This is a genomic window from uncultured Psychromonas sp., assembly GCF_947489755.1.
In the GTDB taxonomy this organism is placed as follows: Bacteria; Pseudomonadota; Gammaproteobacteria; order Enterobacterales; family Psychromonadaceae; genus Psychromonas.
In genome coordinates this window covers 1-115,343 of the sequence record NZ_CANLFB010000009.1, presented here as the reverse complement: position 1 = coordinate 115,343, position 115,343 = coordinate 1, and the positions used below count along the sequence as shown (strand labels likewise).

Annotated in this window: 93 protein-coding genes, 1 other RNA gene and 2 pseudogenes (1 of these 96 running past the window's edge); 42 read left to right on the top strand and 54 right to left on the bottom strand. The window is 36.1% G+C overall.

Annotated features, from left to right (window positions below; all coding sequences use genetic code 11):
- On the top strand, positions 1-44 hold the end of the coding sequence (locus Q0794_RS07255; protein WP_298941069.1) for a hypothetical protein. The gene continues 733 nt to the left of window position 1, outside the view; the window shows 44 of its 777 coding nt (coding positions 734-777); its start codon lies off the left edge, out of view; its stop codon occupies positions 42-44.
- Positions 45-139: 95 nt separating this feature from the next.
- Complete coding sequence (locus Q0794_RS07250) at positions 140-1,852, top strand: 5'-nucleotidase C-terminal domain-containing protein (protein ID WP_298941068.1); 1,713 nt, start codon at positions 140-142, stop codon at positions 1,850-1,852.
- 207 nt (positions 1,853-2,059) lie between these two features.
- Here the strand turns inward: Q0794_RS07250 and yghU are convergent, their stop codons facing one another.
- The 7 genes from yghU to Q0794_RS07215 form a co-directional block, all read right to left on the bottom strand.
- Entirely contained in the window at positions 2,060-2,920 is an 861-nt protein-coding gene (gene yghU / locus Q0794_RS07245) for a glutathione-dependent disulfide-bond oxidoreductase (protein WP_298941067.1), read from the bottom strand.
- Between the two features lie 25 nt (positions 2,921-2,945).
- Positions 2,946-3,623, bottom strand: coding sequence for a glutathione S-transferase family protein (locus tag Q0794_RS07240; protein ID WP_298941066.1), 678 nt, complete (start codon positions 3,621-3,623; stop codon positions 2,946-2,948).
- A gap of 613 nt (positions 3,624-4,236) precedes the next feature.
- The gene (locus tag Q0794_RS07235) at positions 4,237-4,737 is read right to left on the bottom strand and encodes a hypothetical protein (RefSeq protein ID WP_298941065.1); all 501 of its coding nucleotides are present in this window, start codon (positions 4,735-4,737) and stop codon (positions 4,237-4,239) included.
- Between the two features lie 298 nt (positions 4,738-5,035).
- Complete coding sequence (locus Q0794_RS07230; RefSeq protein WP_298941064.1) at positions 5,036-6,937, bottom strand: TRAP transporter fused permease subunit; 1,902 nt, start codon at positions 6,935-6,937, stop codon at positions 5,036-5,038.
- 161 nt (positions 6,938-7,098) lie between these two features.
- Positions 7,099-8,028: a TAXI family TRAP transporter solute-binding subunit gene (locus tag Q0794_RS07225; RefSeq protein WP_298941063.1), complete on the bottom strand. Its 930-nt coding sequence runs from the start codon at positions 8,026-8,028 to the stop codon at positions 7,099-7,101.
- Positions 8,029-8,507: 479 nt separating this feature from the next.
- Positions 8,508-8,804: a hypothetical protein gene (locus Q0794_RS07220; protein WP_298941062.1), complete on the bottom strand. Its 297-nt coding sequence runs from the start codon at positions 8,802-8,804 to the stop codon at positions 8,508-8,510.
- Between the two features lie 38 nt (positions 8,805-8,842).
- Complete coding sequence (locus Q0794_RS07215) at positions 8,843-9,529, bottom strand: hypothetical protein (RefSeq protein ID WP_298941061.1); 687 nt, start codon at positions 9,527-9,529, stop codon at positions 8,843-8,845.
- 248 nt (positions 9,530-9,777) lie between these two features.
- Here Q0794_RS07215 and Q0794_RS07210 point away from each other — a divergent pair, with 248 nt between their 5' ends.
- On the top strand, positions 9,778-10,404 hold the full coding sequence (locus Q0794_RS07210) for a sulfotransferase family protein (RefSeq protein ID WP_298941060.1): 627 nt from the start codon (positions 9,778-9,780) through the stop codon (positions 10,402-10,404).
- Positions 10,405-10,448: 44 nt separating this feature from the next.
- Here Q0794_RS07210 and Q0794_RS07205 read toward each other — a convergent pair whose 3' ends face one another.
- Positions 10,449-11,174, bottom strand: a complete 726-nt coding sequence (locus tag Q0794_RS07205) for a methyltransferase (RefSeq protein WP_298941059.1) — start codon at positions 11,172-11,174, stop codon at positions 10,449-10,451.
- A gap of 217 nt (positions 11,175-11,391) precedes the next feature.
- On the opposite strand from Q0794_RS07205, the gene Q0794_RS07200 reads away from it, so the two are divergent.
- Both Q0794_RS07200 and Q0794_RS07195 read left to right on the top strand, forming a co-directional pair.
- Complete coding sequence (locus tag Q0794_RS07200; RefSeq protein WP_298941058.1) at positions 11,392-12,501, top strand: phosphoribosylaminoimidazolesuccinocarboxamide synthase; 1,110 nt, start codon at positions 11,392-11,394, stop codon at positions 12,499-12,501.
- Positions 12,502-12,631: 130 nt separating this feature from the next.
- On the top strand, positions 12,632-12,811 hold the full coding sequence (locus Q0794_RS07195) for a DUF2897 family protein (protein WP_298941057.1): 180 nt from the start codon (positions 12,632-12,634) through the stop codon (positions 12,809-12,811).
- Positions 12,812-12,902: 91 nt separating this feature from the next.
- Here Q0794_RS07195 and bamC read toward each other — a convergent pair whose 3' ends face one another.
- On the bottom strand, positions 12,903-14,021 hold the full coding sequence (bamC, locus tag Q0794_RS07190) for an outer membrane protein assembly factor BamC (protein WP_298941056.1): 1,119 nt from the start codon (positions 14,019-14,021) through the stop codon (positions 12,903-12,905).
- Positions 14,018-14,899, bottom strand: a complete 882-nt coding sequence (gene dapA / locus Q0794_RS07185) for a 4-hydroxy-tetrahydrodipicolinate synthase (RefSeq protein ID WP_298941055.1) — start codon at positions 14,897-14,899, stop codon at positions 14,018-14,020. The genes bamC and dapA overlap by 4 nt, the downstream gene beginning before the upstream one ends.
- 223 nt (positions 14,900-15,122) lie before the next feature.
- On the opposite strand from dapA, the gene Q0794_RS07180 reads away from it, so the two are divergent.
- The 3 genes from Q0794_RS07180 (at position 15,123) to Q0794_RS07170 (ending at position 17,622) form a co-directional block, all read left to right on the top strand.
- Positions 15,123-15,974, top strand: coding sequence for a tetratricopeptide repeat protein (locus Q0794_RS07180; protein WP_298941054.1), 852 nt, complete (start codon positions 15,123-15,125; stop codon positions 15,972-15,974).
- Positions 15,975-16,374: 400 nt separating this feature from the next.
- The gene (locus Q0794_RS07175) at positions 16,375-17,229 is read left to right on the top strand and encodes a DMT family transporter (protein ID WP_298941053.1); all 855 of its coding nucleotides are present in this window, start codon (positions 16,375-16,377) and stop codon (positions 17,227-17,229) included.
- A gap of 195 nt (positions 17,230-17,424) precedes the next feature.
- Positions 17,425-17,622, top strand: a complete 198-nt coding sequence (locus Q0794_RS07170; protein WP_298941052.1) for a hypothetical protein — start codon at positions 17,425-17,427, stop codon at positions 17,620-17,622.
- A gap of 8 nt (positions 17,623-17,630) precedes the next feature.
- On the opposite strand, the gene bioD is transcribed toward Q0794_RS07170, so the two are convergent.
- Genes bioD through bioB form a run of 4 tightly spaced genes read right to left on the bottom strand, consistent with a single transcriptional unit; the run spans position 17,631 to position 21,398 of the window.
- Entirely contained in the window at positions 17,631-18,341 is a 711-nt protein-coding gene (gene bioD, locus Q0794_RS07165) for a dethiobiotin synthase (RefSeq protein ID WP_298941051.1), read from the bottom strand.
- An 18-nt stretch (positions 18,342-18,359) separates the two neighbouring features.
- The gene (gene bioC / locus Q0794_RS07160; protein ID WP_298941050.1) at positions 18,360-19,172 is read right to left on the bottom strand and encodes a malonyl-ACP O-methyltransferase BioC; all 813 of its coding nucleotides are present in this window, start codon (positions 19,170-19,172) and stop codon (positions 18,360-18,362) included.
- Entirely contained in the window at positions 19,165-20,340 is a 1,176-nt protein-coding gene (gene bioF, locus Q0794_RS07155) for an 8-amino-7-oxononanoate synthase (RefSeq protein WP_298941049.1), read from the bottom strand. The genes bioC and bioF overlap by 8 nt, the downstream gene beginning before the upstream one ends.
- A 2-nt stretch (positions 20,341-20,342) precedes the next feature.
- Positions 20,343-21,398, bottom strand: a complete 1,056-nt coding sequence (gene bioB, locus Q0794_RS07150) for a biotin synthase BioB (protein ID WP_298941048.1) — start codon at positions 21,396-21,398, stop codon at positions 20,343-20,345.
- Positions 21,399-21,494: 96 nt separating this feature from the next.
- On the opposite strand from bioB, the gene bioA reads away from it, so the two are divergent.
- Entirely contained in the window at positions 21,495-22,790 is a 1,296-nt protein-coding gene (gene bioA / locus Q0794_RS07145; RefSeq protein ID WP_298941047.1) for an adenosylmethionine--8-amino-7-oxononanoate transaminase, read from the top strand.
- 243 nt (positions 22,791-23,033) lie between these two features.
- The gene (asnS, locus tag Q0794_RS07140) at positions 23,034-24,434 is read left to right on the top strand and encodes an asparagine--tRNA ligase (protein WP_298941046.1); all 1,401 of its coding nucleotides are present in this window, start codon (positions 23,034-23,036) and stop codon (positions 24,432-24,434) included.
- A gap of 292 nt (positions 24,435-24,726) precedes the next feature.
- On the opposite strand, the gene purF is transcribed toward asnS, so the two are convergent.
- From purF to sohB, 7 genes are all read right to left on the bottom strand, one after another.
- Positions 24,727-26,241: an amidophosphoribosyltransferase gene (gene purF / locus Q0794_RS07135; RefSeq protein WP_298941045.1), complete on the bottom strand. Its 1,515-nt coding sequence runs from the start codon at positions 26,239-26,241 to the stop codon at positions 24,727-24,729.
- A 91-nt stretch (positions 26,242-26,332) separates the two neighbouring features.
- Positions 26,333-26,836, bottom strand: a complete 504-nt coding sequence (locus Q0794_RS07130; RefSeq protein ID WP_025566023.1) for a CvpA family protein — start codon at positions 26,834-26,836, stop codon at positions 26,333-26,335.
- A gap of 73 nt (positions 26,837-26,909) precedes the next feature.
- A complete protein-coding gene (locus Q0794_RS07125) occupies positions 26,910-27,530 on the bottom strand; it encodes an SPOR domain-containing protein (RefSeq protein ID WP_298941044.1) in 621 nt (206 codons plus the stop codon).
- A 13-nt stretch (positions 27,531-27,543) separates the two neighbouring features.
- Complete coding sequence (gene folC, locus Q0794_RS07120) at positions 27,544-28,827, bottom strand: bifunctional tetrahydrofolate synthase/dihydrofolate synthase (RefSeq protein WP_298941043.1); 1,284 nt, start codon at positions 28,825-28,827, stop codon at positions 27,544-27,546.
- A gap of 13 nt (positions 28,828-28,840) precedes the next feature.
- The gene (gene truA / locus Q0794_RS07115; protein ID WP_298941042.1) at positions 28,841-29,626 is read right to left on the bottom strand and encodes a tRNA pseudouridine(38-40) synthase TruA; all 786 of its coding nucleotides are present in this window, start codon (positions 29,624-29,626) and stop codon (positions 28,841-28,843) included.
- Positions 29,627-29,794: 168 nt separating this feature from the next.
- Entirely contained in the window at positions 29,795-32,455 is a 2,661-nt protein-coding gene (gene topA / locus Q0794_RS07110; RefSeq protein WP_298941041.1) for a type I DNA topoisomerase, read from the bottom strand.
- A 183-nt stretch (positions 32,456-32,638) separates the two neighbouring features.
- On the bottom strand, positions 32,639-33,688 hold the full coding sequence (sohB, locus tag Q0794_RS07105; RefSeq protein WP_298941040.1) for a protease SohB: 1,050 nt from the start codon (positions 33,686-33,688) through the stop codon (positions 32,639-32,641).
- 126 nt (positions 33,689-33,814) lie between these two features.
- Between sohB and Q0794_RS07100 the strand changes: the two genes are divergently transcribed.
- The gene (locus Q0794_RS07100) at positions 33,815-34,549 is read left to right on the top strand and encodes a YciK family oxidoreductase (protein WP_298941039.1); all 735 of its coding nucleotides are present in this window, start codon (positions 33,815-33,817) and stop codon (positions 34,547-34,549) included.
- Between the two features lie 195 nt (positions 34,550-34,744).
- Here Q0794_RS07100 and lpxM read toward each other — a convergent pair whose 3' ends face one another.
- From lpxM to Q0794_RS07075, 5 genes are all read right to left on the bottom strand, one after another.
- Positions 34,745-35,713, bottom strand: coding sequence for a lauroyl-Kdo(2)-lipid IV(A) myristoyltransferase (gene lpxM / locus Q0794_RS07095; RefSeq protein ID WP_298941038.1), 969 nt, complete (start codon positions 35,711-35,713; stop codon positions 34,745-34,747).
- Between the two features lie 61 nt (positions 35,714-35,774).
- Positions 35,775-35,870, bottom strand: an RNA gene (gene ffs / locus Q0794_RS07090) — signal recognition particle sRNA small type.
- Between the two features lie 468 nt (positions 35,871-36,338).
- Complete coding sequence (gene pssA / locus Q0794_RS07085; protein ID WP_298941037.1) at positions 36,339-37,688, bottom strand: CDP-diacylglycerol--serine O-phosphatidyltransferase; 1,350 nt, start codon at positions 37,686-37,688, stop codon at positions 36,339-36,341.
- A gap of 244 nt (positions 37,689-37,932) precedes the next feature.
- Complete coding sequence (locus Q0794_RS07080; protein ID WP_298941036.1) at positions 37,933-39,123, bottom strand: amino acid aminotransferase; 1,191 nt, start codon at positions 39,121-39,123, stop codon at positions 37,933-37,935.
- Positions 39,124-39,206: 83 nt separating this feature from the next.
- Positions 39,207-40,748 carry a fumarate hydratase gene (locus Q0794_RS07075; protein WP_298941035.1) on the bottom strand — a complete coding sequence of 514 codons (1,542 nt, stop codon included), beginning with the start codon at positions 40,746-40,748 and terminating at the stop codon, positions 39,207-39,209.
- A 106-nt stretch (positions 40,749-40,854) separates the two neighbouring features.
- On the opposite strand from Q0794_RS07075, the gene pabB reads away from it, so the two are divergent.
- Positions 40,855-42,270, top strand: a complete 1,416-nt coding sequence (gene pabB / locus Q0794_RS07070) for an aminodeoxychorismate synthase component I (RefSeq protein WP_298941034.1) — start codon at positions 40,855-40,857, stop codon at positions 42,268-42,270.
- A gap of 148 nt (positions 42,271-42,418) precedes the next feature.
- Here the strand turns inward: pabB and cysB are convergent, their stop codons facing one another.
- The gene (gene cysB / locus Q0794_RS07065) at positions 42,419-43,387 is read right to left on the bottom strand and encodes an HTH-type transcriptional regulator CysB (RefSeq protein WP_160061779.1); all 969 of its coding nucleotides are present in this window, start codon (positions 43,385-43,387) and stop codon (positions 42,419-42,421) included.
- Between the two features lie 252 nt (positions 43,388-43,639).
- On the opposite strand from cysB, the gene Q0794_RS07060 reads away from it, so the two are divergent.
- The 7 genes from Q0794_RS07060 (at position 43,640) to Q0794_RS07030 (ending at position 51,102) form a co-directional block, all read left to right on the top strand.
- A complete protein-coding gene (locus Q0794_RS07060) occupies positions 43,640-44,335 on the top strand; it encodes a HAMP domain-containing sensor histidine kinase (RefSeq protein WP_298941033.1) in 696 nt (231 codons plus the stop codon).
- Positions 44,336-44,403: 68 nt separating this feature from the next.
- On the top strand, positions 44,404-45,192 hold the full coding sequence (locus Q0794_RS07055; protein ID WP_298941032.1) for a DNA repair ATPase: 789 nt from the start codon (positions 44,404-44,406) through the stop codon (positions 45,190-45,192).
- Positions 45,193-45,309: 117 nt separating this feature from the next.
- A complete protein-coding gene (locus Q0794_RS07050; RefSeq protein ID WP_298941031.1) occupies positions 45,310-45,699 on the top strand; it encodes a TraR/DksA C4-type zinc finger protein in 390 nt (129 codons plus the stop codon).
- 34 nt (positions 45,700-45,733) lie between these two features.
- Complete coding sequence (locus Q0794_RS07045) at positions 45,734-47,473, top strand: AAA family ATPase (RefSeq protein WP_298941030.1); 1,740 nt, start codon at positions 45,734-45,736, stop codon at positions 47,471-47,473.
- A gap of 147 nt (positions 47,474-47,620) precedes the next feature.
- Positions 47,621-48,160 carry a bifunctional 3-hydroxydecanoyl-ACP dehydratase/trans-2-decenoyl-ACP isomerase gene (fabA, locus tag Q0794_RS07040; protein ID WP_160061783.1) on the top strand — a complete coding sequence of 180 codons (540 nt, stop codon included), beginning with the start codon at positions 47,621-47,623 and terminating at the stop codon, positions 48,158-48,160.
- A 345-nt stretch (positions 48,161-48,505) separates the two neighbouring features.
- Positions 48,506-50,368, top strand: a complete 1,863-nt coding sequence (gene sppA, locus Q0794_RS07035) for a signal peptide peptidase SppA (protein ID WP_298941029.1) — start codon at positions 48,506-48,508, stop codon at positions 50,366-50,368.
- 281 nt (positions 50,369-50,649) lie between these two features.
- Entirely contained in the window at positions 50,650-51,102 is a 453-nt protein-coding gene (locus Q0794_RS07030) for a DUF2919 domain-containing protein (RefSeq protein WP_298941028.1), read from the top strand.
- 158 nt (positions 51,103-51,260) lie between these two features.
- Here the strand turns inward: Q0794_RS07030 and Q0794_RS07025 are convergent, their stop codons facing one another.
- The 7 genes from Q0794_RS07025 to fabB all read right to left on the bottom strand — a co-directional run bounded on the left by Q0794_RS07025 (position 51,261) and on the right by fabB (position 60,651).
- Complete coding sequence (locus tag Q0794_RS07025; protein ID WP_298941027.1) at positions 51,261-52,547, bottom strand: NAD(P)/FAD-dependent oxidoreductase; 1,287 nt, start codon at positions 52,545-52,547, stop codon at positions 51,261-51,263.
- Positions 52,548-52,998: 451 nt separating this feature from the next.
- On the bottom strand, positions 52,999-53,541 hold the full coding sequence (gene ycfP, locus Q0794_RS07020; protein ID WP_298941026.1) for an alpha/beta hydrolase YcfP: 543 nt from the start codon (positions 53,539-53,541) through the stop codon (positions 52,999-53,001).
- Positions 53,542-53,706: 165 nt separating this feature from the next.
- Entirely contained in the window at positions 53,707-54,723 is a 1,017-nt protein-coding gene (gene nagZ / locus Q0794_RS07015) for a beta-N-acetylhexosaminidase (RefSeq protein ID WP_298941025.1), read from the bottom strand.
- Positions 54,724-54,823: 100 nt separating this feature from the next.
- Positions 54,824-57,079 (bottom strand): FimV/HubP family polar landmark protein, encoded by a 2,256-nt coding sequence (locus tag Q0794_RS07010; protein WP_298941024.1) that lies wholly within the window; start codon positions 57,077-57,079, stop codon positions 54,824-54,826.
- A gap of 124 nt (positions 57,080-57,203) precedes the next feature.
- Positions 57,204-58,217: an aspartate-semialdehyde dehydrogenase gene (locus tag Q0794_RS07005; RefSeq protein WP_298941023.1), complete on the bottom strand. Its 1,014-nt coding sequence runs from the start codon at positions 58,215-58,217 to the stop codon at positions 57,204-57,206.
- Positions 58,218-58,226: 9 nt separating this feature from the next.
- Positions 58,227-59,366, bottom strand: a complete 1,140-nt coding sequence (locus tag Q0794_RS07000) for a 4-phosphoerythronate dehydrogenase (RefSeq protein WP_298941022.1) — start codon at positions 59,364-59,366, stop codon at positions 58,227-58,229.
- Between the two features lie 70 nt (positions 59,367-59,436).
- Positions 59,437-60,651: a beta-ketoacyl-ACP synthase I gene (gene fabB / locus Q0794_RS06995; RefSeq protein ID WP_298941021.1), complete on the bottom strand. Its 1,215-nt coding sequence runs from the start codon at positions 60,649-60,651 to the stop codon at positions 59,437-59,439.
- 113 nt (positions 60,652-60,764) lie between these two features.
- Here fabB and mnmC point away from each other — a divergent pair, with 113 nt between their 5' ends.
- The 5 genes from mnmC (at position 60,765) to oleD (ending at position 67,746) form a co-directional block, all read left to right on the top strand.
- A complete protein-coding gene (gene mnmC, locus Q0794_RS06990) occupies positions 60,765-62,849 on the top strand; it encodes an FAD-dependent 5-carboxymethylaminomethyl-2-thiouridine(34) oxidoreductase MnmC (RefSeq protein ID WP_298941020.1) in 2,085 nt (694 codons plus the stop codon).
- A 153-nt stretch (positions 62,850-63,002) separates the two neighbouring features.
- Positions 63,003-64,052 (top strand): 3-oxoacyl-ACP synthase III, encoded by a 1,050-nt coding sequence (locus tag Q0794_RS06985; RefSeq protein ID WP_298941019.1) that lies wholly within the window; start codon positions 63,003-63,005, stop codon positions 64,050-64,052.
- Position 64,053: 1 nt separating this feature from the next.
- On the top strand, positions 64,054-64,935 hold the full coding sequence (locus Q0794_RS06980; protein WP_298941018.1) for an alpha/beta fold hydrolase: 882 nt from the start codon (positions 64,054-64,056) through the stop codon (positions 64,933-64,935).
- Between the two features lie 6 nt (positions 64,936-64,941).
- Entirely contained in the window at positions 64,942-66,645 is a 1,704-nt protein-coding gene (oleC, locus tag Q0794_RS06975; RefSeq protein WP_298941017.1) for an olefin beta-lactone synthetase, read from the top strand.
- 27 nt (positions 66,646-66,672) lie between these two features.
- On the top strand, positions 66,673-67,746 hold the full coding sequence (oleD, locus tag Q0794_RS06970; protein ID WP_298941016.1) for a 2-alkyl-3-oxoalkanoate reductase: 1,074 nt from the start codon (positions 66,673-66,675) through the stop codon (positions 67,744-67,746).
- Between the two features lie 104 nt (positions 67,747-67,850).
- Here the strand turns inward: oleD and Q0794_RS06965 are convergent, their stop codons facing one another.
- Positions 67,851-68,375, bottom strand: a complete 525-nt coding sequence (locus Q0794_RS06965) for a M48 family metallopeptidase (RefSeq protein WP_298941015.1) — start codon at positions 68,373-68,375, stop codon at positions 67,851-67,853.
- 81 nt (positions 68,376-68,456) lie between these two features.
- Here Q0794_RS06965 and Q0794_RS06960 point away from each other — a divergent pair.
- Positions 68,457-69,401 (top strand): annotated as a pseudogene (locus Q0794_RS06960) (aspartoacylase).
- A gap of 210 nt (positions 69,402-69,611) precedes the next feature.
- Here the strand turns inward: Q0794_RS06960 and Q0794_RS06955 are convergent.
- The 4 genes from Q0794_RS06955 to Q0794_RS06940 all read right to left on the bottom strand — a co-directional run bounded on the left by Q0794_RS06955 (position 69,612) and on the right by Q0794_RS06940 (position 73,529).
- Entirely contained in the window at positions 69,612-69,974 is a 363-nt protein-coding gene (locus Q0794_RS06955; RefSeq protein ID WP_298941014.1) for a hypothetical protein, read from the bottom strand.
- A gap of 538 nt (positions 69,975-70,512) precedes the next feature.
- A complete protein-coding gene (locus Q0794_RS06950; RefSeq protein ID WP_298941013.1) occupies positions 70,513-71,484 on the bottom strand; it encodes an IS30 family transposase in 972 nt (323 codons plus the stop codon).
- A 229-nt stretch (positions 71,485-71,713) separates the two neighbouring features.
- Complete coding sequence (locus Q0794_RS06945) at positions 71,714-72,940, bottom strand: hypothetical protein (protein ID WP_298941012.1); 1,227 nt, start codon at positions 72,938-72,940, stop codon at positions 71,714-71,716.
- Between the two features lie 136 nt (positions 72,941-73,076).
- Entirely contained in the window at positions 73,077-73,529 is a 453-nt protein-coding gene (locus Q0794_RS06940) for a hypothetical protein (RefSeq protein ID WP_298941011.1), read from the bottom strand.
- 479 nt (positions 73,530-74,008) lie between these two features.
- On the opposite strand from Q0794_RS06940, the gene sbmA reads away from it, so the two are divergent.
- The 8 genes from sbmA (at position 74,009) to Q0794_RS06900 (ending at position 83,421) form a co-directional block, all read left to right on the top strand.
- Positions 74,009-75,241: a peptide antibiotic transporter SbmA gene (gene sbmA, locus Q0794_RS06935; RefSeq protein WP_298941010.1), complete on the top strand. Its 1,233-nt coding sequence runs from the start codon at positions 74,009-74,011 to the stop codon at positions 75,239-75,241.
- Positions 75,242-75,613: 372 nt separating this feature from the next.
- The gene (locus Q0794_RS06930; protein ID WP_298941009.1) at positions 75,614-76,804 is read left to right on the top strand and encodes a PAS domain-containing sensor histidine kinase; all 1,191 of its coding nucleotides are present in this window, start codon (positions 75,614-75,616) and stop codon (positions 76,802-76,804) included.
- A complete protein-coding gene (locus Q0794_RS06925; RefSeq protein ID WP_298941008.1) occupies positions 76,779-77,144 on the top strand; it encodes a response regulator in 366 nt (121 codons plus the stop codon). Before Q0794_RS06930 ends, Q0794_RS06925 begins: the two co-directional genes overlap by 26 nt.
- Positions 77,145-77,210: 66 nt before the next feature.
- On the top strand, positions 77,211-78,281 hold the full coding sequence (locus Q0794_RS06920) for a two-component system response regulator (RefSeq protein ID WP_298941007.1): 1,071 nt from the start codon (positions 77,211-77,213) through the stop codon (positions 78,279-78,281).
- Between the two features lie 165 nt (positions 78,282-78,446).
- Positions 78,447-78,797: a RidA family protein gene (locus Q0794_RS06915; protein WP_298941006.1), complete on the top strand. Its 351-nt coding sequence runs from the start codon at positions 78,447-78,449 to the stop codon at positions 78,795-78,797.
- A gap of 264 nt (positions 78,798-79,061) precedes the next feature.
- Positions 79,062-80,714 (top strand): protein adenylyltransferase SelO, encoded by a 1,653-nt coding sequence (locus tag Q0794_RS06910; RefSeq protein WP_298941005.1) that lies wholly within the window; start codon positions 79,062-79,064, stop codon positions 80,712-80,714.
- 115 nt (positions 80,715-80,829) lie between these two features.
- Positions 80,830-82,509 (top strand): FapA family protein, encoded by a 1,680-nt coding sequence (locus Q0794_RS06905; protein WP_298941004.1) that lies wholly within the window; start codon positions 80,830-80,832, stop codon positions 82,507-82,509.
- Between the two features lie 189 nt (positions 82,510-82,698).
- Positions 82,699-83,421, top strand: coding sequence for a YebC/PmpR family DNA-binding transcriptional regulator (locus tag Q0794_RS06900; RefSeq protein WP_160061830.1), 723 nt, complete (start codon positions 82,699-82,701; stop codon positions 83,419-83,421).
- A gap of 230 nt (positions 83,422-83,651) precedes the next feature.
- On the opposite strand, the gene Q0794_RS06895 is transcribed toward Q0794_RS06900, so the two are convergent.
- The 9 genes from Q0794_RS06895 to Q0794_RS06855 form a co-directional block, all read right to left on the bottom strand.
- A complete protein-coding gene (locus Q0794_RS06895) occupies positions 83,652-84,386 on the bottom strand; it encodes a hypothetical protein (RefSeq protein WP_298941003.1) in 735 nt (244 codons plus the stop codon).
- A gap of 11 nt (positions 84,387-84,397) precedes the next feature.
- Positions 84,398-87,577, bottom strand: coding sequence for a bifunctional proline dehydrogenase/L-glutamate gamma-semialdehyde dehydrogenase PutA (gene putA, locus Q0794_RS06890; protein ID WP_298941002.1), 3,180 nt, complete (start codon positions 87,575-87,577; stop codon positions 84,398-84,400).
- A 163-nt stretch (positions 87,578-87,740) separates the two neighbouring features.
- A complete protein-coding gene (locus Q0794_RS06885; RefSeq protein ID WP_298941001.1) occupies positions 87,741-88,520 on the bottom strand; it encodes an AraC family transcriptional regulator in 780 nt (259 codons plus the stop codon).
- Between the two features lie 484 nt (positions 88,521-89,004).
- On the bottom strand, positions 89,005-89,232 hold the full coding sequence (locus tag Q0794_RS06880) for a glutaredoxin family protein (protein ID WP_298941000.1): 228 nt from the start codon (positions 89,230-89,232) through the stop codon (positions 89,005-89,007).
- Positions 89,233-89,339: 107 nt separating this feature from the next.
- A complete protein-coding gene (locus Q0794_RS06875; protein WP_298940999.1) occupies positions 89,340-89,819 on the bottom strand; it encodes a peptidylprolyl isomerase in 480 nt (159 codons plus the stop codon).
- Positions 89,820-89,974: 155 nt separating this feature from the next.
- Positions 89,975-90,868 (bottom strand): hypothetical protein, encoded by an 894-nt coding sequence (locus tag Q0794_RS06870; RefSeq protein ID WP_298940998.1) that lies wholly within the window; start codon positions 90,866-90,868, stop codon positions 89,975-89,977.
- Positions 90,869-90,870: 2 nt separating this feature from the next.
- Positions 90,871-92,112 (bottom strand): hypothetical protein, encoded by a 1,242-nt coding sequence (locus Q0794_RS06865; RefSeq protein ID WP_298940997.1) that lies wholly within the window; start codon positions 92,110-92,112, stop codon positions 90,871-90,873.
- A complete protein-coding gene (locus tag Q0794_RS06860) occupies positions 92,112-92,735 on the bottom strand; it encodes a hypothetical protein (protein ID WP_298940996.1) in 624 nt (207 codons plus the stop codon). Before Q0794_RS06860 ends, Q0794_RS06865 begins: the two co-directional genes overlap by 1 nt.
- The gene (locus Q0794_RS06855) at positions 92,728-96,483 is read right to left on the bottom strand and encodes an ATP-binding protein (protein WP_298940995.1); all 3,756 of its coding nucleotides are present in this window, start codon (positions 96,481-96,483) and stop codon (positions 92,728-92,730) included. Before Q0794_RS06855 ends, Q0794_RS06860 begins: the two co-directional genes overlap by 8 nt.
- Before the next feature lie 569 nt (positions 96,484-97,052).
- Here Q0794_RS06855 and Q0794_RS06850 point away from each other — a divergent pair.
- Positions 97,053-98,171, top strand: coding sequence for a conjugal transfer protein TraF (locus Q0794_RS06850; protein ID WP_298940994.1), 1,119 nt, complete (start codon positions 97,053-97,055; stop codon positions 98,169-98,171).
- Positions 98,172-98,297: 126 nt separating this feature from the next.
- Here the strand turns inward: Q0794_RS06850 and Q0794_RS06845 are convergent, their stop codons facing one another.
- Both Q0794_RS06845 and Q0794_RS06840 read right to left on the bottom strand, forming a co-directional pair.
- Positions 98,298-98,837, bottom strand: coding sequence for a DUF1415 domain-containing protein (locus Q0794_RS06845; protein WP_298940993.1), 540 nt, complete (start codon positions 98,835-98,837; stop codon positions 98,298-98,300).
- Between the two features lie 101 nt (positions 98,838-98,938).
- Complete coding sequence (locus Q0794_RS06840) at positions 98,939-99,874, bottom strand: patatin-like phospholipase family protein (protein ID WP_298940992.1); 936 nt, start codon at positions 99,872-99,874, stop codon at positions 98,939-98,941.
- A gap of 444 nt (positions 99,875-100,318) precedes the next feature.
- Between Q0794_RS06840 and Q0794_RS06835 the strand changes: the two genes are divergently transcribed.
- From Q0794_RS06835 to Q0794_RS06805, 7 genes are all read left to right on the top strand, one after another.
- The gene (locus tag Q0794_RS06835; protein ID WP_298940991.1) at positions 100,319-100,975 is read left to right on the top strand and encodes a DUF2913 family protein; all 657 of its coding nucleotides are present in this window, start codon (positions 100,319-100,321) and stop codon (positions 100,973-100,975) included.
- Positions 100,976-102,385, top strand: a complete 1,410-nt coding sequence (locus Q0794_RS06830; RefSeq protein WP_298940990.1) for a hypothetical protein — start codon at positions 100,976-100,978, stop codon at positions 102,383-102,385.
- A 119-nt stretch (positions 102,386-102,504) separates the two neighbouring features.
- Complete coding sequence (locus Q0794_RS06825; protein WP_298940989.1) at positions 102,505-104,511, top strand: diguanylate cyclase; 2,007 nt, start codon at positions 102,505-102,507, stop codon at positions 104,509-104,511.
- Between the two features lie 343 nt (positions 104,512-104,854).
- Positions 104,855-106,225 (top strand): DASH family cryptochrome, encoded by a 1,371-nt coding sequence (locus Q0794_RS06820; RefSeq protein WP_298940988.1) that lies wholly within the window; start codon positions 104,855-104,857, stop codon positions 106,223-106,225.
- Between the two features lie 33 nt (positions 106,226-106,258).
- Complete coding sequence (locus Q0794_RS06815; protein WP_366522523.1) at positions 106,259-107,836, top strand: deoxyribodipyrimidine photo-lyase; 1,578 nt, start codon at positions 106,259-106,261, stop codon at positions 107,834-107,836.
- A 40-nt stretch (positions 107,837-107,876) separates the two neighbouring features.
- Positions 107,877-108,023 (top strand): DUF2256 domain-containing protein, encoded by a 147-nt coding sequence (locus Q0794_RS06810; protein WP_298940987.1) that lies wholly within the window; start codon positions 107,877-107,879, stop codon positions 108,021-108,023.
- Between the two features lie 105 nt (positions 108,024-108,128).
- Positions 108,129-109,679: a cryptochrome/photolyase family protein gene (locus tag Q0794_RS06805; RefSeq protein WP_298940986.1), complete on the top strand. Its 1,551-nt coding sequence runs from the start codon at positions 108,129-108,131 to the stop codon at positions 109,677-109,679.
- Between the two features lie 131 nt (positions 109,680-109,810).
- Here Q0794_RS06805 and Q0794_RS06800 read toward each other — a convergent pair whose 3' ends face one another.
- Entirely contained in the window at positions 109,811-110,353 is a 543-nt protein-coding gene (locus tag Q0794_RS06800) for an NUDIX domain-containing protein (RefSeq protein ID WP_298940985.1), read from the bottom strand.
- 960 nt (positions 110,354-111,313) lie between these two features.
- Here Q0794_RS06800 and Q0794_RS06795 point away from each other — a divergent pair.
- On the top strand, positions 111,314-112,069 hold the full coding sequence (locus tag Q0794_RS06795; RefSeq protein ID WP_298940984.1) for an SDR family NAD(P)-dependent oxidoreductase: 756 nt from the start codon (positions 111,314-111,316) through the stop codon (positions 112,067-112,069).
- Between the two features lie 168 nt (positions 112,070-112,237).
- On the opposite strand, the gene Q0794_RS06790 is transcribed toward Q0794_RS06795, so the two are convergent.
- The 3 genes and pseudogenes from Q0794_RS06790 to Q0794_RS18275 all read right to left on the bottom strand — a co-directional run.
- Complete coding sequence (locus Q0794_RS06790) at positions 112,238-112,933, bottom strand: tRNA (adenine(22)-N(1))-methyltransferase TrmK (protein WP_298940983.1); 696 nt, start codon at positions 112,931-112,933, stop codon at positions 112,238-112,240.
- Positions 112,934-113,079: 146 nt separating this feature from the next.
- Positions 113,080-114,318 carry a helix-hairpin-helix domain-containing protein gene (locus tag Q0794_RS18280; RefSeq protein ID WP_366522525.1) on the bottom strand — a complete coding sequence of 413 codons (1,239 nt, stop codon included), beginning with the start codon at positions 114,316-114,318 and terminating at the stop codon, positions 113,080-113,082.
- A 390-nt stretch (positions 114,319-114,708) separates the two neighbouring features.
- Positions 114,709-115,236 (bottom strand): annotated as a pseudogene (locus Q0794_RS18275) (Tex-like N-terminal domain-containing protein); the annotation flags it as partial.
- Between the last annotated feature and the right edge of the window lie 107 nt (positions 115,237-115,343).

The following is a 115,343-nucleotide window of genomic DNA, read 5'->3' as shown; positions in this document are numbered from 1 at the left end:
AGTATTTTTGGGTTAAGGATATAAGTAAAGTCCTGTTTTTATAATATGTTGAACTGAACGATTTGGTACTATAACAGCTTAAAAATAAACAGCCACTATTAAGAATCTGCTATTAAATAAAATAATAAAATGAAGGTTTATGATAAAAAATAATAAACCAGTGAAGTTAACGCTGGCACATATCAATGATACCCACTCTTACTTTGAACCCCAGCCATTACAGTTAGAGCTTACTATAGAGGATAAAACCCTTACTCCTTATGTAAGTAATGGTGGATTTTCACGTATCGCAACACGCGTTGCTCAGCTTAGAGCGGGAGCATCAGAAAAAAATAGAGATTTTTTATTCCTACATGCTGGCGATTGTTTTCAAGGCACATTGTATTTTTCATTGTTCAAGGGTAAAGCAAATGCTGAAATGCTCAATGCATTAGGTATTGATATGATGACTATTGGTAACCATGAGCTAGATATGGGTAATGAGCCTGTTGCCGCGTTTCTAGATCGTATTAACTTTCCTTTGTTAGCGGGTAACTGGGACATTTCTAATGAAATAAAAACTAAATCGCATCAATTGAATGGTCGTACAAACTTACTTTCGTATCAACCCGAGAAACAAACAGCAAGTTGGATCACACGTATTGTAGATGATGAACCTATTGCGATATTTGGGCTTTCAATCGATAAAATGGCAGATATTGCGAATGTAGATCCTGACACTCCCTTTGTTGATGCTTACCAGACAGCGATTAATACCATTAAAGCTATCCAAACAACGGGTATTAATAAAATTATTTTATTAAGCCACCTCGGCTTTGAAGGTGATTGTGATTTAGCGGAAAAAGTTGATGGTATTAGTTTGATTGTTGGTGGTCATACTCATGTGCTTCAAGGTGACTTTAGCGATTTAGGGTTAAAAAAAGACGTCGAATATGGTCTCAACGTTAATGATACCTACATTGTTCAAGCAGGATGTCATTCACAAGCACTAGGACATTGTGAAATTGACTTTAATGCTGATGGTTCAGTCAATGCGTTTAATGGTAAAAATGAACTATTGATTGGTCGCCGGTTATGTATTGATAAAACCTTACTCAGTACTCATGATGATCCGCTACATAACAAAGCGAATCTTTATTTAGCTCAACATGATAATGTTATTGTGTGTAAAAAAGATCCTCAATTACAACGTTTACTGCTAGATAAATATATCCCTAAAGTGCGCGAATTACAGAATACGGTAATAGCAACCATCACAGAAAATATACGTCATATCCGTATACCAGATGAAAATGGAGGCAGTGAAATTGCACCGTTAGTCGCTGAATCTTTTGTTCATAAGATGAATGAACAGGGCCATCAAGTAGACTTTGCTATTCATAATGCCGGTGGAGTTAGATCGTCCTTAAACAGTGGAAATATTTCGGTAGCGGAGATAGCAGGCAAGTTATTACCATTTGTTGTTCCAATCGGTATTTATCGTATCAAAGGAAAATATATTGCACAGGCATTAGAAGGTGCAATCAACAATGCGACGAATAATGGTGTGGCAGGGAGTGGTTCAGGCAGTTACCCTTATACACATAACCTTAAATTCAATTATCACCATGACCGCCCTATTGGTAAACGGGTTTCTGAACTTAAGATTGAGACAAAAGATAATGATTGGCAGACTATTGATGAAGAAACAATATATTGTGGTAGCTCTTCCGCTTATACAATGAAAGGCAAAGAAGGTTACGATGCATTAACCATGATGGAAAATGAAGGGATTATTACTCAATATTCAATGGCAGATTGCTTTATCTATTTTATAAAAAATGTACAAAATAGCCTGATAATAAAACCTTAAAATGTATTACGAATAAGATTAAACATTAACTGAAAGTTCGGCTAAGTAGTTATAAAAGAAATGATTGTGTCGTCACTGGTAAGAAATATCATTGATAGTTTTAATAAATAAGTAAAAGTGAAAAGGCCAAGTAAAATAAATATTTACTTGGCCTTTGGCGTTAAGTTAAACCGTACTCGTTAAAATGAGGTTTAAGTAGAAATTAACTTATTTTGGTTTTTTAGCTAATACCACATCGATATCAGCAGCACAGTGACGCTCTGGTGCTTGTTCCCATTCTTCGCCAAAAGAGCGGTTTACAATACGCCCACGTTGAACACCTTCACGTTGCTCAAGTAACTTAGCCCAACGAACCACGTTTGTGTAAGTCTCAACTTGCAAAAACTCTGCAGCATCATATAAGTTACCAAGTACTAAATTTCCGTACCAAGGCCATATAGCGATATCTGCAATACTAAGTTCCTCACCAGCAACAAATGTGTTTTTAGCTAATTGTTTATCTAACACATCCAGCTGACGTTTAGCTTCCATCGCAAAGCGATTGATTGGATATTCGAATTTTTCATCTGCATAAGCATAAAAATGACCAAAACCACCGCCTAAAAATGGAGCAGAACCTTGCGCCCAGAACAACCAATTAAAGGTTGTTGTGCGTGCTGTACATTTCTGTGGTAAGAAATGACCAAATTTTTCAGCTAGGTGAACAAGGATCGATGCAGATTCGAATACGTTAACATCTTCATCGCCTGATTTATCGACTAAGGCAGGGATTTTTGAATTTGGATTAACACCAACAAATCCAGATGAGAATTGATCGCCTTCACCAATATTAATCAGGTAAGCATCATATTCAGCTTCTTTAACACCTGCTGCTAGTAACTCTTCTAAAAGAATAGTTACTTTTTGGCCATTCGGCGTTCCAAGTGAATAAAGTTGTAAATCGTGTTCACCAACAGGTAATTCTTTATCATGTGTAGAGCCAGAAACCGGTCGATTAATACTCGCCCATTTGTTGCCGCCACTTGTGTCATGAACCCAGACTTTAGGTGGTACATATTGCTCTGTCATTTTAATTCCTTACGCAAATAAAAAGTTAAACTTTAGGGTAGTTAGATGGGAAGAACGCACGTTTTGCATCTTCATCAAACTCTTTTTTAAATTCTACATCTGTACCTATGTTACGTGCTCGTGCGACGGCAGGACGACTATTAATACTATCAAACCAACGTTGTAGGTTTGGATAAGGTGTTAAACCTTCTTCACCTAATACAACCGGTGCTTTATCTATCCAACCCCAAGCTGACACATCAGCAATAGTATATGAATCACCAACGATAAATTCACGGCCAGCAAGATGTAAGTCTAATACTTCATAATGGCGCTGTGCTTCACGCAAGTAACGATTAACAGCATAATCTAGATTATCTGGCGCTGCATGTCTAAAGTGCACTGATTGGCCAGAATATGGACCAAGACCAGATGCAATAAACATTAACCAAGACAACATTTCAGCACGATCTTCAGGTTTACCTGCTAATTCACCTGTTTTTTCAGAAAGGTACATAAGAATCGCATTTGAATCAAAGACACGTGTTTCACCATCAACGATTGCAGGTGCTTTAGCGTTTGGATTAATTGCACGATATTCAGGCGTATGTTGTTCGCCTTTTAGAGTATCTAGTGGAATCAGTTCAAAAGGTAGGCCAGTCTCTTCTAGGAAAAGAGCAACTTTCATTGGGTTAGGTGTATGGTGAAAATAAAATTTGATCATGTGACGCTCCTTGATAATTGAACACTTATTCAAACACGAAAGTAACGATCGTTCAAGCTTGTTTTAAAAGAAACTACAAAAGTTGAATTATTGAACATGGATTAGCGTCATATTTACTCACTGAATTGGTTTTAAACAAAGCATAGAAAAAGAAAATACATCTTAGAAAAATACATCTTAGATTAGTATTCTACTTTAATATCAAAATTTTAATCAGATAGTGATGTACTTAATGATAGAGGTAATACTGTGTACTGGGATGATATATTTCACTTCAATTTTTGATAATGGTATTAATAATTAACTTCGATTCTGGTTAGCGGAAACAAAAGACAATTTAAAATAATATAGTAATGTGGTTTTACTATGCAATGCTACTAATTGTAGGTAGTTCATATCGACTTATTGAAGTAATAACTGTTTAGTGGTTATGTGCTTTAAGGCTGAATCTGCTAAATAAATTAATGCAAAAATTTTGTTAAATAGCCCTGTTATATCGATTTTCTTATCCTGAAATGGCGTCAATTCAGGTAAATAATTTATAGATGATCGTTTACTGTAAATATTGATTCAGTAGCTAAATGTTATTAGCTACTGATGTTTAATAATAAGCTTAAAAACTGCCTAATTCTAATATCGTTTCAGCGGTGACCATCTCACCTTTCATTGCTTTAACTGTAACATAATAAGCATGATTATTACCGCCAGAACAAGGTGGCATGTAGGCGCCCTCTTTATCCCATCCTGCACCGCGATGAGCTTCAATCATTGTAAATTTCTCTGGTAACTCAAATGAATGCCCTGGAACTGATGGGATATCCGTAGTCTTAGACGTACTATCGATACTGTAACTCATTCGGCCATGACCTCCGTTATCCATTTTTTTAGAGTCGCGGTCACTATATTCTAATACAATTGAATCAGAGCCTGCTGGAATATGGGTTATATGCAGTTTAGGTGTTGCAGGGCTTTCCCCACCAAACTTATCACACTGTTGACCTACTGGTATTTTCACACCATCCCATACAGGGTCTGTCAGCTTAACTTCAAGTGCAGAAGCATAAGTAGAAAAAGAAGATGCAACGATTAATGTCGTTAATAGTGTACGTTTCATAATAAATATCCATTTTAATCAATTAATAAGCAAGCTTTGCCAAATGAGTTTCATATACCATTTTTAAACAGAAGTATTCTTTCCATAATGGTTAACAACCAATTCTTTCAGTCTAAATTCTAAAGAATAAAGCGATGTGATTTACAAGACTATACGAGTGATCTGCAGAGTTAGATCAACTTGACCATGTAGACACAATTTATAAAAAAAAAGCTATTGAATTGTGATAATCCAATAGCTTAATGATCAGCAGGTTAATGATAGGTTAATAAGTGCTTCATAAGCTTCTCTTAACCTATCAAACGTTAGCGGCAGTATGTTGCTTTATCTCGTTTTTTGACAAACGATAGTTGATTAATGTTATCACTACAATCACAGCAATACCTGCGATATTGATATACAAGTAAGGTACTAACATCGCAAAACCGGATACGAGTAGCGAAGCTCGCGCTGGTATCGACAATTTAGTCGCTAAACGCCCTTCAATAGTCCCTGCAAAAGCAATGATTAAACCAATAGTTAAAATAATCGCAATCACAAAATCGATGTTTTGACCTTCCATCCAAATAAGACCTGAAAAGGCCATCATTACAGGAATAATAAAGAAGCCCTGAGCCAGTTTAAAGGCTTGTATAGCAGACTTCATAGGGGAAGTGTTCGCAATACCTGCTGCTGCAAATGCAGCTAAAGCAATTGGGGGAGTTACATTGGATGTTTGTGATAACCAAAAAACAATCATATGGGCAGCTAATAACCCAACACCTAATTCAGTTAAACTTGGTACAGCCATAATCGACAGTACAATATAAGCTGCCGTTACTGGTAAGCCCATGCCTAAGATAACCGCCGCAATTGCGATTAACCCTAATACAGACCAAAGGTAACCGCCTGATAATGCCATCAAGAACTGTGTAAACTGTAAGCCAATACCTGTTTGCCCAACGACACCAACAACAATCCCTGCGGTACCACAAGCAACTGAAATAGGTAATGCTAATAAAGCGCCTTCTTTCAGCCCCTCAAAAAAGACTGAAATAGTGATACGACTGTGCTTTCTACACATGGCAGCCACTAAAATAGCAACACACCCTGCTATACCCACTAAAATAGGTGAATAACTCATTAACAGTAAGCTAGTGATTAAGATTAACGGAACTAAAAAGTGCCAGCCATTCTTTAATACGGCAGATATTTTATCAGTGACTTCCATTCCTTCTAGACCTAACTTACAAGCCATTAAATGCACATAAAGTAAGGTACAAGCAAAATATAAAATAGCAGGAGCAATAGAAACTAATAAGATTTCACTATAGGGAATACCCGTAAATTGCGCCATAACAAACGCACCTGCACCCATTACTGGCGGCATAATTTGACCACCCGTTGAGGCAGCTGCTTCTATACCAGCAGCTTGCTCTGGTTTATAACCCAGCTTTTTCATCATTGGGATCGTTAGTGCACCTGTTGTAACGGTATTCGCAATCGCAGAACCTGAAATAGACCCTAAAGCCGCAGAGGCTAATACACTTGCTTTTGCAGGACCACCGCGATACTTGCCCGCAATAGAGAATGAAGCATCAATAAAGAATTTACCTGCACCAGTGACTTGTAAGAACGCACCAAATAAAACAAAGATAAAGACTACACCTGCTGCAATGGCTAACGGTGCACCATAAATACCGTTAGTCGAGTAAATATGGAATCGAACAATTTCTTCGATTGAAAAACCTTTACTCGCAAATGAGTTAGGTAACACATTACCAAAAATGGCGTAAGCCAAAAAGATAGCAGCAATGATCACCATAACCATGCCCACGGTTCTTCGTGTCGCCTCTAGCAATAATACAAGAATAATTAAACCTGAAACTTGATCAAGTAGAGTCAACCCGTCCATCAAAAACATAATGTCATCGTAGTCAAAAGACACAATATTGTAAGAAGCCCATGAAATGGCGGCAATACAAAAAATATCAACACAACGCCCTGTTAAATAAAGCGCAGTAGATTGTTGAGATTTAACTAGTGGTATGGTTAAAAAAACTAAAATTAGCACCCAGCTTAGGTGTACAGGTCTAAAAACAGGAGCAGATAAATCTGCAGTGATTCCTTGCCATATTTGAAAAATAGATAATGCAATTGCAGTTAATGCTGATAATAAAACCAGTTTATCTGAATACCAGCGGGTTGTTGATTCAGTCATGCTTTTCTCCGAAGCTAATAAATACGAAAGTATTTATCCGTAAGTGTTTTTATGAAGACTAAAAGTAAAAAACTGCAACTAATGATTAGTTGCAGTTTTATTTTAATAAAATATAACGAGAAGACACTTAGTGATAAATAACTGTCGTCATCATTTAAAAATTATTGCGTTTTCTCTTTAAAATATTTTAATGAACCAGGGTGTAATGCAACACCTTGCAATTTATTCATATTCTCTACGGTTGTGAAGCGAGTTACACTGATAACTTGGTTGATTTTGTCCATATTTTCAAAAGCAACTTTAGTCATTTGATATGCAAGGTCGGTATCCATGTTTTTATTCACAACAAGAATATTCCATACCGCTGGTGCACTAAATGCAGCAACATTTTTGTAGCTTTCCGCAGGTACATCAATTGATTGGTATGAAGCATTGCTGGCAGTCACGGCTTTTAATTCTTCAGGTGTAAAAGAAAGGATTCGAATTTTATTTGTAAAAGCTAATTCAGTAATTGCACCAACGCCAACGCTACCAACGATTGCACCCGCGTCAATTTGACCTGCGGCTATTGCGCTAGTAGTCGCTGTATAATTTAATGATTGAGCTTCAATATCTTTATCAGTGATACCCAAAGCAGCTAAGATATTTGTTGAACTCACACGTGTACCTGAGCCGGGTGCACCGAGTGATATTTTTTTACCTTTTAAATCTTGGATAGAGTTAATATCTGAATCAGCAGCTACAATGAATTGCACAACATTTGGGTATAATGCAAATAAAGGCGCTACATCCATTTTACGAGGGAACGGTTTAACACCCTCACTTGCTTGTAATACGACATTGCCCATCGCAATACCGGCCAATTGTTTTTTAGACGCGACTTTAATGGTGTTTTCAACAGATGCAGCCGTAACTTCAGCGCGCATATCGAAATCATCGATGTTCTCACTCCAAATTTTAGCTAATATTCCACCTAATGGATAATAAGTACCACTTTGACTACCGGTTCCTATAGTGTAATTCTCAGCCATTGCATTAAATGAAAATAAGCATGCAAGTCCAATTATTCCCTTTTTAAAAATATGTTTCATAAGTAATCCTTCTTATTATTAAATGTTAATTTGCTTCAATTTGAATGGGGTTATGTTATTACTTTGTTACACAAAAGATTACCACTAAAGTAAAATCAGGCAATGCTTTGATCTCACAAAGATAGAGTTCTTTATATTTTTACAGATAATTTCGTTGAACGAGATTCAATATTTTTGCTAGATGAGGAAGTTGATAAAAAGAGAGTATAAACGACCTTTGATATGCGCTCCTTTTCAAAAACATTAATTATTAGTAATAATTTCAATAAAAAGGCAACAAAAGGAATTCGGTCGTGTGAGCTTCGATTAACAATTGGTATTCAATATTTAATTAAAGCTCATTCAATAGTAGTTAAACAAAAGTTAACAAGTTTTTAAATAACCTGTCTGGACATTATCATATTTAAAATTGTTTAGACTTTTATTAGTTGAGCCATTTATGACTTTTACACTTTAATCTAATTTGAACTGTTTATTAATTAACGCGTAATAATCCACTTTCCGTTTTCACGTCTAAACTTCATGGTTAAACTGTAAAACATATTACTTGGCGTCACAAACCCAAGTGCATCGCTAAATTCTGCTCTGACAAGACTAACCATTTTTTTATTTTCTTCACGTAAAATGCCAACATCTTTTGCCGTTACCTTTTGAAGTTTCCAAGTAGGCTCATTTATAGCTCTGCTTATATGGTTTCTTAACAATCGTTCCATTTCTCCAGATTCATAACCAAAAGCAATATCCAACTCCTTATTTCGCTCTACAAATAATGGCATAATAGAGTCGATATCTCCTTCCTCTAAGCCATCTTGAATTACTTTGTAGGTAAAACCAATTCATTTATGCTTTCAGTTACATCTTCATCGGACATACTCCGATAATCAGGTAATGGATCACTATTAAAGAAAGCCCATAGTGGAAGCTGATTCGGAGCTGAAATCTGACGGCTGTAAATAAATGTATCTTTACTACTATATTCATCTTTAATAACTGATTTTAACTCGATTTCACCTTTACCAAACTCAATTTTATTATTAGCTGTTAAATGATATCTTCCACTTTTTAAAACCCCATTTAGCTCTTTATGGTCATAGACTTCACCCCCATTAAGTTCAAGTATAGGTAATTTATAACTAGCTCCTGAATCTCTATCTTCAACGATCAATGTTAATTTTACAGAAGCACCAGCAGGAAACTTATTGCCTTTAGCATCTCCTCCCCATACTTTAAATTGACTTTGCTCTGGATGCATCCAATGATTAATGGGCAGTTCAAGGTTATCTTGGGTATTGTTATTAAATTGTTTAAAAACAAGAATATCATTGACACTTACAAAATACTTTACCCCATGCCCTTGGATGTTTAGTTTAAATCTAACATTACCTTGTAATACCGTTGTCTCATTACCCCATGCACTTTGCACAAACATGAATGCGATAAAACTTATTATCTGAATCCCAAAAACACCAAAAAACTTTCCTTTAAATTTATTGCCTTTCATTAAACTTCCTTATTCTAATTAATTTATCTACGTTGATATAAAAAGATAGTAATTGATTATGAACAAATAAACGATTCAATAAGACTTTTTATAGATATTAAAATTACATTTGCAATTTACCATTGCGACTTCTTATATGGTTATACTCATACCTGTTTATTCATTAGATAAATTATTATTAATACTTTAAGCTTAATAGTGAGTACTATTCGCTACAATTATATTTTAAAAAACAAGTAGTTAATTTCATGAATAAAATATTTATTATTGGGTTGCCCCGCACTGGCACGACGAGTATCAGCGTTGCAATGTTAGAAGCTGGTTTTAAAGTCGCGCATACAGCCTTTACTAAAGAAACGTTTAGGTTGGCCGAGGTTATTTCTGATGCGCCCTGCTTTTCTGACTTCAAGCAATTGGATAAATTGTTTCCACATTCTAAATTTATTTACTTAGATAGAAGTATTGAAAAATGGTTGCCTTCCATCGTACGTTTATTGAATAAAATGTCCCCACATTTAATCCCTAAAACAGGAACCTTTAGCCCCGTGTTAAAAAGATCCTTTATTGAAACCTTTGGTCTTAAGAATGAGTATTTATTAACCGAAGAACATTTAACTCGCTGTTACTTGGCACATAAAGAACAAGTACAAACGTATTTTAAAAATCGTGATGATTTACTGTCAATTAACATCAGTGAAGATGATAGCTTTTATAAGCTATGCCGCTTTTTATCATTACCTTACCAAGATGGGAATGTATTCCCGCACCTGAATCAAGGTTCAAGCGTGGCAAACTGGAAAGCTTATAAGCATAAAAACAAAGTAAGTAGTTTTAGTGTAGGAAAGGATCACCGCCAATTCTTTGAATACACGTAGCTTTTAATCGGTTTATTATGGATAACCTTATAGGGAAGTACAATTTACATTTTCAAATAAAAATCTTTCGTTAATTCAATAAAATCGGAAGAGTACCCCTGTCCATCATGAATAATTAGTTCACTGTTTTTTAATACGGGCAATGAAGTAGATTTGGTTAATTCAATTAACACACGTGTTGCCGCTTTATTGATAGTGGTTTTAATATAAGTCAGTCGTGAAAGTTGTAAGTAAGCTCCTTCTTTTGGCTCACTGTCCAGCAAATCAATAAATGCTAACCCTTCTTTTTTTGGCAACACAAAGCTGGCTATACCTTCATTATTTAATAGCTTTAGGCAACAAGTCATTAAGGTTTGATGTGAAAGCAATGAAGTGTGGCGAGCCAATGCTCGTTGAGTCGTCTTAGATTCTTCACCCGAATTAAAGTAAGGTGGGTTGCAAATAATAGCGTCAAAAGTGTTATTACCTTCAGTAAAGACTTGTAATGAACAATGACTAATCTTTAACCTTGGCGCCCATCGGCTATTGTGACAATTATCTACTGCCGCATTAAAAGCCTTTTCTTCTATTTCAATCGCACGAATATACGCAGCTGAGTTACGCTGTGCACACATAATAGCTAGCAGCCCTGTTCCACAACCGATATCTAAGATTGTTTTGACTGACTCTATATTTGCCCAAGCGCCTAATAAAATAGCATCTGTACTCACAGGCATTCCACATTGTGCGGCGTTAATATGGAATTGTTTAAAAGTAAAATCTTTCGCCATGACAGATTTGAGCCTTATTGATTGTTGTAATTTTTAATTGTGTAACGTTTAATAAGCTGAATATGAAAGGTGTAATTAATAGAGTTATTTACAACCCTTCTAAATATTTATGATAAACCTTTTTGTCATGATAAGTCAGTTACAATCTGATATCATTCAGCTTTTAATGTTCCCTGCAGAATTTTCTGCTCACTTTGGCTTTATATAGGATATTTTTATGAGTCTCGCCGACAAAGTATTAGCTGTAAACAACGATTTACCTATTCGTACAGATCAGCCAGTCCACAGTGGTAAAGTGCGTTCAGTTTATTGGCTAACAGCTGAAGATAGCAAACGTTTAATTGAAGAAAAAGGCTACAATGTTGCTGCTGATGCGCCATTAGCTATTATGGTGATTAGTGACCGTATTTCAGCGTTTGACTGTATTTGGCACGGTGAAGGTGGTCTGAATGGTGTTCCTGGTAAAGGCGCGGCACTCAATGCTATCTCAAATCACTGGTTTAGACTATTTAAAGAGCAAGGCTTAGCAGATAGCCATATTTTAGATATCCCACATCCGTTTGTTTGGATTGTTCAAAAAGCACGCCCAATTATGATTGAAGCCATTGCCCGCCAATATATGACAGGTTCAATGTGGCGAGCTTATGAAAAAGGTGAACGAGATTTTTGTGGCATTAATATTCCTGAAGGACTATCAAACAACACAAAACTTCCTGAATTATTAATAACACCTTCAACAAAAGGCATTTTAAAAGGGGTTCCTGGTGTTCAAGAAGTCGATGATGTAAACATTACACGTCAAAATATTGAAGATAACTTTGAAGCCTTTAATTTTACTTCTCCTGCTCATATCAATGATTACGAAAAACTATTAAAAGAAGGTTTTGATGTGATCAGTGCAGAGCTCGCTAAAATCGATCAAATATTTGTTGATACCAAATTTGAATTTGGGTATGTAACAGATAAAGCAGGTAATGAAAAACTAATCTATATGGATGAAGTGGGTACACCTGACTCCTCACGTATTTGGGATGGCCCTGCTTTCCGTGAAGGTGAAATTGTTGAAAACTCAAAAGAAGATTTCCGTCAATTGTTGCTTAAGCATTTTCCTGATCCAGATATCCTATTAAACAAAGATCGTATGACTGAACGTTTTGCATTAGCAAAAGACAATGCTTTACCAGAATCAGTGTTGATGCAAATATCTAAAACTTATACTGAGATAGCAGAAAAAGTAATTGGTAAGAAAATCGTTATTTCTGATAATCCTAAACAAGAAATCATCGACATTCTACGCGAGCAATATAATTTAATAGACGAATGTTAACTAACCACCTTATTAATAAATAACAAATGCATTAATAAACAAGGTTATCTCTACTATTTAACGCTATTATAAAGCAGGACATTGTCCTGCTTTTTTGTTTTATCGCTTTCTACTTTTTAGGAGAATCATTATGTCAATGGGATGGGTTATATTTATCATTGTATTAGTGCTAGGCATTATTCTGAGTAATATATTGCTATTAAAACAAAGTGCTAAAATGAAAATACCAGACAATGTAGTAAAAGCAATTCACGAAAAGAATGAACGGGAAGCAAGGGAACAGCTTGAGCAAGAAGAAAAGAAAAAATAAAAGAAATAAAAAAGCCTGATTAACAAATTAATCAGGCTTAATATTTATTGACGTTAATAAAAACGATGAAGTTAATATTTGTGTCGTCAGTTTATAACGGTTTCGCTTTTTGATCATTTTCTAAAATAACGCTACGAACATTATCGGTAATACTTAAATACAGTTCGGTTACTTGTTGATCCGATAAGGGCTTTTTATCTGAATCTAACCAAGTTAAAGATGTATCTGCGCCTGTTAAATCTCCAAGCTGTACAAAGTACTCACCTTCTTCTAAATCAATTGGGTTTAAGTTTCTTTCTGACCAATATTCATCATCTTGAGATACAAATCTAACTAAGAAATATCCTAGGTTTTTATCGTTATCAACTGGCTTAAAGCTCATTAAGCTTAATAAAGAAGGTAACTTGTTCCATACATCAATAAACTCTGAATCAATAATCCACGTTGTTTGATTATTATCATCAAAGCCAAGTTTAATCGGCAATGGTTTATTGTTGGCAGCTTGTAGTGCTTCAGATTGTTGTTTTAAATAAGCGAATTGCAGCATATCGTTGATAAAACGAAGTTCTATATTACGTTTAGCACGTCCTTTTAGAATATGCTTTATCTCTTCGCCGTCATTTAATGCTTCATAACTTTGCACATCAACGACTAATGAAACACTTCGTCCGTCATCACCTTTGGCTATTTGTAATTTATACGCACCTTCTTCGTGATAAGTATTAGTACTGATAGAGCCATATTTTCTTTCTGTAATAATTGGCCCTGTATCAATGCTTAAAGTATTAAGATCACTGTTAACTGACGTCGCATTTTTAGAGGCTAAATATTCAAGCGCTAAATCCCATACAGTTAACTGTGTATCTTTTTGTTGTTTAAAAGCATTAAACCAGACTTTGGTTTGAGTTAAATCAGAATCTAATAACACACCATCCAATACCGCCATTAACTGAGTTGGAGGACGCACATCGACATCTTCACCCATTAAGCCGACTTGGTTTTGTTCATCGGTTATGTCTGAAATGACAAAGTTAGAACGATTTTCTGTCTTTGAAAAATCACCATTGTCAAATTTATCAATTAAAGTAACTTCTTGATAATTAAAGTCACCCTGTGCTTTTGCTCTGTCTTGAAAACGAGCACAACCAGACACAGCAGAAGTAAGTATGACTAAACTAGCAATTTGGGTTAACGCTTTATTTTTTTTCATGAAAGTAATTTTGCTTCAATTAATGCATTACGAACAATACTTTGATATTGCTCAGATAATGTCGTTAATGGTAAACGTAATGTAGGAGTAGGAATTAACCCTAGTTCCGCACAAGCCCATTTAACTGGGATTGGATTCGCTTCATGGTATAAATGTGTATGTACTGGCATTAACTGATTATTGATTTCAAGTGCTTTTTCGACGTCGCCATTTAACGCAAATTCACACATTTTCGCCATTTCAGCAGGTGCAATATTTGTGGTTACAGAAATAACACCGTGTCCACCTTGCAACATGAAATCACAACCCGTTGAATCATCACCACTGTAAAGTAAAAAATCAGCAGGTAAGATTGCTTTTAATTCAGCTAAACGCTCTAAATCACCGGTTGCTTCTTTAATACCAATGATATTTGGAATTTCAGCTAAACGTGCAACGGTTTCAGGTAACATATCAACCGCTGTACGGCCTGGTACGTTATATAAAATTTGTGGTAATTCACAAGATTCTGCAATTGCCTTGTAATGAAGGTATAAACCTTCTTGTGTTGGTTTATTGTAATAAGGAGTTACATTCAAACCTGCAACGATACCACTATTAGTAAATAACTTACTTAATGCAATCGCTTCCGATGTTGAATTTGCGCCATTACCAGCAATAACAGGTATACGACCAGCTGCATACGCAATAGTTCGCTCAACCACTTTCACATGGTCATCAACACTAAATGTTGCTGATTCACCAGACGTTCCTACCGCTACAATCGCGGCTGTCTTTGATTTAATATGGAACTCTACTAGTTCTTTTAATGCAATATAATCAATTTCGCCAGTCTGATCCATTGGGGTTACGAGTGCTACAATACTACCTGTTAACATGTAAATGCTCCTTTTAATGAGCGTCCAATGTTACTTTTGCAAGCCTTTAAAAACAAGAAGAAAAATGAACTGATTAACACTGAAGGCTAATATTTGCCACATTGTTGCTTTCTCTCACCTTTTTATAAGCTAATTGCTTGAATATACACCGACTATAGGCTTTGATGACTTTCATATTTCACGTATCATTATCGACATATAATAAATTAAAAAAGAGGTTAAAATGCAAGCAGATATTTTTGATGTAACCGCGCAAGATTTTCAAACGGTAATTGCCCAAGGTTCAGTCAATAAACCTGTATTAGTTGCTTTTTGGTCTAGCCAATGCACACTCTGTCAATCGTTATTACCTTTGCTTGAGCAACTACAAAGAGAGCACGCTAACGGTTTTACCCTCGCAAAAGTAAATTGTGATACCGAACATCAAATAACACAGCACTTTGAAATAAAAAGTGTTCCAACGGTTTATATGTTTGTAAATGGACAAGGTGTTGATGGTTTTGCAGGTGAACAAACACCGGCATTTATTAATGATTTTATTAATAAACACTTACCCGATCCTGCAATGGCTCTACTAGGTGATGCACAAACTTTATTTGCTCAAGGTAACCTTGAAGAAGCGAAATCAACTATTCTCCAAGCACAAAAGCTCAATGCCACAGATAATCAAATTAAACTCGCATTGGCTCAAATATATTTAGCATTAGGTGAATTTGAAAATGCCAAGCCTATTCTTGCAGTGATCCCACTGGCCGATCAAAATATGATTTACCATAGTTTAATCTCTGAATTAGAATTAGCAGAACAATCTTCACAAACACCTGAAATAACGGCATTAGAAGCTGACTTATTAAATGCAGAAGATAAATTGCCTATCCAATATCAACTGTCCATTCAATACCATCATGTTAAACGTTATCAAGAGGCACTTAGTTTGTTATACAGCTTGTTAAGCAAAGATCTTGGTTATGAAAACGGCGATGCTAAGAAAACCATGTTAGATATTTTAGCAACCATTGATGATGCAACATTAGTGTCTGAATATCGTAGAAAACTTTATAGCTTATTGTATTAATTTTTTTAAAAGGCCGCTTTAATAAGTTAAAGCGGCCTTTCATTATTCAAAGCGACCTTTATTAATATAGCGCTATTTACCATAGGCTCAATTTTAATGGGCTTTAATTATAAATAGCCTTGTAATGTCGCTATATCAATAGTCGCCATTTTACATTCACATCAAAAACCGTCACATATATTGCCACTGTTTAAAGTGGCTACCTCGACATTGAAAATACAACCTAAACTTACAATACAAACTAGTCACATTAAAAATGTATTTATCATTGTTAATCTTGATTAAGTAATACAAATAAAACTATATCCAAATAGACTTTTGTATATAATGCATCGCCCTATTTTTCCCCTTATGAATTACCCAGTTTATGGATACTTTTAGTTAATTTCTCGGAATATACATGCAACATAAATCAACCACACAAGCTATTTTACTGTTAGTGCTCGCAAATTTACTGGCATCTTTATCTGATGTTTCATTAAAAGTATTGAATGGTGAAGTACCCACCTTTCAATACGTATTTATACGTCAAATGATCAGCTTGTTTTTCATTCTGCCATTTTGGATAAGATTGCCAAAAGTAAAATATATAGAAGGTTTTGATATGGTGACCTTTTGGCGTGCACAATTCATTGTTGGTGGAAGTGCCTGTGCGATGATTGCTATTACTCATTTAACATTAGCAACTGCAAATGCTATGTTTTATGTTGCCCCATTGATGATGTTACCTATGTCTATTTTCTTGCTTAAAGAAACGCCTCCTCTTAGTAAATACATTGCAACAGGAATCGGTTTTATAGGTGTTTTGATTGTATTACGACCTGATCAGTTCCATTGGGCTGCTATTGTTGCATTAGGTAGCGCATTAACAATGGCATTTTGTAATGTATTTATTCGACGCTTACCCGCAGGACAGCATCTAATCTCGACTTTATTTTGGACGACGATAATGACTTTACCACTGGCTTTATTTTTAGCATCGTTTGAATGGGAGGTTGTCTCGTTAACAAATATATTATGGATTGTTGCTATTAATATATTTGTATTGGGTTACCACGCCATCGTGGTTATTGCCTATAAAAAAGCAGATGTCAGTAATATTGCCTTAGCAGAATACTCTGGATTAGCGTTTGTAACACTGTTTGGCATAATGTGGTTTGATGAAATACCGGATCTATTAACGGGGTTAGGCATACTGTTAATTGTTATTCCAATGATGCCACTTCCCTGGAAAAAATGGATAAGAAAAGCTTAACAGCAATATCCTAAAAAAAGCGGTTAATTTAAATGTTGCAAAGCTAATAAGCGACATGTTTATTGCCCGCTTACATTGCTATTTATTATTGGTTCGCGTACCTTCACGTTAATTTTTAATGACATTATTTATCTTTCTATTGTTGAGTTAATTAAACAAGGGTAGAAGGAAAATAACAATATCAAAGGATGATCTATGAAAGCTATTAAGTTTCTACCATTTATATTTTTAATTGCACTAACAGGTTGTGAAGTAATAGGTCCTTCAGCAAAAGTCACCGGCCCTAAAGTCATTGTAGATAACTCAGCTCATCATAAGGCTATTCCCGTGAAAGATTCCAAAAGTAACGGAAGTTTTTGTCCGCCTGGGCAAGCTAAAAAGGGAAGATGTTAGTCTTAACATTAATCATTAAAGTTAATACCAATATGTAAACTTAAATCCTGTTCATTTATGCTTTCTAAAAAGGGTATCGTACCTAATAAAGGCGCATCAATGAACGCTTTTAATGTATCGATATTCTGTTCTACATAAGGCATGTCTGGCTGTAAATGGTTAGCAATCCATCCCGCTATGGTTAATCCACTTTGTTGAATACTTTGTACTGTTAATAAAGCATGATTTAAGCAACCTAACTTTAAACCGATAACGACAATGACTGGCAATTTTTTTTCTATCACCCACCCTGAGAAAAGCTGTTTATTATTGATAGGTAAATGCCACCCGCCAGCCCCTTCTACAAACAAAAATTGCGATTTCTGCAGTTGTAAAAAATCTAAACCTTGGTTGATTAATGTCAGATCTATAGGTTGATTAGTTTCTATAGCCGCAATGTGAGGCGCTATAGGTTGTTGGTAAGCAATCGGATTAACCGCGTTGTAACTTACTTGAATGCTACTGTTATTTTGTAATATTAAGGCATCTTCATTACGTAAACCATTCTTTGCATCTTCACACCCTGCTGAAATAGGCTTATAAGCTAATGTGCTTTTATGTTGTTGGTTAGCCGCTTGTAATAACGCTTTGGTACAGACTGTTTTCCCAACATCAGTGTCGGTGCCTGTTACAAAATAAGTGCCTGATTTTAAATTTGTTAATGATTGTAATGCAGTCATTTTTTATTCTCTTTTCTATTAACTTTTTGCATCAGCTATGACATAACATACTTGATAGCTTAAGTTATATAAGCCGTCATTATCGATATAGGGTTGATAGCCTTGTTCTAATTGTTTTAATAGTTGTCTGCCCATGGTTCTATTTTTTTGCCCATCGTGAACATGATTTGCGCCAATACCTTTTAACGCTTTCATTACTTCAATGACATCAGCATATTTTTTAACATGGGTTTCTGTCGTCATTCGTACATTATTAAAGCCTGATAATGCGAGTGCATTTTGCACGCTTTCTTGTGTTAAGAAATGATTAATATGTGAGTTACGATCGACTACTTTCCAAGCTTGCTGCAACTCAATTAACGAACCATTTAATAACGTCGAAAAACATAACTGTCCTTTTTTATTTAAGGCTTTTTTAACTTGTTCTAAACAAGTCACTAACTGTTCACTCCACTGTAGTACTAAGTTAGAAAAAATAAGATCAAATTGTCTCGTTGTGAACGGGAGTACATCAATATCTCCCTGTACAAATTGACAACGATTCATTCCTCTTTCAGCCGTTTGCTTTAACATTTCAGGTGACAAATCGAAACAAGTTAACTGAGCAGATTCATTGGTTTCGTTGAATAAAGCGGAGAAATAACCCGTACCACAGCCAAGGTCTAATATGGTATTGGCTTGCTTTATTGAGTTGGGCATTAAATCAATTAAATGATGACCAATATCGCGTTGTAAATCTGCAAACTGATCGTAATGAACGGCCGCTTTTGAGAAAGAAGCTTGGACTGCTTTTTTATTGATTAAACTTGGGTTAATCCTGTTATTACTCATCAAGGTTTGCATTAATAGCCTGCTTTATTTGCTTAACTAAATATTCAATATCTTGTTTTTGATGATTTGCCGTCAGTGTGACTCTCAATCGAGCTGTATTATTAGGCACGGTAGGAGGACGAATAGCCGTGGTCCAAATGCCTGATTTTTTAAGCGTCTGGCTTATTGCAATCGCTGCATCACTTAACCCGATCAATACAGGCTGAATAGCGGTGTTTGAGGCCATTAATGGAAGGTCAAACTGCACAGCTAATAACTTAAAATAAGCAATTAATTCAGATAAGTGGTCGCGGCGCCATTGTTGTGTTTGTACTATCCGAGCGGACTCACCAATACAATAAACCATGGCAGGCGGTAATCCTGTAGTGTAAATATAAGGTTTTGAAAAGTTTGTAATATAATCTATTAACTGATGAGAGCCAGAAACAAATGCACCACCAATACCTAATGCTTTACCAAAGGTCGACATATAAATATCAATATCGTTATTGTTAATATTTTGGGCTGATACGCTGCCTGTCCCCTCTTTCCCTAAAACACCTAAGCCATGCGCATCATCAATCATTAACCATGCCTGATGAGATTGACATTGTTGTTGTAATGAATCGATTGGAGCACAATCGCCATCCATACTAAACACGCCTTCTGAAATGACCAATTTATTATCGATCTCAGCATTACCGCTTAAAATAGTCTGCAAATGTTGCATATTGTTATGTTTAAAGCGTTGCATTTTGGCAGAGCTATTTGTCCCTGCTTCCATTAAAGAAGCATGATTTAGCTTGTCTTGAATTAATAAATCATTTTTAGACAGTAATAACTTTATTATTGCTTGGTTAGCTGAATAGCCAGAATTAAACAAAGCAATAGACTCAACGCCTAACCATTCTTGTAATTGTTGTGTCACATCATGATGAACTTGATTATATCCAGTGACTAAGTACGATCCACTGCTTCCTATACCAAAGAGATCAGCCCCCTTTTTCCATGCATTAACTAAAGCCGGATCTGATGCTAAGCCAAGATAATCATTACTTGAAAAATTAAGATACTGTTTTCCATTAACGTCAAAATAACGAGATTGTTTTCCATTAATAGGAATAGAAGCGCGATGGAGTTGTTGTGATTTTCGTTCTGCTAATTGTTCAGCAATAAAAGAAAATGACATGGTTACAACTGACTGGTTGCGTCATAAAATAATTCATCTTTTTCAGCATGGCGTATTATTGCAGCATCAACTTTCTTTTCAGTTTCGTAAGGAGAGAAGTTAATTTCCTCTTTATTAATGCCTAATTTATTAAATAAGCGCATATCTGAATTTTCGTCAGGATTAGCGGTTGTTAATAATTTACAACCATAAAAAATGGAATTTGCACCCGCCATAAAACAGAGTGCTTGTGTTTGCTCTGACATATCTTCACGACCAGCCGATAAACGAACATGCGATTTAGGCATTAAAATACGTGCGATAGCGATGGTTTTAATAAACTCGAAGTCATCCAGATCATCAACATTCTCTAGAGGCGTCCCTTTTACCTTAACTAATTTGTTAATAGGCACACTTTCAGGCTGTGCTGGCATATTCGCTAATTGAACTAATAACCCAGATCTATCTTTTCCTTCTTCACCTAGCCCAACAATGCCGCCACTACATACTTTCATGCCAGCACTGCGCACGTTGTCGAGTGTATCTAATCGTTCTTGATATGAACGAGTAGTAATGATTTCACCGTAATATTCAGGTGATGTGTCTAGATTATGATTGTAATAGTCTAAACCTGCATTAGATAATTGCTGAGCTTGATGATCATCAAGAGAGCCCAATGTCATGCATGACTCCAAGCCTAATGACTTTACTTCTTTAATCATTTCTACAAGATAAGGCATATCTCTTTGTTTCGGATTTTTCCAAGCTGCGCCCATACAAAACCGAGTTGAACCGGTTGCTTTTGCATCTTTAGCCGCTTTAATCACCTTCTCAACTTCCATCAACGTTTCTTTTTCAAGACCTGTGTCATAACGGGCGCTTTGAGGGCAATACTTACAATCTTCCGGGCAAGCACCCGTTTTTATAGAGAGTAATGTGCTGACTTGTACTTGATTATTAGGAAAATGTGCACGATGTACCGTTTGTGCTTGAAACATTAAATCCATGAAAGGCAATGCAAATAAGGCGTTTACTTCTGTGACTGTCCAGTCGTGGCGAACTTGAATGTTATTAAGCATTTTTAAAACCTAGCGTGAAAAAGATTTGGTTAGTTTAATGTTCAAAGTTACACTGTCAACCCAAAACAAACAATTTACTTTACAAGTGGTTACTTAATGAGCAATTGCAATTTACCTTTTGATATTGACTTAGACTATGACAAACAACATATTTGGCACCCTTATACATCAATGACAGCACCTATCCCTTGTTATCCCGTTGAAAGTGCCAATGGATGTTTAATATCCTTACAATCAGGTGAAACATTAATAGATGGTATGTCATCTTGGTGGGCTTGTTTGTTTGGTTATAACGTAAAAGAGTTGAATGAAGCGGCAACTGACCAGCTATCTAAAATGTCACATATTATGTTTGGGGGTCTAACGCATCAACCTGCTGTAGACCTAGCCAAAACATTAGTAGAAATAACACCGACGGGATTAAATAAAGTATTTTTTAGTGACTCGGGTAGCGTCGCTGTTGAAGTTGCAATGAAGATGGCACTTCAATATTGGCAATCGTTAGGTAAAGCTAAAACAAAATTTATAGCCTTAAAAAAGGGATATCACGGCGATACTTTTGCTGCGATGAGTGTGACCGACCCTGACGGATCGATGCATGAGCTTTACCAGGATTTTGTAACAAAAAATATCTTTACGAAACAACCGAGCATTGCCTTTGAACAATCTTGGCAAGAAAGTGCAATGGACGATTTAACTAGGTTATTAAAAGATAATCATACTCAAGTAGCCGCGTTAATATTAGAGCCCATTGTTCAAGGTGCTGGTGGCATGCACTTTTATCACCCTAACTACCTAAAAGCAGCAAGGGCATTATGTGATGAGTACGGTGTATTATTAATCGCTGATGAAATCGCCACGGGTTTTGGTCGAACAGGGAAATTATTTGCTTGTGAGCACGCCAATATTAGTCCTGATATTCTCTGTTTAGGTAAAGCAATAACCGGTGGTTACATGAGTTTTGCCGCAACATTAGCGACAACACAAGTAGCAACAACCATTAGTGAAGGCAAAGCAGGCGTATTTATGCACGGTCCTACCTTTATGGGCAATGCATTAGCTTGTGCTGTGGCCAATGCAAATTTAAAAAAATTGCTAACAACAGATTGGCAACAGTTAGTCTCTACTCTCTCTGAACAATTACAAAACCGACTTAATCGTTGTAAGACATTGTCTAATGTAAATTCAGTGAGAGTGTTAGGTGCAATTGGCGTTGTTGAATTAAATCAAGCCGTCAATATGGTGGAGATACAAAAGCAATTTGTAGACTTAGGAGTATGGATCCGCCCTTTTGGAAAATTAATTTATTTAATGCCACCTTACATTGCATCAGAACAACAAATAAATACATTATGTGATGCCATTTACCAAGTGTGTAAAAACATGGATTAACCAACTCAATCATATATTTTAAGTGGCATTTGTTAATCAAAATACAATCGTAAAATACAGAGGCAAAACCAATGTTATACACTCTACCGACGAAAGCTTAAGATTATATGCGCGATTAAGGTCAATAGTGCCATTAATATAGAGTGAGAGGCTTGTATCTAAATCTGGCCGAGGTAATATATGCAGCTATCAATATTTTTAGTATAAAACAGTTAAGACTGTGATTATGGAGCACTATTTAAGATGTCAAAAACACCAATTGTTGATATTTTCAACAGCAAATTTGCATTAGGCAGCCAAGTAACAGTAAAGGGTTGGATCCGCACTCGACGTGATTCAAAAGCGGGCATCTCTTTTCTAAATATTTATGACGGTTCATGCTTTGATCCTATTCAAGCTGTTGTCCCTGCTGAATTAGAAAATTATACAACTGATGTTTTAAATTTATCAGCAGGTTGTAGTGTCGCTGTGACTGGTGAATTAGTTGAAAGCCCAGGAAAAGGCCAACAATTTGAGCTACAAGCAACATCAGTTGTTGTACATGGTTTTGTACAAGACCCAGATACTTACCCAATGTCAGCTAAACGCCACAGCATTGAGTACATGCGTGAACATGCACACCTTCGTCCACGTACGAATATGTTTGGTGCAGTAACACGTGTTCGTAACTGTTTATCACATGCTATTCATAACTTCTTTTATGAGCGTGGATTTAACTGGATCAGCACACCTATTATCACAGGCAGTGACTGTGAAGGCGCTGGTGAGATGTTCCAAGTAACAACATTAGACCAAGATAACCTACCGCGTAATACTGAAGGTAAGATTGATTACAAAAAAGACTTCTTCGGTAAAGAAACGTTTTTAACGGTATCTGGTCAATTAAATGCTGAAACTTATGCTTGTGCATTAAGCAATGTTTACACGTTTGGTCCAACTTTCCGTGCAGAAAACTCAAATACAACACGCCACTTAGCTGAATTTTGGATGGTTGAACCTGAAATTGCATTTGCTGATTTATCAGATGCGGCACAATTAGCTGAAGATATGTTGAAATATGTATTTAACGCAGTATTAACTGAACGTGCAGATGATATGGCGTTCTTTGCAGAACGTGTAGATAAAGAAGCCATCACACGCTTACAAAACATGGTTAACTCTGAGTTTGTTCGCATGGATTACACTGATGCAATTGATATTCTACAAAAATGTGACAAAACATTTGAATACCCTGTTGAATGGGGCGTAGATTTACAGTCTGAGCATGAACGTTACCTAGCTGAAGAGCATGTTGGTGCACCGATTATCTTACAAAACTACCCTAAAGATATTAAAGCTTTCTACATGAAACTAAATGCAGATGGTAAAACAGTAGCGGCAATGGATGTATTAGCACCGGGTATTGGTGAAATCATCGGTGGTAGTCAACGTGAAGAAGATCTTGAAGCGCTAGATAAACGTCTTGAAGAAATGGGCTTAGATAAAGAAGATTACAGCTGGTACCGTGATTTACGTAAATACGGAACAGTACCTCATGCTGGTTTTGGTCTAGGTTTTGAGCGTCTAGTATCTTACGTAACAGGTGTACAAAACATCCGTGACGTAATCGCATTCCCTCGTGCACCAGGTTCTGCTGACTTCTAAACAATAAACTGATTAATGTCGTTACCGTTTAGCAACACAGTATCAATCAATAATAAAAACCAGCGTGATTGCTGGTTTTTTTATATCTATTGAAAATAGACTTCTAACATTCCTGTTTGTTTTGATTACTAAACTAAATATTCACATTAATAACCTAGATTTTCTCAATATTAATTTAAATCTTTCGTTACTAATCTAAATTTTTCGTTACTAAACTGAGTATAACAGATATAAAAAAGCACAGCCTGAGCTGTGCTTTTTATAAAACTTGTATTCAAATCATAAGACTAAATTAAGATTCGTTATACATCTCTAAGTTAGCAATTTCTTCTTTTTGAGTTTGCACTTTTTTAGCATCTTCACTACGTAAACTTGCTAAATAATCAAAGTATTCTTTGTTAATACCCGGCGTCACATAATTACCATCAAAAACAGAACATTCAAATTCTTTGATAGCAGGATTTTGTTTACCAACCGCATCTTTCAAGTCTTGCAGATCTTGGAAAATCAATTTATCAGTACCGATGCAATCACTAATTTGTTCTGCGTTACGGCCATGCGCAATCAATTCTTCCGGTGTCGGCATATCAATACCATATACATTCGGATGACGTACTTCTGGTGCCGCTGACGCTAAATAAACTTTCTTAGCCCCCGCTTCTCTTACCATTTCAATAATCTGCTCAGATGTAGTACCACGAACGATTGAGTCATCCACTAACAGTACATTTTTACCTTTAAATTCAGCTGAAATTGGGTTCAATTTACGACGAACTGACTTACGGCGTTGAGTTTGACCTGGCATGATGAAAGTACGACCAATGTAACGATTTTTTACAAAACCTTGTCGATAAGGAAGACCTAATTCAACAGATATTTCTAATGCAATATCATTTGACGTTTCTGGAATAGGGATAACCGCATCAATTTCTAAATCAGACCATTCACGTTTGATTTTTGCACCTAATTTACGGCCCATCTCTAAACGTGCTTCATATACTGAAATACCGTTTAATGTTGAATCAGGACGTGCGAAGTAAACGTATTCAAAAATACACGGTGTAAGTGATGTTTTTTCAGCACATTGTTGCGTAAATAATTTTCTGTTTTCTGTAATGTAAACCGCTTCACCAGGTTCAACATCACGTAAAAATCTAAAGCCAATCGTATCAAGCCCTACACTTTCAGAAGCGACGATATATTCAATATCACCTTCATCTGTTTGGCGAGACCCAAGTACTAAAGGACGAATACCATCAGGGTCACGGAAAGCAATTAAACCATGATCAATTATTAATGCTGTTACAGCATAAGCACCGCTGATTTGTTTGTGTACTTCAGCGATCGCATGGAAAATATCATCAGCGGATAAGTGATCCGTTTGTGTTTTACCCAATTCAGCAGCTAATGTATTTAATAGCAACTCTGAATCTGATGTTGTATTGATATGACGACGAGATTTAATTAATGCAGCACGTAAGTCTTTGGCATTAGTTAAGTTACCGTTATGCGCTAATGAAATACCCCAAGGAGAGTTAACATAGAAAGGTTGTGCTTCAGCAGCACTAGAGCTACCTGCAGTAGGGTAACGAACATGGCCAATACCACTGTTACCTTTTAAACGTTGCATATGTTTAGTTTCAAATACGTCCTTCACTAAACCATTTGCTTTACGCTGTTTAAAGTTACCATTATAAGTTGTTACAATACCTGCGGCATCTTGTCCACGATGTTGTAAAACGGTCAATGCATCATAAATACTTTGATTGACAGGAGTTGAACCAACTATACCCACTATTCCACACATAAATTAAAGCCTTTCTATTTTTAAGAGTGTTCACAAAAAAGCACAAACCAATGTGCTTTTTAATTGAGGACTAATTTTTGCTAATCAACGATTAAATCTTAGTTGACTGTATATTTTTTAGAAAACTCGATGAGCTTTCTAAATGTTCGAAAAACCATGTAATCACAATAGCAAAATGAGGAGGTAATTGAGCCTCTTTCCACCATAGCGTTTCTTCGAATGAGGTGATGTAGTCAGCGAAAAATAATAATGCACTAACAATCAAAATACCGCGTATTGCACCGAAGATAACACCCAGTAACCTATCGGTACCTGATAAACCTGTGACTGCAACGAGACGATTAATAATGTAGTTGACGAGAGCGCCAATCAATAAGGTAGCGATGAAGAGGATCGCAATAGCAGCACTATTACGTATTTTAAGGTCTTCAATACCCGTAATGAACTGAGCCATTTCGGGATAAAAGTTGCTGGCGACAAAAAAGGCAGCGAACCAAGTGACGAGGGAGACAGCTTCTTTAGTGAAGCCACGGATTAAGCTAATTAATGATGATAAACCAATTACACCGAGTATGGCGAAATCAAACCAATTCATACTATCCCTAAATATTGTAGTGAGTCTTTGACGCGCGCATTCTATCAGAGAATGTTTTAAAAGGCTTCAAAAACTAAGGTGCTATTGGATTAAATGGCACTAACTTACCATTTAAACTTGTTAAGCTTTTCAATCTTGGTAGTTTTTCTTCTAATTTTTGTTTTGACACATCCGGCCCAACAAATACACGAGTCAATTGTCCATCAATGACTTCTTTAGGAACAGTATGAACTTGGAAGCCCGCTTTATTCAATTTTTTCAATAATGTATTTATATTCGCTTTGTTTTGAAATGCACCTAATTGAATCGTCCAAGCCGGGTCATCAAATACAGGCGCTTTAACAGTAACAGGTTTAGGCGTTGGTGCTGATTTAATAATCTTTTCTGGTTGCTCTTTTGGTTCGTCTATGACAACTGTTGAAGCAACTTCTTCAACTTTCCAATCAGAAGTACTTACTATTTCACGTTGATTTTCATCGGTAGGTTCATTTTCAATAATAAGTTGTTCGTCATTGACCGCAGTGGTATCAGGGAAAGTCTTAGAGTGTTCTTTTAATTCAGGCTTAATCGGTGTGGCTACAAATTCTTGTTGATAGGTCGTTTTTTTGCCGTCAATTAATGACGGTAAAAAGATAACAACAAGTGCAACTAATATGGTGACGCCTACTAAACGGTTTTTAAACTGAGAATCCACGTTCTATACCTTGCTAATGGGTTAAAATATCTGAAACGGTATGAAAAGAACCGAATACAATCACTATATCAGATGCATCGCTATTCTTAACTACCTTATCAACCGCACTGGTGACATTTTTATAACAAGTCACAGTATGATCATTATTTACACTTTTTTTGTATGCCGCTAAAAGTAACTCAGCAGACGCACCTCTATAACAATTTAAATCAACAAAATTGTATTCCGAAATTTGTAAATTAATGGCAGATAAAGTCGCGGTCATATCTTTATCTGACAACATGCCAACAATACCGTGCACTTTACAGTTCGCGCCTTTAGCTTCTTTCAAACGTTTTAGTTGAGAGGCTAAATATTCCGCGGATTGAGGATTATGAGCCACATCGATATAAAGATCGCAATGATAACCTGCTAATGCTTGTAATCGCCCTACTAATGACGCGTTTTCAATAGAGGATATCAATTTTTCAGGGGTAATATCAATGGATAAGGCTTCAATCACAGCGAGTGCTGTCGATGCATTTTGCATAGGCATTAATGTTTGCTTGATGGGTGCTAATGTTTGCTTACCCTGCCATGACCAAGTATTTTCATCGATGACTTTAAAAGAAAAATCACGAGAAGCTAAACTTAATTGAGATGAGATAGCCTGAGCATGAATAATAATCGATTGAGGTACATCAAGCTCACCACAAATGGCAGGTTTATTTGCTCTAAACACCCCAGCTTTTTCAAAACCAATTATTTCTCTATCACTACCCAACCAGTCAACATGGTCTATTCCGATAGTTGTCACGACACTAATATCTGATTCCACCATATTAGTGGCGTCTAAGCGCCCACCCAATCCAACTTCCAGTAATATATAGTCACATTGTTGCTGCTGTAAAAGATACAAACACGCTAAGGTGGCATATTCAAAATAACTCAGTGATATATCAAGACGTGCTTGTTCAATAACAGCAAATGCTTCGCAATGTTGTTGATCGTCAAGCTCAAGAAGGTTAATACGGAGACGTTCATTATAACGATGAATATGTGGAGAGCTATAAACACCGACTTTAAAACCTGCATCAATCAATATTTTTTCTAAATAAGCACAAGTTGTCCCTTTACCATTAGTACCGGCGACAGTAATGACTTTAGCATCGAAATTAATTAGATTTAAACGCTTACCCACTTCAGTAATTCGTTTTAATCCTAATTCGATAACATTGGGATGTAATTGCTCTAAATGCTTTAACCACGTTGTTAAATCATCTGCAGAAAAAGGGATATTCGATGTGTTAGTTGTCATAGTTTTTGTCACATTAAATGTCTAAAAATAAAGGACCACAAGCAGGTCTTGGTAAATCAAACTGTTCAGGATAATCCACTTCAACAAGATATAAACCGCCAGGTTTAGCTGTTGCTGCCGCTTTCGATCTATCTTTATAGCTCAGCAAAGTACCTAACCAATCAACAGGTTGTTTACCTTGCCCGACTTCAATCAAACTACCTGCAATATTTCGTACCATATGGTGTAAAAAGGCATTGGCTTTAATATCGATAATAATAAAGTCACTGCGACGTGTAATATTCAAATATTCAATAGCACGAACTGGGCTGTTAGCTTGGCAATGTAATGCTCTAAAAGATGTAAAGTCATGTTGTCCGACGATAAACTGCCCTGCTTGCTGCATTAATTCGGCGTCTAGGTCACAATGATAATGGCTCAAACCTTTACTTAGAATACCTGGACGGTAAACACCATTATAAATAATGTAACGGTAACGTCGAGCAGTTGCACTGAAACGCGCATGAAATGAATCATCAACCTCTTTAACCCAGCGTACTGCTATATCACCAGGTAATTTAGCATTAACACCTAATGTCCATGCACTCACTTGTCGATCTGAATCGGTATCAAAATGAACGATTTGTCCTGTGCCGTGAACACCTGCATCGGTTCTACCTGCACAATTAACTGTTACGGGATGGTTTGCAATATTAGATAATGCTTTTTCTAGCTCTTCTTGAACCGAATTAACTTCTTTTTGTCTTTGCCAACCGTAATAGTTAGCACCATCGTATTCAATACCTAAAGCTATGCGCATTTGAAACCATCCTTTGAAAAAACGCTAGTATATACAAATGTTTAAAAATTTAAACCAACAACAAGCTGTTAGTGATTAACAAATCCATTAGTTGCTGAAAAATAACTCAATAAATTGAAGATATAAAAATGGCAGCCAAGGCTGCCATTAAGAAGAAAGTTTATAAAACTACTTTTTAGCTTTCGCTTTTTTAGCCACTTTCTTTTTAGGGATTTCTTCAACCCATTTATTATCAATATATTTAGCAGTCCAGCCTGTTGCTTTTTTATCTATTTCCGTCATCACATATTGTTCTTTATTTTTACGGCTATAACGAACAACAGCGAGATTGCCTTCAGGATCTTTTTGAGGTGCATCCGCGAGATAATAAAATTTCTCAGAAATTCTATCGCGGAATTTAGCTAACTCAACCACTTTAGGCGCACGTGTTTCACGAGAACGCGGGAACGTACTGGCCGCCAAAAAGATACCTGCAGCGCCATCACGAAGAATGAAGTAAGCATCGCTTTGTTCACACTCTAGTTCAGGTAAATGCACCGCATCTTCTTTTGGTGGAGCCACTTCACCACTACGTAATATTTTACGTGTGTTTTTACATTCTTCGTTGGTGCAATCCATGTATTTACCGAAGCGGCCATCTTTAAGCTGCATATCGGTGCCACATTTGTCACACTCAACAATCGGACCGTCGTAACCTTTGATTTTAAACTCACCCACTTCAACCGTATGACCGTCACACAGTGGATTATTACCACAGACATGTAGTTTACGTGTTTCGTCGATTAAGTAGCTATCCATCGCAGTATCACATTTAGGACAACGATGTTTCGCCATCAAAGCAGCGGTTTCAAGATCTTCAGAACTAAGAAGATCTTCAACTTCTTCGCCATCAACTAAGTTAATCGTTGTCTTACAACGTTCTTTCGGTGGTAATGCATAGCCAGAACAACCAAGGAAAACACCTGTACTCGCAGTACGAATACCCATAGGTCGATCACAAGTAGGACAAGCTACTTCGTCAATGATAACCGGATCATTAAGACGCATGCCCCCATCTTCAACCGGTAGTTCAGCTTGATCAAGTTGTGTTGTTAGATTTTTGTAAAACCTGTCTAACTCTTTATGCCAATCCGCATTACCTTCTGCAATGGCATCTAACTTTTCTTCCATTGCTTTAGTAAAGTCGTAACTCATTAAGTCAGTAAAGTTCTCAGTTAAACGGTCGGTAACAATTTCACCCATTTTAACGGCAAAGAAGCGACGTTTATCGACTTTCACATAACCACGATCTTGAATCGTTGAAATAATACTGGCGTAAGTTGATGGTCGGCCAATACCTTGTTTTTCTAATTCTTTAACCAATGCAGCTTCAGAGAAACGAGCAGGTGGTTTAGTAAAATGCTGTAAAGGCTCTAGCTCAACTAATGTTAATTCTTCACCCACTTTTAAATCAGGTAAATGAATCTCATCAGCTTTACTTTTTGTTACTGGTTGGGCCATTGTCCAACCTGCAAAACGTAAAGTACGACCTTTAGCACGTAGCTTATAATCACCAGCTTGAATAACCAATGTTGATGAATCATATAGAGCAGGTAGCATTTGACATGCTAAGAATTGACGCCAAATAAGCTCATATAATCGTTTTGCATCTTTGTCTGTTACGTCGATTAATTCTGCACGTTGTGAGACATCTGAAGGACGAATCGCTTCATGGGCTTCTTGAGCACCCGCTTTACTGCTATAAGAAACAGCTGCTTCAGGTAGATAATTACTACCAAACTCTTTTGCGATAAATTCACGTGCTGAGGCAACCGCATCTTTACTCAAATTGGTTGAATCGGTACGCATGTAAGTAATGTAACCCGCTTCATACAAACGTTGTGCAAGCATCATGGTTTTCTTAACACCAAAGCCCAAACGTGTACTTGCAGCTTGCTGCAAAGTTGAAGTGATAAATGGTGCACTTGCTTTACTGGTTGTTGGTTTATCTTCACGCGAATGTAGTTTATAAGTTGCATCTTTTAATGCTTCTACAGCAACAGATGTTTCTTGCTCATTAACCGGCGCAAAGGTTTTATCATTTTGTTTATAAACTTCTAAACGTAAAGAGGTTTTGTCTTGCGAAATAGTTTGAGCATGAAGATCCCAAAATTCAACAGGGTTAAATGCTTTAATTAAACGCTCACGTTCAACGAGTAACTTAACGGCAACTGACTGAACGCGACCAGCAGATAAGCCACGTGCTACTTTTTTCCACAATAGCGGTGAAACCATAAAGCCAACTAATCGGTCCAAGAAACGTCGCGTTTGTTGTGCATTGACACCATCAATATTTAATTCTGTCGGGTGTTTAAACGCTTCCTGAATAGCAGTTTCTGTTATTTCATTAAAAACAACACGTTGATACTTACTGTGATCGCCACCTAAAATCTCTCTAAGGTGCCAAGCAATCGCTTCCCCTTCTCTATCCAAATCGGTTGCGAGATAGATAGTTGGAGCATCTTCAGCAAGTTTTAATAATTCATCAACGACTTTTTCTTTGCCAGGTAATATCTCGTAATTAGCAGCCCAGTTATTTTTTGGGTCTATACCCATTCGAGTAACTAGCGCAGCTTGTGTTCTTTTTGCTGTTTCTTTTGCTTTTTGTGCGGGGGTTAAACCAGCTAAAGATTTTTTCTTTTTAGCATCGATAGATTTTTTAGCACTACCACTTGTTGGTAAATCACGTACGTGTCCAACACTTGATTTTACAATAAAATCTTTGCCTAAATATTTATTGATTGTTTTTGCTTTGGCAGGTGATTCTACGATAACCAGAGATTTGCTCATATTGCTTTAGTACCTAATAAATAGTCTGTTTCAGAAAGAATGATAACTCGTCCAATGAATTTCTCTTTTTTATATAATCCAAAGTTTTAACTAATAGCAACCTATTTTTTTTATTTTTGGAAGATACAAATAAAAAGCCGACTCGTTAATAGTCGGCTTTTTAACATATTTTAATGCATAACGTTATTTAAACATTCTTGATACATTAGTTTGCATTATAGTTAAAAAACTGGATTCTACAGACGAAGCGACACTTTTTCCTATTTTTTCAGCTAATTTTTTACTTTTTTGGTAACGAACTTGCACAATATGTCTAGAATTGAGCTGTTCTAGTAGATAATCATCACTTGTTTGGATTTTATCAACAAGTTCCAAATCCAACGCCTGTGAACCATACCAGTGCTCACCCGTTGCAATTTTATCAATATTCAATTGTGGGCGGTGTTCACTCACAAAATGTTTAAATAACTGATGTGTTTCTTCTAACTCTTGCTTAAATTTCTCACGGCCTACATCATCGTTTTCACCAAACATCGTTAACGTACGTTTGTATTGACCTGCAGTGAGTTGTTCAAACTCAACGTCATGTTTTTTCAGTAACTTACTAAAATTAGGAATTTGAGCAATCACACCAATTGAACCAATAATAGAAAAAGGTGCGGCAATCACTTTGTCAGCAACACACGCCATCATATAACCACCACTTGCAGCCACTTTATCGACAGAAATAGTAAGTGGAATATTTTTGTCTTTTAGACGTTGTAATTGTGATGCTGCCAGTCCGTAACCATGGACCATACCACCACCACTTTCTAGACGTACAAACACTTCATCTTTCTCTGATGCCACGCTTATAATAGCAGTGACTTCTTCACGTAATGACGCGACCTCTTTTGCGTCAATACTTCCTTTGAAATCAATCACATAAAGTTGCGGTGAATTTTCAGGTTGTGACGTTTTACCCGCAGATTTCTTTTCTTCTTTTTGCTTTATTTTAAGTGCTTTTTTATCTTCTTTTTGTTTTGCTTTTAACTGTGCAGAGGTTAATAATTGTTCTGATATAGATTTTTTTGTATCGTTAATTTGTTCGGATAAATCTGTTATTTCTAGCTCACCTTTTTTGGCTTTTTGCTTGCTGGTTAAGGCTATAATTGCAATTAAAATAGCAACAATAGTAATGACAAATGTAATAGCTTTGGCTAAAAATAGCCCGTACTGCAATAAATAATCCAAAATAAATCCTCTTTATATAATATATGCGCTTATCATGACAAAAAATGTCCCAACGTACAAAAGAGTTTGAGTGTTTTTTTTAAAAAAAAGTTATCATGCCACTTTTTACTAAGAAGAGACTATTAAATGGATTACCTTGCACCTGATAATTTATTAGCAGATAAAACTATCCTGATCACTGGCGCAGGAGCCGGTATAGGTAAAGCACTCGCAATCAAATGTGCTGAACTTGGCGCGAATGTGATCCTATTAGGAAAGACAGTTAAGAAACTAGAAGCTGTTTACGACCAAATTGAAGCATTAAATAAAAAATCTGCGGCTATTTTACCAGTAAACCTAAATGGTGCCACTGAAGAGCATTACCGTGATATGGCCGATACAATTTTGCGTGAATACGGTAAATTAGATGGGTTGGTTCATAATGCTAGCCATTTAGGTGTATTAAGTCCTTTCACTCAAATTGAAAATGCAATGTGGGATGAAGTGATGCAGACTAACCTTAATGCCGCATTTTTAATGACTAAATATTTAATACCTGTATTAGAAAAAGCGCAACATGCCAGCACTATCTTTACAACGTCAAGTGTAGGTCTAAAAGGAAGAGCATATTGGGGCCCATATAGCGTTTCTAAGTTCGCAACGGAAGGTATGATGCAAGGTGTGGCAGATGAATATGAAAATAGCTCTCTGCGCTTTAATGCGATTAACCCAGGCGCTACTAAAACAGCAATGCGTGCAAGTGCCTACCCTGCTGAAGATGTCACTTTACTTAAAACGCCAGAACAAATTCTTGGTGTCTATTTATATTTGTTAGGTGATGAAAGTATTAAAGTAACAGGGCAACGATACAACGCTCAATGAGACTATTTGATAAAGCGTATCATTTGTTACAGAATTATTTTAAAAGCTATTGTAAAAACCGGCTGTAAAGCTTTTTTAAAAAAAGCAATTCATCAGTCGTATGACTTTATCGCAAGTAAATAAAAAGGCAGCTTAGCTGCCTTTTTTAAAATAGTGTTTTGTATTAAATCAAAATCTACTCGAAGTCTTAATAAACTATTCCTGATATATATTTAAGCCTTCTTCTGGCCGAGTCTTAAATAACTTTAGCGTCCACATGTATTGCGCTCTATTTTCATCGATCACTTTTTCAATCGCAGCATTCATTAAGTCGGTATCTTGTTGCTCATCTCCACTTGGAATTGTGTTCAAAGGAGCATGGCAAATAACATCCACTTTACCTGTTTTTGCGTTATAAGAGGTGTAAGTTGGAATAACGACAGCACGCCCTAATTTAGCTAAACGACCAATAACAGGCAATGTTGCTTTTTGAGTGGCATAAAATGGTGAGAAAAGACTGCTATCGCGCCCATGATCTTCATCTGGCAAGTAATAAAAATGCGCTTTATCTCGTAAACTTTTAATACAAGGTTTTAACCCTTCACTGCGATGATAAAGTGTGCCTTTATCATTAAGTCGACTAAAACGAGTGCGATAGTTTGTCACAAACCAATCAAAGATAGGATTGTTATAATCGTTAAACATGCTTGATAGTGGATAGCCTCGTGCAGAAATGGCAGCTACACCTGCAAAGTCTACACCATAACAATGTGGTGCTAAGAAGATGATAGACTGGTTAGCTGCTTCAGCTTCTTTTACAAAATGTTCGCCAATGAAGTTAATACGCTTGCGTAAAAAAGATTGACTACGGAAAGCTATTTCACCTAATGACAATGATATTTGGGCAACTGAACGAAAGTTTTCACGCATAAGCGCATCTTTGTCTTGTTCAGAATATTCAGGAAAACATAAACCTATATTGATAAATGCAATTCTTTTTCGCTTTTTTAAAAAATTGGCGTTATAAAGTTTATCCGCTAACCATGCTGCTACTTTATCTCTTAAAGAAACAGGGATGTAACTACAAATAAATAATAAAGCTAATAAGAACCAAGTTCCCCAATATTTTGGAAGAAAATGCTTTGCTTTAAGTGAAGTATCAAAACGAGAATTGTATTGGGTCATAGTTAGACCTTTAAAAGCTTAAGTTGATTGGATTATATATAGATATTTGGGTGGGTGGTAGACCTCCCAGCAAACTCTCGGCACTTGAATCACCTACTATGGCTGCTGCCTTCCGGCTCTGACCAGGTTAATAAGTTATCAATGCGAGAAACCAAGAGGCCTACCATTGTCACTGCATCAAGCCTTAACACTTGATGCGAGGAATTATACGTAAGCAGAAACATAATTCAATAGTTAAATGAGTAATATGAGTCTAAGCGATTAAATAGTCAGCAGTTTTAGGTGATAATACTAAAAATTGTTGTTTGCCATAATAATAAATAATGTAATCGCTGTTAAAACAAACAAGTAATCTCGAGTACAGTCATGCTCGCTGCCAAAATAAGTAGAATTTAATTTAATATACTTAAAAAATAAATCGCAGACGTATCATTCAGAACTAGTTTGAACAGATCTAACTTAATCAATAGTTTGGATAAAAAACCAATATAAAGACTAAAAAATAAGATGTGAAAATTGAGGGAGTGAGAATTGAAAAAAGGAATAAAGTTAAAAAGAAAGGATGGGTTAACACCACCCTTCTAAATTAATGACAAACGCTAACTGGCTATATTCAAACCTAACACTAAATGATCCCTTTTATAATTCTATCTGCTTTGACTCTTTTTAAACGAGATATAAGTTGTTTCACTTTGTCGGGGTAAGTTGCCATATCATCTATGTCACGATAACTTTCAATTAAACGTGTGTGAGAAAGAATATTAGCCAACTCTTCATTAAACTGAGTTGATAATTGTTTTTCTGGATCGTCAATCAATAATCCATTTTCAAGATCTAAACGCCACGCTCTAGGGTTAAGGTTATGTCCCGTTAATAATGAAAAACGTTGATCAGAATAAATACCTTTCAAATGAAAACTATTTGAATCATGTTTCCATAAATGTAACTTTAAGTGACCTTGTAAAATAGAAGTATGATGCTTCTTAGCAAAATTACGCAGATTCAGTTCATAAAGATAAGGTAAAGCGGCAATCGTTTTAAAGGGTTTATCTTCAGGAATATAAAAGTCATTTGCAGTTTTATCGCCAACCACAATAGTAATATTAACTTTACGCTTTAATAATGCAGAAATATCGCGAGACAACGCTGTCGGTAAATTAAAGTAAGGTGTAAATAAAATCAATTCTTTTTCAGTAGAATGAAAAATAGCTCTAATCACTTTATTTAATAAATTTTTCTTTGTACCGATTCCTGTAAGAGGTCTGACAGACAGACCATTGAACCCAATAGGGTCAAATCGATATCCCGATAGTTTTAAGTTACGACTTAAATTTTTGTGTTCTTTTTTAAATTCATTGAACTTAGGGACAACAGGCGCATTGAGTTCTACAACCGCTTCACTATTGATGATGACTTGTTGAATATAATCAACCATTGAATCAGCTAATGCACTATCTGTTATTAACCAATAACGGTCAAATCGATATCGTTCCTGCTGATGCAAATAAATATTGTTAATGCTCGCACCACTATAGAAAACAACATCATCAAAAATAAAACCTTTTAAGTGCTGTACACCAAACAATTCTTTTCTTTTAACAGGTAAACCAATAATTTTAACGCCACGACCTTTTAAAGCAGCAACCTTCTGATACCAAGTGGTATTAGTATCACCCCCTTTTTCTGCACCTATTAAACCACGCTGCGCACGATGAAAATCAATACAGACAGTAATATCCATCGATGGATGATTATCTTTTGCTTGATATAAAGCGGCTAAAACTTCTTCACCTGCATCGTCAGCTTCTAAATATAGGGCTGCAATATAGATACGTTTTGTTGCGGAATTGATCTGCTGAAATAACTCTGTTTTAAATGCCTTGGTCGTTAATAAGCATCTTACATTGTCTGCAGATATTGGAAGCTTTTTCAATTTTGTTAGAAATGAAAGGTTTTGATTAATTTTTTTACTCATAAATCTCTATCATATTTTACCAACATCACTATTAAGTACTCTATTCAGATACAAACTACGCTATAAAATAAAGTATTGATATAGTAGTTATCTTCAAACAATGAAACGGATAACCACGTTAGCATTAATTTTTAGAAATAGTTAATCATTAACGATATAACAACTAAAAAACAGTGAATTTGATAACATTAAACCTAAGCACAACTAGCGCGAAGGTTTAATGATTTAACAACCAGAAGGTTAATTAGATAACTTTAGCTAAAGCATCACATAATGGTTGCATATTGTTTTTGGTCATACCTGCTACAGAGATACGCCCAGAACCTACAATATAAACCGCAAACTCTTCTTTTAATCGGTTTACTTGTTCAACGGTTAAACCAGAAAAAGAGAACATACCAAGTTGACGACTAATGAAACTAAAGTCACCTTTAACGCCTTTTTCTTTTAACGTTGCTACAAATAAATCACGCATTTCTTGGATACGGTTACGCATTTCAGCAACTTCTTCAACCCATTGCTTATAAAGCTCAGCGTCATTTAAGATAGTCGTTACAATCGCTGCACCGTGACATGGAGGGTTTGAGTAATTAGAACGGATACCCGCTTTAACTTGACTGAATGCACTGTCTGCAATATCACTGTCTTCAGCTACAAGGGTAATACCACCAACACGTTCGTTGTATAAACCAAAGTTTTTAGAGAATGAGTTAGCAATCAATAGTTCTTTGTTATATTTTGCAAAAGTACGTAAACCTTGTGCATCTTCTTCAACGCCATGACCAAAGCCTTGGTATGCGAAGTCAAAGAATGGAATAGCACCTAGTTCAGCAATTAGTTTTGCGAGTATTTCCCATTGTGCTTGTGTTGGGTCAATACCCGTTGGGTTATGACAACAGCCGTGGAACAATACCAACTCGCCTGCTTCAACAGATTGTAGTGAAGCAACCATTGCATCAAAATCTAAATCTTTAGTCTCAGCATCGTAATAGTCATACGCGACCACTTCTAAGCCAGATGTTTTGAATACATTACCGTGATTAGCCCAAGTTGGGTTACTTACCCAAATCTTTTTAATGCCTAATTTGCTCACTGCAAAATCAGCACCCGTACGTAATGCACCAGTACCACCAGGCACTTGCGCTGTACGAGCACGTTTTGAAGTGATTATTTCAGCATTTTCACCAAATAATAATGTTTGAACAGCATCACCGTAAGCTGCAATACCTTCGATAGTAAGGTAGCTTTTGGTGGTTTCTTCAGCAAGTAGACGTTTTTCAGCTTCTTTAACTGTCGCTAAAATTGGCGTTTGCCCCATTTCATTTTTGTAAATACCAACACCTAGGTTGATTTTATCTGTGCGGACGTCTTTTTTAAATGCATCTGTTAAACCAAGGATTGGATCTGCAGGTGCCATACTTACTTGTTCAAACATACTTATTCCTTTATGAATAATGAAAAATACTTACGTTGATGCTTTTATACCATCCTGACTATTTCAAGCAATCACTTTAGTAACTATTCTGACAATTTGCTGTCTAATTCAGCGATTTTAGCTTTCCAAATCGCCGGACCTTGCTCATGGACGTTATTTCCTTGGCTATCAACAGCAACAGTCACAGGCATATCTTCTACATCAAATTCGTAAATAGCTTCCATTCCTAAATCGGCAAAGGCAACCACACGAGATTTTTTAATCGCTTTAGCGACTAAATAAGCAGCACCGCCTACCGCCATTAAATACACTGATTTGTGTTTAGCAATAGAATCTACTGTATTTTGTCCACGTTCAGACTTACCGATCATGCCTAATAAACCTGTTTCTTCTAACATGAAGTCGGTAAATTTATCCATACGCGTTGCCGTTGTTGGACCTGCTGGACCTACTACTTCATCGCGAACCGCATCAACAGGACCTACGTAGTAAATAAAACGTCCTTTAAAGTCGACGCCTTCAGGTAAACCTTTGCCACTTGTAATCAATTCTTGAATACGTTTATGGGCAGCATCGCGACCTGTTAAGATTTTACCGGACAGTAATATTGTATCGCCACTTTTCCATTCGCTCATATCAGCTTTAGATAAGTCATTAACGTTAACGCGTTTAACATTTTCACCCACTTCACGTGTAATTTCTGGCCATTGGTCTAATGACGGTGGTGTTAAGACAGCTTCGCCTGAACCATCTAAAGTAAAATGAGCATGACGTGTAGCTGCACAGTTAGGGATCATAACAACAGGCTTTGATGCCGCATGTGTAGGACAACTTTTTATTTTAATGTCTAACACGGTTGTTAAGCCACCTAGACCTTGTGCTCCAATACCTAAGTTATTGACACGCTTGAAGATCTCTAAACGCAATTTTTCATCAGTATCCAATGATTCTGGGTCTGCTTTGGCTTTCGCTTGTAGATCAAAAATATCAACAGGCTCCATTAATGACTCTTTTGCCATCACTGCCGCTTTTTCAGCCGTGCCACCAATGCCTATTCCTAACATGCCTGGTGGGCACCAACCTGCTCCCATTGATGGCACTGTTTTTTCTATCCAATCTTCAATCGAATCTGATGGGTTTAACATCGCCATTTTAGATTTATTTTCTGAGCCGCCGCCTTTTGCTGCCACCATCACTTCAACTTTATTACCTTTCACCATTTCAACATGCACAACTGATGGCGTATTGTCTTTAGTATTTTTACGCGCACCGGCAGGGTCTGCGACGATAGAAGCACGTAAAGGATTAGACGGGTCGTTATAAGCTTGGCGAACGCCTTCATCCACTAATTCTTGTACTGATAACTCAGAATCAAAGCTGACTTTCATACCGATTTTAACGAATACCGTCACAATTCCTGTGTCTTGGCAAATTGGACGTTTGCCCTCTGCAGACATACGAGAGTTAATCAGTATTTGAGCAATGGCATCTTTTGCGGCAGGGTTTTGTTCTGCTTGGTAAGCTTTATCCATTGCTTGGATAAAATCCAGTGGGTGATAGTATGAAATAAATTGCAGTGAGTTTTTAACGCTATTAATAAAATCCAGCTCTTTAATGACTGTCATCAGTCGCTCCCAGTAAATAGTAAACAGTTTTTGTAAAACAATGGTAATATTGTTGGCCTTATCCGCCTAATTTTTTGTTACAAAAATGTTGCCTAAATACGAAAAAATGACTTATAAATCAGCTAATACACTCATAAAACCATTGTTTTTCTCTGAAAAGATAATCACTATCATTAAGCAGGAGTTATCTTGTTTAAATTGGTCTGTATTTTTAGAATCAGGAAGTTCAGAACATATTGATAGTAATTGGTCTATTTTTAGCGCTCAGCCAATCGCGACGCTGACAGAATCTAATCAACGTGCTTCATTTCATGACGTCATCAATAATACAACGCATGATATGGGACGAGATCCTTTAGCTGCTCAATTACACGTTAGACAACAATTATTTCATGAAGAATCAACTACTGATTTTCCATTTACGGGGGGGGTGATTGCCGCCTATCATTATGAAATGGGCGAGCTGTTTGAACATGTTAATAAAGACCAACAAAACGTAGGCTTAAACTTGGGTCCCTACCATTGTGGTTTTTATGATTGGGCTATTTTATATAACCTCGAACAAAAACAATATTACTTATTGCAACAAAGTACTAAGAACAGAGAACAAGACGTCGCTGAACAATGGCAACAACGTTATCAATGGCTTGAAAATTTATCACTTAACGACCCCACTGCAATGACCCCGTTCAGTTTATCTGAACAATGGCGATCTAATTACAGTGAACAAGAATACAAACAATCTTTTAACAAAATTCAAGAATACATTTTAAGTGGGGATTGTTATCAGGTTAATTTAGCTCAACGCTTTCAAGCCATTTACCAGGGTAATGAATATCAAGCTTACTTGGCGTTATTAGCAGAAAATAAAGCCCCCTTTGCTGCATTTATACGTTTACAAGAACAAGTGATCATTTCAGTATCACCTGAGCGTTTCTTATTATTAAACGGCAACCAAGTACAGACAAAACCCATAAAAGGGACGATGCCACGCAGTCAAAATAGTGAACAAGACTTAACCAATAAACAACAATTGTTGAATTCTGAGAAAGATCAGGCAGAGAATTTGATGATTGTGGATTTATTACGAAATGATATTGGTCGAGTGTGTCAACCAGGCTCTGTTTCAGTACCTAGTTTATTTAATATTGAAAGCTTTCCCGCTGTGCATCATTTAGTTAGCACGGTAACGGGAAGGCTCGATACTCAATACACTTGTGAAGATTTACTTCGCGCTTGTTTTCCTGGCGGCTCTATTACGGGCGCACCTAAAATTCGTTCAATGGAAATCATTTCTGAACTAGAAAAGTTCCAACGAGAGATTTATTGTGGCAGCATTGCTTATATAAACGGCAATGGAGACATGGATAGTAGTATTACCATTCGGACATTAGTTTGCCATAACCAACAAATATATTGTTGGGCTGGCGGCGGTATTGTTGCTGATTCAAATGCACAAAGTGAATATCAAGAGTGTTTTGATAAAGTCAGTAAAATTCTTCCTATACTGAGTAAACTCTAAATAAGTAGCCACTCGACTGTCTCTTAACTAACTCTTAACTAGCTCTTAAAACTCTCTTTCTTTTAAATACAAACAAGCCCACAAAGGTGGGCTTGTTTAGTTATTATCGTACTTATTAATAATAACAATAGAGATTAATAGATATAACCTACCTTATTGGCAATTCAATATCTTCAAATAACTTATTCACTTCTGCGGTGTATTTTAATTGAATCGCTTTCTCAACTAATGGACGCGTTAAATGAGGAGCAAACCTCACCATGAAATCATACATATAGTCACGTAAGAAAGAGCCCTTTCTAAAGCCTATACTTGTTAAGCTCGATTTAAAAATATGACTTGCGTCAAGCACACAAAAATCATCATCTTCATTAATAGCCATTGTTGCAATAACACCGACACCAAGACCTAAACGTACATAGGTTTTTATAACATCAGCATCTGTTGCAGTGAACACGACGTTAGGTTTATAACCGGCTGCATTAAATGCTTCATCTAATTCTGAACGTCCGGTAAATCCAAAGATATAAGTGACGATAGGATGTTGAGCGATATCATCAATGGTTAATTTTTTAATATTGGCTAAAGGATGATCTTTAGGCACAATCACTGAACGATTCCAGTGGTAACAAGGTAACATGATGAGATCTTGGTAGAGGTGTAAAGCTTCTGTCGCAATCGCAAAATCAGTTTTTCCTTTAACCACAGATTCACTAATTTGTGTCGGTGTACCTTGGTGCATATGCAAAGACACTTTAGGGTAACGTTTAATAAAGCCTTTAATCACTTCAGGCAAAGCATAACGAGCTTGTGTGTGTGTTGTCGCAATATTCAACTTACCTTGGTCAGGCATTGTATATTGATTAGCTACCGCTTTAATGCTTTCAACTTTACCTAATATTTCAGTTGAATAACGTATAATTTCTTGGCCAGCTGGGGTGACTTTAGTGAGGTGTTTACCACTACGTTCAAATATTTGAATGCCCAGTTCGTCTTCTAACATGCGAACCTGTTTACTGATGCCAGGTTGTGACGTAAATAAATTTTCAGCAGTCGCTGATACATTTAAGTTATGATTTAATACTTCGACAATGTAGCGTAATTGTTGCAATTTCATAATGTTATCAGCTCATGTTTAGTTAGTGCTTATTCCATTTAATTCTATCAGACTTCTACTATTAACAAAGCCCTACTTTTGTATTGTGTATTATTAGATCTATATTAATAACTGTGTTACTTATCTATAGAAGCAATTTATAGTAGATTACACTTGAATTAAAAAACAATAAAACCCCATAAATAGTCAGCAACAAGATACTTTTAATACGTAACATTGAAATGTTATATCCTTTTATAAGTCGGTGAAGTGATGAAAAACATGAATAATGAACAGCTTGATTTCAGTACAATTCTAGCAACAAGCATACATGATATGAAAAACCCACTTGCAATGGTATTACAGTCCATTGAAGATCTTGATCTAGCAGATAACCTGACCACTCAGCAACATAAATCAGTCTCTAATTTACATTATCAAACGTCGCGCATTAATAGCACCTTAATGCAGCTACTAGCGCTTTACCGAGATGAAAAAAAACAGTTACCTATATTTATAGAAGAAAATTCAGTAAATGAATTGCTTACCGATATATTGGAGCGTAACCGGTTATATTTGAATAGCCATCATATTAAGGTCACCGTTAATGTAGAAAAAAGTTTATATGGCTATTATGATGTTGATTTGATCAGTTATTTGATTGGCGATATATTTATTAATGCATTACGTCATGCTAAAAGTGTTGTTAGCATTTCTGCATACTACGAGACACCCTTTTTAACCTTCACAATAGAAGATGATGGTGAAGGCTACCCTCACTACATGATGAATGTGAATGACCGAGATGAATATTCTACTTTTAATGCCAATAAAGGACGCAGTGGCTTAGGACTTTTATTCGCTAAAAAAATTGCTACTGCACATCAATTAAAGCAACTAAAAGGTCATATCAGTCTCACTAATAAACCAGATAATAGTGGCAGTATATTCACTTTACAGTTACCTTAGTGTTACAAATCCGTATAAGTATTAATATAATGTACTTTTTTCTATTATTTACATAAAGAGTTTATATCTTGTACCCATTAATAATTTCTTTAGTCGCTTTATTGCTTATTGTCATGATTGGATACAACATCATTCAACAATATAAACAAAAAGTAGAGACAGAACGTCGTATAACGGTGGCAAAACAACATGCAGTGATTTCCGAAGTGGATGAGCTCTTATTATTTGCAACGAAGATTCCATTTACTAAAGTTTTATTACTTGTTCTAAAGAATAGAATACGTAATGCTTTGTTTATAATGGTTAATATGTCACCTCGTACAGCAAGTTATAAAGAACATTTTGCTGATACTGAAGCTCAAATAAAACAAATAAATGACAATTATGTCGCTCCTTCTGAAAACTCATTTCAATTCCCTACTAATGATAAAGAAGCAGTGACCTTAGTGAAGGCGACTAAAAAAATAAGAGCTGTTTTACGTTCAGAACACGCAAAAGGAAAAATAAACACCAATATATTCGTATCTGAGAATCGTCATTTAGAAATAATACAATTAAAAATAAATTTAGAAACGAGTATTAAACGCATCATTCAAGCTAAGTCGATGAAAGAATATAGCACGGCTAAACAAATGATCGACAAGCTATTAAAAATATTAGATTCAATACCCGATAAAGACAATGAACTATTGCAGAAACATCGATTGCTAGTTGACCATCAAAATGAAGTGAGCACTTATTTATCTGATGGTAACTCGACAAGCAATGAGAACAACCATGAACAAAACAGGTTGAAGAAAGAAAATGCAAAACAAAAAGATATAGAAATGTTATTTGGTGATAAACAAAAGTGGTAACAATCACTTTTCTTAATACATATTTATTCTAACAAACAAATCAAACTTGATATAAATCAATACCTTTAATATCGCCTCACCTATTATGAATAATTATAAATTATTGGGGCGATTGTCATGCATCAAATCACATCCGAACAACAACAACTTTTACAACAAAACCTATTAACCGAATTTATGCAGTTAAAAGAAAAAGTAAAAGCGAGATTAACAGCATCTTCTAAGCAATATCTTAACGACTTAGTTAAAGATGTAGACTCAATGAATGCAGACACCTTGATTGATAGCTTAATACACAGTGAAAGTCATTCATTAAACCTATACAAAACACAAATACAAAGTATCGATGCCGCTTTACAAGGGATTGAGCTAGGTTTGTATGGGTTATGTTCAGATTGTGAAGTGGAAATTGAGATAGAAGAACTATTTAAATGCCCAACGAAACAACGCTGCCCTGCTTGTGAAATAAAATATCAACAACAAAAAGTAAAAGGCTATAAATTATAAAGCGCATTTTATTGTTAACTTTATAGGGAGGTATGTGATAAATTGCCCTCCTTTAACGTTAACTAGAGCAGACATTTTGACCAATAACATTTACCCTTCAACTTCAAACGATGACTCTAGTGCTATAAATTCTATTAGTGAGAAAACTATTCCTTTAACAGCACAACAATGCACAACACACTTTGAGCAATACTTAGCGGTATATCAAAAGCCTAAAAGCGCCGAATTAGCGTTATTATTTCCTGAAGCAGTATCAGTAGTCTCTCGTTATTTAAAACTACCCACTCCTTTGCTGTTGGTTAATAGTCGTCATTGGTTAAGTGCTCAAAAAATGCTTGAACAAACCATTACAGATACTTTACCAACAGGTTATTTATTAAGTTATAACCAAGAAAGTTTGTTTGGTCGATTGTCATTAGAGAATGATGGACAGTTAGACTTCACCGATGGGTACTTAACGCAATACAACCAAGGTGTTTTAGTCCTTAATATCAGCCCGCTATTAGTTGAGCCTGGTTTATGGTTTAAATTGAAATCTGTTTTGCAACGTGGTCACTTGCAAGCTAGCGATGCTGTTAATGCAGAAAAAATAAAACAAGTATTACCTGATCTGACTAAACAACTCATTAATACAAAAATAATTTTAGTCGCGAATCGATTACAACTTGAAGAGTTAATTCAAATTGATCCTGAATATTCACAAGTCTCTTCATTATTTTGTGAGTTAGCGAGTCAAGTGCTAGTGTCACAATCATCTATTGATGCGATCGTGAGTTATTGTCATAACCTGACAAATCAACTTGGATTAGATAATTTAGACAATAATGCTTTATCAACCCTATTAAACTTTTTGGCAACTGAATGCCAACATCAAAATCAACTGTTATTTGCACCGGAATCCATTTTACATACGCTACAATATGCAAATTTATTCAGTGATAATAATAAAATTAGCCAAGACGATTTAAACGCTTATTTTGATGAAGTCGACCAAGCACAATCATTAGCTCGAAAATACAGTGAACAATCTTTGATTGAAGGACAAGTAAACCTACAATTAACCGGTGAAAATATAGGTCAAATTAATGGATTATCCGTTGTAGAGCTCTTAGGTTACCCCTGTGAATTTGGTGAGGTCTTTAGAATCTCTGCGAGTGATATGATTGGTGACGGTGAAATTATTGACGTCGAGCGAAAAGTCGAATTGGCAGGTAACATTCATGCTAAAAGTACGCTCATTGTACAAGGCTATTTAAATCACTTCTTTAGCCATGTTAGTGCATTTCCTTATTCTTGTAATTTAGTCTTTGAACAGTCTTATCAAGAAAGTGATGGAGATAGCGCTTCACTCGCTATTTTAATTGCAGCAAGCTCTTGTTATTCACAATTCCCAGTGAAACAAAACATATTTGTTACAGGATCGCTTGATCAACATGGTAATGTATTAGCCATCGGTGGTATTAATCAAAAAATAGAGTCTGTGACTCGGTTGTTTGAATTAGGTTTAATCACTGACACGGTATTGATTGTTATGCCTAAAGCAAACCAGATTAATTTAACGCTTAATTTACGTACGTTAGCGTTAATTGAAGCAGGTAAAATCGAAATACATACTATTTCTCATTGCCATCAAGCTTATCCATTATTATTAGATAAAACCTTTGATGAAGTTATCAAAGCAATTAACTTACGAATCGATATTGCAGCTAAAGAAGAAATGGAAGAAAATTCGAGTAGTTTACTGTCTAGAATAAAATATTCTATTTTTCATTAGTTTATCAAAGTAAAAACAACCAAGAAATTGATTATTCTTGATTGTTTACATGGGCTCATATACAGTATGGCGCTCATTATTTCGTGGTATTAAGTTTTATGTTTATTTTAATACCTCACCTTATCAATTATTTTAAGAAAAGTGATTATGACTAAAATCGTATCCCAAAAAGAGTTGGGTAAAAACTCTTACAATAAAGAAGAATTAATTAAATGTGGTCAAGGTGAGCTATTTGGCGAAGGCAACTGTCAATTACCAATCGACAAAATGCTTATGTTAGATCGTATTATCAGCATTACTGAAGATGGTGGCGAACATGGTAAAGGCGAGCTAATCGCTGAGCTAGACATCGACAAAGCATTATGGTTTTTCCAATGCCACTTTCCAAACGATCCAGTCATGCCTGGTTGTTTAGGACTGGATGCAATGTGGCAATTAGTTGGTTTCTTCCTAGGTTGGAGTGGCGGCCCTGGTAAAGGTCGTGCGCTAGGTGTAGGTAATGTTAAATTCACCGGTCAAGTTTTACCAACAGCTAAAAAAGTAACTTACCGCATTACTATGAAACGTTTAATTATGCGTAAATTAGTAATGGGTATTGCTGATGGTGTTGTGGAAGTAGATGGAAAAGTTATCTACGCTGCTGAAGATTTAAAAGTTGGTTTATTCGTGGATACATCAAGCTTTTAAATTGAGTCGTTAATTATTATTTAAAGCACTGATTATGTTTGTAATCGGTGCTTTTTTTTATCTATTATTTATGTGTATTTGATGCACTCACTTAACTATAAATTTAGCATTTATAAACTTTACGCAGAAAATTGACCGAATTCAGTTGACCAGGTCACGTTGTAAGTTAAGGACTGTCGAAGGGTTAACTTCTATCGGTGAATTAACGAAAAAAAAGTTATTTTTACGGGTAAAATAGATCCATTAATTAGAGTGATGAATATAACCACTAAACTAGCTAGGTAACTCATATATTGAGCTATCTATTATCAATATTGAACTTTTATTGTCTCACAAGGACCGAGTATGGCTTTCTTATTTAATTTCATTAAGCAGTTGTTTGTTAAAGGCTTTAAATTTATTAACTTTATCCGTTTGTTCATTCTTAATAGTCTATTCCTAATAATAATATTAGTTATTTTCATCTCTTTTCGAACACAAGAAGAACCCATTAAAGTGGCAGATAATTCATATCTTCGCTTAGATTTAAATGGGTATATTGTTGAAAAAAAACAACCGATCAATATTTCCCAAGAAATTTCAAAACAATTAGCTGGGTTAGATCAAGAAGTACCACAAGCATTCGAGACACAAGAATTGATTAAAACAATTCGAAGTGCAAAACACGATAATAGAATAACCGGCTTAGTCTTAGAGTTAACAGATTTACAATCGGCAAGTCTTGATCAGCTTTCAGATATTGGAGAAGCGATTAAAGAATTTAAAGCTGATGGCAAACCTGTATTTGCCTATGCAGATAATTATACTCAAACTCAATACTATTTAGCCGCTTATGCAGATCACATTACTTTGCCACCAAATGGTTTTGTGCTGTTACAAGGCTATTCGGTTAATAGACTATATTTTAAAGATCTACTCGACACGTTATTAGTGACACCACATATATTTAAAGTGGGCACTTATAAGTCATTTGTTGAACCTTTTACTGAAACTAAAATGTCTCAATATAGCAAAGAAGCGAATCAACATTGGTTAGATCAGCTTTGGGAAAGCTATATAAAACGAATCTTAGCGCAACGTAAAGACAATAAACTAATAACAGCTAATTCTATAAATCCTGATTTAGAGTCTCTTAAAGCAAAATTACAGGCGGTATCTGGTGACACAAGTGAATATGCACTTTCAGTCGGATTAGTTGACGAATTAGCTTTTTATGATGATTTCGTCTCAAACTTAACCCGCCTTGCGAATACGGAAGATGACACGGTGAATGTTATCGACTACAACAGTTATCGCTCAACCCTATCGCCTTTATATAAAACAACAGGTGCAGAAAATCAAATAGCAGTCATACATGGCACCGGAGAAATCGTATCTGGATTTACTGATGGGACAACGATTGCAGATAAAAGCTTTAATGCTCTATTACAACAAGCACGTAATGATAGCCGTGTAAAAGCAGTTGTTATACGTTTAGATACACCAGGTGGTAGTGCTTTTGCTTCTGAGAATATTAGACAGCAAGTACTTGCTTTAAAAACAGCAGGTAAAAAAGTAGTGGTATCAATGGGAGCTGTGACTGCTTCAGGTGGTTATTGGATAGCTTCTGCAGCAGATGAGATTATTGCGTCCCCAACAACATTAACAGGCTCTATCGGTATATTTGGTATGTTTGCGACTATCGATAAGTCACTTAATAAAATTGGCGTTCACCAAGATGGCGTGTCAACTAGCCCTCTTTCAGGGTTTGGAATAACACAGCCCTTAAGCCCTGAACTGGCTGAAATATTTCAAATAGGTATTGAAAATGGATACGCTAACTTCTTAAAAGTAGTATCAGAAGGACGTAGCATGTCAGTAGAAGAGGTTGATAAAGTAGCACAAGGTCGTGTTTGGACGGGTGTCGATGGCTTAGAAAATGGTTTGGTCGATCAGTTAGGCGATTTACAATCTGCCATTAATACAGCAGCAAGCTTAGCCAATATAAGTGATTTTGATGTGATATCTATCGAGCCTAAAGTCTCTTCTAAACAAGCCATTTTTAATCAGATATTAACCAGCTCAATCACATTACTACCGAGTGGTGTTATTAAACAACGCTCATGGATATCTATATTTTCAGACCTAGAAGAACAAGCAAACTTTATGACAAGGTTGAATGACCCACAAAGTCGTTATGTATATTGTACTCAATGTTATATCGAATAGTGTTCTATACAATTATTAACAGGGACTAATCTACTTTTACTTTTAATTTATCTCCCACCCAACGTTATGTTGAATGACGCATGGGTGGGAAATTTTCTCACCTTCTTTCCAACATACACCTCTTTCAATCTTTCAAATTATTTATCTTATATGAAATACTAGGCTTGTTAAGTTCAATATTGGCCCCCATTACTTGATGGTAGCATGTATTTTTATAGGGATATTCGACACAGTATGAATGATCATTTAAATAATAATAATTATAAAATATCGAGCAAATTATGAAACAACGTCTCTATGCATTACAACATTATACGGAAGCCGGTGATTTAAAAGCACCACCACTTTTATTGTATATTTTATTGTTTTTATCTAGAACTTGGATGCTTCTCATTATCTCAGTTGCATCACAACAAACGGGTAATAAATTATTACAAATATTCTATCCCGATAAAATGCACTTTTATTTGGGCTTAATCATTGGCTTATTCCCATTGATCATATTTTTGGTCTCAGGGCGTCGTCATGCGCAATCTAGTTGGGCTTTAAAATGTTGGCCGTTTTGCTTTTCTTTACTTATTGCAGGCGTATTGGGTGATTTAGCTTTACAAGTTTATTACCTGTATACAGAACACTTTATGTATTCTATAACGGCATCCATTCAATTAGTCGTTGTTGCTTGGAGTTGTATTTATATACTTAAAAGTAAGCAATTAAGAGATTGTTTTAAATAAAGATAAAGTTGATTTAAGTTAATTATCAATCAAAGCAAAAATACATTCATACGTTGGTTAATAAAAAGATATTTAGTTACAAAAATGCCTCAACAATGTGAGGCATTTTTATAAAGTAAAAGATTAACTACACATTAATGTAACTTTTAATGTAACTTTTAATGTAGCTTTAATCGAGGACGTAACACTCTATTTATTTTTTCAACAATGGTCATTAACCCCGTACGAATGTAACCGTGTAAGGCAACTTGATGCATACGATACAAAGAAACGTACACAACTTTAGCTAAACGCCCTTCTACCATCATAGAACCTTGCATCAAGCTTCCCATTAAACTACCTACCGTACTGTAGTTACTTAATGAAACGAGAGAACCATAGTCCGTATATTTATAATCGCTTAATGGTTTATCTTTAAGAGTCGCTAATATATTTTTAGCAACCAATGATGCCATTTGATGAGCAGATTGAGCACGAGGAGGCACGAAACCGGCGTTAGGCAACGCACAACTTGCACAGTCACCAATCGCATAAATATCGTTATCTAATGTAGTTTGTAATGTTGGTTTAACAATTAACTGGTTAATTCTATTGGTTTCTAAGCCGGCTAAGTCTTTTAAATAATCAGGCGCTTTAATACCCGCAGCCCACACAATTAAATCAGCTTTGATTAATTCACCAGATTTGGTTAACAGCCCTTCTTCATTAGCTTCCGTGACCATAGTGTTAGTACGTACATCAACGCCTAGTTTAAGAAGTTCTCGATGTGCAGACGCTGAGATTCGTTTTGGTAAAGCGGGTAAAATACTATCACCGGCTTCAATTAAACTAACGCGTAAATCGGCACTTTTGATGTGTGAAAAACCATAACTAGACACTTGTTTAAGTGAATTGTACAACTCAGCAGATAACTCTACCCCAGTTGCGCCCGCACCAATAATTGAAACGTTAACCGAATTAGTTTCTTTAACACCTAGTTGTAAATATTTATTTAACATACGGTGGTGGAATTTTTTAGCCTGTTGAGGGCTATCTAAAAAGATACAATGATCGCTAACACCCTTAGTATTAAAGTCATTACTAACACTGCCTAAGGCCATAACTAAAATGTCATACTCAAGGTGACTTTCAGGTAAAATTTGACGCCCTTCTTCATCGAATAAAGGGTCGATTGAAATGGTTTTATTAACGCGGTCTAAATTGCGCATCGCACCTAATTTAAAGTTAAATGAATGATTTGTTGCATGTGCCCTGTAACTAACAGCATCAATACCATCATCTAAAGATCCTGCCGCCACTTCATGTAACAAGGGTTTCCAAAGATGGGTACTATTCTTATCAACTAACGTAATATGTGCTTTTTGTTTCCGACCAAGCTTATTACCTAATTTTGTTGCTAACTCTAAACCGCCAGCACCGCCACCTACAATTACAATTTTCTTCATAACGACCTCAATAAAATTAAATTTTTTACAAAAAACACTCTTATCTCTATCGAAAAAATATTTTTTATAAAAAAAGTTGATCTACATCGTACTTTACGAAAAGTAAGGTTATAAAAAAATGGGCGCTAAGTCACCTTATTTTACGTTTGATTGCGAATGAAGTCGCATTTGAGTTATTTAACCTCGGTTCTGGATAAGCAAGCACCGCTATTTCGACGTTAAATTATCTCTCAACAACCCGTTATTGCTTCAATAATTTGCTTTTAACGACGTAAAACTACCGCCATTGTATTGTCAAAAAAGATAATCTTATGTTTTTAAATATATTTCTGCTTTCATTAACCAGAATGAGATTATTTAACATAAATTATAGGATAGTTTTTCATTTGAAGTTAAACCTGCATTAAGCAGGTTTATAGTGTTGAGCTGATATAGTTCGGTGTTTAAAGATTTATTTATCTATTTTGAATTTTTTAATCGTTGCTAGATGCGCTGTAATATCTGTAAATTTATGACCTTGATTTTGGTCAAAAATAATCGGGTAGTATTCAGCCAGTTCATGATTACTTACTTCACTATCAAGTACATCATCCACAGTTGAAAGAATGCATAAGCAATTACTTTCATTTTCACGTCGGAAATCGCTGACACACTTTGTATCTATATCGAAATACTCTTCTGGCCATTCAATTCGTCCAACCATATTGTCTTCAGGATGCAGGTTAGGGTTAAATATGACTTGCTTAATGCCGCATAAGAAACCAATTCTTTCGCTCCAATAACCACCAAGACCCACACCACAGATTAAGGGAACACTATCATCAGTGCTTTTAATATGATGATGCACTTCTTTTAATATGTGGCTCATGTCCTGTTTTGGTTGGATCGTACTGTAATGCACAAAACGAACATCCTGATCGATAGACTTTAATTGCATCACTTTTTCGTGATTACCAGGACTCGTTGCATCAAAACCATGTAGATAGATGATCATGTATTTAATTCCGCCTTTTATACCATTGCGTGATATGACTTAAACATCTCATTATTAACAAGGTCACATTAATAACGAGATTAATAAGACACTAAGTTAATATAATATTAGTCTAAATAAACTTATTAATAGTGCAAATATTGCTTAACGCTATCTTAACCTAATTTAGTGGCTTGCGTTAAAATCGAGTAATAAGCGTCTACTCTCAGCCCAATAAACATTATGTTGTAAAGGCAACGATAGTTTATTTTTATCTGCCAACAAAGAGGCTATCAGTGTTTCATTACCATCATTAGTGACTTGTAAACCATCTAAAATGGTCATTGCTGCAGGTGTATCATTGCAAGCTAATATAAGATCACAACCTGCATTAATCGCTTCTTTTGCTCGAGATAAATGATTGCCCACAAAGCTCGCTCCATGCATCGAAATATCATCGCTAATAATAGCCCCTGTAAAACCCAGCTTTTGTTTCAATACTTTCTGTAACCAATACGAAGAAAAGCCACAAGGTAAATCGTCACATTGTGCATAAACAACATGTGACGGCATGATGGCATCTAATTTATTACTTTTAATTAGCTCAGCAAACGGCTGCATATCATGCTTAGAAATGTGTTCAAAACTTCGGTTATCCACTGGTAGCGCAATATGAGAGTCTGCTTTTACACTGCCATGCCCAGGAAAATGTTTACCCGTGCTAGACATACCTGCTAGTTTCATTCCCTCAATATACGCTGAAGCTAATTGAGAGACTTGGTCTTTATCATCACTAAAAGCGCGTTCTCTAATTACATCAGATATCCCATTGATATCTAAAACAGGTGCGAAGCTTAAATCAATATCACAGGCAAGTAATTCACTGGCCATAACAAATGCACTTGCTTTCGCTAAACTTAATGCTTCATCCATTGATGATGAATTTGTAACCAGAGAACCACAAGAAGGCAACTCAGTAAATCCATCACGAAAACGTTGTACACGCCCTCCTTCATGATCAACCGAAATAATAATATCTTGTTTAGCGTATAGTCGAATTTGTTGTACTAGTTCTTTCAATTGTAAAATATTATCAAAGTTACGAGTGAATAAAATAACACCAGCAACGAGAGGATGACCTAAGTATTCTTGTTCAGTTTCAGTTAACTGATGACCTTCTACATCCAAAATGATTGGGCGCATATTTATGTCCATTTTAATTAAAAAGCCAGCAATGCTGGCTTTAGAAATGACTTTATCGAACGATTTTTTAATTGAATCGTTTAAATTAAAACAAATTACATTAACTAATTCTAGCCAGTAATTTTTTAACTTCTTTTAGTTTATCTTCTGGTGCAGTTTCTAACAGTTTATTTAGTATCGTTTTTGCACCTTCTTTTTCATCTATCTCTAAATAAGCGTGTGCCAGATCTAACTGTGCAGCAACACCATCGGCATCAGTATCAAACTCCGTAAATGAATCGACGACATCAGGAAATTCATCTAATCCAAATTCTAAATTAAAATCTTCTTCTGTAACATCATCACCTTCATTACCGGTTAGCAAGGTATCGATATCGATGAAACCTTTATCATCATTTTTATCAAAGCTTGGTAATGCGACATCTTCATTAAACGCACCATTACTTAATTGTTTTGCTAATGTATCGGCATCTACTGGAATCTCAGGTAAGACTTCTGGCTCTTTAACATCAACGGCCATTTCTTCATCGATTGATTCAGGTACAGCTTCTTGTTCAATGACTTCTTCATCAATCGATTCAAGTAATTCATCTACGTTAGTTGTAACGTCTTCATCAGCCGATTCAAGTAATTCATCTATGTCAGTTGTAACGTCTTCATCAACCGATTCAAGTAATTCATCTACGTCAGTTGTAACATCTTCATCAGCCGACTCAAGTAATTCATCTATATCAGTATCAGTAGGAATATCGGTAGAAATGTCTTCTTCAAGCGTATCAGGTAGAACGTCATCTATTTTTTGTTCATCGACCTCAGATAACGTTTCTATTTCAACTTCTGATGATAATGAATCGATATCTTCGATTGCATTATTTTCATCTGATAAATCAAGTTCTATTGGTTCTTGGACGCCTTCTGATAAAGCGCTTTCAATATCCACTAATTCATCAATATCAGATTCAGGTTCAGCTTGTGCGAGTTCAGACTCCCACTGGGCTGCTAAATCTAAATCACTTTGATCAGTATCTTCTAAATTTAAATCTGTTTCAGACAAATCAATGACATCATCTGAACCATCAATAATCGCATCAAGATCAAAGTCTAACTCATTGTCATTATTTTCATCTATATCAGGTGTTTCATCATCAATTAATTCAGTATCGACCACTTCTTCAACGTTATTTACTTGCTCAGTGATATCTTCCTGAAGCGCTTCAACTCCACTCTCTTCACTATTACTGATGTCATCATCATTAACTTCAGCAATATCGTCCATCGATGTGTCAACAATGAAGTCACTATCATCTAGATCATCAGGTAAAGGCGGCATATCTAAATCGTCATCTAATAACGTATCAAATTCACTTTTCTCTTCACTTAGAATGGAAGTTGATTCAGCAAGTTCTTGTTGACGTAAAGCCAGCTCTCGCTTGGATTTTAAACGTAGAATCAGTAAGAAAATGCCCGTTAATAATAACAATGGGAATAAAATAGCAAAAATTAAAATAGAAGTTGATGAACTAATAGCACGTAAAATAGTATTTAAAATACCAGGACCACTGAACGGAGGCTCTTCGATAGCATCAATTTGTGCTTTATATTGATCAATCAGTGCTTGAAGCTCTTTCTGAACCTTTATATCTTGTTCGACTTGCTCTGAAAGAGAAGCTATTTGATCACTTAACGGCTGTAGTTTTAACTTTAAACGTTGGTTAGATTCTGTAGCAATAATTAATTGCTCACTTAACAAAGCAAGTTCTTTTTCTTGATTTGCTACTTGTTCTTCATTACGAGTTAACGTCTGCTCTTTATCTTCTAAGTCTTTTTTCAACCCCTCTACATTAGCATCATCAATTGGCACAAATGTAGGTTCTACGTTATTTTTGACATCCGTTTTTACGGCTTCAGGTGTCGCAACAGGCAGCTCTTTTGGAGCTGGTTTGTTAACTTTAGGTGTCGGTTTTAATAGCGCGTAAGCTTCAGCATTAGATTGTTGTGCGATTAATGCGGGGCTAGGTATGTTGATCACAGATGATTCAATAATTTTATTGATATCACCTTGACGGAAAGCGGATGGATTTGATTTATAAATAGCAGCTAAGGTTTGATAAACTGACACATTATCATTAGGTCTAAGTCGAGTTGCAATTGACCATAACGTTTCAGAACTTTTAATTGGTCCATACTTTATCGGTGTATTTATTGGCGTAACCGATGAAGCGGTAGATGCTGGAGTTGCTTCAACAGTTTGTTGTATTTCAACCTCTTCATTAGGCCCAATAAGTTCAACACTTTGTACAGGCACACTAAATAACAACGGAGAGCAACAAACAAGACCAAGCAAAATGCGATTCATAAACGATCCTTGTGAGGGAAAAGCAAAATAATATTATTTATATAATAAACTAGGACAATCAATAGAAGATCTTTTAAAACAAATAAAAAGGCTAGAGTTGAGACCTAGCCTATCAAAATACTATTTACAAATAAGTATAGGCTAACTTCTCCATTACTAATACTGCATTTGTTGCAATACCGTAATGAACATTGTCTGCACATACCCACATGTTAATACCAGCGGCATCACAAGTATCTTTTCGTAGACGTCCAACATGTACTTCAACATTACCTACAACATCGTCGATCATATTAGCATAATCACCCACAGACGGAGCAAGTACAATATTATCACTGTGATGCAATGCGTTTGCGACTTCTTCAAGCTCTACAGGGTAATGTGTAACAATATGAACCGCTTGAGAGCAGCCATAAAACATCGGTACAACAACTTGCGTAGTCGAAACAACCATTTCAGGGTCGTTTAATAAACGTCTTGTTTCAGCAGCTAAACGTAATTCAGAAAATGTAATACCATCTTCATTGAATTCATCAATTTGCGGCACGATGTTAAATGCTATTTGTTGTTTAAATCTTTTTTGTTCAATGGCTTTAGCATTCAATAAAAGTGCCGTCTCACTTGCTAAGGCGCTCACACCAACTTTACCAATGCATGATACAGATTGGTAACCAGCAACTGTCACACGTTTAATACCTACTTCTTGATGGATTTGTTTAATCGCTAAGGTTAATTGTGCTGTTTCAGGGCTTGGAATAGCAATAATATTTGAATCACTGTAACGCGCAATGTCATCATCATTAATACCCATTTGTACTAAAGGTACTGCTGCATCTTCCAAATAGTAACCACTGATATCAATAACAACACAGTGTTCTTTTGCAATCGGAATCCATTGTTGTGCGACATCACGATCAGCAAGGAACAAAGCAATATCCACTTGTTGCCAATCAAATGATTCAATCTCTAATACATCAACTGGTTTACCTGAATACATAACAGAGGCTGTTTCTGACTCGCCAATATTTAAAGGGAAAATATTATTAATTGCAAAGTCACGTTTTAATAACACTTCTAACGTCGTTTCAATACAACCGTCAATTTCACCAATAAGTGCAATATTATATTCTTTGTTCATGTTGACCTTTTATTTGTTTTTAACAGTAAAACCAATTTGCTTTAAATTGATTTGTTGTGAATTCTGATGGATAGGATCAATAAAATTAAGCGAAAGCGTAGAAAGCTCTCTCCGTTCAGGATAATTTTTACGCATTTGATCAAAACCATTTATTTGATTAACTTTATTTCTAAATAAGGCATCATCTCTGCGCACATCATATATCAAATGTACTAAAGATTTTAATAATTCTGATGTTAAAGATGATTGGATATCAGTTTGGCTAATCTTTGCTTTAACGATAAAGTCATTACTATTTAAAAGCGTTTCAGTTTTTAAATATTGACAGAGTGCTTGATATAGCATTTCCGTACCACGAACACGACCATCTAAGCTATAACCTGCGATATGCGGTGTTGCTAACGTAACAAAAGGCAACAAGGCTTTTTCAATATGAGGTTCATTTTCCCAAACATCTAACACTAATGTTGGTGTTTTTTGTTGTGTTGCTAATGTTAATAACGCTTGGTTATCGATCACTTCGCCACGACAAGCATTAATCAATATCTGTTCTGGATTAAGTTGTTGTAATACCGACTCATCAAACAGATGGAAAGTTTTAAAGGGACCTTGCATTGTTTTAGGGACGTGTAATGAAATAATATCTGATGTTAAGACATCAGAAAATTCACAAAACGCTCTGGTATCACCCGCTGCTTGTAAAGGTGGATCATATAATTTACAACGAACACCTAATCCAGTTAAACATTTGTAAACTGCACTACCAGTATTACCCGCGCCAACAATAGCAACACTTTTATCAACCAATTCAAATTGTTTGCTTTCAGCTAACACCAACAAGGCACTTAATACGTATTCAGCAACGGATATTTTATTACACCCAGGCGCACTACTAAATGCAATGTTACGCTTTTGTAAGTAATCTAAATCTATATGGTCAGTGCCAATCGTAGCCGTGCCAACAAACTTGATCTTGTCGTTCAGGCTTAACAATGTTTGATCAACTTTAGTGATTGAACGAACTAATAATATATCAGCATCTTTTACTTGTTCAGGCGTGACATCACGTCCAGAAAAGGTAATTATTTCACCAAAAGAATCAAAGAAATTTTTACCGTACGGTACATTCTCATCAATATAAATTTTCATTATTTATCCTGACTTATAACCAAACGAAAAAAAGGAGCCAAGGCTCCTTTTTTATGCATTAAACGATAGCTTATTTGTAACGTTTAAAGACCAATGTTGCATTTGTTCCACCAAAACCAAAACTATTAGACATAACAATGTCTAATTTAGCTGCTTCAGGTTTGTTTTTAACAATTGGAAGATTAACTGCTTTTTCATCAACTTCATCGATATTACATGAAGCAGAAATAAAATCATTTTCCATCATTAATAAACTGTAAATAGCTTCATGAACACCAGCTGCACCTAATGAATGGCCAGTTTGTGATTTAGTAGAGCTAATCTTTGGAGCACCATCAGCGAATACAATGTTAATTGCCTCTAACTCTTTAACATCACCAACCGGTGTTGATGTACCGTGAGTGTTTAAGTAATCAACTTTACCTTCAACTGTTGAAAGTGCTTGTTGCATACAACGTACCGCGCCTTCACCAGATGGAGCAACCATGTCGTAACCGTCAGAAGTTGCACCATAACCTACGATTTCACCGTAAATTTTAGCGCCACGAGCAAGTGCATGTTCAAGTTCTTCAACAACAACCATACCGCCGCCGCCAGAGATAACAAAACCATCGCGTTTTGTATCATAAGTACGAGATGCTTTATCAGGTGTTTCATTATATTTACTTGAAAGTGCGCCCATCGCATCAAACTCACAAGCCATTGTCCAATCTAACTCTTCACCACCACCGGCAAAAACAATATCTTGTTTGCCAAGTTGGATTTGTTCAAGCGCGTGACCAATACAATGTGAACTCGTTGCACAAGCAGAGCTCATTGAGTAGTTGATACCTTTAATTTTAAATGGCGTAGCTACGCAAGCAGAGGTAGTACTCGCCATCGTACGTGGAACCATATAAGGGCCAACACGACGTACGCCTCTCTCTTTCATGATTTGGCATGCATCAACTTGGTTTTTTGAAGAACCACCGCCAGAACCTGCCACTAAACCAGTGCGCACATTTGAAACCATGTCTTCTGGTAAATTAGCATCAGCAACTGCTTGTTGCATTGACAAATAAGTGTATGCAGCTGCATCACCCATGAAACGCATTACTTTACGGTCAATATGCTCAGAAGGATTGATTTTTAAATCACCCCAAACTTGGCTACGCATTCCCACTTCTTTAAATTGCTCAGAAAATGTAATGCCTGACTGGCCACTTTTAAGTGATGCTAAAACTTCTTCTTTATTGTTACCAATACTAGAAACAATACCGATACCTGTAATTACTGCTCTTTTCATTATTAAGCCTTTATTGCTTGAGGGACTAATTATATGATCATCAAGTGTGAACCAATTTTCTTAAATCAACCTGACTTTTATAAAATATGATCGCATATATAGAGGAATATAACTTGTCTCAAGATAAAAACAATATAATTAAGCAATCACAACTTTACTGGTCAGATCAGTTAGAAGCACATTCAAACCAATTTGATAGCGCTCATTTTAACAAAGATAAAGCAATTAACATATCTCAATATGTATTTTGTGACGGGAATTTCTTACTTAAAAGATGGAAATCGTTTTCAAGTCCTCTATTTTGTATTGTTGAGATAGGGTTTGAACGTGCCATTAACTTTATCAATACCGCACAACACTTCCTCAATTTCCAAAAGAAGCATCCCGATGCAAGGCTTCAACGCTTACATTATATTAGTTTTGAACAAACTCCCCTTAGTATTGAAGAGCTTACTCATATACTTCAACAGTTCCCGCAGTTTGCAGATGTAATAAAACCATTGATTGCACAATACCCAATTAAGCTGATCGGTTGTCATCGATTATCTTTTAACGACGGACAAATAGTATTAGATTTATGGTTTGGCGATACAAATCAACAACTCAATAATATAAATGGCTGCAATGACGGAATAGCCGATGCTTGGTTCCTTAATACATTGCATCTCAGCGAAGAGGCTACAAAGGAACATCAAACATTCTGTGACAACCTATCTAAACACTCTAAAAAACAAGCCACGTTAAGTGCTTTAACCACATCAAGCTTGGTTAAAAATACTTTAATAAAATCAGGTTTTCAAGTAAGAATTGATAAAGGTTACCAGCAACAAAGTGACATTTTATTAGGTGAATTACGCACACTCCCCGCTACTGAACAAACTAAACAAGATTTATCAGCGCCATTACATCAAGCCAATACCTCTATTAAAGATGCAGCTATTAAAGATGTTGCCATTATAGGTGGAGGTATTTCAGCACTATGCACTGCGTTGTCTTTGGCAAAACGAGGCAATAAAGTCACTATCTATACAAAAGATAATCACTTAGGCACTGGCGCATCGGGTAACTTACAAGGCGCTCTCTATCCTCTATTAAACCAACAGCACGACGAATTAGGTCAGTTATTCGCGAACGCTTATTTATATGCCCTTAATTTTTATAAAGAGATTGATCACCAATACCCATTTGCTCACGAATTTAATGGTGTTATCCAACTTGCTTATGATCCAAGTTCCACCAAAAAACTACAAAAAATAAACGATGCTAACTTACCAGAGCAGCTACTACATTGGATAACACCTGAAATCACAAATCAATTAGCGGGTGTGAGCATTGACCATCCAGCATTATTTTATCCGACAGGTGGTTGGTTAAGCCCAAGAGAAGTAATAACCTCTTTGCATAAAAAATTAAATGAATTTAGCAATGTAACGATTCACTATCATCATCAAATTAACACTTTTTCTGAGCAACCGAGTTTGCACGAACAACAACCAGAATCAACCGAATGGTTGTTACAAGCAGCAGTCACTAATACATTAGACTCAACTAACCAATTAAAAGAATATACACATAACACCCTCGTTATCGCCGCTGGGTTTGATACTTTAACCTTTGATCAGTGCCGTGCAGTTCCGCTTTCTGCTGCTCGAGGTCAAGTCAGCCACATTAAAACTAACCCTACATTATCTTCTTTAAAGCGCACGCTTTGCCATGAAGGTTACTTAACACCAAGCATTCAAGGTGAGCATTGTATGGGTGCAACCTTTAAACGCCATGATCAAGATATTGAATATCGAGCATCGGAACAAATCGACAACCATCAAAAACTCAAAAAATGTATTGCAAACAAACCTTGGGTTGACTCGATTACCGTTAACGAGCAAGCACACGTAGGAGTCCGCTGTACAACAAGGGATCATTTCCCGTATGTTGGTGCATTAACAGATTACAATCAATTAAAGCAAAATTATGAGCTTGCCTCGTCAACCAATAAAAACTTAACGGTATTATCTGGGGTTTATTTATTAACAGGATTAGGGTCGAGAGGTTTATGTAGTGCGCCTTTATTAGGCGAATTATTGGCAAGTGACATTAACAATGAAAGCTTACCTCTGGATAAGAATATAGTTAAAAGGATGCAAATTCCACGACAATGGATAAACTACATGCTTAAAAACAAAGCTTTAAAAGATTAAAAAACAGGCTGTTTATACATAAATTGGTAGTAATTAGAAGTGAGCTCAGGATTGGACTTTGTTAAAAGCACAATTTACGGTAATCTACTGCTCCGGTTTAAGGGTAAATAAAATAGTCCTTTATAAAAAATTAATGAGAAAAATTGCAGCTTAATGAAATATTCCCGCGTTTATATTAATAGTATGGCTTATGAATTAGCCCCAGAAGTGGTCACAAGTAAAGATTTAGAGTCTCGCCTGGCACCTTTATATCAAAAACTACGAATTCCTGCTGGTCAGCTAGCTGCATTAACAGGCATTGAAGAAAGAAGATGGTGGCCAACTGATCACCGTTTGTCCGATGGAGCCATTGAAGCGGCGAAGAAATCATTAGATGAAACAGGCATTAATGTCGATGATATTGGCGCTGTTGTTTATACTGGTGTTTGTCGTGACCAACACGAACCAGCAACCGCTTGTCGTATAGCCGCTGAATTAGGTGTGAACAGAAGCACTGCCATTTATGACATTAGTAACGCATGTTTAGGTGTGTTGTCAGGTATCTTAGACATCGCTAATCGCATTGAATTAGGCCAAATTAAAGCCGGCTTAGTGGTTTCATGTGAATCAGCTCGTCATATTGTTGATATTACTATCGATAACATGCTGTCAAATCCAAGCATTCAAAACTTTTCTCAATCACTTGCTACCTTAACAGGCGGTTCAGGTGCTGTTGCCGTATTACTGACCGATGGTTCTTTACCGCTTAAAAATGAACGTCAACATAAACTATTAGGTGCAAGTCACCTTTCAGCGCCAGAGCATCATGACTTATGTAAATGGGGCTTACAAGAAGTCGGTCTTAAATTACATCGTGAATTCATGCGTACTAATGCCGTTCCTCTGTTAAAAGAAGGCGTGGCATTAGCACTTGATACCTGGAAAGATTTTTTAACACAGCAACAATGGTCCGTTGATAGTGTTGATAAAGTAATATGCCATCAAGTGGGTTCTGCGAATCAAAAACAAGTATTAACCGCGTTAGGTATTCCAGCTGAAAAAGAATACCCAACGTTTCAATATTTAGGCAACATGGGCACAGTATCTTTACCTGTAACAGCCGCGTTAGCAGATGAGAATGGTTTCCTACAAAAAGGTCAGAATGTTAGCTTTTTAGGAATAGGCAGTGGGTTGAATTGTATGATGCTTGGATTGGAGTGGTAGTATGAATTTTGATAGTTTGTTTCCTTTCAGACGAAACTTTTTAGACCTTAACGGTCAAAAATACCATTACCTGAATGAAGGTAAAGGTGAACCTGTTGTGATGGTACACGGTAATCCGAGCTGGTCTTTTTACTACCGTAACTTAGTCACTGAATTAAGCCAGCAATATCAATGTATCGTCCCTGACCATATTGGTTGTGGCCTATCAGATAAACCGTCCGATGCAGATTATGATTACACATTAAATCAGCGTATTAATGATCTCGATAAATTATTAGACCATTTAGACATTAAACAAAACATTACCTTGGTCGTACATGACTGGGGTGGAATGATAGGTATGGGTTACGCAGCACGTTATCCAGATCGTATAAAACGTCTAGTCATTTTAAATACAGCCGCATTTAACCTGCCTAACACCAAAAAGTTTCCAATCCCATTATGGATTTGTAGAAATACTTATCTTGGAACCGTGTTAGTTCGTGGTTTTAATGCATTTTCATCGATTGCATCCTATGTAGGCGTGAAACGTAAGCCAATGCCAAAAGTCATTCGTAAAGCCTATGTTGCTCCTTTTAACTCATGGAAGAATCGTATTTCTACGTTACGATTTGTACAAGATATTCCACTGTTAAAAACCGATCGTAATTATCAGTTAGTTGAAGATATAGATAATAGCTTAAAGCACTTTCAATCTATTCCAACGGTTATATGTTGGGGCTTGCAGGACTTTGTATTCGACAAACATTTCCTAGCAACTTGGAAACAAAGAATGCCCCATGCAGAAGTGCATGAATTTGCAGATTGCGGACATTACATCCTTGAAGATGCCAGTAATGACGTGATCAATATAGTACAAAAATTTATGGCTAAAAACCCATAAATGCCCATGGCGAGTCAATCATCAAAGAGAGGCACAAACCAGCCTAGCAATAAAAAAGGGAATCTATGTCGTCACTTAGTGGCGGCATCAAAAAAATTCCCTGATGATTTAGCCATCAGTGTTCAAAAAAAAACACTCACAGGGCTAACTTACCATGAATTAAACTATCAACAGCTACATCAACAAAGTGATGATATTGCCTTTGCTCTAAATCAATTTGGGCTTAAAGCGGGTGATAAAGCCGTATTAATGGTCACGCCCAGCATTGCTTTTTTTAATCTCACCTTTGCACTATTTAAAGCCGGCATCATCCCAATTCTTGTTGACCCAGGTATGGGCGTTAAGAATCTCAAACAATGTTTTGAAGAGTCTCAGCCCGATGCGTTTATTGGTATTCCTAAAGCCCATTTAGCAAGACGATTATTCGCTTGGGGAAAACAAAGTATTAAACAGGTTATCAATGTTGATGGTCCAGCCGTCTTTGGTGGCACACAATTATCTAGTCTATTAAAGCAATACCCACGACATAGCCACTACCCTATTCAACAGTTAAACCTCAACCAAATGGCCGCCATTTTATTTACCAGTGGCAGCACAGGCGTTCCTAAAGGGGTTGTGTATACGCATCGTATGTTTGAAGCACAAATTGATGTGTTAAAGCAGGATTACGGCATTACACAAGGTGAAGCAGATCTAGCCACATTCCCGTTATTTTCATTATTTGGGCCAGCCTTAGGCATGGCATCAATAGTACCGGAAATGGATGCCAGTAAACCGATTAAAGCAAATCCAGACTTTATCTTCGCAGCCATTAACAAATATCAATGCACCAACTTATTCGCTAACCCTGCACTGCTTGAAGTATTAGGCAAAGCAGGTGAAAAAAAATCGCATACGTTACCCAGTTTAAAGCGAGTTATTTCTGCAGGTGCACCCGCAACATTAGCGTCAATTAATCGTTTTAGTAAAATGTTGACAGGTGAAGCACAAGTCATCAACTCTTATGGTGCGACAGAATCATTACCTATTAGCAAAATGGGCAGTAAACATTTATTAACCACCACTAACATTACCGATCAAGGTGGCGGCATTTGTGTTGGTTACCCAATCAGTAACGTACAAATTGCCATTATTAACATTACAGAACAAAACATCGAACATTGGTATGATGATTTAGCATTAGCACCCTTTGAGATTGGTGAAATTGTTGTTAAAGGGCCACAAGTTAGTCGCTTATATTACCAACGACAATCAGCCACGCGCCAAGCGAAGATAAAAGATGGCAATGCAATTCGTCACCGTATGGGTGATCTAGGCTATCTTGATGACCATGGGAAATTATGGATGTGTGGTCGTAAAGCGCATCAAGTATTAGCAAATCATCTTGCTCAAGAGAAAGCCTACTATTCGATACCCTGTGAGCGTATTTTTAACACCCATGCATCGATTGCACGTAGCGCATTAGTTTCTATTACGATTAACAATAAAGTGACGCCAGCATTGTGTGTTGAGTTGGTAACAAGCGCTAACATCAATAAACAACAATTGTTCAATGAATTAGAAGCAATCGCTCAGCAACATCAACAAACTATCGGCATTAACGACTTTTTTATTCATAAAAGTTTCCCGATGGATATTCGACATAACGCAAAAATATTTAGAGAAAAATTAGCCGTTTGGGCGCAACAACAAATCGAACAAACGACCTAAATGAGCAAGCCCACCATAAGGAATAGTATGCCTGTGTCACCTCTTCTGTTATCACAATACCTACCAGCGCAACAAAATGTGCTCACTCAATTAAGTGAACATGCAAAATGTGTATTGGTAACCGGTGCAGGTGGTTTTTTAGGGACGGCATTATGCCGTTTTCTACGTGCAGCCAATATCAAGGTTATTGGCTTTGCTCGCAGTGACTACCCTCACCTGCAAGAGCTCGGTGTCACCCTCATACAAGGTGATTTACAAGATAAAAATGCCGTCATTAAGGCAATGGCAGGCTGTGACCATGTATTTCATGTCGCATCAAAAGCAGGCGTTTGGGGTGATAAAGCCAGTTATTTTGAGCCAAACGTAACGGGCACAGAAAATATTATAGCGGGCTGCCATCAGCATAATATAAAAAACCTTATTTATACCAGCACACCGAGTGTCACATTCAGTGGTGAAGACGAAAATAACATCGATGAATCACAGCCCTACGCTGAACAGTTTCTTAATTTTTATGGGCTGTCAAAAGCCATCGCAGAACAAATTGTCATCGATAGTCAATCAGCACAACTCAATACAGTCTCATTAAGGCCACATCTAATTTGGGGACCGGGCGATCCGCATCTAGTACCAAGAGTCATCGCACGTGCTAAAGCTGGGAAATTAAAGCTAGTTGGGAAGGTTGATAAATTAGTTGATACCACTTATATCGACAATGCTGTCTATGCGCACTTGTTAGCGGCACTTGAGTTAAATAAATCGAGCCCACGTTGCGCAGGAAAAGCGTACTTTATCAGTAATGACCAACCTATTTTCATGGCTGACATGCTAAATAACATCTTATCAGTGGCTAACTTACCGAAGGTCACCGCAAGAGTCCCAAGTAAACTCGCTTATTGGGTTGGTACGTTATTAGAATGGTGGTATTTAAAAACGGGTAATCAGAACGAACCGATAATGACCCGTTTTGTTGCAAAGCAATTGTCCACCAGCCATTATTTTAATATTACTGCTGCAAAAAATGACTTTGATTACCAAGCTTTAGTAACTTTAGAACAAGGTATGATGCAATTGAAAGATTCTTTAAAGGTAAGCCAATAAAGAGCTAAATAACAGGAAATAACGAAAGCATTAAATCAACATAGCCGCCTAGCCAATTCATCGCTAGGTGACGTTATACTCAAAAAGTCATGCAGTGAAACCGACTAGTAAATCCCACCTTTCAACTCCAACTGAGTTAAATACAAACGCATTTCAAACTCTAATTGATGATAATCAGGCAACATATGTTCACATAATTTGTAGAACGCTTTGTCATGATTTTTTTCGCGAATGTGGCTCAACTCGTGCACTACAATCATTTCCAAGAAAGGTTCGGGAGCAACCTTGAACATCTCACTAATGCGGATCTCATTTTTGCTTTTTAACTTACTGCCCTGCACTCGTGAAATAAAGGTATGTAAACCTAACGCATTATTCACCACATGAATTTTCTTATCGTAAGTGATTTTACTCAGCGGCGATGACTTACGTAAATAACGATTTTTTATATCCATCACATAATCACGTAACAACTTATCGTTATTAACCGTATGTTGCTCTGGGTATTTTTTAAGTAAGAATGTTCCTAACTTGTCATGATCAAGCATTGTTTGTATTTGAACTTGTACCTGAGGAGAATACGCAGAAAGGTATTTAAGTTGGTTAGTGTTACTTTGTGATTTGGACATAATAAATTCTTCAATATAAAAGTGTGGAGATTATAGCCTAGATAGATTAAAGATTTAAATTGTTCCTAGAGTTAGACAATAATGAGAAAAAAAATGTTACATTATAACAAAACAATGATAACTAATTTAGAGGCTGACTACATGAATAAAATTAACAATGTTCTAATCTTAGCAGGAACGCATGGCAACGAATTATCAGGCATATATATCAATAAGTTAATTCAAGATAACCTTTATAATATACAACGTTCATCTTTCTTATCGTCTTCTACGCTGGTTAATGCCAAAGCGATTGAGTGTGCGACACGTTATATTGATACCGATTTAAATCGAGAATTTTCTAGTGTAGAAAATGATCAAAGTCCCAACTCGTATGAACGATTGCTTTCACAACAGTTCATGGCGAAAAACACCCTGCAATACATTTAAAATGGCAATCAGCTTTTAATAGATTTGCATAATACCACCAGCAATATGGGCGCTACACTGATTTTACTGTCCAACGATCCATTTTATAAAAAAATGGGTGCATACGTTAAACAACAGATGCCAGAAGCAAATATACTCTTTGAAGATGAAAAGCCATGGGAAGAGCAAGCCTACCTGTGTACGGCAGCAAAATACGGCGTGATGATAGAAGTGGGCGCACAAGCACATGGCTCATTACAACACAGTACATTATTACTAATGCAAAAAATGCTTAACGCAGTATTAGACTATGTTGAGCAATCTAATCTTGATGCACTAGACTCACTTAAAAATTATGATGCTTTTTATTTCACAGAAGAAGTTGCTATCCCACTTGATCAAGATGGTTTACGCAACGCGATGGTCCACCCAGCAATCTGTGACAAAGACTTTGAAGTAGTCAAACATGGTGAACCGCTATTAATTACTCTACAAGGTGAAGAGATCACTCGAGTCGACACACCAGAAACCTACCCGCATTTCATCAATGAAAGCGCTTATTGTAAAAAGAATATAGCCATGGCATTAGCGGATAAACGACTGGTAGTCATAGAATAATAGCCTTACCCGTAAATGAGCTCAGGTTTTACTAAAGGTAACAACATACATCTAAAGATTTAAATAACGAGCTCATTAATTACCAAGTACTAGCATTTTCTATTTTTATTAAATAATTAATAGGCAGAACTAAACTTCATAGATTTTGGGCATCCAAAGTTTGTTAACTGTCCTTCTTATATTTTTCTGTATTATTTATTATAAACTTAGCTAAATAAAAAATGGAGATGCTAAACCTAAAGTTAGGATTAAAAGTACTAACCAAACAATCAGAAAAGTAAAGACATCGAAAAAATCAATTTCTAATGAGTATTTAAAATGTTCTATATTGCCATCTTTAGTAAATTGAACACCTAAAGGTGAAGTAACATCGAAGTATATGATTCTAGCTTTATTGTCTTTAAATATTACTGCTTTAATTTGTTGATTTGTCGACTTTGCTTTTTCTAAAATAGCCAGAAAATGAAATTCACTTCTAATTTCTTCGCTATTTACTTCATAAATGAAATCACCAGCTTCAATTCCATTTTGATAGCTCTGACCATTTTCTGTTACATTACTGATTCTAAGCATCAGAACTCCTTGGATATACTAAATTAACGAAGTTATAGGTTTTTTAATTTCCTGTTATTTTACATTTACTTGAGATCAAATTAAATGTTTTATTTATATTATCCAACTGAGTATTAAAAATAGAAGCCAGATAATACATTCGCTTAATGATCAACTGACGACGGCTCAAAAAACTTTTCTGAATATATATCTTCACCACATAAATAAGCGCAGCGAACACAATGTGAAATACAGTGATAGTAAGATGTAACAGATAACGAAACCTGAGATTGGCGAGATTGAGTCATAACAACTACCTATTAGCATGTAGCTACATAACTAAAAGATGGAAGAGCCAATATGACTCCTAAAAATTTTGAATGTCCTCTAGTTAGTTACCAGAAAACGAGTATATTTTCTTTTTTCTTAGGTAAATAATAGAGAGAAATGAATCTAAAAATGTTGAGTCCAAGATCTATATCTTATTATCAATCGAAATCAGGATACTGCTCTGGAATTTTACCTGAGTCGGCAGATTCAACTCTGAAGTGCATAACGACTAAGCAGCTATAGCTGCCATATGTTCAGCCATTAATTTGGCTGGCGTATTGTAATCTAATTTCTTTCTTGGTCTGTCATTGAGTTTCAATATTACATTTTTTACTAATGAATTCGATACTTTTTTAAAGTCGGTAGATTTGGGCCAATATTGTCTTAACAAACCATTTGTATTTTCATTTAAACCGCGTTGCCATGAACAGTATGGGTCTGCAAAATAGACTGCACACTTTAATTTTTTGGTTAACTCTTCGTGATAAGCGAACTCTTTACCGTTATCAGCGGTGATGGTTAATACTGCATCTTCAAATGGTTTTAATAATGCAAGTGTGGCCGCAGTGACCGTCTTTGCTGATTTATCATCAATACGTGTCGATACTGTAAAACGCGTTTTACGCTCAACAATAGTCACCAATGCGCCGCTGTGTCCTTTACCAATGACTAAATCTATTTCCCAATCACCAACTCGGCTACGTGTGTCAACTATACTAGGTCGTTCATCGATGCTAACGCGGTTCTTGATAAAACCTCGACCAGCTTGCTTATCTTTATTGCGCACTTGGTAAGCTTTGCCTTTTCGGCGTAGATGTTGGAATAATTGACCACCATTCCGCTTATCGGAGTAAATATGTTGGTAAATAGTTTCATAGCTAATACTGATGCCACGCTCTTTCTTAAGCCATCCTGAAATTTGTTCAGGGCTCCATTTATCATCTAGTTTTATATTTATTAATGCAATCAGAATAGATGTCATTTTTATTGCTTTACGGGCATCAATACGGCGTTTAATTGTTGCTTGTTGAGCTTGATTAATACGGTAACCTCGCTTGCCTGTATTACGAGCAAACTCTCTACTAAGGGTCGATTGACTCACATTCAATTGTTTAGCTATTTTATTTTGACTCATGCCTATTTTCTTTAGTGCGTAAATCTGGCATCGTTGCGCATAGGTCAGTTGTTTATATGTTTTCATTGTTGTATCTCTTGTCGGAGAAAAAGCGATAAGCATATCTTCAGCTGATCGTCTTTTCTACCAATTCAAGTTATGCACTTATGATCTGAATCCAAGTTTCATTTTTAATGAAATTATTTAAAATAAAAAATTAATTCGCATTTACTATGCATCATAAAATAAACAGCTCTGTGCGGATCCTTATGTAGAGCTGGGATTAGATACCTCCTGCTACCCGATTCAGTGCCGTTTATACAGCACCAATGAATTTTTTTACTGTTTTCAAATTTTTAATTTGCTGATCAATACCCTGTAAATCTGTTGGCAAAGAAATAAAATCTATAACCATCTGTAACTTATTATAATTAAATGGATTTTCAATAAAGAATTTAAATAAATCTTCAATATATGAACAGAGATTAAAGTTTTTCATTTCAACATTGAGTGGCTTTATTCCTGAGTGCACATTTATATTCCTAGCTTGCCTTAAAGAATTCAAGACCTCTTTAATAACACCTCTATTTTCATATAAAAATGAAACTCGCTTAATTATTATTTTAGTATCATCGCTTTTAACTAATTTTTCTATAACCGACCATAGTTTCATAAATCTAAACTCTTGTTCGCTATGATCAATGGCAACAATGTAGCTTTGAAGAGAATCAAACAAATGTTCTGAAAATGGATTATGACTTAGTTTTTTAAGGGTGCGAGTTAAAGTAGCTTCAGTTAGCTCAAAGTTATCTATTTCAATTGAGGTTTTACATTTTAAATTTGGTTCATACCATACGTTTATACAAGCACAAGCGCCACTTTCCAAGTGTAAACTATGCACTTGCCCTAAAGATAATATGCTATCACTAGAATACTTCTCTTCTTCTCTAAAAGAAAAATGTGGAATACTTTTTGAAAAGTTTAACTGTAAAATAGCTCTTAGAGTATCAAGAGCTCCGATAGCATTTTTGAATGCAGTTTTAACATCTGGGGCAATTACAGAAATTGATACAAATAGGTAATGAGGTTGTTCTGTAAAGCTCTCCTTCCTATGTTTATGCATAAGTTCAGATCGCGATTTTTTATATTTATTAGGAATATCTTTGTAAAAAGATATAACGCAACCATTTATAGTTCTTCGCTTAAGAACTGAAACATTCTTTAAGTTTATTGATGTTAATAGATAATATTTATTTTTGATCTTTAAGCTATCATCACATTTACTTTTAAAAACTGATAGAACGTTATCTGGTTTCGCAAGATTATTGCTTTTGAAAGCTGATGTAACTGCATTCTTAAAAATCTTATATAAAACACTATAATCAAGGTCGTATTTATGTTTCACTTTTGAAAATAGTGTATCTATTTGAAATTCAACACCACTTTTAGTCCCTACATTCCCATCTTCATTAATAAAAAAATAAGTTTTAATATCAGATATTAAAGATTGTGGACATTGATTATTCTCCCACTTAACACTCAAAACGTATTCCTTAAATAATGAAAATTTACAATGAAGGTATTTAACCGCCGCAATAAGCGGACTCAAATAGAGAGTACAAAATGTTATTGAGTTACGAAATAGACATCACTATTTTTGTTCCGATTTCATGTGCTTGTTAAGTATATTCTTTATGTCGAATTTTGGTTTTGGTATAATTGATCGGAGGATATTCATAATGGTGCTTAAAATACCACCATAAAAGTAAACCTTCTGCATCTTTTAATGTTTTTCCAAATTTACTGAAGTCACATACTGAAATTGTTATACCGCCATAGTTATCTATCGCATTGCGATACTTTAATGCGTTCGCCTCTGTGTTTATCCATTTAGAATGGGTGCTATATCGTTGTGCAAATGTTTGTTTGGTTTGGCCAATATATAATATGTCGCTCTCACCATTAAACCTTGAGAATTTTTTTCGGGTTCTCCATACATATACAATATTTTTTTGCTTATTAGCTAATTCAGATTTTTGAACTTTCTCAAATGATTCCACTGTCAATTCATCAATAACTCCTGGTAGAGTTACAAATTTTTCAATTTCATCATAAAAATCATTTATATTCATATAAACACTACTCTAGTTACATTTAACAGCTTGTTAAACAGAATCATTCTGTATTTCCGGAGGATAGACAGAACACACTTATTTATTTTAATTTGATAATACACTAAAAATCTAAGGGGTTAATCAATTAGTTAACTATAAAGATAAAACCTTGGTCATGTGGATACACAGAGTCATTCCGTGTATTGGGTGGAAATGCGGAACACCACTGAGCTGTATGTAAAATCAGTATAACTAAATTAGTATTACTATAAGTCACCGCTATGCTCTACTGCATTAAGCGACTGCAGTGATCCTCAACAGCATTTCATTAAGCAAGGTAAGTTACACAATTCAGCTAAGTTCAGTTAACCAATCGCTATCAAACAACAGATCTCATCATTACTTGTCATTTTTATCTCTATTATCTTGAAAATGTAATGATGCCCTAGCCTAACAATGTACAATCAGTGCAAAACTGATAAAGGGCTTACTCCACTATGTTTAAATCGTTCTTTCCCAACCCTAAGATATTCTTCATCTCTGTATTAATGTTTGCCGGACTTACTTGCGCTGTATGGTATGGATACAATGAACAGATGGCTGCTTTATTTGGCCTTGATATTACAGACGCTGAACCTGTCATTGGCTTAAAGCATTTTGTAACGAACTCTTTTTTATTATTTTATGCTTATTACTTTCTTTGTACGGCACTATTTGCTTTTGCTTGGTTTAAAATTTCCCCGCATAAATGGCAATGGTGGTCCATTGTTGGCTCTTCAACTATTTTGTTTTCAACCTACTTTTCAGTACAAGTGTCGGTAGCCATTAATAATTGGCGTCGCCCTTTCTTTGATTTAATTCAATCTTTATTAAAACCAATTGGTAATGATGCTCCAACAAAAGCAGTTGATGCTCAGGCAGCGAGTACTGCAACGGGGCAATTATTTGATTTGTTAATTATATTTGGTGAGATCGCATTCTTGGCTATTTTCATCTATGTGGTAACGCGTTTCTTGGTAAGTCATTTTATCTTTCGCTGGCGTACGGCAATGAATGAGTATTACACACAACATTGGCTTAAATTAAGACATGTTGAAGGGGCTTCACAACGTATTCAAGAAGACACGATGCGCTTTGCCTCTATTATGGAGAACCTTGGCGTCGCATTAGTAGAAGCTATTATGACGTTATTTGCTTTCTTACCTGTGTTATGGAGTTTGTCTGAATATGTCTCTGAGTTACCGATAGTGGGTAAGATTGCGCATCCACTGTTTTATGCTGCGTTATTTTGGTCTATCTTTGGCACGGGCTTATTAGCTTTAATTGGTATTAAATTACCGGGTTTAGAGTTTAATAATCAAAAGGTGGAAGCGGCGTTTCGTAAGGAATTGGTTTATGGAGAAGATGATATTCTCCGTGCAACACCTATTACGTTGAATGAACTATTTTCAAATGTACGCAAAAACTACTTCCGTTTATACTTTCATTACATGTACTTTAATGTGGCGCGAATGCTGTATTTACAGGCAGATAATATCTTTGTGTTTATTCTATTGGTCCCTACTATTGTCGTCGGCGCGATCACCTTCGGTATTCTACAGCAGATATTGACCGCTTTTGGTCAAGTGAGTAATTCATTCCAGTATTTAGTGAATTCGTGGACGACCATTGTCGAGCTTTTATCCGTACGTAAACGACTTAAAGCATTTGAATCAACACTAGATGATTAACACCTTGAATTAAAAGCTAATAATGAATGTTGTTTAACGCTATAGCTGTTACGTTAACAATGTTCATTTTTTATCAATGCTCCTTATTATCCATGCTGGTCTTTATCAATGGTAGTTATCAGTGGTTGCTATCAATGTTCATTGTTAACGACCAGTACTGGCACTTGTAAAAATGAATACCTTGCTATTAGTAGGTAGTTCATATCTACTGTGTTCAGCACATCAACATTTATTCATAAAAACATTCATTTTAAATGAATGTCATTCTCTCACAGAGCCACTCACTTTCAATCGTTAATGCGTTACATGCATTTATTTCCTGACAACGATAAATCAATACAGGTTACCTATTAGGGTACAAGAGATTTTAAAATGAATAAGATAAGTACCGACATAGAATTACCAGAATATTCAGAAAGTATTGTGAACACCGTTAGAGAGCCATTGTTAGTATTGGATCAACATTTAAGAGTCATAACAGCAAGTCGTTCATTCTATGATTTTTTTAGAGAAAAGCCAGAAGATACGATAGGTAAACTGATCTATAACTTAGGTAATAACCAGTGGGATATTCCAAAGTTAAGAGAGTTACTAGAAACTATTTTACCGCAAAAAACCAGTTTTGATGATTATAAAGTAGAGCATGATTTTACGACCATTGGTTGGCGGACTATGTTGTTGAATGCACGTCAAATTGTACGGTCACAGTCCCAAGATAGAATAATATTACTGTCTATTGAAGACATTACTGAGCGTAATGCCATTCAAGAAGGGTTAGTAAAAGCCAATAAAGAACTAGAAATACTGACCAAAGATTTAGAGCGAGCAGCGCAAGTAAAATCAGAATTTTTAGCCAATATGTCACATGAGTTAAGAACGCCGCTTAATTCTATCAATGGTTTTTCTGAAGTGCTTTATGATGAAACGTTCGGGACGTTAAATCCTAAACAAAAACAGTATGTCAAAAATGTACTGGTAAGCGGGAATCACCTTCTGTTATTGATTAATGAAATATTAGATATGGCAAAAGTAGAAGCTGGAAAAATGACCCTTACCGTTACTGAGTTACCTATACGCGAAGTGTTATATGAAATATCAGGGTTAATAGAAAACGCCGGTAATAACAAAAACCTGCAAATGAGCATTGATATCTCAAAAGATTTAAACAATATAGAAGCTGACTCACTCAAGATTAAACAGATTCTCTATAATTTACTGTCTAATGCCATCAAATTTACACCTTACGGCGGTAAAATTGGTATTAAAGCAATACAGAATGATACTGATATAAGCATCATCATATGGGATACAGGCATTGGCATTGCACCTGAAAATATAAAAAAGATATTTGAAGGTTTTTTTAGAATAGAAACCCCCTATTCAAGAGTAACAGAAGGAACAGGGCTTGGATTGCCTATCGCTAAAAGTTTAGTTGAGCTTCATGGAGGCAACTTAAATGTTGTCTCTGAGGGTGTTGATAAAGGCACCTCCGTTCAAATAACTTTACCTATTAAACATACAAAAGCGGTAATACGTGATGAAAACAAAAATAGTTGTCGTTGATGATAATGCAAATAATTTGCTGCTCGAGGAAGATCTTCTGATCGTTGCTGGATTTGAGGTGTTTACTGCGATCAATGCAAATGATGCACTGCAGCTCATTAAAGACGTAAAACCGCAGATTATTGTGTTAGATGTTCAACTACCTGATATGTCAGGCTCTGAGTTGGCTCAAATATTAAGATCAAATAAAGAAACGATGGCGATACCTATTGTCTTTGTTACTGCATCTGTTTTGCAATCAGATATCGAACATTTACTTTGTATTCCCGATAGCGCATATATTTCTAAACCAATCAATACGCGCACATTTTCTAAAGAAATTAACCAATGTATTAAATAACCTTTTTAATACCGCTATTTACGACGCTATATATTGTCACTATTTAATACATTCATGGAGAAGTACATGATGAACAGTTCCGTTATTCTTGTTGTCGATGATAACCCTATGAATATTGAATTGATGGAAGCTTATCTTGAACCTAAGGGATATAAAATTATAGCCGCAACCAGAGGCCAAGAAGCATTAGATATATTAGACAATCAAGCTATTGACCTTATTTTACTCGATGTAATGATGCCAGGAATAAGCGGCTTTGAAGTGACTCGAAAAATACGAAATGATGCATCTTCAAAATATATTCCAATTATTTTGATCACGGCACTCAGTGAAAAAAAGGAACGAATAGAAGGTATTGAGGCGGGATGTGATGATTTTATTACTAAACCTGTAGACAAGAATGAACTGTACTCAAGGGTAAAATCTTTACTTAAAATAAAAGATTACAACGATTTAAAAGATAACTATCAAGCACAGTTAGAGGCTGAAGTTGCCTCAAGAACAGCATCGTTAGAAAAAGCGATACTAAGCCTAAAAGCCGCCTCACTAGAAACCATTAATAGATTAACCAAAGCAGCTGAATATAAAGACGAAGAAACCGGCGCGCACATACAACGCATGAGTTTATATTCTGAAGCCGTTGCACGCAGTTTTGGCCTTGATGAAACGATGACTGAAAATATATTGTTTTCAGCTTGTATGCACGATCTGGGTAAAATATCGACACCGGACAACATACTATTAAAACCAGGTAAATTAGATGCAGATGAATGGGTGATCATGAAGCAACATACCGTTGTAGGAGCACAAATTCTGACGGGTTCAGATTCGGAAGTGATTCAATTAGGTGAAATAATTGCACGTTCTCACCATGAAAGATGGGATGGAAGTGGCTATCCTGATGGTTTAAAAGGAAGCGATATTCCAATTGCAGCGCGTATTGTCGCCATTGCAGATGTCTTTGATGCTCTTTCATCTGAAAGACCTTATAAAAAATCATTTTCAGAAGACAAAACGTTTTCTATCATTAAGGAAGGTAGTGGCAGTCACTTTGACCCCGCCGTCGTTGATGCTTTCTTTGCAGTACAGGATGAAATTCTAGCAATAAAACAAAAATATGCTGATAACGTCGTGTAAATTAGCCCCTTTCAAAGCGTTAATGACTTTTAAAAGTGCGTTTACTTACCATTAGCAGCACTCTCTATCATGTTGTTTATCTCCAAACACCTAAAATGCTCGCCTTTTTAGTCTGAGACGTTACAATTATTTAACCTTTTAAAATGATAACGATAGAGAGTACAAATGATTGAACGTCAACAAACCAAACAACGCATGAGCCGAGTAGTAAAACACAATGGTACCGTTTATTTATGCGGTCAAGTGTGTGCAGATGCCACTAAAGACATTAAAGAACAAACACAAACTATGCTAGACAAAGTAGATGAGCTGCTGATTGAATCAGGTAGTTCTCGTGAGCACATGTTATCAGCGACGGTTTATGTTAAAGATATGGCATTACATTTTGCTGGCATGAATGAAGTGTGGGATGCATGGGTGCCAGAAGGTCATGCACCAGCACGTGCCTGTGTAGAAGCTAGTATGGCGAGAGATGTGCTATTAGTTGAAATATCAGTCATTGCTGCTGTTAAATAGTTAATTAAATAGTTAATAAAGCCACAACGCCATTAACTACTTCGCTATTAACAGCGATTGCATTTAAGTGTTCAGGTTAAGTATTGAATTTAAGTTTTTGACTTAAATCTACCGTTTACCTGTTCAGCTTAAATGCGCTACTACAGCGTTCAATTTGACGATTCAATTGAACTATTCTACTTAGACACTTTCTTTGCTGAACCAGTATCGCGCAATAGCTGTTATCAAGCCATCAAACTCCCATCGCTACCGTTAGGAACATCAATGAGTCATTTATTACCTCCATTACATCCCGTATTTGTTTCTTCATTGCCTGCAGATTCAAATTTAACAAATACATCTCGCAGTGTTGAACATGCTGCCTACTCATTTGTGGCACCAGCGCCGACAAAATATTCTAAGATTATTTGTTGTAACGATGTATTAGCCATTCAATTAGGTTTTTCTAAGACAGCATTAGCGTCAACTGACTTTGCGGATTTAATCAGTGGTAATCATCTTGATTCAACGATGCAACCTTATGCGATGAATTATGGTGGACATCAGTTTGGTCAATGGGCAGGACAATTGGGTGACGGGCGCGCAATTAACTTAGGGCAATATAAAACTAAAAAGAATGAAGGCAATGAAGACAGTGAAAACAGAAACGACTATGTCACTTTACAGTTAAAAGGATCAGGCAAAACGCCCTATTCGCGCAGAGCTGACGGCATGGCGGTGTTACGTTCATCGATCCGTGAGTATTTATGCTCTGAAGCTATGTTCCATTTAGGTATTCCTACAACGCGCGCTCTCAGTTTGATCCTAACAGGTGAAGAAGTCATTCGAGATAAACTTTATGATGGCAGAGCAGCTTATGAGCCTTGTGCAATCGTTGCTAGAGTCTCCCCTTCCTTTTTACGTTTTGGCTCACTACAACTACCTTCAACACGTGGTGATTTAGATTTATTAAAACAAACACTCGAATACAGTATTAAGCATGATTATCCGCACCTTGTACCTGCAACTGGCGTGATTGATAAATCGGTGTACTTACAATGGTTCTCTGAAGTCTGTGAGCGTACGGCACAGTTAATAGTAGAATGGATGCGAGTTGGCTTTGTGCATGGCGTACTGAATACCGATAATATGTCACTGATCGGTGAAACCATTGACTTTGGCCCTTACGGTTGGATTGATAACTTTGACCTGAATTGGACACCCAACACCTCTGATGCAGGTGAGAAACGTTATCGCTTTGGTCAACAGGGTTATATTGGTCAGTGGAACTTATTTCAACTGGCCAATGCGATATATCCATTAATTGATGAAGCAGAACCACTGCAAGAAATAATCACTAGCTATACACAAATTTATCAAGATAAATGGTTAGCGATGATGCGTAGTAAACTAGGTATTCCAGTTCAACAAACCCAAGAAAACGGCGCGTTAATTGAATCAGATGTGTTGTTATGTAAAGCGTTAGAGCCGTTATTATCTCGCGTGAGTACGGATATGACCTTATTTTATAGACACCTTGCAAACTTAAACAGTGACTTTGATCTCCACAACACAGATTTATTAACCACTCATTTTTCAGAATGTTTTTATAATATGGAAGAAATAACAGAAGATTATTTATCTATACTCGTTGAATGGTTAACTAAGTACCAATCAAGGCTATTACTCGCGTCAATAAATGATGTAGCGCGTAAAGAAATGATGGATAACGTTAACCCTTGTTATATTTTACGTAACTTTCAAGTTCAAGAGGCCATTGAATTAGCTGAAAATGGCGACTATTCACGTGTTTCAATACTTTCTGAATTATTAAAAAAACCTTATCAACAACAAGAGCAATATAAACAGTTTGAAATGAAACGTCCTGACTGGGCGATGAATAAGTTTGGGTGTTCTGCACTGTCATGTAGTTCTTAATCTTGCAAACAAGTTCACATTATGACATCTAGTTGACTTTAAATAGATTGAATATAATGTGAACTTTAAATATTTAGTTTATTATTACTGCAACCACACTACTAAATAGGTATTCATGAATCAATCTAGCCTGTCAATGCAACAAATTGTGTTAAGTTCTGATAGCGCGCAGCTATTACTCAAAATAACACCTATTTACGCTGAAATCAGTGCAGATGATATAACTAATTTATTAAACAACCCCGCTTTACCTTTATTTAAAGTGAACCTTGAAGGAATAGAAAGTGCGGTCATCGCCCTAAACTCTTTACAGGATCTAACCGAAGATGAAGCGATTGCATTTGCCCCTATTGTTATTGCTGATAAACAAGATGCATTGTTAGACATTATCATATCCGATGATGCTTTAAGCGCCTCAGCAACAATAACAACAGCCTATGGCGGCGCACCCATTACCTTGAATGATATAAAAAACAAATGTGACCACTTAGGTTTAAAATTCGGATTATTAACCAAAAATGTATTTGGTTTATTGAATATTTGTAAAAATGAAAAACCTGGTAAGGTATTCAAAATTAATATAGCGAATGGAACACCTGCTGTTAATGGTGTTAATGCAAGGTTTGAAAAGTTAGTCAATACTGAAAGCCATCGTAAACCTCAACCTAAACTATTAGAGAATGGCAAAGTCGATATGCTCGATTTAGGCCAATCGATCACAGTCAAAGCGGGAACGGTATTAATGAAAAAAATACCGATGATCGAAGGTAAACCAGGCCGAAAAGTAACCGCTGAAATAATTGAGCCCTTACCAGCAAAAGATGCGTCTTTTATCGTTGATAAAAATGTTCATGTTGACCCTAACAATCCTTTACAGCTCATCGCAACTACTTACGGAATTCCACTCGATAAAAATAACTTCATAAAAATAGATGACGTTTTACTATTAGAAAACGTCGACAATAGATCAGGTAATGTTATCTACGATGGCACCATCGTCATCACGGGTGATATACATGAAAACATGAAAGTAAAAGCCAGTGGTGATATTACCGTTTTAGGGGTTATTGAATCAGCAGAAGTTATTTCTGGCGGTGATTTAACCGTTGAAATGACCATTATTGGCCACCATAATAAATCAGATGAAGACTTCAGTTGTAAAATAAAGTGTAGTGGAAATTTAACCGGTACTATTGCACAGTATGCGAGTTTAAATGTTGCTAAAAACATAACGCTGTCCAATCAATTGATTCATTGTGAAACACAATGTAAAGGCACTGTTTTTGTTCATAATAATACATTCAGCCAAGGCACTATTATCGGTGGGTCGACAACCAGCCACAAGGGTATTAAAGCCGTCACTATTGGTACAGCAGGTAGCACTAAAACAATTATAAATTTAATCAGTAGTGCTAAAGAATTAGAACTTGCAAAGAATAAATGCATTAAAGAAGTTCAACTATTTGATAAAATGATAAATCAATTTAAGAAAGCAGAAGATAGAGCAGATTCTATTGCCGACATAACAGTACGTAAAAAAACTAAAAAACAAATATTTCTTGAAAAACAGCAATATCGAGATAAAAGCGATCAAGTTCAGGCAACACTCGCTACGATTAAAGTTAAACTAGAGCAGTCTTATCAAAGTACTTATTTAACCGCCACCAAAAAGCTATACAGTGATACCATTGTGAGTCTTGATACACAAATCTGGTCAAGTACAGAAGAGTTTGAAGCGAGTACGGTTTCCATTATAAATAACTGCTTACAAATATCGCCTTATCAAGCACCGTAAATAAACGGTGTGACACCTCTTCACTAACATGAATTTTCAATCTATATTCAGTTAATTCATTGATTAAGATAAAAAACATCAACTTAATCGTTAAAATCACTGACAGGCTCTAGCACCAGAAGTCATTACAGGCTAAAATTCTGACCATTATTTTTTCCGGACAATCCATTAACACAAGAGAGCATTCAGATGGGAAGAGCATATCAAAACAAAAAATTAGACATGGCAAAAACGGCTGGCGCTAAAACTAAAGTTTACTCAAAATACGGTAAAGAAATATATGTTTGTGCAAAAAATGGTGGATTTGACCCAGACGGTAACCTAACACTTCGTCGTTTAATTGATAAAGCTAAAAAAGATCAAGTACCTGCACATGTTATTGACCGAGCGATTGATAAAGCAAAAGGCGGCGGCGGAGAAGATTATGTACGTGCAAGCTACGAAGGTTTTGGACCTGGTGGTTGTTCTGTCATTGTTGACTGTTTAACTGATAATGGTAACCGTACTTGGACTGATGTTCGTAACTGTTTCAATAAAACGGGTGCAAAAATTGGTTCTCCTGGCACCGTTGCTCACATGTTTGAACACCAAGCTGTATTTGTATTTGATGGTGAAGATGACGAAGCTGTGCTCGAAGAATTAATGATGGCTGATGTTGATGTGGTAGATGTAGTCGCTGAAGACGGCAAAATATCTGTATTCTGCCCTCACACTGAATTTAACAATGCCAAAGTAGCATTGCATGCTATTTACCCAGAGACAGAGCTTGAAGTTGAAGAAATCACCTATGTGCCACAATCTGATACTGAAGTCACTGAAGAGCATGTTGAAAAGTTTGAAAAATTCTTAGAAATGTTAGACGAATGTGATGATGTACAAAACGTATACCATAATGGCATTTTACCTGAATAAATTTTCGGCGAAATAGCCTTACAGTTATTGAAAGCTAACTTCTGACAAGTTAATCGACATTGACTGATTTTGTCTATACAGATCAAAAAAGCCACGTTTTTGTTACGTGGCTTTTTTGTTACTTGTATTTTATTGGGGTCATATCAATATCATGACTAAAACCTCATAACTAAAGCCTTATTACTAAAGCTTTAGTAAAATATAACCAGCAATAAATGATCTCTCTATCATTAATCACCACACCCTAATGCTAATAAGGTGGCGTTTCCTCCGACGGCAGTGACATTAGTGGTTAAGGTTTTTTCAGTGATAAAGCGTAATACTAAACTTTGGTCTCGTACCATTTCTAATCCTTGCAAATCCGTTTCAACAATTAATAATGCAATTTGCCCATCACGCTCTGCTAATACTCGATTTAAACGAATGGCTTCTGCTTCACTTCCTACATAGCCCACACCTGCAATAGCAGGATTAATAATCACATTTTCAAGTTCATTATTATCTTTGACAGTAATGATCGGCATGTCGATATCAGAAAAAACACAGACTTGCTCAAGCGTACTAATGATGTCTTCATGCTCAGATAAAGCAGCCATTACAACGCTATTACCTGCCACAAGCGCACAACTTACCAACGCAATAAAAGCTTCGATCGGTGCGTCTTGTTCTGCCATGATCACAAATGGGCCACGTCCTGAGGTACTTAATACGTTACTTTCCCCTGTCGGTCCTGGCATCTCTTCACCTGAAGAAATAAGCGGCACAGCATGTAAACTATGAAAATCAACCATTTGCCCCGGCAATAGCCCCAAACTGTGTTGTAACTTTAAGAGCTCACTCCATTGGCTGATTAATGTAATACGTTGTTCAATCTCAATAGCATTCCAAGTTAACCATGCTGATGTTGCTTGTTTAATGACTGATGTTGATGATTGGTCATTTGAATCTTGAATTGATTTAGACATGATTAACTCCTTTATACTGTTTCAAAATTGATTGGATCTGTTTTATCAGTATCCATCACAACCGAATTTAATACTTGTTTAGTAAAGCGATGAATATAACGTGGTCCACCCGCTTTAGGCCCTGTACCAGATAAACCTTGACCACCAAACGGTTGAACACCAACAACAGCCCCCACTTGGTCACGATTGATATAACAGTTTCCAACACGACTTGAATTAGCAATTTGCGTATAAGTCGTTTCATTACGACTGTGTATCCCCATGGTTAAGCCAAATCCGGTATTATTAATTTGATCGACCACTTGCTCTAACTCTGATGACTTAAAGCGAATAACGTGCAAGATCGGCCCAAACTGCTCTTCCGTTAGTTGCCCTAAATGATCTATTTCGATTGCTGTTGGTGGAATAAAGTCACCTTTACTGCAACACTCATTAAGTTCGACCTGTGCCAATAAAGTATGTTGTTTAGCCATCGTCTGTATATGCTGACTCAACTTATCTTTAGCCGTTTTATCAATGACCGGCCCGACATCCGTACTATGTAAATACGGTAAACCAACTGATAACTCTTTCATTGCCCCTTTGATTAACTCAATCACACGTTCAGCAATATCTTCTTGAATAAACAGTACTCGTAATGCCGAGCAGCGTTGGCCTGCTGATGCAAATGCTGAACGAACGACATCACGAACAACTTGCTCTGGTAACGCAGTACTATCAACAATCATGGCATTTTGGCCACCCGTTTCAGCCACAAAAGTAGCAGGTAATGCCTCTCTTTTGGCTAAATTACGGTTAATTGCTTGAGCAGTATTGGTTGAACCTGTAAATACAACGCCCGCAATACGAGTATCAGACGTTAAAGCAGAACCAATTTCAGCCCCATTACCCGTTAACAAGTGAATGGCTTGCTCTGGGAACCCCGCTTCTAACATTAAAGAGACTGCGCGCGCTGCAATTAATGACGTTTGTTCAGCAGGTTTTGCAATCACAGTATTACCAGTGACTAGTGCCGCACTAATTTGGCCAAGGAAAATCGCTAACGGGAAATTCCATGGACTAATACAAACAAATACGCCCTTACCTTTACGACGCACTTCTTGAATGATGTTATCAAAGCTCACATTCGCTTCACTGAATGAAAGACTGTAAATAGCTTGTTGTCCATAGTAACGACAGAAGTCTATCGCTTCACGGACTTCATCAATACAATCATGAATGGTTTTGCCTGCTTCTTGGTGGCATAACGCAATCAACTCAGGCATATTCTCTTCAAGTAGGTCGGCTAAGTTATATAAACACTGAGCACGTTGATCAACTTCAGTATTATTCCAATATTCATAATAACTGTGCGCGCTTGTTAATGCGTTTTCAATCATCTCAGGTGTTGAGAACAAAACTGAACCCACATCAATGGTGCGATCATAAGGGGCAGTACAACGTTGTAGAGTCGCATCATGTGCTGCATCGGTATGCATAACACCATCGACGATCGGTCCTGCTTGCCAATAATGCCCATCGAAGGCTTTTATTGCTTCTTCTAACGGTGCTAACTCACTTTCAATATCGATATTAACGCTACGTGAGTTCTTTCTATCGGTAAAAATAGACGGCGGTAAAACAATCAAACTATTATGTAATGTTGGACGTCTTAATAACGTATCCACTGGATGCTCTGTTAATTCTTCAATAGGACAATTTGCATCAACCAATCTATGAACGAATGAACTGTTAGCACCATTTTCTAATAGACGTCTCACTAAGTACGGTAAAAGATCTTTATGGTTACCCACTGGCGCATAGATACGCACATTACTCTTGAACATCTCCATCACATGATAATATAAAGCGTCTCCCATGCCATGTAAGCGTTGAAACTCATAAGATTGATGTTGTGCCATTGTTGTTATCGCCGCCACAGTGTGCGCATTATGAGTCGCAAATTGAGGATATATAAGCCCTTCAATATGTGCACTTAATAGAAAACGAGCACAAGCAAGGTAAGAAACATCCGTGGCTTCTTTGCGAGTGTAAACAGGATAATCTGCAAACCCATTTTGTTGAGATAGTTTAATTTCGGTATCCCAGTAAGCGCCTTTCACTAAACGTAAAGGGATCACATCCCCCTGCTCTTTTGCTAACGCAGCTAACCATGTCAATACAGGTAATGCGCGCTTACTGTAGGTTTGAATAACAATGCCTAATTTCCCCCAACCTTGTGTTGTTGGGTGACGATATAATTTTTCAAATAAGTGTAATGAAAGCTCTAAACGATCTGCTTCTTCTGCATCAATGGTTAAACCTACTTTTAATTCACGTGCTTTTTCAATGAGTAACAACACCGTATCAAACATCTCGGTCATAACTCGCTCTCTATTAGCCACTTCGTAACGTGGATGTAATGCAGACAATTTAATAGACACAGTCGCTGCGTTGGTTTGATCTGCTTGATTTAACGTTCTATGCCCTACTGATTCAATGGCTGTCATATAATCGTTAAAGTATTTTTTAGCATCACTGGCTGTTAGAGCAGACTCACCCAACATATCAAAGGAATAACTGCTGCCTTGGTCGATAAAAGGCTGACCATTCTTTTGTGCTTCTTCAATACTTCGACCCAGTACAAACTGATGTCCCATTATTTTCATTGCTTGATTCATTGCTTGACGAATCACCGGCTCAGACAACTTATTAACGAGGTTACTAAGCACACCAGTTACATTCTTTTTAGTGGTTTTCTCTATATTGACAATTTTACCTGTTAACAATAATCCCCACGTTGAGGCATTAACAAAGACAGAGTCAGATTTTTTAAGATGTGATTTCCAATCAGCAACACTTAATTTGTCTTTAATCAGTGCATCAGCCGTTTCTTTATCTGGCACGCGCATTAATGCTTCCGCTAAACACATCAGTAAAATACCTTCTTTGGTATCGAGACTGTATTCAACCAATAAGGCATCAATCATATGCACTGCATTTTTATCTTTACGCACACGTTTAATCAAATCAGCCGCATGATCATTAATTAAATTAAACTCATCCTTTGACGGTGTCGCTAATGGTAATAGCTGTTCTAACCAAAATGACTCATCCACCATATACAATGGTGATATGAGAGACCATAACGTCGCTAAGTCAGACTCTATAAAATCTTCACGTAGAGTATCTACAGCAATTAATGATGACATAAGCAATTCTCCTAAAAGTCATAGCATTGGTTAAGGCTATGTTAAATAAATATGACTAATTTTCGATAGTATTTCTAATTGAATAGAATTTCTTATCAAAAACTACGATTGGTATGTCTAAAAGTACGATGAGATTTTTTATGTGACAAAAGTCACATAATGGCTAGTGACGAAATTTGGAAGGAGAAGTGCCTTGTAGCTTTGTAAAGCTATGGGTAAAGCTACTTTGGTTTGCAAAACCACTCGCGCTAGCGATTGAAGCTAAAGTTAACGAATTATCTTCTAATAACTCTTTAGCCAAATTAAAACGCATCTGCAATATATATTGATGCGGGGTTAGACCAACTTGCTGCTTGAAAAGAAGATGAAATTGGCTTTCGCCCAAAAAAACACAGCCAGCTAACTGAGCGACGGTAATTTTAGTAGAAATTTGCTGAATAATAAAATTATCAATAATGACCATATTGATTCTATTTCTTGGTATTAACTTTTGAGGATATTCAGTATTAACGTGGCGCTGTAATAAAGCAATAATGGTGTTTTTACAGGCATCTGTAACCAATAAGTCATCAGGTGATTGACGGATTTCTTTAACGAGTAGCTGTAACAAACATTGAAATTGATTATCGATTTTAAAATAATGATTATTGTTAAAAATAGGGTCAATACGTTCGTTGGTATATTTATCTAAACTACTTTGATGAGGTAGGTTTAAGGTTAATATTTCGGACTCTCCAATACCGTTGAAGGCATGGTCAGACGACGCTGTCACAATACACCCTTGTCCCGGTACGATTAGATTTTGTAGTCCCTCGATACTAAATTCAGAATAGCCTTTTAATGCAATCACTAACTGATGATGATCGTGATCATGCTGTTGCACTTCATTAGGTAAAGTAATCACTTCAACTGGACGAACAGGTCCTGGGTCAGGTGGTTTCATAATGACTCCATTAAACAATCACAAACGACTATCTATTGTAAAAACACATAAAAAAATGATGATAAAAATCATGTCTATTTAATATTAATTCGAATAGTTAAATAGTCCAATCAATTCATTAAAATAATCAATAAAATAGTTTCAACACTCACCCCTGAGAGTAAGCATTTATTAAAAATCTAGCAACATAAATTTAGATAAAAATAGAGGAGAGTTAATGAGAACGATAAACAATGAGGCATTTTACTAATAATAGTAAATCAATGTGACGGAATACGGGCAGCTTCCAGGACTTAACACCCGCTGAATAAAGCACTATCAAGCTATCATCCAACAAAGTAGAACCTTCAAGACAAAGTAATTAATTACACCACTAAGTGACACCATCAAGCATCAAAAGGGTGAAAATTAAGTATCAAGCAAGTGTTGAAATAGCTAATAAATAAAGTTTAAACATAAAAGTTAATGTCTAGATTATAAAACATTAATCTTTATATAAATTATTAAATCCTTTTACGCTAAACCCATTTAATAATTGATCACCAATTTTTAAAACAGGTACACCACGATAGCCCGTCTTAGCAAACTCTTTTTGTCCTGTAGGACTTTTAACATCGACTAATCTAAACGCTATTTTTTGCTGTTCAAGATATTGCTTTGCAGTTTTACAATGAGGGCAATTAGCCATAGAAAATAAAGTAATACGCTTCATATAAAGTTTCCTAAAATATTCGAAAGAAAATAGAAAGGTCGAGTGCCAATTTGAAACTGCTATTCTGCCACTTCAAATCAACACTCAGACTACTATTTTAAAAACGATTAATGACCACAACCACCTTTAGCATGTGCATGGCCGTGTGATAATTCATCTTCAGTTGCAGCGCGAACACTGATCACCTCAATATTAAAGGTTAATGTTTTGCCAGCAAAAGGATGGTTTAAGTCACAATCAGCATTGAAGCGCCCTACTTTAATAAGCGTCACTTCTTGCTTACCTTGGTTAGATTCGACAACCGCCGTCATACCTGCAGTCCATTTTTTAGCACCTTGTAAATGCTTAAGTGGAATACGTTGTAATGCATTTTCACGACGTTCACCGTAAGATTCTTCCGGTGTTAATGTCACTTCGAATGTGTCACCAACTGTTTTATCAACGAACGCTAATTCCATTTTTTCAAATAAGCCACCTGCACCATGGAGATAAATTAGCGGGTCATTACCTGCACTATCTTCTAATAGTTCAGCGTCTTCAGTAAGACGGTAGTGAAATTCAACGACGCTATTGTTAGCTATTTGCATATTCTTTCCTTTTGAGTATTGATTCTTTTTATCTTAAATATAAATTAAATAAGATGAACAGAGTTTATAAATTAATACTTAACCATTTTTGGTTGTTAGTTATTAGTTATCTTTAATTGTGAATAACTGATCGCTTAAGAAAGAGGATCAATTATTTAATCTAATGTAAATACCGATAAAGGTATTTGGTGAGCTAATATATGCTCTTGTTTAATCGTTTGTCTTTGTGCAGACATCACTGTAAGTAACTTATCAAGTTCCAAGGGGAAATCACCTTGATTGCTTTTATTCATTAAATATTGCTTAGCAGCATCCTGTTTAAAATAATCAAGGTCATGTCCACCGACATTAAAGTTTATCAACGCATGGGAATTAGGAGATAACATAGTAGATGCACCGCTAGTCATGGCGATCTTGATACCTTCAGGATCACAATCGGCAAAGCATAATAATTGATGAGAGCCTTTAAAACGTCTAAAGAAATCATAAGCACGCCCTGTACTTTGCTCTCGCTTTACGTCTCCACGATAAACCCATAACGCATTAACTAAGTGTTTCGCATTATCCAATAGAACTAACTTAGCCAAGTTAGCCATTACCGCCAGGTTTTCAACTAACACAATGTGTTTATGCTCTATGGTCTCTATCTTATTGGCATTGATATAAATACCTAGTGATGAAAACGCATTAATCTCTAGAATTTTTGAATTAATTTGTAAGTTATTCAATGAATTAACTAATACAAAGTCTTTACTGACAGCCAATGCATTCATTTTTTCATCGTTATGGCTAACGGCATTTTCTATTCTAGATTGCTGTGCAGGGTAAGCATCAAAAAGGAGATCAACATTTAATTGTGACTTAACTAACTGAATGATTGCTGCCCTGTCCTTTTCAGTATAAAGCCAATAGCCATCAACAATGCGTCCTATTCGATGGGTATCAATCACCCATTGACAACTTTTAGCTGTCTTTACTCTACCAAGGTCTGCTTTAAGGTGTTTTGCAAAGAAGTTGTATTGTATTTTATTAAAAAGATGACCGTTCATCGTTAATTCACTTTTACTACAATGTCACTATAAGACCAGTTATGAGAAATACCCGTTAATTGCTTTCCTTTAGGTTTTATATCAATCAATGCTTGCTGCGCATTGGTTAACTTGCAATAACTACTAAACACTAACTCGACCCAAGCAACAGGCTCTATATGTTGTTTTTCAATATGCCATTCAGGTAATGCTTCTTGCCAATAATTCACTGCAGAAACCGCTTCGTTAGTCGTGATAGCGAGTTCAAATAATCGTTCGGTTTGTTCTTCAAAGTAATCATAGCTAAAGCTCATTGGTACATTATCTAACACTTCAACAGAAGAGGTTTCCCGTGCTGAAGGTTTAGTGACACTATTAAGCTTACGTAAAGATTGTACTATTTCGATTAATGCTTGCTCATGCGCAGTTTCTTTTACATTAATATAAGACTTAATCGGCATCGGCGCTGCAAATCGTAGCGATTTAGGCAAGGCTTTGTCTTCAAAGATCGTCTCATTAATTTCAAATTCAGGATGCTTATTTAAGTATCGCGCCATATTACGCAATAAGCTTGCTTGTTTTTCGTCACGTCTTAATTTGAATAAGCTGAGACGCATACTATCAATGATAAAACGCAATCTTGGTAAGGTTTGGTTAAACCAATAAATAAAGCCACTAATTTTACGTGCCAGCTCAACAGGACAAGCCCAGTTCATCCACTCGTAACAGGTTTCGGGATCTATCTGTTGTAACTCGGTTAAGAGCTTTTGTGCGTAGGTCAAGGCACGTTCATTTTCACGTACTTTAGCGCTAATGGTTGAAACAAACCCAAACTGACTAGAAATCGCATAATGCATATTATCTAAGCTAACGTTTAGATTGTCTTTCGCTTCGTATAGGAGATCGTCTAACTGATCTAAGTAATATTCAGCATCATCTTGCTGGTCGCCAATCACAGATAGTCGATAATCATTGACTGTATCTTCTAAGACATCAATGACCTTTCCCATATCAGTGAGCTGTCGATAACTACTTTGTTTACGCATTAAACGATTAAGCATACGCTTAAGTTCAGCACTGACTCGGTAATCACCAGGTTCATCATCGGGTCTAAGTAATGATTTTTTATGTAATGCCGCTATTTTACGTGCGTCATCCCCATCACCTTGCACAGAGCCAAAGACATAAGCTTCTGCTAACAACTGATCATTTGCACCTAGTTGACGTAATAATTCAGCAACGTCTTTTGTATCGTAACCCGCCATTAAAACAATAACTCTTCTTGTTGCTGTTCTATTGTTTCTGGTAATTCAATGCGTTCAGAGTCATTTAAAAATTCGATAAGCAAATACACTAAATCAAAGCGAGCCGTTGCAAAGTAACGGCTACTCCCTGTATTTTTACGAACAAAATAGCCTAATTCTTCTAATTTATGGAAAACAAATACCAGCTGTTCACGGCTTTCAAGTTTGTTGGTTTTAAACGGCTTTATGGCGGTTAGATGACGTAATTGCTCACGTAACGTTTGATCATGTTCAAAGGGGTCAAATAACTCATTAATATTAATAATCGATTTAGCATGAACGGGTAAGTCAGTTTGGCTCGCCGTTAAAATCAATTCTAGAAATTCTACTAACGGACGAAACATACCTCTAATGTCAGTAAACAAAGCACTGAGTTCAGCTGTATTGTTACTATCAACTTCATTAAACGTACAGTAGAAAGCATCTGCGCTGTCTAAATAAGTTAATTGGCGATCGAGGTTTGATAGAAAATCAGTCACACGATCTTGATTAGATTGCGCTTGTAAAAACAAGTATTCGTCTGCAAAGCCTGTTTCACAGATAACCGCACCGGTCAGTAAGTGTTGTACTGTTTGTTTAAACATCTTGGCTCTCCGTCTGTGCAGTGGCTGTTATGTCAGAGACTAAAGGTTCATTAGTGTTTGATTCAGCATTTGCAGTCTCTGAGACCTGCTTACGTTTTAATAACAATTCATCTAAACGCGATGTTGGAATATGTGCATGGAAAATTTTATTGTCTTTTATTTTATAATGACGTTGATATAACGACAATATATGGCGATCCGTTGAAGGTGAAGCCGATAACATAGTAATTGAATTCTCATTAAACATAGTTAATAGCAGGTCGATATTCTCTGCCGCTAATTCACCTAATTCATCAACGGGTAAAATAATTTGTGTTTGCGCGTCACTCTCACCTCTCAACATCCCTAAAATACCTGCATATAAAGACAGCATAGCGAGATAAGACAAACCAGTCGAACTGATCTTTTTAAGCTGTCTAGCATTACGAGCATGCTTTGTCTGTCCTTTCTCAGAGATAGTAAACTCAATATCAAACAACTGATGATGTGCTAATGCAAAACCATCACTTGGTAAGTAAGCAGATAGTTTTTGCATTGCCACAATTAAGTCATCTGGAATGTCACCTACACCATCACGCAGATCATCTCGATATTTATCAAATAACTTAGCAAACTGTTGTAACGGTCCCCAGTAATCGAGTTCTTCTTGTTTCATCACCGTATTAACATTGATATCTGCTAATGCTTCAAAATGCGCCAGTTTAGTCACGTTACTCGATAACTGCTTGCCAATGCTTTTAATACGACGCGCAAAGTGTTCAATGTGTTGATAAAACTCATTGATCATGTTGGCGTTAACTGTCACCAATTGGTACGTGTTCTTTTGTTTTTGAACTGCACTACTAAGTAAGTCTGCAATCGGATGTTGATATTTAAATAAGCTACGCGCCCCTTTATAAATATCATTATCTGCTACTAATTTAACCCAGTTTTCGTACAATTCACTGTTACCGTTGTTTTTAGCAAAGGCGGTATTAAATTGTGTAATTTGGCTTTGTAAGCGTTTATCAATAGTTTTGAATTGCTTAACCCAGTCACCACAGAATGTCACCGTTAAGTCAGCATTGTTATGAGGTTCAGCCTCAGATAAAACAGCTTCAATGCCATATTGCTCACATTCACGCTGTGCTAAACCGAGTTGCAATAATAGGTCAGCATCATCGTTTAATTGCTGTGAGACTTTCTTGTATAGTTTCTGTTTTTCACTGATTAAATTAGTTTTTTCAATGGTTAAATCAGCTAAATTATTTTCAAGTCCACGTTTTTGTACTTCACGATTTTGATTTTGTTCAACCAGTTGATCACGATGAACATAACGCTCATTCATGAACTGTTGATATTCACGCGCTTTACGAGCCCAAACCGCACAGGCTTCAAGCTGTTCAGTGAGTTCTACTCGTTGCTTGATGCGTTTATCAACTTCACCGTCCGGATCTAACTTATCTAATGCTTGATCACGTTGTTGTTTATAATCTTTTTGACGTGTTTTAGCACTCTCTAGAATAGAAGCTAATTGTTCTGCTAATTGTTCTAATTGACTGTCACGGTCAGACTCAATCACCATACGCTGATCTAACATTTGATTGTTAAGCTCAAAACGTTGTTCTTGTTGTAATTCTTTAAACTCTTCTAGCTTAGTTTGCTGCTGTTTAATCTTGGTTTTGAGTTTTTTAATATTATCTTCAAAAGCCAGCGCAGCTTGTTTAAGATAGCGTTGTTTTTTAATCTCAAGATTATCTTGCTGCGTTTTAAACTGCTCACGTTTTAACTCTGCTTTTTGTAAGCCCTGTTTACGTTCGCTGATCAATACTCTTTGGTTATCAATTTGTTTATTTAAATCAGTCAACTGTACGTTAAGATCTTCACCCTGCTTATGTAACATGGTAATTTTTGTTTCAATCTCATTTAATTTTTCACGTAATTCGTTTTCATTCAACTGCAAGTCATTATCTTGTAGTTGGTCTAAATCGATTTGTAATCCGAATAAACTCAGCCGTGAATCTTGTGTTAACCATTGGGGCGTTAAATCTTTGCGTGCTAATTGCTCTGCAGACAACACACGTCCGATATTTTCCTTCCAACCTGTTGCTTGGCTTTCATTAGTTAAGAAATGCTGAAGTGAATCGACCTCAGGTAATAATTGCAGTTGTAATTGCTGACGAGATTTTTTAGTACTTTCTAACTGACGGTTATTTTTAGTATGCTGATCTAGTAATAACAAACGCTGTTTATCGAGTGTATTTAACTGTTCGTTATCACTGCTGAGTACTTGTAATAAATCACTTAAGTTATCTTTCACTTCAGACATATTACGTTGGTTAACGTCAATCTCTGCTTGCAATGATGCTTCAACTTTAATGCTTTGTTGTTCCATCTCAAGCATTTTCAATTCATTTTGTAAGGTCTGCAGGTCCATATTAAGTTTTAAATAGCTTTCGTTTAATTGCTCATTTAATTTACTTAACTGACCTTGGTAAGTTTCAGAAATAGTAGACAGCTGAACACTGGCATGATCTTTCACTTTAGCGACTTGCTCATTATTTCGCGCTTCATCTTTTACTTTCTGTAAGGTTAAGGCTTGCAATAAAGATTCAAATTTAGATTGGACTTTATTAAGGTTACCTTCAAAAGCTTCAATGATGTCATTCACATCATTCAATTCTTGTTGATAACGAGGAGCATTGTCAGCTTGAAGTTGAAAGCTAGCCGCATCGTTATCGTCGAATTTTAATTTATCTTCATCTAATAAATCGATACGACTTTGGTCGGCTTCTATCTTAGCCAAGAGTTTACTGATGTCAGTTTGTAACAAACTGCTTTGTTCTTTTAACTGCTTATCTAATGTGGTGATTTCGTCTTTGAATTGAGATTTTTGCTCACTACGCTGTGTTTGTAATGCAGAAATCGTTTGTTGATGATCTAACATTTCTGCATGCAAATGTTGTAATTTAACCAATAAGTTATCTAACTGTGTAAAGTCAGTTTGCCACAGTGCAATTTTATCACTTACTTTTTGAATAGAGCGACTGGCTTGAATATCCGCTAACCACAAGCTTATATCTTGTTTGTTCAGCGTTATTTGCTCTTTCTCTTGACCTACAGACCTTGCGATATGGTCGCTAGCAATAGCCACCAGCATTTGTTTTACTGCATCAAAATCTAGGTTCTTCTCAATCGTACCGTTAACCACTTTATCTAAATGAGGTGTTGCTAAGTCACTAAAAGAGAATCTGTTTTGTAGTTGTCTTACTTCTTTAACTTTACGTCCACTGCGTAAGTTTTGAATCACTTGGCGATATTTATCAACGCCTAAATACACTGAACACTCAACGCCTAGGTTACGATAAACTCTTTCTACTTCTGATACGGTTAACGGTACTTGGTTATCGCCAATAAAAAGGTGACTATCAAAACTACTATCAATGAATTTAAACTGTACGCCACGTCCATCTGAACTGGCTAATGCCATACATGTTTGACCACCTGGACGTTGGTATTCATACACCAACATACTCGAGTCACGCGGTAAATAATAATCAGCAAAATTCTTCGCTTGGTCAACCTTACTCACGATATCACTAGGACGCATTCCATAAAATAAAGGTAATAAACGCATTAGTGACGTTTTACCCGCACCGTTAGTCCCTTCAAGTTGAGTATGACCGGATAGATCCAATTCGTTAACTTGCCCTTTCCAAAAGCTATCGATAATAATAATACGTAATAATTGATAGACTTGTTGTGCCATGGAAGTTCCTTGTTAACTAAAAATATATAAAGAAGAGAGATAAATACTGCGTTATTGTAACGGTATAAAAATACGACGCAAAAAACTCGTCAATTTATCGTTCTTAAGCAATTTTGTCGACCAGTTTTAAGTCAGATATTACGTTAATTTTAATAATTGCAGGATATCTAAGCAATACCACTATCTAAAGGGTATTAATCAGTAACAATTTTACGTTTAAATGCGGATAACATTTCACTCAGTTTTAATCGTCGAATAACAATCACATTAAAATTCAACATTGAAAGCACACTATGTTCAATTATTTACATCGGTTTTTATACACACGGCAGGCCCTTACTAACGATGAAGACAATATAAACGTTGACTACGGCTAAACGCTTCATTCTTTTTCATCGTTCGACTCTTTTCTTCATTGTATTTTTCATTAGGTAAGAAAATAAATGCCAAAGTGAATGATTTAAATACAACCTCACAACAAATACCTCACATAGAGTAGATTTATTATAAAAAACAAACTAATATCAATTGTTTTGAAGCATACCCGTTTACTAAAAGGACGTTTAAACATGAATAATAAATCAATATTAGCATTAAGTATCATGGGGGCATTATTAGCTTCAAATGTAAGCGCCGCGAGTAAGGTAGCTGACGCACGTGGTAATGCAATGGGTAATACAGGCGTCGCATCTGCCGATTATCTTACCGCACCCTTTTATAACCCAGCATTAACAGCAAGTTACAAAGATGAAGATGACTTTGGTATTTTTCTGGCGTTAGAAGTTGCAGCCAATGACCAAGACGACGCGATTAGCGTTATTGACGACCTTCAAGATAATATCGATGATAGTAATCAAAGTGCAATTGATCAAAACCTAAATGAACTCGATGGTGCTGAACCAGTACGAGTAAATGCAGGTATCGGTTTAGCCATCGCATTACCAACTGAATTTGTTGCTTCTAATTTATTTGTACATAGTTACGCTGAAATAGTCGCTACTACCGATATAACTAATAATAATTACCAAACTTCAACAGTTGATTTAGTTGCATTTGGTTACATTGAGCTTGGTTTGGCCTTAGCAAAACAATTTCAAATATCAGGTGAACGGTTTTCTTTTGGTATAACGCCTAAATATCAACAAATGACCACTTATGCTCAAGTTGCGACTGTTGAGGATTTTGATGTTGATGACTACGATGAAAGTGAAACAACAAAAAGTGCATTTAACGTTGACTTAGGTGCCGTTTGGTACAAACACGACTTCCGTGTAGCTTTAGCTGTTAAAGATCTTATTGCACAAGAAATCGATGTGTCGAATAACCAAGGCAATAGAGATGGTATAAATGGTACCTATAATTTAGACACGCAGGTTACTGTCGGGGTTGCTTATGACACTGATTACTTTGTTGCCGCTATTGATGCAGATTTAACGAAACAAACACGTTTTGAGAATATTGATACTAATGATGATACCCAATTCATCAGGTTTGGTATTGAAGGAAATGCTTGGGGTTGGGCGCAATTACGTGCAGGTTACGAAATTGATTTAGAAGAAACACTGGATAATTCAATCACTGCTGGTATTGGCATCAGTCCTTTTGATTTAGTCAGCCTTGATATTGCAGGTTCTTATGCCGGTGAAAACCAAGTCGGTATTTCGACTAATTTAGCATTTACTTTTTAATTTTACTTTTTAATATCTGTTTAACGTAAAAGACTGAATGGCATAATATTTCAAATATAGTGTGCCATTCAGTTTAATATTACCTAGATATTAACGACTTAACTTGAACTATTTGGTTAACTTGAACTACTTGACTAATAGGCAACTTGCCAATAAATCTGCAAAAAATGGACTGCCCTTTTTATTAAGAAATTCTATATTTCTGTCAGGAATTGCATCCACATCAGGATGTGCTGCAATTGCTTTTTCCATGCTACTTTCTCTGATGATATGTAAAGTAGGATAAGGCGAACGGTTACTGTAATTTGATGCCGCTTCTTCAGGATCCCCTTCAAAACAATAATCAGGGTGAAAATGCGCTAACTGATAAATACCTTCATAATGACTCATTTGTAATAAGTGATTAGACAAATAAACAAGATCTAAGAAGCTATCAAAGTCGGTACACGCTTCACTCAAAATTAATAACGTCGTTTCTGTCTGTTCATTATTATCTAAAAAAACACACTCTTCAGTTAAGCGTTCTAGTACGCCTTCAATGTCAGTACTGTTGTCTTCACAATAACGAATACTCCCTCTATCCATCTCTTTTTTAGCAAAGGGACAAATATTGTATTTCACAATCACTTTATTAACCCAAGCTTGAGTACTACTTACTACGTCCACATTGTTCCCTTATTTTAGTAATGGCAAAAGATTAGATTGCAGCATTACTTATGTCGTTTATTTCACTTTTTAAGTTGCAAATTAAAGCTTATCAAAAACCTTTATTTACTCACTAACTGTTTATTATTATTTAAAATCTTTTCTGCGCTTTTGTAACCTAAATCAATCATCTCTCTTGCGCGATCAAACTCTAATGTGCCACAAGCGTTACGTGCGATGACAATATTATAATCGGCAGGATAGGCCGCTAATTTTAAACGGGCAATGGTACTTTGCATCGCATCAAAAGCTTGGTCAGCAATATCATAGGCTTCTAAACTTGAAGGTTTAGGCACGATACCACCAATATTATCACTCAATTTTTTAATATAATGCCCAATTTTCTGTTGGAAAGATAATTCGTCAACACTAGATAACACCTCACTAAGTGTGTCTGGCTCTGGACAGTTATGATTCATTTCCCCTCCAAGGTTGACCGCAATAATATGGTCTGTCTGGTCACTAAAAGTAGGTGCAATAGGAACAGGGTTTAATACGCCACCATCAATCAGCTGTACGCCTTTTCTTATTACTGGCGTAAAAAACAATGGTAATGAAATAGACGCACGAATAGCATCAAATAAACAACCTGAGTTTATCCAGACTTCTTTTTCATTTTCAATATCCGCAGCGACTGCGGTGAACTTAAGAGGGAGTCCTTCTATTGGCTGATCACCTAATAATTCTCTTAATGTATCAATGATTTTATCACCACGTAATAAACCACTAGAGGTCCATGAAATGTCTAATAATGAAATAATCGATAGTTTATCTAAGCCACATACCCATTGCTCAAACTCATCTAACTTACCTGCCGCAAACACGCCACCAATAAGCGCACCAATTGAGCACCCAGAAATTGATTTGATCTGATAATCATTTTCCACCAGCCATCTAATAATACCGATATGTGCCATGCCACGTGCACCGCCACTGCCAAGTACCAATGAAATATTTTTATCTGATGTTGACTCAGTTCCAGTTATATCGATATGCATAACAAACCTTAGAAGAATAAAGAGTCATGAGTTTAAATAAATTTATACATTTTATGAAGTTTTTAAATGAGTTAATTGAAAGCAATGACTTATATAACCTCAATTCAGGTTAACAGAAGAAAAATGTCATTAAAAATCATACAATTATAAATCTTTATTATACATTGCTGCTAGTTGTGCGTTATTCAAGGCAAATTACTGAAGCAATAACGGATTATTGGGCGAATAATGTAACGCAGAAATTCTGCTTAAATAGCGGTGTTGTATCGATTTTTTATCCGGAACGGAGGTTGTAGGCCTAGGTTTTAACGAATCTTCCGTACTGTCTTTACCATCGCAGTCTGTTTATCAGCAAATAGCAGCAATTAGCTTTTCTTTACTTGTTCCTATGTTGTTAGCCTGTCATACTTTTAACCTTATAATTTTTTCATCAGTAGGATCACCATGACTAGTTTTTCAACATCAATTCATCACGTCGTTACCAGTGCATTAGCAGACTTAAATGAAGCACAATTAAAAGGTAAAATTCCTAAGAATCCGCTTAGTGAAACGCATTTTTTAGCAGCTTGGACCACTAATGCAATTAAGAAAAAACGTTTTGAAAGTGATGTAGTACCGACTTTAACGATATGGCAACGCAAAGCACGTAGCTTAGGTAAAAATGCTGCATTAGTTCAGACATTCACGGCGATTAAACAAAGCTATGAACATGTATTTAGTGAAGCGTTAACACCAAAAATAGTCAATAAAGATCAAGTTATCGCGCTTTGTGACACACTAACTGAACAACAATGGATGGTGAATACAGACTTAGAAGTGGGTGAAAAGTTAAATCGCCATAGTGGTGGCCAAGCATCAATGATCATTTGTAGTCAGGAATTTGAATCACACTTTGAAGATGGTCTATTAGTAAAACCAATCAGCTTATATATTCGTGGCGATGTTGCTGAAGCATTACAAGCAGCTTTTGAACAATCTCTTTTACTGTACAAAGTCACCGATTATAAATCAAAAGTTAAATACCACGGTGAATACATTATATACCCAAATAATAACGGTGACTTCTTACCCGAATTATTACCTGAGCTATTAGAAATCTAAATGGTTAAGCGTCAACAAAGTGCATTATTGAGTGAGCAAGAATTACAATTATTATTGAATGACGAGCAAGCTCAAAATGAAACGGTTTTCCCACTCTACAGTATTAGTGGTGCACCTTTTTTTGTTGATATCAATTACCAAGTTGTCACTGATGTTGAAACACTCACGCTGCTGCTAAGTACTTGCCCATTAGGCAGCGGCGTTATTTTATCGGAAATAATAGAACAAAGTCCTCACTGTCACTCCCTATTACAATTATTGAAAGAACGAGCCGATATAGAAATATTTTGGTTAGGTGATTTGCCTAGTATGGCAATAGATTTACCTCATTTTGATTATTGTCAATACAATGAAAAGCTCATTGAAAGTGTCCAATATTGGAAAAACAGTACGCATAACTTATTTGAACATTGGTTAAATAATTATCGTGTAGGGTTAATTTGTAAAATGCCTGATTGCCTTCAAGTTGAGCAGTTAAACGGTTTGAACAACCTCACTTATTATGATGCGCAACAATCACTCCATGAGATCAGCAACTTACAATTATTGATAATAGATTTGAATACGCCTGACTTGCAATTGATAGATGTATTAAATAATTTAATTAGCCTTAACCAACGTCCCTTTTTATTATTATATGGTGATATACAGGCCAATTTAAGTCATGCTTTATATGATTTAGCCAATAGCCTAGGTTTTCCTGTTTTAGCAAGCTTACAAACTGTACCGACTACACAGCAATCACGTCACATATTAGTCACCCTATTTTCTAAGATTTACCTTAAACATCTCGTTCAAAAACAAATAGAAAATTTATCAGCCCAACCACTTTTCCTCGTCAATAATATCAATGACAGTCATAATAGTGATCCTATTAATGAACAAGAAGTTGAATCTGTTTTTTGCCCTTACGGTATGAATAAAAAGCAGATATTAAACCTCAATAGTGCCCCAGATGTTAGAAAAATCATTAATGTACAAAGCGTCTTTGATTGGTTTCCAGATGGCTTTAATCGCGAACAAGCGGACACATTAATTAATGAACTAGGTTGTGCGGAAAGTTATATTGATTTTTATTTGAAACACCCACAATCGATCGTTAAACCCTCTTCAATGTTCTCGTTAATCGTGATGGCAAGATTAAACCAATCCCGTGTTTACTGGCTGGTGGAAGAAGCACAAGATTTCTCAATTGATATGTTAATTTTTCTACCTATTTCGGGTATAATCCTCAGTAAAGCATTAGCAACAGAATTACTTGATCAACCATCACAATATTTACTCGACTTCATTGAAGAAGCACGCCAGCAAAATATTAAGTTAGGCACAGCTATGGAATACAATAGTGTTAGCGTCAATGCACTCGCACTATACGGCATAGAATTTATTATTGATCAAAGAACTGTTTAATCAACTAGCTCTCTCACTATTAAAGTACCATCCCTTAACAAGCATAACGGTCATATATTAATATTTTGGTTAAGCGATAACTTTATAGTTAATAAAAATTATAATAAAAAGAGTCAAAAATGACATTAACTCAATTCTCTGCAGAACTTCAGACAAAGAAAGAAGCATTTTGGTCTAATATTTTTAAGCGATTCGCTTGGATGTATACCATTACAGCCATTCTTTTGGCATTAATTATTGGTTATGCATATCAGCAATACACTCAAAATTTAGAGGACAAAATGCTGTCGCAAGAGCAAACCTTTGTCTCTTCGACTACGCAAGCATTACAGCAAGAAATGCAAACCCAATTAATGATTTTACAAATGGTAACGCGATCTAGAGCATTAGGTCATTTTATGGAAAGTGGAGATCAAGCGAGTCGCAAAGAAATTGAAAAGCTATTCATTAATTTAGCCATTACCTTTCATCGATATGACCAAATTAGGTTGATTGATATGCAAGGTAATGAAGCGATTCGTATGAATTATCGTGAGGATGATACGGATATTGTCCCCGCAAAGAATCGACAAAACAAACGTTACTCTAAATACTTTCAAGAAGGTATTAAGCTTGCTAAGGGGCAAGTTTATGTTTCTCCAATGGAGTTAAATGTTGAATATGATGAGGTAGAAATTCCTTATAAACCTGTTGTCCGTTTTGTGACTCCAATAATGAACCAAAAAGGCGAAAAACTAGGTCTGATTGTGATGAACTATCTATCGACAGAACTGTTACAAAACTTCCGCGATCAGATGGAGTTACGCATTAGTGGCCAAGGCATGTTGATTGACCCTGAAGGGTATTGGATGAGTAACCATGACAGAAGCAATGAGTGGGGAGGTAGTTTAGAGAATGTTGATCAAAAATTTGAAAACTTATACCCAGAAGGTTGGTCAACTATCGATAGCCATGATGGTGGTATTCTTAAATCTGATAAAGGTATTTTCCGTTATGTATCAATTAAACCTTTTAGTTTAAGTAGTATCGGTAAATATGTAGCCGAACAAAATATCACCCTCTCTGTCACAGAACAATCGATTAAAAATAATGACTGGAAATTAGTTATTTTCTTACCGAATGAAACTATTCATGAGCATTCATTCTTTTTTACTGCATTTGGACAATTTATTGTTATCTTTACCTTCATTGGTTCTGCTGCAATATTATTTTTACTATTACTTTTATCAGAGCAAAAACGTCGCCAACAGCGACATGATTTATTAACTAAAAATGAATTAAGTGACTTATATGAAAACTCTCCTTGTGGTTATCATAGTTTAGATAAAAACGGGATGGTGCTTAAAATAAATCAAACTGAATTAAATTGGCTTGGTTATTCTCGTGAAGAAGTGATCGGTAAACGATTTTCAGAATTTTTAACCGCAAAAAGCAAAGGCATATTTGAAGATTTTCTTGAGCAACTTCAGCATGACAAAAGTATAGAAGGCGTTGTGCTGGAAATTCAATGTAAATCTGACCATACCTTCTTTGTATCGACTTCTGCTACCTCTATATTAGAAAAAGGACACTTTGCCATAGCAAGAACGTCTACTTTTGATATTACCGATAGAATCGAATTAGAAGAGCGTCTTGCTTATATTGCGAATACCGATGTATTAACTGGCATCAGTAATCGCCGTCATTTCTTCCTTCAAGCCAATGAACGTTTAAAAGAAGACACGGATATTTCTGTATTAATGATAGACGCGGATCATTTTAAAAAAGTCAATGATGTATACGGACATGATGTTGGTGATGATGTATTAAAAATGATTGCGTCAACCTTAAGGTCTGTATTGCCCAAAGAAGTTCTTTTAGCACGTTTGGGCGGTGAGGAATTTGTCATATTAGCATCTGATCTAAGTGCTGAAAAAGCCTTCATGCTTTCTCAGAAGATTTGTATCGTGATGGAAAACACCCCTATTTCTGTTAACAACAAAGCAGATATTAATATCACGTTATCGATCGGCACAGCGCAACGTATTGCTTATGATGAAGACATTGATGAAATGTTAAAACGTGCTGATATTGCTTTATATCAAGCTAAAACGACGGGGCGTAATAAAGCCATACAATCAAACTAATTCTATTCTATAGCGCTATTTTATTAACAAAAAAATCAAATAACGCCTCTCAGCACTAACGAGACCCATATCAATCAATAGTAGCAATACACCGTTACTATTGATTGCCTTTAAAAACTGAGTCATTTTATAATGGCGAATACTCAGCCTAAAACGTTACAGCAGAACCTTAGAATAAAACTTTACAACAGAACCTTAGAATAAAACCTTAGAGTAGTACTTCAAAATAGCACCTTCTAACATATCCAAATCGACTTTCTAATATTGATCTCATCCCATTCTTTGTTCGTATAATTTTTCATTGAAAATTTATTTTTGATTTCTTCGAAATGGAACGGAAGACATGAAACGTACATTATATTGGGTAACCAAAGATCTTCGTATAGCGGACAATCTGGCACTTCAATTAGCTAGCCAAAGTAATGAATTGATTTGTGTGTACGTCATTGACAAAAAATGGTTCAAACCAAATAAATTTCATTCTAAACCTTTAGGTGATAAAAGATGGCATTTTCTACAAGCCAGTCTAAATGACTTTAACAACAGCTTATTGGCACTAGGTCAACAATTATACGTCGTTTATGGCGATACACTTACAAGCTTAGAGAGCCTGTGTGAACAATTTAAAGTAACGGATCTTATCGTAACCAAAGTCCCAGGAACCGATGAAAATAGATTGCTCACTCAGCTTCGTTCACTTAACTCGCAAGTAAAGATAAGCCAAGTAGACCAATTCACTTTATTTCCAGAAAATGAACTGCCTTTTGAAATCGATAACTTACCTGCAAGTTATTCTAAGTTTAGAAAAGTCATGTCTACTATTAATGTTTCCCCCCCTATTCCAGCAGTGAAGTCATTGCCTTGTATGTTTCAATCAAGTCCTTCCGTAACACTTTATGAACTTGAATCACCGCCTGCTTCCATCATAGGAAAGCCTAAACAAGGCAATAATTTTAAAGGTGGTGAACAACAAGGGTTAAAACATCTCAAACAATACTTTGCATCAGAAAATCCAGGTATTTATAAGGAAGTCAGAAATAACCTAGAGGGTTGGGAAAACAGCACTAAATTATCACCTTGGATTAATTACGGTTGTCTCTCTGTGAGACAAGTAATGCAGCATATTAAGCGCTATGAGCAGACTGTAGAAAGCAATAAATCGACTGAAAGTTTATATCTCGAACTTTTGTGGCGAGATTATTTTCAATGGGTTCACTTTAAAGTGGGTGCAAAGATGTACCAGTTTAAAGGCCTTGTTGAATCAGCGCCTCTTACTTCATTTTATCCGGAACGATTCAAAAAATGGTGTTTAGGTAATACACCTTATCCATTAGTGAATGCCTGCATGAATGAACTAAGACACACAGGTTATTTGAGTAATAGAGGCAGACAAATAGTTGCAAGCTGCTTAATCAATGAGCTGAGTGTGGATTGGCGCTTTGGTGCCGCATGGTTTGAAGAACAATTAATTGATTATGATGCGGCAGTTAACTGGGGTAATTGGCAATATATTGCAGGTGTCGGTGTTGACCCACGTGGTGGACGACATTTCAACATTAAGAAACAAACCAATATTTATGACCTTAATGGTGAATATCAAACACAATGGCTTGACCCGGATATCCAAGCATCGCATTTAGTTCAAGTACTGGATTCAGTTGATGCTGCCGATTGGCCTGTTTCATCTGTTACACATACAAAAAACTCAATATAACTAACGGTTAATGAACAACGGTGATGAGCTAGCATGAGCAGTACCAATAACAGCATCAATAACAACATCATTACTAGTAAAACTGATGCAATGCCTTCCGATAAAACAGCAGTCAATGTGGTTTGGTTAAAGCGCGACCTGCGCCTAACAGACCATGAGCCGCTTAATCATTCGGTTGAAAATGGTTTAACGCTGTTAGTTTATATTTTTGAACCTTTATTGATCAATGATCCTCATTACGATCTTCGTCATTGGCGTTTTGTATTGCAATCACTTCAAGATATTAATGATCAGCTCATTGAATGTAACTCGCAAATTTATATTCACCTTGGCGATGCTATTGATTGCTTTAATCACATCCAGCATTCATTCGATATAACAGGTTTATTTAGCCATCAAGAAACAGGATTATTGTCTACATTTGAACGAGACATAGCAGTCCAAGCCTGGTGTAAAACACAAAACATCCACTGGCAAGAAAGTAAATCTGGCTCCGTAACAAGAGGAAAAAGAAATAGAATAGATTGGGATAAAGATTGGCGACTTATTATGAAAAGTGCCTTATATCAACCGGTGCTCTCTCGTAAAACGTTTATCGACCATCAACAGCTAGCGTGCCTCCCTCAGTCTGTATTACCTGATGCTTGGTATGAAGTAGATCAACATATGCTGACAGGCGGAGAACGTTGGGCACAGAAAATATTACACTCTTTCTTAAAAGATCGAGGTAAAAACTATCACTTCAATATCTCTAAACCAGAGTCCAGTCGAAAAAGTTGTTCTCGATTATCACCTTATTTAGCATGGGGAAATATCAGTTTAAGACAACTCTATCAAGCCATATTGATAAAACGATCTGAAACGGGTTGGAAACGTCCGATTGATGGACTTGCATCAAGGCTACATTGGCATTGTCATTTTATACAGAAATTTGAAAGTGAACATGAAATGCAGTGGCGCCCAGTTAATAGAGCCTATATTGGATTTAGCTACCCAGAAACCCATTGTGGTTTAAGTGTTGAAACTCGATTAAATAAATGGAAAACAGCGCAGACAGGTTATCCACTAGTTGATGCCTCCATGCTTTGTTTAATCAAGACCGGTTATTTAAACTTTCGTATGCGTGCGATGCTAGTGAGCTTTTTATGCCATCATTTATTGGTTGATTGGCGTTTAGGCGTAACACATCTAGCCGCCCTTTTTCTGGATTTTGAACCGGGCATTCATTATCCGCAGTTTCAAATGCAGTCGGGCGTAACCGGCACCAATATTATTCGCGTTTATAACCCAGTCAAACAATCTTTAGACAAAGATAAAGACGGGATATTCATCAAAAAATGGTTACCGCAATTATCAGAGCTGCCCAAAGAAATGGTTCATACACCTTGGTTGTTAACACCAATGGAAGAACAACTTTATCAATTTAAACTCGATGAAACCTACCCTTTACCCATGGTCGATATTGATGAGACAGGTAAAATTGCCCGAGATTTATTGTGGGGTTTTCAAAAACGAACTGATAGTAAAAATGAAGGAGTACGTATCGTGGCAAAACATGTACGTAAAAAGAAAGCGATTAAGAAATCTAAAAACACCAACACAATTCTTTGAACATAAAATAAAAAACAAAAAAAGCAAATAGACGAACACCATGCATAAAAAGTTATTACTGCCACATAAAACCTGCGTTACTTGTGAAAAAGACTTTTCGTGGCGCAAAAAATGGAAAGCATCTTGGGATAATGTCCTGTACTGCTCAGAACGTTGTCGAAGAAACAAGAACAAAAATAAAAGTTAAATAACAGCAAAATCTAACAAATTAAAAGATAAGCTAAACAATAACCTAGCGTTAATGAAGCACTCTTTACCCTAGTGTTAAAGCTTAATAAAATAAGGAAATACCATGCAGGCCAAACACCTCAGACTGATATTAGGTGATCAGCTTAATGCAATGCACAGTTGGTTTAAGCAAATCGATGAAGATGTCATCTATGTCATCGCAGAGCTACACCAAGAAGCCAGTTATACTAAACACCACATCAAAAAGATAACCTCATTTTTTGCTGCCATGGCTGACTTTGCTAAAATGCTTGAAAGCAAAGGCCATCGTGTTTGTTACCTAACGTTGGATGAGTCGAGCCAATATCAAGATCTCCCACATTTAATACAGTCATTAGTCACTGACTATCAATGTGAAACGTTTACGTTTCAACGACCTGATGAATATCGATTATGGACACAGTTAGGCAATCTTCCCGCTCAAGATGGGTTAACGGTTTATGAAGCAGACAGTGAACACTTTCTGTTACCCTTTGAACAATTACCACAACATTTTCAAGTAGCGACGCATGTCAGAATGGAAACCTTTTACCGTTTTATGCGTAAAGAATTTTCTATTTTAATGGAAGGAACAAAACCAGCTGGTGGCGCATGGAACTTTGATTCAAATAATCGACAAACATTCAAAAAAGCAGACCTTAAGGTTATCCCTAAACCACTAATATTCAATAACCCCGCTGAAACCTATTTACAACGCATCAAAGCTCACGGTATTAAAACCATGGGCAATGAGTCAACTAATGTTGATTACCCTATAAATCGAGAACAATCTTTACAATTACTCGACTATTTTTGTCAACACCAACTGCCTAATTTCGGTAATTTTCAGGATGCGATGACCGTAGCGTCGCCTTACGCTTGGAGTTTATATCACTCGCGTCTCAGTTTTTCATTGAACTGTAAAATGCTCAATCCCCTAGAAGTAATCAAAACTGCGTTAACTACTTATCAAGCGTCGGAGGGGAAAATTACCATTTCACAAATAGAAGGATTTATCAGACAAATATTAGGCTGGCGAGAATATGTAAGGGGTATGTACTGGATGAATATGCCGAACTACGCACAACAAAATATCTTATCTGCAAATCGAGACTTACCGGCCTTCTTTTGGAATGCAGACACAAAAATGCAATGTTTGAAAAGCGCTATTTCACAATCTCTTGAACATGCTTATGCGCATCACATTCAACGTCTAATGATAACCGGCAACTTTGCTTTATTAGCTGGCATAGCCCCTGACCAAGTGGATGACTGGTATTTAGGCATCTATATTGATGCTATAGAATGGGTAGAACTCCCTAACACGCGCAGTATGGCGTTGTTCGCTGATGGTGGCTGGATTGCCACTAAGCCCTATGCAGCGAGCGGTAACTACGTCAATAAAATGAGTGATTACTGTAAAAACTGTCGTTATAACGTTAAGGAAAAGCTAGGCGACGATGCTTGTCCGTTGAACAGCTTATATTGGAATTTTATTGATCAAAATTATGAGCAGCTTGCTTCAAATCACCGAATGAGTTTCCCTATTCGTAATTGGGATAAGCTAGATCCAAGTCAAAAAATAGAAATCAGAGAGAAAGCCAGTACGCTATTAAATAATTTAGATGATCTATAGGGTTTATATTTATTGTAGTTGTATTGATTGTTTAGGTACAAATCATAAGTGCAGTAATAATGAATCAATAAACCACTCAAATTTTGAGTGGTTATTCATAGAATCATTTATATAAATATTTACAGGCAGGTTTATAGCAGCACTTGTTTAATCTGTTCCATCAAGTACGTTTCTCGTTTAATGGATAACCCCTGCTTTTTATCATTTTTGATGGTATTTAAGTTATGATTAATCGCATCATCAATATCTAGCCAACGAACTTTCATGCCATTATTGATTTCATAATCTTCTAACTTACTGTCACCAAACTGATCAGAAATTTCACAGGTGAAACAGTAAGACAGCATATGCATGATTGAATAGTCAGGAAAATGTTTGTCACTTTTATGTGGGCGATACTCTTCATACAATCCAAATTCATTAATATTGTTTATATCAAGCGCCCCGGTTTCTTCACTTAATTCTCTTTTTAGTCCTTCAATCAATTCCTCACCTTTATCAACACCGCCACCAGGCAATGAATAATCGTTATAACGCTGGGTGTACATTAACAAAATTTTATTATTTTTAATGACAATGGCACGAGTCGCAATACGCGTAAAACTATCAGGGTGATCTGGAGTTAAATTAATTTCAATAATCGCTGGGTGAACCACCCGTTTTAATAAACGCATAACATTCTCTAAATAAAGCAAATTGCTTAGCAAGTTAATGAATTTAAGCAATTTAGGGAAAAAAGACTGCGCATACTACCCAATTACTAAGCGATAAAACAGGCTTGTGTTAATGGGAGATTGACTTAACAACAAAACTAAAGGCATTAAAGCATAAGAAAAACTAAGCAAATCAAATTAAATCAGCCAATATCATCTTTTATTGAATCATTTTTAAGCTGACGCAATACGTTTGCGTTTATATCTCTAGAGAGAAGTAAACGAAAAGATGACACAATTAATATTAAGTTATCTATTTCTGGTGCAATAATTTAATTCATAATAATAGCAGTCATTTCCTTAAAATCGCCTTTATGTTGAACAAATAGACACTTAATTCTTGAGGCTTAGATCACAAATCAAGTATGTAAATAGAGTATTCAACTGCTTTTAATCTGTTTGTAAATTAAGCAACAAAATCGTTTAACTACATGGCTTCTCCCATCATTTCCATTCTTGTACCCTACTATTAAAAAACATTAAATATAAAAATAAACAATTTAAATACAACAGCTTAAATAAACACAAAAAATATATAGGTAATTACAAACAAACATTTTATTACAATATTGAGAATTAGTTCTGTTTATTTATCAACCAGGTTTTTATTCGGTTTTTTATAAAACCGATACCTGTATGGCAGTAAAATTTGTAATAATGTCATTTTACAAATACATTATTTGTAATACAATACTACCGAGTCTAAGATTGATGTTTATTCGAACTATATGACAACGAATATCAATCAAATAAAAAGGTAGTCACCTTTGTTGATAAAATGGCAAGACAGACATTGTGCACGTAGAATCGCAATTTCTTCTTTAATACCAACATTTATGTCAGCTTATCTGTGCAATATTTGACTGCCTCCTTAATGCCCATGGCATAACTATCTATTAACTAGTCAATGAGAATATAAACATGTCTAAAAAAATTGCTTTAATCACTGGTGCTACTGGTGGAATCGGTTTTGCAGTTGCAAAACGTCTTGGTCAAGATGGTTACACAGTTGTTCTTAACGGTATCGAAGATGAAATTGGTGCACAACGTGTTGCTGAACTAACAGCGGAAGGCATTGAAGCTGAATACTACGGTTTTGACGTAACGAACGATGTAGCAGTAACTGAAAACGTTAATGCAATCGGTAACAAATATGGTCAAATCGATGTTGTTATCAACAACGCTGGTGGTTTAGGCGGTCGTAGCCCAATCGAAGAAATGACAACTGAATTCTTTCGTTTTGTAATGGCGCTTAACCTTGATAGTGCATTCTTTGTTTCACGTGCTGCGATTCCATTTTTGAAGAAAACAGAAGGTGGTTCAATCATCAACTACACTTCAAACGCTGCATGGAATGCTGGTGGCCCAGGTGCTGGTATCTACGGTACATCTAAAGCGGCTGTTCACACATTAACTCGTGCACTAGCGAAAGAACTAGCACCCGCTGGTATTCGTGTAAATGCAGTATCTCCAGGTACAATTGATACGCCATTCCACCAACAAATTAAAGATACTAAACCAGAAGTTTTCGCTTCTTGGAAAGACAGCATTATGTTGGGTCGTTTAGGTCAACCTGAAGACGTTTCTGGTGTTATCTCTTTCTTAGTAAGTAAAGATGCTTCATTCATCACAGCTGAAACAATTCAAATCGGTGGCGGACAAGCACTAGGTATTTAGTCGATACAGTTAATGTAGACGACCTATCGCTATAAAACCTATTTTTCATAGTAAGTTTTAACGCTGAATAAAAAAGCCACATAAGTGATTATGTGGCTTTTTTTGTTATTTAAACCGTCTTTGTAACCGTAATACCAATCACATTAATTAACTCGCCTATTTCACTTACTAAAATAACTTATTATATAAGGTTTGATAGTCAGACAGTGCAGATTGAACTAAGGGTTCGGCATCCAAATTAGCGCTAACAATGCGTTGATAGTGTGTAATCAATTTAGCAAGATATTGCTTCTGTTCATCTTGAGGCAGCCATAATTGGCTTCCTGTTAAGGTAAGATCAACTCCTTGAATTTGGTTGATTAACATTAATTCATAACCACGCTTATTTTCGATCACCAGTTGCTCTTGCTTTAATTTAAAATTTAACTCAATCAATGTACTACGTAATTTATAAGTATGATGTACTGGACATAAAAGAAAATCGATATTCAAACCTGCATAACGACTCATTAAACGCGTTAACATTTCAGCCATTAATTCGCCACCAACACCACTAATAATAACCAATTGATTAGCTTGCAGCTGATTGGCTTTATAACGGTCAAGTAATTGTAATTGTCCGACATCTTCGCAGCGTGTTTGCCACTTGGCATCCATTGGTAAATGATGCCCGTAAGTTATTAATTTATCATGTAATTGGGTAATAATATCTGGAACAACATCAACAAAATTAACTTCTTTGATAACATTGTTGGTTAATATTTTAATACCCAATAAACCATGGTCACAACAACAATCCCATACGAGGTCATAATGCCCATCGATCATCTCAGACAGGCTTAATAAACGTTTATTTATTTTCATTTTCAATTAGGTCATTTTGTTAAATATTATTTTTTTGAAAAATATGCTTACTGACTATTTAAATCTAAGCCTTTGAATTCAAATATTTACTACATCCAAGTATCTACATATAAGTTGCATTCATATTTTAGTAGCCATCATAAAACTCATGCTGGTTGTTGAATTGCTTTCATGGTTAATGCTATCCGTTTGCGTTCAACATCAACACTCACTATTTTCACATTAACAATCTGCCCTACTTTCACTATTTTATGAGGGTCATCTACGAAGCGATCACTGAGCATCGAAATATGCACTAAACCATCTTGGTGTACTCCCAAGTCTATAAAAGCGCCAAAGTTAGCGACATTAGTTACTACTCCTTGCAATAGTTGGTCAACTTCTAAATCACTTATCTTATGAATACTTTGATCAAATTGAGCCGTTTTAAATTGGTCTCGTGGATCACGACGAGACATTTTTAAAATAGTAAGCACCTCTTGATATTGTTGATTTAAGGTTTCATCACTGACTGCATTTTTAGCATTACTTGTTGGTAACGTTAATTCTATCGTATCAGATGCTAACACCACTTCTTTTAGTGTTTTATGGTTAAATCTAGCGAGCGCTTTAGCCGTTGCATATTGTTCAGGGTGTAAAATAGTTTCATCTAAACAATTATCACCGCCCGTTACCGTTAAAAAACCGACGGCTTGCTGAAATGCTTTCGCGCCTAAACGAGGTATTTTTTTTAAGGCATCTCGTGAATTGAAACGCCCATTTAACTCTCTATACTCAACGATATTATTAGCAATCGTCGCATTGAGCCCTGCGACATGTGTTAACACACAATGTGAAGCGGTATTAAGGTCAACACCGACTTTGTTAACACAATCTTCTACCACAGCCTGTAAACGACTCGCTAATAGTTTTTGTTGAACATCATGCTGGTATAAACCGACACCAATTGCTTTTGCTTCAATTTTAACGAGTTCTGATAATGGATCTTGTAAACGTCGAGCAATAGATACAGCACCACGCAATGTTACATCAAGTTGAGGAAATTCATCTGCAGCTAATTGCGAAGCAGAATAAACCGACGCACCTGCTTCACTAACTGCAATAGCTTGAATATCATGAGGCAATGACGTCAATATATCAGCAATAAATTGTTCACTTTCACGAGAGGCCGTGCCATTACCAATAGCAATTAACTCTACTTTGTATTGTTTAATGAGATTATTGACCGTCTGTTTAGCTTGTTCTGTTTGTAATTGTGGCTGATGTGGATAGATGGTCGCTGTATCTAATAATTTACCTGTTTTATCGACGACAGCTAATTTACAACCACTTCTAAAACCAGGATCTAACCCTAATGTCACTTTTTCACCTGCTGGTGAAGCCATTAATAAAGCACTTAGATTATTAGCAAATTGTTCAATAGCTTCTGCATCAGCTTGTTCTTTTAATTGCACTAAAAATTGCTTTTCAAGGCTAACTAACAGCTTTGTACGCCATGCAGTATCAATCACCTTGCGATGCCATGATGTTTGGTCGTCTTTGCTAAGGTAAACATTCAAGTGTTTAGCAATCAAGGTTTGGCAATAACTATAAGATTTCTTATCTTTTTGAAAGGGATCTGCATCAATTTTCAAACGTAGAAACCCTTCAGATTTACCGCGTAACATGGCTAAAATTCGATGTGCAGGTAAGCGATTTAAACGCGCACTAAATTCAAAGTAATCTTTAAATTTTATTGCCTCATTCATTTTAGATTTAACCACGGTTGAAGTGAGCATAGCTTGCTCAAATAAATGCTGTTTTAATAAACCAAGTAACTTAATATCTTGAGTTATATTATCAACCGCAATCGCTAAAGCCCCTTCTAAAACCTCTTCAGTGCTTGTAAACCCATGTTTAATATTAATGTAACGTGATGCAATTTGTTCTAAAGGTTGTTTAGGGGACGCCCATAATTGTTCAGCTAAACGCGTTAAACCAGCATCCACGGCTAATTTAGCCTTACTAATACGTGTTGTTTTAAAGGGGGCATAACAATGTTCTAGACTGACTTTGTCTTGAATTAATTCAATTTCTTGTTTAAGTGATTCTGTTAATTTACCTTGGCTGTCAATCGCTTTTAATATGCTGTTTTTACGTGTTGCTAACTCTCTAAAGTAACCCAACTTAGATTCTAATAAGCGTAGTTGATTGTCATCCAGTGACTGCGTTAAATGTTTACGATAACGCGCAATGAATGGCACTGTATTACCATCATCTAATAATTGAATCGCACTGTCGGCTTGTTTAGTGTTGATTTGACATTCTTTAGCTAAGAGTTCGGCGAGTTGGGCTACGGCTAGCGCATTTTAATCCCACTCTCCAACAGGGTTGAACGATATTTATCATCTAACCCTGCCATTTTCTTTTT

Excerpts from the sequence above, each read along its gene's own strand:
- oleC (WP_298941017.1), top strand. The coding sequence starts at position 64,942 with ATGGCGAGTCAATCATCAAAGAGAGGCACAAACCAGCCTAGCAATAAA.
- Q0794_RS07005 (WP_298941023.1), bottom strand. The coding sequence starts at position 58,217 with ATGAACAAAGAATATAATATTGCACTTATTGGTGAAATTGACGGTTGT.
- Q0794_RS06910 (WP_298941005.1), top strand. The coding sequence starts at position 79,062 with ATGAGTCATTTATTACCTCCATTACATCCCGTATTTGTTTCTTCATTG.
- sppA (WP_298941029.1), top strand. The coding sequence starts at position 48,506 with ATGGCTTTCTTATTTAATTTCATTAAGCAGTTGTTTGTTAAAGGCTTT.
- Q0794_RS06950 (WP_298941013.1), bottom strand. The coding sequence starts at position 71,484 with ATGAAAACATATAAACAACTGACCTATGCGCAACGATGCCAGATTTAC.
- Q0794_RS07170 (WP_298941052.1), top strand. The coding sequence starts at position 17,425 with ATGAAAGCTATTAAGTTTCTACCATTTATATTTTTAATTGCACTAACA.
- Q0794_RS06850 (WP_298940994.1), top strand. The coding sequence starts at position 97,053 with ATGAATAATAAATCAATATTAGCATTAAGTATCATGGGGGCATTATTA.
- fabB (WP_298941021.1), bottom strand. The coding sequence starts at position 60,651 with ATGAAAAGAGCAGTAATTACAGGTATCGGTATTGTTTCTAGTATTGGT.
- Q0794_RS06815 (WP_366522523.1), top strand. The coding sequence starts at position 106,259 with ATGAGCAGTACCAATAACAGCATCAATAACAACATCATTACTAGTAAA.
- oleD (WP_298941016.1), top strand. The coding sequence starts at position 66,673 with ATGCCTGTGTCACCTCTTCTGTTATCACAATACCTACCAGCGCAACAA.
- Q0794_RS06925 (WP_298941008.1), top strand. The coding sequence starts at position 76,779 with ATGAAAACAAAAATAGTTGTCGTTGATGATAATGCAAATAATTTGCTG.
- Q0794_RS07050 (WP_298941031.1), top strand. The coding sequence starts at position 45,310 with ATGCATCAAATCACATCCGAACAACAACAACTTTTACAACAAAACCTA.
- Q0794_RS06795 (WP_298940984.1), top strand. The coding sequence starts at position 111,314 with ATGTCTAAAAAAATTGCTTTAATCACTGGTGCTACTGGTGGAATCGGT.
- sbmA (WP_298941010.1), top strand. The coding sequence starts at position 74,009 with ATGTTTAAATCGTTCTTTCCCAACCCTAAGATATTCTTCATCTCTGTA.
- dapA (WP_298941055.1), bottom strand. The coding sequence starts at position 14,899 with ATGTTAACAGGTAGTATTGTAGCACTCGTAACCCCAATGGATCAGACT.
- Q0794_RS18280 (WP_366522525.1), bottom strand. The coding sequence starts at position 114,318 with ATGGCTTCACCAGCAGGTGAAAAAGTGACATTAGGGTTAGATCCTGGT.
- Q0794_RS06855 (WP_298940995.1), bottom strand. The coding sequence starts at position 96,483 with ATGGCACAACAAGTCTATCAATTATTACGTATTATTATTATCGATAGC.
- Q0794_RS07030 (WP_298941028.1), top strand. The coding sequence starts at position 50,650 with ATGAAACAACGTCTCTATGCATTACAACATTATACGGAAGCCGGTGAT.
- Q0794_RS07000 (WP_298941022.1), bottom strand. The coding sequence starts at position 59,366 with ATGAAAATTTATATTGATGAGAATGTACCGTACGGTAAAAATTTCTTT.
- Q0794_RS06865 (WP_298940997.1), bottom strand. The coding sequence starts at position 92,112 with ATGGCGGGTTACGATACAAAAGACGTTGCTGAATTATTACGTCAACTA.
- Q0794_RS06800 (WP_298940985.1), bottom strand. The coding sequence starts at position 110,353 with ATGCGTTTATTAAAACGGGTGGTTCACCCAGCGATTATTGAAATTAAT.
- Q0794_RS07210 (WP_298941060.1), top strand. The coding sequence starts at position 9,778 with ATGAATAAAATATTTATTATTGGGTTGCCCCGCACTGGCACGACGAGT.
- pssA (WP_298941037.1), bottom strand. The coding sequence starts at position 37,688 with ATGAGTAAAAAAATTAATCAAAACCTTTCATTTCTAACAAAATTGAAA.
- Q0794_RS07195 (WP_298941057.1), top strand. The coding sequence starts at position 12,632 with ATGTCAATGGGATGGGTTATATTTATCATTGTATTAGTGCTAGGCATT.
- ycfP (WP_298941026.1), bottom strand. The coding sequence starts at position 53,541 with ATGATCATCTATCTACATGGTTTTGATGCAACGAGTCCTGGTAATCAC.
- Q0794_RS07010 (WP_298941024.1), bottom strand. The coding sequence starts at position 57,079 with ATGAATCGCATTTTGCTTGGTCTTGTTTGTTGCTCTCCGTTGTTATTT.
- Q0794_RS07130 (WP_025566023.1), bottom strand. The coding sequence starts at position 26,836 with ATGAATTGGTTTGATTTCGCCATACTCGGTGTAATTGGTTTATCATCA.
- Q0794_RS06930 (WP_298941009.1), top strand. The coding sequence starts at position 75,614 with ATGAATAAGATAAGTACCGACATAGAATTACCAGAATATTCAGAAAGT.
- Q0794_RS06880 (WP_298941000.1), bottom strand. The coding sequence starts at position 89,232 with ATGAAGCGTATTACTTTATTTTCTATGGCTAATTGCCCTCATTGTAAA.
- Q0794_RS06790 (WP_298940983.1), bottom strand. The coding sequence starts at position 112,933 with ATGAAAATAAATAAACGTTTATTAAGCCTGTCTGAGATGATCGATGGG.
- bioC (WP_298941050.1), bottom strand. The coding sequence starts at position 19,172 with ATGAGTAATAACAGGATTAACCCAAGTTTAATCAATAAAAAAGCAGTC.
- purF (WP_298941045.1), bottom strand. The coding sequence starts at position 26,241 with ATGTGTGGAATAGTGGGTATAGTTGGTTCAACTCCTGTCAATCAAAGT.
- Q0794_RS06825 (WP_298940989.1), top strand. The coding sequence starts at position 102,505 with ATGACATTAACTCAATTCTCTGCAGAACTTCAGACAAAGAAAGAAGCA.
- Q0794_RS06830 (WP_298940990.1), top strand. The coding sequence starts at position 100,976 with ATGGTTAAGCGTCAACAAAGTGCATTATTGAGTGAGCAAGAATTACAA.
- Q0794_RS07100 (WP_298941039.1), top strand. The coding sequence starts at position 33,815 with ATGGATTACCTTGCACCTGATAATTTATTAGCAGATAAAACTATCCTG.
- Q0794_RS07250 (WP_298941068.1), top strand. The coding sequence starts at position 140 with ATGATAAAAAATAATAAACCAGTGAAGTTAACGCTGGCACATATCAAT.
- folC (WP_298941043.1), bottom strand. The coding sequence starts at position 28,827 with ATGACAACTAACACATCGAATATCCCTTTTTCTGCAGATGATTTAACA.
- Q0794_RS07220 (WP_298941062.1), bottom strand. The coding sequence starts at position 8,804 with ATGCCATTATTTGTAGAGCGAAATAAGGAGTTGGATATTGCTTTTGGT.
- Q0794_RS07180 (WP_298941054.1), top strand. The coding sequence starts at position 15,123 with ATGCAAGCAGATATTTTTGATGTAACCGCGCAAGATTTTCAAACGGTA.
- Q0794_RS06840 (WP_298940992.1), bottom strand. The coding sequence starts at position 99,874 with ATGCATATCGATATAACTGGAACTGAGTCAACATCAGATAAAAATATT.
- lpxM (WP_298941038.1), bottom strand. The coding sequence starts at position 35,713 with ATGACCCAATACAATTCTCGTTTTGATACTTCACTTAAAGCAAAGCAT.
- Q0794_RS06870 (WP_298940998.1), bottom strand. The coding sequence starts at position 90,868 with ATGAACGGTCATCTTTTTAATAAAATACAATACAACTTCTTTGCAAAA.
- bioD (WP_298941051.1), bottom strand. The coding sequence starts at position 18,341 with ATGACTGCATTACAATCATTAACAAATTTAAAATCAGGCACTTATTTT.
- truA (WP_298941042.1), bottom strand. The coding sequence starts at position 29,626 with ATGCGCATAGCTTTAGGTATTGAATACGATGGTGCTAACTATTACGGT.
- asnS (WP_298941046.1), top strand. The coding sequence starts at position 23,034 with ATGTCAAAAACACCAATTGTTGATATTTTCAACAGCAAATTTGCATTA.
- Q0794_RS07240 (WP_298941066.1), bottom strand. The coding sequence starts at position 3,623 with ATGATCAAATTTTATTTTCACCATACACCTAACCCAATGAAAGTTGCT.
- Q0794_RS07215 (WP_298941061.1), bottom strand. The coding sequence starts at position 9,529 with ATGAAAGGCAATAAATTTAAAGGAAAGTTTTTTGGTGTTTTTGGGATT.
- Q0794_RS06920 (WP_298941007.1), top strand. The coding sequence starts at position 77,211 with ATGATGAACAGTTCCGTTATTCTTGTTGTCGATGATAACCCTATGAAT.
- cysB (WP_160061779.1), bottom strand. The coding sequence starts at position 43,387 with ATGAAATTGCAACAATTACGCTACATTGTCGAAGTATTAAATCATAAC.
- Q0794_RS06810 (WP_298940987.1), top strand. The coding sequence starts at position 107,877 with ATGCATAAAAAGTTATTACTGCCACATAAAACCTGCGTTACTTGTGAA.
- Q0794_RS07235 (WP_298941065.1), bottom strand. The coding sequence starts at position 4,737 with ATGAAACGTACACTATTAACGACATTAATCGTTGCATCTTCTTTTTCT.
- Q0794_RS07205 (WP_298941059.1), bottom strand. The coding sequence starts at position 11,174 with ATGGCGAAAGATTTTACTTTTAAACAATTCCATATTAACGCCGCACAA.
- putA (WP_298941002.1), bottom strand. The coding sequence starts at position 87,577 with ATGTCATCATTAATTGCTGTAGATACTCTACGTGAAGATTTTATAGAG.
- bioB (WP_298941048.1), bottom strand. The coding sequence starts at position 21,398 with ATGCTTAATAACATTCAAGTTCGCCACGACTGGACAGTCACAGAAGTA.
- Q0794_RS06875 (WP_298940999.1), bottom strand. The coding sequence starts at position 89,819 with ATGCAAATAGCTAACAATAGCGTCGTTGAATTTCACTACCGTCTTACT.
- Q0794_RS06980 (WP_298941018.1), top strand. The coding sequence starts at position 64,054 with ATGAATTTTGATAGTTTGTTTCCTTTCAGACGAAACTTTTTAGACCTT.
- Q0794_RS06860 (WP_298940996.1), bottom strand. The coding sequence starts at position 92,735 with ATGTTTAAACAAACAGTACAACACTTACTGACCGGTGCGGTTATCTGT.
- topA (WP_298941041.1), bottom strand. The coding sequence starts at position 32,455 with ATGAGCAAATCTCTGGTTATCGTAGAATCACCTGCCAAAGCAAAAACA.
- Q0794_RS07225 (WP_298941063.1), bottom strand. The coding sequence starts at position 8,028 with ATGAAACATATTTTTAAAAAGGGAATAATTGGACTTGCATGCTTATTT.
- Q0794_RS06805 (WP_298940986.1), top strand. The coding sequence starts at position 108,129 with ATGCAGGCCAAACACCTCAGACTGATATTAGGTGATCAGCTTAATGCA.
- Q0794_RS06820 (WP_298940988.1), top strand. The coding sequence starts at position 104,855 with ATGAAACGTACATTATATTGGGTAACCAAAGATCTTCGTATAGCGGAC.
- Q0794_RS06915 (WP_298941006.1), top strand. The coding sequence starts at position 78,447 with ATGATTGAACGTCAACAAACCAAACAACGCATGAGCCGAGTAGTAAAA.
- Q0794_RS07075 (WP_298941035.1), bottom strand. The coding sequence starts at position 40,748 with ATGACAGTCATTAAAGAGCTGGATTTTATTAATAGCGTTAAAAACTCA.
- Q0794_RS07025 (WP_298941027.1), bottom strand. The coding sequence starts at position 52,547 with ATGAAGAAAATTGTAATTGTAGGTGGCGGTGCTGGCGGTTTAGAGTTA.
- yghU (WP_298941067.1), bottom strand. The coding sequence starts at position 2,920 with ATGACAGAGCAATATGTACCACCTAAAGTCTGGGTTCATGACACAAGT.
- bamC (WP_298941056.1), bottom strand. The coding sequence starts at position 14,021 with ATGAAAAAAAATAAAGCGTTAACCCAAATTGCTAGTTTAGTCATACTT.
- Q0794_RS07080 (WP_298941036.1), bottom strand. The coding sequence starts at position 39,123 with ATGTTTGAACAAGTAAGTATGGCACCTGCAGATCCAATCCTTGGTTTA.
- Q0794_RS07200 (WP_298941058.1), top strand. The coding sequence starts at position 11,392 with ATGAGTCTCGCCGACAAAGTATTAGCTGTAAACAACGATTTACCTATT.
- bioA (WP_298941047.1), top strand. The coding sequence starts at position 21,495 with ATGAGCAATTGCAATTTACCTTTTGATATTGACTTAGACTATGACAAA.
- Q0794_RS06905 (WP_298941004.1), top strand. The coding sequence starts at position 80,830 with ATGAATCAATCTAGCCTGTCAATGCAACAAATTGTGTTAAGTTCTGAT.
- Q0794_RS06965 (WP_298941015.1), bottom strand. The coding sequence starts at position 68,375 with ATGTCCAAATCACAAAGTAACACTAACCAACTTAAATACCTTTCTGCG.
- Q0794_RS06900 (WP_160061830.1), top strand. The coding sequence starts at position 82,699 with ATGGGAAGAGCATATCAAAACAAAAAATTAGACATGGCAAAAACGGCT.
- Q0794_RS06985 (WP_298941019.1), top strand. The coding sequence starts at position 63,003 with ATGAAATATTCCCGCGTTTATATTAATAGTATGGCTTATGAATTAGCC.
- pabB (WP_298941034.1), top strand. The coding sequence starts at position 40,855 with ATGACTTATAAATCAGCTAATACACTCATAAAACCATTGTTTTTCTCT.
- nagZ (WP_298941025.1), bottom strand. The coding sequence starts at position 54,723 with ATGCGCCCAATCATTTTGGATGTAGAAGGTCATCAGTTAACTGAAACT.
- Q0794_RS06955 (WP_298941014.1), bottom strand. The coding sequence starts at position 69,974 with ATGCTTAGAATCAGTAATGTAACAGAAAATGGTCAGAGCTATCAAAAT.
- Q0794_RS07175 (WP_298941053.1), top strand. The coding sequence starts at position 16,375 with ATGCAACATAAATCAACCACACAAGCTATTTTACTGTTAGTGCTCGCA.
- bioF (WP_298941049.1), bottom strand. The coding sequence starts at position 20,340 with ATGTCATTTTCTTTTATTGCTGAACAATTAGCAGAACGAAAATCACAA.
- Q0794_RS07060 (WP_298941033.1), top strand. The coding sequence starts at position 43,640 with ATGAAAAACATGAATAATGAACAGCTTGATTTCAGTACAATTCTAGCA.
- Q0794_RS06885 (WP_298941001.1), bottom strand. The coding sequence starts at position 88,520 with ATGAAACCACCTGACCCAGGACCTGTTCGTCCAGTTGAAGTGATTACT.
- Q0794_RS06940 (WP_298941011.1), bottom strand. The coding sequence starts at position 73,529 with ATGAATATAAATGATTTTTATGATGAAATTGAAAAATTTGTAACTCTA.
- Q0794_RS06895 (WP_298941003.1), bottom strand. The coding sequence starts at position 84,386 with ATGTCTAAATCAATTCAAGATTCAAATGACCAATCATCAACATCAGTC.
- Q0794_RS06835 (WP_298940991.1), top strand. The coding sequence starts at position 100,319 with ATGACTAGTTTTTCAACATCAATTCATCACGTCGTTACCAGTGCATTA.
- Q0794_RS07230 (WP_298941064.1), bottom strand. The coding sequence starts at position 6,937 with ATGACTGAATCAACAACCCGCTGGTATTCAGATAAACTGGTTTTATTA.
- fabA (WP_160061783.1), top strand. The coding sequence starts at position 47,621 with ATGACTAAAATCGTATCCCAAAAAGAGTTGGGTAAAAACTCTTACAAT.